Origin of the sequence: Rhizobium sp. 32-5/1 (assembly GCF_029537235.1) — a bacterium.
In the GTDB taxonomy this organism is placed as follows: Bacteria; Pseudomonadota; Alphaproteobacteria; order Rhizobiales; family Rhizobiaceae; genus Pararhizobium.
On record NZ_CP120638.1, the window covers coordinates 458,746 to 572,423 of the forward strand.

Genomic DNA, 113,678 nt, shown 5'->3' on the forward strand with positions numbered 1-113,678 from the left:
AGCGCGATATTCACGCCGGCAGCGATCTTGTTGTGCTGTACCGTTTTTCGAGCCAATTGCTGCCACAATGGCAGGCCATCGACAAAGCGGTCCACGACTTCGTCACCGCCAAGCTCGTCACCGCGCCATAGGCCCTGCGGCGGGCCGGTATGGCGCACGACAAAACGGAACAAGACATTCAAACCGAACCGCAGAATAGTGAAACCAATCATTCATCATAAACCGATTGGTAACGCTATGCCGATAGAGTTTTCAGAACGGACGTTTCTGGAGGCGACGGCCGGACGATTTCAGTGAAAAAGAATGAAGAGTAGTGTAGTGTCCAAATCCCCATCGATCGGTTCCGTTCAACACACCCCTATCCCATTCTTCCGGAAGGCCTGCAGGATTTTGCTGGTGTCTCTGGTTGCATCCCTGAGTATCGCCACCACCGCCTCGGCTGCCAAATATGCCGGCATCGTCGTCGATGCCAAGACCGGCAAGGTGCTCTACAATGCCGATGCGGACAGCCTGCGCTATCCGGCGTCGCTGACCAAGATGATGACCTTGTACCTGACCTTCGAAGCGCTCGAGGCCGGCAAGATCAGCAAGAATACGCCGGTTCCGTTTTCAAAGAATGCAGCAGCCGAACAGCCGTCCAAGCTCGGCGTTCGCGCCGGCAAGGTCATTACCGTGGAGCAGGCCATTCTTGCCCTGGTAACACGATCGGCAAATGATGCTGCGACGGCGCTCGGCGAGATGCTCGGGGGATCGGAAGACCGCTTTGCCCGGATCATGACCAACAAGGCGCGTGCGCTCGGCATGACGCGCACCACCTACAGAAATGCCCATGGCCTGCCGAACAGCGCGCAGGTCACCACGGCGCGCGACCAGGCACGGCTCGGCCTCGCGCTCCGTCAGCATTTTCCGCAATATTACGGCTACTTCTCGACGCGCAGCTTCAAGTTTGGCAAGCAGACCATCGGCAATCACAACCGCCTGCTTGGCAATGTGCGCGGCGTGGACGGCATCAAGACGGGTTTCACCAATGCGTCCGGCTTCAACCTCGTGACGTCGGCACAGGCTGACGGTCGTAGCATTGTCGGCGTTGTGCTCGGCGGCAAGTCCGGTGGCGCAAGAGACGCGCAGATGCGGGCACTCGTCGCCAAGTATATGCCCGTCGCTTCGCGCCGCGGTGGCGGCAATCTCGTGGCGGAAACAGCCGTGTCCCCGACGGTCCAGACTGTCGAAACACCGGCTGCGGAAGAAGTCGCAGTCGTTCGTGGCGGCAGCTTCAACCTCCCGGACAATGGTCCGGTGCCGGGTGTCCGCTACAGCGGCGAAACCACCAAGAGCATCGAAGTGGCCTATGCTTCGGAACAGAAGCCGGCAAGCGACAACCCGGTGCTTGCAGAGGTTGTAGAGCCGAACACGCTTCAGGCGCAGAGCCGTGAAATTGCCCGTGCGGTTCCGGTTCCGGCCGCTGAAATCGATGAGCAGGTCACGCATTCCGTCGACAAGGTCACGACCGCATCGACTCCTGAGACACAGCCGCAGGGCTGGGTGATCCAGATTGGCGCGACGCCGGACAAGGATCAGGCAATGACGCTTCTGGACAACGCGAAGGACAAGGGCGGCAAGGCCCTGCGCGGCGCCCAGCCGTTCACGGTTGCCTTTTCCAACGGCGGCGGCCAACTCTATCGCGCCCGCTTTGCCGGTTTCAGCAACCAGAACAAGGCCTTGTCAGCCTGCAAGGTCCTGAAGGGCAAGGGGTTCGCCTGTTGGGCGAGCCTGCAATAGCAGATTTTTAAAGTTTCGATCGCCGGCGTGTGTTTGCCGGTGATCCTCCTCGGATTTGGTACTGCGTAACGAGGTCAGTTATGGGAATGAATGAAAACGGGCCCGGTAACGCGCCCATGCCGGAACAGAAGCGCAAATCCCCGCGTCTCGGTCTGCACCCGCTGCATGAGGCGGCCATGCGGATCGCGGATATCGGCCTCAATCGTCCGCGGTCGAAGACGAAGGATCTGGTGGCCTTGTTGCTGACCCACGGCGCCCGCGCCTGGCGATCGACACAGCCGGATGCCGATATCCACGTCCATGTGACGTCGCCATCGGGTCGCTATCCGATCCGGATCCGGATTCGCTGAATTCCATTCAAGGCAAACCCAGCCCGGCCCCAGTGTCCGGGCGTTTTCATTCCGGAGTGTTCTATAGAAGCCCAAGCTCCGCCAGTTCGCGGCGCAGTTCCAGCGGCAGTTCCCCGCCCTCGCCCGACAGCGACGACAGATCGCGCGGCGCCTCGCTGGCATGGAGATAGCGCCAACCCTGAAAGGCGCGGCGCGGCTGGTATTCGGTTTCGATGACCTCAGACCCAAGGACGAGATTGCAGCGGCCGATCCCGTCGTCGTCCTTGAAGGTTTCGATATCGAGCAGATTCTGCCGGGCCTGGACCTGGCCCTTGATCACCCAATAGAGCGAACCGCCATCCAGCAGTTCGTCCACGCGCTTCGGCACCATGCGCGTGGTGTGGGTCGAATGCGGATCGAGACCGGCGGCGATTGCCACCAGCGCTCGGCGGGCAACCCAGTCGCGCAGGTCATCGAGGAATCCGCGCCGACGCAGAGCTTGAGCAGATTTAAGGCCATGCCGGCTTTGAACACCCGTTAACCGGTGCGGGTCAAGGCGGATTCCGCGCCGATCCACAATCGCTGTTGCGGGATCAGCACTCCACGACATTGACGGCAAGGCCGCCGGTGGAGGTTTCCTTGTACTTCTCGTTCATGTCCTCGCCGGTCTGGCGCATGGTCTCGATGCAGGCATCCAGCGGAACGAAATGCTGGCCGTCCCCCTTGACCGCCAGCGAAGCCGCCGTGACGGCCTTGACCGCACCCAGCGCATTGCGCTCGATGCAGGGCACCTGCACCAAGCCGGCGACCGGATCGCAGGTCATGCCGAGATGATGCTCCAGCGCGATCTCGGCGGCATTCTCGATCTGCTCCGGCGAACCGCCCATCACGGCCGCAAGACCGGCGGCGGCCATCGCGGCGGCGGAGCCGACCTCGCCCTGACAGCCGACTTCGGCACCGGAGATCGAGGCGTTGAACTTGATGATGCCGCCGATGGCCGCTGCCGTCAGCAGATAGTCGCGGATACCCTGCGCATCGGCGTCCTCGTGGAAATGCAGATAATAGCGGATCGTGGCCGGAACGACGCCGGCGGCGCCATTGGTGGGCGAGGTCACGACACGGCCGCCGGCGGCATTTTCCTCGTTGACTGCCATCGCATAGACGCTCAGCCAGTCGTTGGCGAGCAGAGGATTGATCTTGTTGGACCGCCATTCGTCCTGCAGCTTGTCGTGGATCATGCCGGCGCGGCGGCGAACCTTGAGGCCACCCGGCAGGATGCCCTCCTGGGTCAGGCCGCGATCGATACAGCTCTTCATCGCCGCCCAGATCCGGTCGAGACCGGCGTCCAGCTCTTCCGGAGACATCGAACATTCCTCGTTCGCCCGCTTCATCTGGGCAATCGAAAGACCGGACCGTGCCGCCATTTCAAGCATCTGTTTGGCGGTTCCGAAGGGATAGGGAACCTTGACGCCATCAGTTTTGTTCTTGCTTGCCTTCATGGCCTCCAGTTCAGTGTCGGTCACGACGAAACCGCCGCCGATCGAATAATAGACGCGCTTCAGGAGCAGCCGGCCATCGCGGTCGAAGGCGGAGAAGGACATGCCGTTGGCATGACCGGGCAGCGGTACCTTCTTGTCGAAGACGAGATCGGTCTTCGGCTGGAAATCATAGGCGGGGTGGCCGGGCGGGGTGATCCGGCCGGAACGCTCGACCTTTTCGATGATCGCCTCCATGTGATCGGGATCGACGCGATCCGGGCGCTCGCCCATCAGGCCGAGGACGACGGCGCGGCCCGTGCCATGGCCGATACCGGTGTGCGCCAGCGAACCATGCAGGCTCACCTTGATCGCCGCGACATGGGCATTGGCCGGGCGCGGCCAGTCGCTCGACAGGATGAGATCGAGGAAACGCACGGCGGCCGACATCGGGCCCATGGTGTGCGAACTGGAGGGGCCGATCCCAATCTTGAAGACATCAAAAACCGAAAGAAACATTCGAACTCCGCCCTGGGACTGGATGGCGCCTGCAGCGCACCAAAATCATCTATGAAAAAGCCTAGGCCATCCGACCGACGCCGTCAGGCGACCAACCGACATCAGGTTTTGTGCGTGCGACATGTGCTGCTGCAAAAATGGCGATATGGTCTTCCACCGTCCATGTCGCCCTGATGGGGACCACATTGCAAGAGGAGATGGCAGGAGAGCACGCAAACTTTTGGTCTGTCTTGCATTTTGGCGAATTCCTGCGAAAAACGGGACATGACAATAGCGGACTATACAGCGCTGGCAATCTTCGGGCTCCTATGGGCCGGCTTCAACTGGGCGACCGATGGTCAGAGACTGTTCAAGCGCGTCAGCCTGACCCGGCTGATGAACGAACAGCGCCGCAAGTGGATACGCAATTCGCTCACCCGCGACCTCAAGATGATCGACACGCAGATCATCGCCGGCCTGCAGGCGGGCACGGCCTTTTTCGCCTCGACGACAATCTTCGCGCTTGGTGGCTGCTTTGCCCTGCTTGGCGCGACCGATCAGGTCGAGGCCATCTTCAACGACCTGCCTTTCGTTTTTCATGGCAGCCGCAGCGGCTTCGAGTTGAAGGTCGGCGGCCTGATCTGTCTGTTCGGCTACGCCTTCTTCAAGTTCGGCTGGTCTTACCGCCTGTTCAACTATTGTTCGATCCTGATGGGCGGCATCCCGATGATGGGCGATGCGTCCCGCGATCCGGAAGCAGCCGAGCGCGCCGCCGAGCGCGCCGCGCGGCTGAACATCATGGCGGCCAAGCATTTCAACGCCGGCCTGCGCACTATCTTCCTCTCGATCGGCTATCTCGGCTGGTTCATCAGCCCCTATGTTCTAATCATTCTCACTACCTTCGTGATCTTCGTGCTGCTGCGCCGGCAATTTTTCTCGGAAGCCCGCACCGCCCTTCTTGAAGACACAAATCCCTGAAAAATATCCGGTAACCGTGCGGCAAAGCGGTGCGCCTTGCGCAAATCTCCTGCCGCTGTCTTGCTGAATCGGAAAGTCATCCATGCCGACCAACAACGCCCCCGCAAAGAGCGTCGCGGACCAGATCACGCCCTTGACCAACACTCGGCGCAGCCGCATCACGGCCATAGACAGCTTTCGCGGCATAGCCCTGATCGCCATGGCCAGCTATCACTTCGCCTGGGACCTGGAATTCTTCGGCTACATCGATCCGGGCACGACCGGAGCAGGCCTGTGGAAGCTCTATGCCCGGATGATTGCCAGCAGCTTCCTGTTCCTTGCCGGCTTCAGTCTCGTTCTCGGTCACTATCCGACCTTGCGCGCACGCTCCTTCGCTATCCGGTTCACCAAAATCGCCGGCGCGGCTCTCGTCATCACGACAGCCACCTGGTTTGCCTTTCCGCAAAGCTTCATCTTCTTCGGCATCCTGCACTCCATCGCCGCCGCCAGCCTCGTCGGTCTGCTGTTTCTGCGACTGCCGGTGATCATCACGCTTCTGGCCGCCATAGCCGCCTTCCTGGCGCCGCTATACCTGCGCTCCAGCCTTTTCGACCTGCCGGCGCTCTGGTGGGTCGGATTGTCGGAGACCCTGCCCCGATCCAACGACTATGTGCCGCTGCTGCCATGGCTTGCACCGTTTCTGGCCGGAATTGCTGCGGCTCGCATTGCGCTTTCCCGGCAATGGCTCAACCGCGCCGTGACAGGCGAAGGTCCGCCACCGAAATGGAAGGGCGCCTTGATGACGGCAGGCCGACATAGCCTCGCCGTGTACCTGCTGCACCAGCCGCTCCTGATCGGACTGGTCTATCTTTTCTCGCTTGGATTTCCAGCCGCCAAGCCGGATCCAGTCGCGTTGCGCGGGGCTGAATGTGTCGCGATGTGCAGACAGCAGGATTCAGAGCGCTTCTGTGCGGCATTCTGCGATTGCACCTTGAACAAAATGCTGGAGGAAAAGCTGTTTACGGCCTGGAACGCCGGTGAAATCGACGGCACCAAGGACGACCGGATTGCTCAGAATCGCCGGACAGTGCACAATAGATTCACGCGCAATGGAAGATCCAGGTGCAAAGGACCGGCGATGAACGCCTACCGTGCCAAGCCGCTGAATTTTCCCTGGCCCCCTCTTCTCTATGGAGCGGCCATATTGATAGCGCTTGCCCTTGGACGCCTGCACCCGATCGGCGTTGTCCATAGCAATGGCTGGGCGCCGTGGATTGCAGGATCGAGTTTTATCGTCCTTGCCGTGTCACTCGACCTCTGGGCGGTCAAAACACTGATCGACAGGAAGACCACAGTGCTGCCGCACAGGGGTTCATCACATCTGGTGACCTGCGGACCATTTCGTTTGACGCGCAACCCGATCTATCTCGGCTATACATTCGTGATGGTGGGGCTTGGACTGATCATGCTCAATCCATGGTTCTTCATCATGGCGATTGTCGCCACGACGATCACCACGTCTTTTGCTGTGCGCTATGAAGAACTGCATCTGCATTCGCGTTTCGGCTTTGAATTTGAGCGGTATTGCCGGAAAACCAGCCGATGGCTCTGAAACCGGTCTGATCCGAAGATATCAGGTACTGACACCGATCTCAGCCAACCGTGTTAGGCAGGCTTCCTCGACATTGTTGAGCTCTTCGAGGGTGTCGTCGATATCTTTGCGCTTCTGGCGCAATTCGTCTCGTTTTTCTTCGACGCGCTTCATCAGCAGGCGAAGCTGTCCGGACTCGCCGGGCGGATCCTTGTAGACCTGAATGATTTCGCGGATTTCGGCGATCGTGAAGCCGATCCGGCGCCCCCGCAGGATTTCCATGATCAGGCGGCGATCTGCAGAACGGAACAGGCGGGTGCGGCCGCGGCGTTCCGGATGGATGAGCCCTTCATCCTCGTAGAAACGCAACGTGCGCGTGGAAACACCGAATTCCCGCGTCAATTCTGTGATGCTATAGTACTTGTTCACGCCATCTCTCGTCTGCGTCGACTGAAGGATGACTTTATTGACTTTGACGTAAAAGTCAAACTTTTGCCTGTCTCGCCTGCTCAGCGGATGCCGAACCACCAGGTTGCGAGGCCGAGAAAGGCCATGAAGCCCGTCACATCGGTTACGGTCGTCACGAACACGGCGGAGGATACGGCCGGGTCAGCCCCGTACCGGTCCAGCAACAAGGGAATCATGATCCCGGCCAGAGCCGCAGCGATCATGTTGATCAGCATGGCCGCAGCGATGATGCCGCCGAGGTTAATGTCCTGGAACCAGGCACCGGCGACGATGCCTATCAAGAGCCCGAAAAGCAGCCCGTTCAGCAACCCCACCCCCGCCTCGCGACGAACGATGCGCCAGGCATTGTGGATGTCGAGATCGCGGGTGGCGAGCGCCCGCACTGTCACGGTCATCGTCTGCGAACCGGCATTGCCGCCCATGCCGGCCACAATCGGCATAAGAATGGCCAAGGCCACAATCTGCTGGATCGTCGCCTCGAACAGACCGATCACCGAGGCTGCCAGAAATGCAGTAAGGAGATTGACCGCCAGCCATGGAACGCGCGAGCGCGAGGTGCTGATGACCGAATCGGACAGTTCCTCGTCGCCGACGCCGCCGAGACGCATCAGGTCTTCCTCGGCTTCTTCCTGGATGACGTCGACGACATCATCAATGGTCAGCACGCCGACGAGACGGTTGTTTTCGTCGACCACGGCCGCCGACAACAGGTCGTACTGCTCGAAGAGCTGGGCGGCCTCTTCCTGGTCCATTTCGGCTGGAACCGGATGATTGGTCTCGCGCATGATCGTCTCGATCTTGACGGAGCGCTTGGTGCGCAGCACGCGGTCGAGATCGAGCGCGCCGAGCAGCTTGAAGGTCGGGTCGATGACGAAGATCTGCGTGAAGCTCTCCGGCAGGTCGTCATCCTCGCGCATGTAGTCGATGGTCTGGCCGACGGTCCAGAACGGCGGCACCGCGACGAATTCCGTCTGCATTCGGCGGCCGGCCGTGCTTTCCGGATAATCCAGCGACCGCCGCAGCCGGACCCGTTCTGTGAACGGCAGCTTGGCGAGGATCTCCTCCTGGTCCTCCGCGTCGAGATCCTCGAGAATGTAGACGGCATCGTCGGAATCCATCTCGCCAAGGGCGGCGGCGATGCGGTCGTTGGGCAGGTGCTCGACAATATCGAGGCGGATCGCTTCATCGACTTCCGTCAGCGCCGACAGGTCAAAATCATCGCCGAGAAGCGAGACGAGCATGCGACGCTGCTCCGCCTGGATGGCCTCCAGAAGATCGCCCATTTCGGAGGCGTGAAGGCGCGCGACGTGTTGGCGCAGATAGAGCAGATCGCGATCGGCAATTGCTGCACCGACATGCATGAGATAATCGGATCGCACCGATCCGTCGTCGGAATAGATATCCGCGTCTTCGAGGAACTCTGCCGCGACAGGGGCTTCCTTACGATGGTCTTCGCCGGTATCGCTCATCTGTCGCCCTCAAAACCGTGGCCACATCCCGTGACAGGCAAGCCTGATGGGGACGAAGCGGAAATGCCAAATGCCGGTTGATTGCACGCCTCTAGACGAGACCTGTCCTGTTTTGCTAGCGCAAAGGGCAGCCAAGGTCCACAGCGCAAGTCCGGTACCGGCGGCAAGCTCTGAAATTTTGTCCAAGCTGTTGCAAAATAATATGAAACAAGCTGCAATATGGCGTTCGAGCAGGAGCATCCGCATTGGCGACCAGACCCATTCTTCGCTTTCCGCACCCGCTGCTGCGCACAGCCGCGGCCGCCGTCGATCAATTTGACGATGCGCTTGCGGCGCTGGCGCAGGATCTGCTCGAGACGATGCGGGCTGCGCCCGGCATCGGGATCACCGCTCCGCATATCGGTATTCTGCAACGCCTGATGGTCATCGAGATCGACGCTGCGTCCGGCGTGCGCATCTACGTTAATCCGGAGGTCACCTCCCGTTCGACGGACATCACGCGTCATGTCGAAGGCAGTGTTTCCATGCCGGGCGTGACGGAAGAGGTCGAGAGGCAGAGACACGTCAGCATCCGCTTCCAGACACTGGATGGCGCGGTTCGCGAAGAGGAGGCCGAAGGACTTCTGGCAATCTGCCTGCAACATGAAATCGATCAGCTTGACGGCATTTTCTGGACCCAGCGACTGTCCCGTCTGAAACGCGAGCGCATCACCAGGCGCTTCGAAAAACTGCACACCTGATAGGGCCGGCGGCGGGCTCACCGCTCTATTTTCGTCCCTCCCGACACAATAGCTTTGCAAACATATCATAGTTAATTGCGCCGTCCTGCCGCTTGGCTTAGCCATGGAGACATAAACCAGCGGAAACGCGGAAGGAGCCAGCCATGCACACGGAAAACAGGAAAGTGCTTGCGGATATTTCACCCGAAGAGCTGAGCATGCTGCAGCGGGTTTTCAACGACGTCTGCGGCCGCAAGGGCTGGGCCATCGACAGCCCGGCAGCAACTGAGGATGCCGCGCGGGTCATCCACCTCTTCCAGCACGGGGTCCGTAGCGAGATCAAGCTGACCCGAATGCTGATGAGCGATACGGACGCTATTGCCAGCTAACGCTCCTGCGCCGGCCTTTTTCGCCGGCGCCCCTGCCTGAAGCCAGGAAATCACCCCAAAAATCCGGACATAAAAAAACCCGCCGAAGCGGGTTTAGTTTTTGGTGCGGTCGAGAAGACTCGAACTTCCACGGGTTGCCCCACAGCGACCTCAACGCTGCGCGTCTACCAATTCCGCCACGACCGCATCGTGGTAGCCGCCGGATTGCTCCGGCGGGGCTGCATGTAGCAAAAGCATTTGGGGTGCACAAGGGCACGACAAGAGAAAGTTGACAGGACTGTGAACTATTTCAACAGCCTGTCGGCGGACCGCCCGGAAACGCTGGACTCTTGGCTTTCCAGGTCCCATCTAGTTCCCGATAGCAGGACCAGGGACATAGATGCAGCGCGACGATCTCGACATCACCTTCTTTGCACAGCCCGACTCGCCACCCATCCGCTGGCGGATTGCGGCCGCGCCGGTGCCCTATGAGGAAGCCGTTGCGGTGATGGAACGCGAGGCGGCGGCGATTGCAGCCGGCGAGGCCGACGAACTTGTCTGGCTGGTCGAACACCCGCCGCTCTATACGGCCGGGACCAGCGCCAACAGCGACGATCTGGTGATTCCCGACCGGTTTCCCGTGTTCCAGACGGGGCGCGGCGGCGAATACACCTATCATGGTCCGGGCCAGCGCGTGGCCTATGTCATGCTCGACCTGAAGCGCAGACGACAGGACGTCCGGGCTTTCGTGGCGGCATTGGAAAGTGTTGTGATCACGACGCTTTCCTCGATGAATGTGCGTGGCGAGCGGCGCGAAGATCGCGTCGGCGTCTGGGTGCGGCGGCCGGAAAAACCGCCTCTTGCCGATGGCAGCCCCGCCGAGGACAAGATCGCCGCCATCGGTATCCGGCTGCGGCGCTGGGTTAGCTTTCACGGCCTGTCCCTCAACGTCGATCCTGACCTTGATCACTTCGACGGGATCGTGCCCTGCGGCATTCGCGGTTACGGCGTCACCAGTCTCGTCGATCTCGGCCTTCCGGTGATGATGGCGGATGCGGATATCCGGCTGCGACAGGCGTTCGAGCAGGTCTTCGGCCCGCTCGTCAACGAAACCGCCTGATCAGCCGAACAGCCGGTCGGTCGCATAGATGATCGCATATCCATGCAGGGCCACGGCGGCGTAGAGGCCGAACCCGCTCGCCAGACGCTGCATCGCTGTCATCTCGTCCAGCCGGTGGCGTGGCTTTACGCCACCCCGGATCATCAGGCTGAGAAGCGTGAAGATCGCCAGTCCGGCCAGCAGCGCGGGTGTCGGCAGGCCGATACGCCAGCCAATCGCCAGAATCACCAGTGTGACAAGGAAACTTCCCGCCATCAGGCTGTTTTGTGAGCGGAAGACCTGGCGCAGCACCTGCCCGCCATCGAAGCGGTTCATCGGCAGGAGGTTCAAAAGGTTGAACGCCCCGAGAATCAACAGGAAGACCAGGATCGAGGGCCCTGGCACAAAGCCAAGCATCCCCTCGCCTCCGGCATCATGTAGCGCCACGGCGACCGGCACCAGAAAGGCCGACATTCCAGCTCCCATGAGCGCGCAGGTGGCGACTTCGAAAAGCGAATTGTAGGGCCGCCCGCCAATGGCGATCCCGCCGAGCAGCGGAACGAAGATCATGCGCACCGTCTTGTGGCCGAAGGCGCGGTAGGCCGCCATATGGCCAAACTCGTGCAACACGATCACCAACGTCAGAAGCACGGACATCATCAAGCCATGGGCATTAAGCCCGAAGAAGGGCCAGAGCAAGAGCGTTGAGACGCTCGCAAGCCCCGCCTGAACCAGAGGATGCTCGAAACAGCCCCGGACGGGCAGGCTTTTGCCGGTTTCAAGCCACTGCTCCAGGGCCTTCATTTCGCGGCGCATGGCGAAATATCGGAAAATCAGGAAAGCAAGACCGCGATAGCGATCGGTCTGCTCAAGGGTCAGGACAACACCATCATCCGCTGCGACGAGTTTTCGTCGCTCCCGGAAATCTTTCCAGAAAGCGTCGTCGAGCGCACTGTCTTCCAATACACGAAGCTCGCACTGTCTCGCCGTGGTATTTTCAGTGCCCTGTTCTGTAACGGCAAGCTGGCGGACGATCGGCAGACCGTGCCGGTCGAGATGGGAGAATGTCTGTTCGACCCGCAGCTCGGCACCGGGCAGGATGCGGCTCGAGAGAGTGGTATGGTGCCAGTCCGCCGATGCCCCGGTCGGCGCGACCGCCTGCCATACCGCGCCGATATCGGCACGCAGGGTTCGGCTGAGACGCAGCGTCCGCCTGCCGATCGGAGCGGCCATCAACAACCAGAGCAAGCCCATGTTGATGACCAGCAGAATGATCGACGGAAGATGTGCTGTCATTACCGAGGCTCCGGCTTCCGTAAAATCAAGCCTAGCGGCCACGCGTCAACAAACGGTAGGCGGGAACCATAAACATGCGACCATCTGCGGATGCAGCATGGCCGCATGTCCTGCTCATTGTTACGCGGCGGCAGCGTCACGCAGAACCCCGATAGATTCGAGGATCTCATTTTCACGGTCGGTCGGACTTGCGCCCCGCGACCGCGCAATTGCGCTCATGACCCGGCATGCCATGTGTACGTCGTCGCCATCCAGGACCGGTCGTCGCGAATGGCGCATTGCGGCCCAGGCGCCCTTGTCGTCCCGCATGCCGATTCTGCAGTTGCTGTAGCGCAAAGATCGTCAGGCTGTCGGGAACGAATGGGGATACGTCAATGATGTGGAACAGCAACTCCAATTCGATCGGCGAATTGACCGTCCCGCCCGTCGAAACCATGCCGATCAGCCAGGCTGCATTGCGTTCATCCAGCGATCCCTGCGGGTAGCAATGGTGCAGGATGAAACCGCTGATCGAATCAATGAAATAATGATGCCATTCCGGACATTTTTCAGTGCAGGCGGTATTGATCGCAAAGAGTGTAGCGGCCTCCTGGGAGGATGTTATTCCCTGCGCAAAGACGTGTTCGCGCAGGATATCTATGTCGGTCGATGTCAGGCGTGGTTTCCCGGCGATCCCGCATGCCGGCTGAGAAAGACGAAGTTCACCCATCTTTACCTCCTGTTTCGTCATGAAACTGGTATCTAGGATGAGGCCGCAGCCGTTTCAAATCCGCAAAGATTCTGGCTTAGCAACCACTTGAGAGAATCATTCAATGTTTAACTTTCAGCCGCCCTGCGCTCCCGCCAGATGATGAACAGACCGGAGGCGACGATGATGGTGATACCGAGCCATTTCGAGGGTGTCGGGAAATCGCCGAAGATGACAAATCCCAGCGCGGTCGCCGAGATGATCTCGAAATAGTGAAATGGCGCAAGCAGCGACACGGGTGCCGCCTGGAATGCCTTGACCACCAGCAGATGCCCGTAGCCGGAGATCGTGCCCAGCGCGATGACCAGCAGCCAACCGAGGCCCGTGCCCGGCAGAGATGGCTCGAAATCCGCGACACCCAATCCGTCGCCCAGAAGGATCGCGCCGATCATGAACAGCGAGCCGCCGACACCGGCAATGGTCTGCATGACGAGCGGCGTATCGGAGGTCCCGACCGCGCGGTTCATCAGCAGGTAGCATGCGAAGAAAAACGCGCAGGCGATCGGCATCAGCGATTTCAGCCCGAAGAGTTCGAAGCTCGGCTGGATGACGATCATGGCGCCGCCGAAACCGACGACGATCGCAAGCCAGCGGCGCCAGCCGACCTTTTCACCGAGAATAAGAGCCGAAAGACAGGTGAGGATAAAAGGCTCGACGAAATAGATGGCAAACACGTCGGCCAGCGGCATGTATTTGACCGAGATGAAAAACAGCAAAGCGGCTGCGGCAAGCAGCATGCCGCGCAGCAGATTGACCCATAGACGCTTCGGGCGAAGCGCCCTCAATCCGCCCATCGACAAAAGCAGCGGCAGCGTCGAAACCAGCTGGAAGAAAAAGCGATAGAACGTCACCTGCCCAGGCGACATGCCCTGATAGACCGCCATATATTTGGCGATGGCATCCATGCAGGGCAGGATGATCATGGCAAAAAGCATGATCGCCAGGCCATGCATGACCGTATCGGCGGCTGGCTGCGCGGAGCGCTCGGCATTGGTCAAGGCGATATGTCCTGTGGGAAAAAGCCGGACCTTACCGGCTTCCGCGATGGTTGCAATCGAAACACGAGGCCTGCTGAATTTCGAATATTTCTGATATCTGATGAGCTGTTCACGCGGCGTTTCCTGATGGCTTTTTGACGTACAGGGTGGCCCGCATCGAGTGTCCATTCTATAGACTGCAGTCTTGAGACCATTTTCCGGCACATTTCGGCGTCCTGCCATCCGGCATCAAAGATTACTGCTCGCATGCCAGCCAAAAAGGAGAAAACCATGCGTTTTTCCACCGGAGCCGTCATTTCGAAGCTCCGCCCCAAGACAGACAACGACACGCTGGGCGGTCGCATATGGCGGGCCAGAGACGCCTTGAACCTGTCGGCGAAAGACCTCGCCAACCAGCTCGGCGTTCGCGTCGATACCATCGCGGCCTGGGAGCGCGACCGTTCCGAACCCCGGACCAACCGGCTATTCATGCTGGCCGGCATCCTGGGCGTGACACCTGCCTGGCTGATTGCCGGGATCGGCGATGCGCCGAAGGACGACCTGTCCGAGCCCGTGAGCCTGCGGCTGCGGGACCAATTGGCGGCCATCCGGAAAACGCATGAGGAGAGCGGGAAAGCGATTTTGGCGCTTGAGGTCGAGCTTGCCCGCGTCCTACAGGACATACACTGACAGCACCATTCGATTCTGCCTTGAGCGCCGCCGACGCCTCTGCGATGGTGGCGCCACAATTGATATTTCTGGGAGAAAACACCATGGACGTTCGCGCCGCCGTTGCCACGCAGGCTGGAAAGCCGCTTGAAATCATGACCGTTCAGCTGGACGGCCCGCGGGCGGGCGAAGTGCTGGTCGAGGTCAAGGCGACGGGCATCTGCCACACAGACGAGTTCACGCTCTCGGGCGCCGATCCGGAAGGCCTGTTCCCGGCGATCCTCGGCCATGAAGGTGCTGGCATCGTCGTCGATGTCGGCCCCGGCGTTACCTCGCTGAAAAAGGGCGACCATGTCATTCCGCTTTATACGCCGGAATGCCGGGAGTGTTATTCCTGCCTGTCGCGCAAGACCAACCTGTGCACCTCGATTCTGCGCCACGCAGGGTCAGGGCCTGATGCCGGACGGCACCTCGCGCTTCTCCATCGGCAAGGACAAGATCTTCCATTACATGGGCTGCTCGACCTTCGCCAATTTCACGGTGCTGCCGGAGATCGCACTCGCCAAGGTCAACCCGGACGCCCCCTTTGACAAGATCTGCTACATCGGCTGCGGGGTGACGACCGGCATCGGCGCCGTCATCAACACCGCCAAGGTCGAGGTCGGTTCGACGGCCATCGTCTTCGGTCTCGGCGGTATTGGTTTGAACGTATTGCAGGGCCTGCGCCTTGCCGGCGCCGATATGATCATCGGCGTCGATATCAACAATGACCGCAAGGCTTGGGGCGAAAAATTCGGCATGACGCATTTCGTCAATCCGAAGGAAGTCGGCGACGATATCGTGCCCTATCTCGTCAACCTGACGAAGCGCAACGGCGATACGATCGGCGGTGCGGACTATACGTTCGATTGCACCGGCAACACCAAGGTCATGCGCCAGGCGCTTGAAAGCTCGCATCGCGGCTGGGGCAAGTCGGTCATCATCGGTGTCGCCGGTGCCGGCCAGGAAATCTCGACGCGTCCGTTCCAGCTCGTCACAGGCCGCAACTGGATGGGCACGGCCTTCGGCGGCGCGCGTGGCCGCACCGATGTGCCGAAGATTGTCGAGTGGTACATGGAGGGCAAGATCCAGATCGACCCGATGATCACCCATACGATGCCACTCGAGGACATCAACATGGGCTTCGACCTGATGCATGCCGGCGAAAGCATTCGCAGCGTCGTCATTTATTGAGATTGCCCGCAGACGCGACCGGGCGCGCGATACACAGGACCAGCGTTGCATGAGCGATATCGCACCGTCGGGCGGCACCACCATTTACGTTGATGCCGATGCCTGCCCGGTCAAACCTGAAATTCTCAAGGTTGCGGAGCGCCACGGTTTTCCGGTGACCTTTGTCGCCAATTCCGGCTTGCGCCCGTCACGCGACCCGATGATCACCAACGTGCTCGTTTCGGCCGGCTTTGACGCCGCCGACGACTGGATTGCCGAACGTGCCACGGAAGGCGACATCGTGGTGACGGCCGATGTGCCGCTGGCCGGCCGCTGTGTAGCTGCCGGCGCGCAAGTAACCGGGCCAACCGGCAGGGTCTTCGACAAGACCAATATCGGCATGGCCACCGCAATGCGCGACCTCGGTGCCCATCTGCGTGAAACCGGCGAGAGCAAGGGCTACAACGCCGCCTTCTCGCAACGGGACCGCTCCGCATTCCTCGAAACGCTCGATCGTCTCTGCCGGCGGGCAAAGAATATCACGGCAGCGCGCTAAACAGACTCTTGCCAATCCGAGAATGCTAAGACTTGACCTTGCCGTTGCTCGCATGGCAACTGCTTGCCAATGGCAAGGCGGAACGGATCGAACGTGCACAGACTTTCTGACGATCGGGCAAGCGGTTACACGCAGGACAAATTCCGGCCATGAACGCCCCTCGCCGACGCCACCTGCCTTTCTACTGGGCGCTGCTCTGCGCAGGGCTTGTCTTTCCGGCAGGCCTCCTAATCCGGCCGGCTCTAGCCATAGAAACAACGGCCGTTGTGTTCTTCCTCGTCTACCTGACGCTCATCGCCATCCGCATACCGGTCCTGACGGGTGCCTATCTGAAAAACAAGGCCGCCGAAGACGACGCGCCGGTTGCGATCATTTTTGCCGTCACCTTTGCTGCCGTCCTCATCTCAATCATCTCGCTGTTTTTCGCGCTGAATGGCCGCGAGACAGCCTCCGTCGCGGAGCTCGTGCTCGCCTTCGCCTCCGTTGCCCTCGGCTGGTTCACCATCCACACCATGGCGGCGCTGCACTACGCGCATCTTTACTGGGCCGGCCATCGGCAGGCCGAACCGGACGCGCCGGAGCGTGGAATGGCTTTTCCTGAAACGCGCGAGCCCGGCGCCTTCGATTTCCTCTATTTCGCATTCGTCATTGGCATGACCGCGCAGACATCGGATGTCGCCATCACCACGACCGCCCTGCGCAAGATCAACCTTGTGCATGCCGTCGTCTCGTTTTTCTTCAACACTGTCTTAGTCGCAGCCGCGGTCAACACCGCCGTCTCGCTGGCGCAGTGACCCCAAAAATCGGAAAAGGAATACAGGCATGAAAGTCATTTCCCAGAACACCGCCTTCGGCGGCATGCAGGGTGTCTTTTCCCATGAATCGCAGGCCTGTGGCGTCGAAATGACTTTTGCAGTCTTCGTTCCGCCACAGGCGATCACGCAGCACTGCCCCGTCGTCTGGTATCTCTCCGGCCTGACCTGCACCCATGCCAACGTCATGGACAAGGGCGAGTATCGGCGGATGGCCGCCGAACTCGGCCTGATCATCGTCTGCCCGGACACCAGCCCGCGCGGCGAAAATGTCGCGGACGAACTGACCAACTGGCAGATGGGCAAGGGTGCAGGCTTCTATCTGGACGCAACGCAGGCGCCCTGGGCCGAGCACTACCAGATGTACACCTATGTCGCCGAGGAACTGCCAACCTTCATCAGCCAGCATTTCAAGGTCGACATGAACAGGCAGGGCATTTTCGGTCATTCGATGGGCGGGCACGGCGCGATGACGATCGCGCTCAAAAATCCCGATCGTTTCCGGAGCTGCTCGGCTTTCGCCCCCATCGTCGCGCCGTCGAGCGCCGATTGGTCCGTCGGGGCATTCGAAAAATATCTTGGTGAAGACAAGACCGGCTGGCGCCAGTATGACGCCTGCGCACTCGTTGAAGACGGTGCACGCTTTTCCGAATTCCTGATCGACCAGGGCAAGGCGGACGGTTTTCTCGAAAACGGACTGCGGCCCTGGCTCTTCGAAGATGCCATTCGCGACACAGATATCGGCCTGACGCTGCGCATGCACGAGCGTTATGATCATTCCTACTATTTCATCTCGACCTTCATGGCGGATCACCTGGAATGGCACGCCGAACGATTGGCCTGAATGTTCGAAATCAGACCGTCATGCGGTGATGAGCGTGACGGCTTTCCACCGAAATATGATCATGATGCGGATTGAAACCGCGGCGCACTGACGGCATCGACGATCTTGATGCTGGATTGGGCAAGGCCGTTGTGGCCTTCCATATCGACAATCACGTGCCAGTGGCCATTTTGCGGGATAGACAGGCAGAATCGGCGACTTGCGGGCCACGCCACCGACGAATTGATGTTTCTGGGCCTGTTTGTAGAGCGTGAAATTGCTCTCCGTCATCAGCCGCACATTGGCAACGGCCGACAGGGTGATCTCGATTATCACACCAGCCCGCTGTTGCTTGAGATCGTAATGCGTGAAGTTGACTGTCTGCTTCGCCATGTTTTTTTCCGTGAAAATCGACACCGGGCATAGGGTATTCAACCTAGCGCTAATGCGTTAAAAAAGGGCTTCCGTCCGCCGGCGCAACCGCAATCACACAGGTATCAACAGCGGTTTTTGTTCCGCTGCGAAAGAGGGGATCGCGAAGGGTGCGCCGAATCAAATTGTAACCGATCCGTCTTTTCGACGGGCGCCGTTTCGGCTATTGCGGATGTCATGACCCATGTTCTCCTTGTTGCCGCCGGCGGGGCTCTCGGCTCAGTCCTCCGTTATCTCGTCGGCCTCTGGACACTGCGGACCTTCGGCCCGTCGTTTCCCTGGGGGACACTGACGGTCAATATCACCGGCTCCTTCCTGATCGGCGTGTTCGCTGAACTGATCGCCCGGAAATTCGGGGCATCCGCAGACCTGCGGGTGCTGCTGATCACCGGCGTTCTTGGCGGCTACACGACCTTCTCCGCCTTCTCCCTCGATGCGGTGACGCTGTTCGAGCGCGGCGAACCGGTGACGGCGGCGCTCTATGTGGGCGCGAGCGTAGGTCTTTCCATCTGCGCGGTCTTTGCCGGGCTGGCCCTTATGCGCACAATGGTCTAAAGGGTCCGCTTTAGGTAGATTGGACAGGATCAGATGGCGGGCATCGAACACAAGCAGGTTGAGAGCGACGAGGCGGGCATGCGGCTTGACCGGTGGTTCAAGGTGCATTTTCCAGGCCTTGGCTTCGGCCCCTTGCAGAAACTGCTGCGCTCCGGCCAGATTCGCGTCGATGGCGGGCGCGTCAAGTCTGATGCGCGCGTCCAGCCCGGTCAGATTGTTCGCATCCCGCCGATGGAGGTCGACGCCAAGACCAAGACCGGCCCGATCCCCGGCCATGACCTGCGCCACGCCTCCGACCACGAGCTCCTGTCACGTATGCTGCTGCACGAAGACGCCAAGGTCATCGTGCTTAACAAGCCGCCCGGCATTGCCGTGCAGGGTGGTTCCGGCATCAACCGCCATATCGACCAGATGCTCGAGGCCTGGACCAGCCCGCGCGGCGAAAACCCCGCCTCGTCCATCGCCTCGACCGCGACACCTCCGGCGTCCTGGTCGTCGCCCGCACCCGCGGCGCGGCGCAGAAACTGACGGCAGCCTTTCGCGAGCGCGACACCAAGAAGACCTACTGGGCGCTGGTGAAGGGCGTTCCGCGCAAGAAGGAAGACAAGATCTCGACATGGCTGGTCAAGGAGCAGACCGAAGACGGCGACCGCATGCGCATTGCCCGGCACGGCGATGACGGCGCCGATCACGCCATTTCCTACTACAAGATTCTTGAGACGGCCGGTCCCAACCTCAGCTGGCTGGAGATGGAGCCCTATACCGGCCGCACCCATCAGCTGCGCGTGCATGCCGCCCATATCGGCCATCCGATCATCGGCGACCCCAAGTATTTCGAAGCGGAACACAACTGGGCCTTCCCCGGCGGTGTCCAGAACAAGCTGCACCTCCATGCCCGGCGCATCGACGTGCCGCATCCGGATGGCGGCAGACTGCGGATCACCGCGCCGATGCCAGCGCATATGGTGCAGACCTGGAACCTCATCGGCTTCGACATGGACAATGCGCAGGAAGTCGACGACTGATGAAACTCGTTCTGTTTGATTGCGACGGCACGCTGGTCGATAGCGCGGGGCTGATCCACGAGGTCATGGCACGAACCTTCCTCGCCTTCGGCCTGGAGCGGCCGCCGCTTGCCTCGACCAAAAGCATCATCGGCCTGACGCTCGACATCGCCATTGCCCGCATGCTAGGCCAGCCGCATGTCGATGACCGGGCGCTTGCCATGACGGCGCATTACAAGTCGATCTTTGTTGGTGTGCGCAGCGAAGACGGTTTTCAGGAACCGCTTTTCCCCGGCATCGCGTCCTTGGTCGCGACGCTTGCCGCGCGCGACGATATGGTAATGGGTGCCGTAACGGGAAAGTCGCGCCGCGGGCTTCAGCTGATTTCCGCAACGCATGGTTTCGACACGATATTTTCTGTTTCGCGGACGGCGGATGATTGCCCGTCCAAGCCGCATCCGGCCATGGTGACGGAGTGTTGTTCGGAAGCGGAATCGCGGCGGCCGATACCATCGTCATCGGCGATGCGATCTATGACATGCAGATGGCGAAGAGCGCCGGTGCGGCCGCGATCGGCGTTGCCTGGGGCTATGCGTCCGTACCGGAACTGGTCGATGCCGGTGCCGACCACATCGCCCGCATTCCCGACGACATCGTCGACTGGATGGAGAGATACCATGGCTGACATGCGCGATGACCTCACCCATGCCCTGAGTGACGCGGACCCCGTGCGCCGGGCGCAGATCCAGATGCACAAGCCTCTGCCGAAGCGGTTCTACAAGGATGTCACGGTTGGCACTGCTGATGCCGAGCACTCCGTGCTTCTCGACGGCCGCCCGGTGCGCACGCCGGCCAGAAACACGCTCAGTGTTCCGACGGCTGCGTTGGCCGAGCTGCTGCGTACCGAATGGGCGGCGCAGGTCGATGTCATCGATCCGGCGAAGATGCCTGTCACGCGGCTCGTGAACACCGCCATCGACGGGGTGAAACCCGATATCCGTGCCGTGTTCGACGATATCCTGAATTTCTCGGGCACCGACCTCATCTGCTATCGCGCCGAACAGCCGGAAGGGCTGGTCGAGCGTCAGGCACGTCACTGGGACCCGATCCTTACCTGGGCTGCCGATACGTTCGGAGCGCGTTTCATCCTAGCTGAAGGGATCATGCACCAGACGCAGCCACGCGCCGCGCTGACAGCCTTTGCCGAAGCGCTGCGCCCCTATGCGACGCCCTTCGGCCTTGCCAGCCTGCATACAATCACGACACTGACGGGATCGGCACTGTTGTCGCTGGCCTTTGCCGAAAAACGCCTGAGCGCGCAGGACGTCTGGACGCTCGCCCATCTGGACGAGGACTGGCAGATCGAGCATTGGGGAACGGACGACGAAGCCTTCCAGCGACGCGAACATCGCTGGACGGACATGCAGGCCGCAACCAGCGCCTTCGACGCGCTGCGGCCCTCGTAGCGTTTACGGATTCAGGCCGTGAGCTTCAGTCCGGCGATCCCCGCAATGATCAGCAGGATGCAGCCGATCCGCATTGCGGTCGCCGGCTCAGCAAACAGGATGACACCGAGAATGACGGTGCCGACGGTGCCGATCCCGGTCCAGACGGCATAGGCCGTGCCGAGCGGCAGGGTGCGCACGGCAAGCCCGAGAAGCACGATGCTTGCGACCATGGAGGCTGCAGTCAGCAGCGTCGGCACGAGCTTTGTGAAACCCTCGGTGTATTTCAGGCCGATCGCCCAGCCGATTTCGAGAAGTCCCGCGACGAACAGATATATCCAGGCCATTTTATAACTCCATCAAAAGGAGCGAGGCCGTCCCCGCGGTCGTTCGAGAATGGCAACTTCGCCACCCCGTGCAGCCGTCTGCATATTGCCTCTATGCCATCGCCGACGCCTTCAGGCAAGCACCGCCCGCGCAACACAGTCATGCTACCCAGGAGCAGCTTGCGCATTACCCGCGTTCTTTCCTGAGCTTTGCCCACCAGTCGAGCCGCTTTCGGATGTCGCGCTCGAAACCGCGCTCCGGCGGATCGTAGAAGGTCTTGCGGCCCATTTTTTCCGGGAAATAATCCTGCCCTGAAAAGGCGTCCGGCTCGTCGTGATCGTAGCGATACCCGTCGCCATAGCCCTCGCCCTTCATCAGCTTTGTCGGGGCGTTCAGGATATGCTTGGGCGGCAGCAGCGAGCCGTGTTCCTTGGCGGCGCGGGTGGCAGCCTTGTAGGCGGTATAGACGGCGTTCGACTTCGGCGCGGTGGCGAGATAGACGCAGGCCTGCGCCAGCGCCAGTTCTCCCTCGGGCGAGCCGAGATAATCATAGGCATCCTTGGCGGCGTTGCAGACGACCAGCGCCTGCGGATCGGCAAGGCCGATATCCTCCACCGCCATGCGCACCAGCCGCCGGCCGAGATAAAGCGGGTCCTCGCCCGCATCGAACATCCGGCAGAGATAATAGAGTGCTGCGTCCGGATCCGAACCGCGCACCGATTTGTGCAGTGCCGATATCAGATTGTAATGGCCGTCCTGGCCCTTGTCATAAACCGGTGCACGACGCTGAACGATCTCTTGAACGGCCGCTGCATCGAAAACCTCGCCCTTGCGCGCCGCGCGCCAGACCTCTTCCGCCAGCGTCAGCACTGCCCGTCCGTCGCCATCGGCCATGCGCACGAGGCTGGCGCGGGCGTCTGCATCAAGCGGCAGCGCCCTGCCCTCGGTCTGTTCCGCGCGGACGAGCAGTTCGGCAAGACTTGCCTCGTCATGCGACTTGAACGTCAGCACACGCGCGCGACAAAAGAGCGGCATTCAGTTCGAAGGACGGATTTTCCGTCGTGGCGCCGACGAGAATGACCGTGCCGTCCTCCATCACCGGCAGGAAGCTATCCTGCTGGGCGCGATTGAAGCGATGGATCTCGTCGACGAAGAGAAGCGTCTGGCGGCCGGACATGCGCCGGGCGCGGGCGCCCTCGAAAACGCGTTTGAGGTCGGCGACACCGGAGAAGATCGCCGAAATCTGCTCGAAGGCCAGACCGGCCTCACCGGAAAGCAGCCTCGCCACCGTCGTCTTGCCGGTTCCGGGCGGCCCCCAGAAGATCATCGACCCCAAGGAGCCGGAGGCGATCATGCGGGCCAGCACGCCGTCTTCGCCTGTCAGGTGCATCTGGCCCGTTACCTCAGCCAGCGTCCGCGGCCGCAGGCGGTCGGCCAGCGGGCGTTTTGCGTCCATGCCCGGCGGCTCGCTCGCCGCGAAGAGATCGCTCACCGGAAGAACTGCCGGATGCGCTGGCCGTTGCGCTCGATCTCGACGCGCCAGAGCGAGGATCGGCGCCGACGACCGTTTCCAGCGTCGCCGACGTATCGATCTCCGTGCCATTGACGGCGATGATGACGTCTTTCGGCTCGAAGCCGACGCGGGCGGCCGGCGATCCCCGGGTGATCTGCGTGATCACCACGCCTTGCGCCGATGTGGGCATGCGCAACTCGTCGGCAAGACGCGGCGAAAGATTGGCAACCACAGCCCCGGCGAAGGGATTGCGCCCCTCGATCAACCGGTCGTCGCGCGGTGAGGTTTCCGGCGCGCGCGCCAGCGTCATCGTCAGGTCGCGTTGCTCGCCATTGTCGCTGACGGTCAGATGGGCGTCATGGCCGATGCCGACCGTGGTCAGGCGGTAGCCGAGCGCATCAGGATGCTCAACCGAGATGCCGTTGACGGCTGTGATCACCTGTCCCGGCTTGATGCCTGCCTGGTCGGCCGGGCCGCCTTCGACAACGGCGCTTACCAGGGCGCCGCGGGCGCGGTCGAGCCCCAGCGCTTCGGCAACCTCGGATGTTACCGGCTCGAAGCTCGCACCGATATAGGGCCGGATGAAGCTGCCATTCCCGCCTTCAGCGGACGCGACGAAGACCTTGACCAGATTGGCCGGGATCGCAAAGCCGACGCCGTTTGAGCCGCCGCCACGCGAGAAGATCGCCGTGTTGATGCCGATCAGTTCGCCGTTCATGTTGATCAGCCCGCCGCCGGAATTGCCGGGATTGATCGCCGCATCAGTCTGAATGAAGAAGCCGAAGTCGCCACTGCTGACCTGGTTGCGCGCCAGTGCCGAGACGATACCGCTGGTGACCGTCTGGCCGACCCCGAACGGATTGCCGATGGCCAGCACCAGATCACCGACCTCGACCGCATCCGAATCACCGATCGGGACGATTTCGAACGGGCCCTCGGACTGGATCTTCAGTACGGCGAGGTCGAGGCGTTCGTCCTTCAGGATGATCTTGCTTTCGAACTCGCGGCCGTCAGCCAGCGCCACCTTGATATCATCAGCGCCCTCGATGACGTGGTTGTTGGTGACGACAATGCCGTTCTGGCCGACGATCACGCCGGAGCCAAGCGACGACTGCTTTTCCGACCTGTTCGGCATCCGCTGGCCGAAGAACTGCTGGAAGAAGGGATCATCAGCAAAGGGCGAGCGGCTCTCGACGGTTTTCTCGGCATAGACATTGACCACAGCATTGGCCGTCTGCTTGACGAGCGGTGAGAAGGACAGTTGCATCTCTGTGCGGCTCTGCGGCACGGCCTTCGTTGCAGCAGCCGGCGTCGTCACTGCACCGGTTGTGATCCTTTCAATTCCGTCCTGGGTGCCCTGCCCGGCGAAACCAAAATGGACTGCACCAACCGCCAGCGCCAAAACCGCGATGCCGGAAACAACAAAAAGACGAACCGAGCCGAATATGCGTGTCATGGGGGTCAAAATCCTGCGATGGGACAACACAGATAGGCTGTCAGGCTTAAAAAGCAAAGACGGCGGAAGCGTGAAAAACTCACGCGGGAGAGCTAAACATCCGCATGTTCAATGCGGGGAATAAAGCCGGCCAAAACGCAGAACAGCCGGGCGTTGCGGCCCGGCTGTTCTTAAAATCCGGCGAACCGGAAAGTCTTATGCGGCTTCGGCAGCTTCGGCTTCAGCAGCAACGCGTGCGATGTCCTTGGCGCCCTTGGCCGAGGTGTCGCGATCGACGAATTCAATGACGGCGAGAGCCGCATTGTCGCCGTGCCGGAAGCCGGCCTTCATGATGCGAAGGTAGCCGCCGTTGCGGGTTGCGTAGCGCGTTGCGATGGCATCGAACAGCTTTCCGACGACAGCAACGTCGCGAATCTGCGAGATGGCCTGACGACGGGCATGAAGGTCACCCTTCTTGCCAAGCGTGACGAGTTTTTCGACGATCGGACGGATTTCCTTTGCCTTCGGCAGGGTCGTGACGATCTGCTCATGTTCGATGAGCGAAGCAGCCATGTTGGCAAACATTGCCTTACGGTGGCTGGCGGTCCGGTTCAGCTTGCGGCCGGCTTTCTTGTGGCGCATGGCTATTCTCCTTTAATGCAGGTTCCCTTGTTATCTGGGCCTGCCGTTTCCTGGCACATACAGGCATCCCTCAGAGAGCCTGCTGTTTGACGGGGAAAGGCAGAGGTTTAACCTGCCTTTGCTGTTCTTAATACTGGTCTTCGTAGCGCTTCGCGAGATCTTCGATGTTCTCGGGCGGCCATGCCGGCACTTCCATGCCGAGGTGCAGGCCCATGGAAGCGAGAACTTCCTTGATTTCGTTGAGCGACTTGCGGCCAAAGTTCGGAGTGCGAAGCATTTCCGCTTCGGTCTTCTGAATGAGGTCGCCGATATAGACGATGTTGTCGTTCTTCAGGCAGTTCGCCGAACGGACGGACAGTTCCAGTTCGTCGACCTTCTTGAGAAGGGCCGGGTTGAACGCCAGTTCGGTAACGGCTTCTTCTTCGGCTTCCTTCTGCGGTTCGTCGAAGTTGACGAAAACGCCGAGCTGGTCCTGAAGGATGCGGGCCGCGAACGCGACTGCATCTTCACCGGTGACCGAACCATCGGTCTCGATCTGCATCGACAGCTTGTCGTAGTCGAGAACCTGGCCTTCGCGGGTGTTTTCCACCTTGTAGGACACTTTCTTGACCGGCGAATACAGGCTGTCGACCGGGATGAGGCCGATCGGCGCATCTTCCGAACGATTGCGGTCCGCCGGGACATAGCCCTTGCCGTTGCTGACCGTGAATTCCATGCGGATTTCGGCGCCCTCGTCGAGGGTGCAGATGACATGGTTCGGGTTGAGGATCTCGATATCGCCAACCGTCTGGATGTCACCAGCCGTTACGACGCCCGGACCCTGCTTGCGCACGACCATGCGCTTGGAATCATCGCCGTCCATCTTGATGGCGATTTCCTTGATGTTCAGCACGATATCGGTCACGTCCTCGCGAACGCCCGGGATCGAGGAGAACTCATGCAGAACGCCGTCGATCTGTACCGCTGTCACGGCAGCACCGCGCAGCGACGACAGAAGCACGCGGCGAAGCGCGTTGCCAAGCGTCAGGCCGAAGCCACGCTCCAGCGGCTCAGCAACAAGGCTAACCTTGGTGCGGCCGGAAGAGGTGAACTCAACCTTGTTCGGCTTGATCAGTTCCTGCCAGTTTTTCTGAATCATATGTTTTTGCCTTCCGTTCGTTGCCACCATCCAATCGTGGCAACCGAGCCTTGAAGCGCCGGAGGGACACGTCCCTGCCGGCTTGACGAATAATGCGATTAAACGCGACGCTTCTTGCGCGGGCGGCAACCATTGTGCGGGATCGGCGTGACGTCACGGATCGAGGTGATCATGAAGCCTGCAGCCTGGAGCGCACGCAGGGCCGATTCGCGACCGGAACCCGGGCCGCAGACTTCGACTTCAAGCGTCTTCATGCCATGTTCCTGGGCCTTCTTGGCCGCATCTTCAGCAGCCATCTGGGCTGCGAACGGGGTCGACTTGCGCGACCCCTTGAAGCCCTTCGAACCAGCCGACGACCAGGCAATGGCGTTGCCCTGTGCATCGGTGATGGTGATCATCGTGTTGTTGAACGACGAATTGACGTGGGCAACGCCCGTCGAAATGTTTTTCCGCTCGCGACGGCGAACGCGTGTGGCTTCCTTGGCCATGGTATACCTTTCGTTGATCTCTGCACCGCCGTAGTTCCAGCGGCTCCACCGGGAAAGACAAGCGCCCTTCCCTGAATGTCAAAAATGCGCAGCGGGAGTAAACCCTGTTGCGCGGCGATATCGTCACTGCCGTGATTCCAGCAGCTCCACCGGACGGGCGCTTCTCGCACCTGTCCGAAACTAGAAAAGAGGCCGGCGACGGGCGCCAGCCTCGAGCACTTCCTTTGCAGGAAATTACTTCTTCTTACCGGCGATCGCCTTTGCCGGACCCTTGCGGGTGCGGGCATTGGTGTGCGTACGCTGGCCACGAACCGGAAGCGAACGACGGTGACGCAGGCCACGGTAGCAGCCCAGATCCATCAGACGCTTGATGTTCATCGAGGTTTCGCGGCGAAGATCGCCTTCTACCTGATAATCACGGTCGATTGCCTCGCGGATCTGAAGAACTTCAGCATCCGTCAGTTGGTGCACACGACGTTCAGCCGGGATACCGACCTTCTCGACGATTTCCTGTGCGAATTTCGCTCCGATCCCGTGAATATAGCGAAGCGCAATTACTACGCGCTTGCTTGTCGGGATGTTGACGCCAGCGATACGTGCCACGCGTATTCTCCTTGCTTCCCGTTGCCATCCGGCAAGAGGTTTTTTCGTTTACACCTCCATCAAGGAGGCGACCATTAAAACAATGTTCGGGACACGTCGAAAACGACCGCACCCGGACTTCGTTGCCCGAAATCCGCGCCGATCGCTTGCATGTCGCGAGTTAGCGCGGTCTTTGGAGGATAAGGCCGAGAAAGTCAACTCCCCGGCCCTCCATTTTTAGGCGTCGGCGGAAGCCGAAGCCAATATTCTGTTGATTTCGGCAGTGACCGTTTCCACTGATGCCATACCGTCAACCGTCCGGAGCTGCCCTGTGGAGGCATAGTGATCCGACAGCGGCGCCGTCTTTTCCCGATACTCCACCAAACGCTTCTTGACTGCTTCCGGATTGTCGTCGGAACGGACCTTGCCGCCTGCAGCCAGCGTCTCCGTAACCCGATTCTCTATCCGGCGCACCAGGGCATTTTCATCAACCTTCAACTCGATGACGGCATCGAGATTCAGGCCCTTGGTCTCAAGCATGCTGGCGAGTGCCACAGCCTGGGGAACAGTCCGGGGATAACCGTCGAGAATGAACCCCTTGGCGCATTCCGGCAGAATCGATCTTGTCGGAGACGATCTCGTTGACGATCTCGTCGGAGACAAGCTGGCCGGCATCCATGACAGCCTTTGCCCGCTTGCCGACATCGCTCTGTTCGGCAACAGCTGCACGCAGCATGTCACCCGTGGAGAGCTGAGGAATGTCGTAAGCTTCCGTCAGAAGCTTGGCCTGCGTACCCTTGCCTGCCCCAGGCGGTCCCAAAAATATAAGTCTCATCGTCCCCTCTTCCCTCCACGCAGCTTTGATTTCTTGATCAGCCCCTCATACTGCTGGGCAATCAGGTGACCCTGTATCTGTGCTACAGTATCAAGGGTCACGCTGACAACAATCAAAAGCGACGTACCACCAAGGTAGAACGGCACGCCGGTCTGCGCGATCATCACTTCGGGAAGAATACAGACGAACATCAGGTAAAGCGCGCCGATCACCGTGATGCGGGTGAGGACGTAATCGATGTATTCGGCGGTGCGCTCGCCCGGCCGAATGCCGAGGATGAAGCCGCCGTGCTTCTTCAGATTGTCGGCCGTATCCTTCGGGTTGAAAACGATGGCCGTGTAGAAGAAGGCAAAGAACGCGATCATGCCGCCGTAAAGCACCATGTAAAGCGGCTGGCCGTGGCCAAGGGCAGCAACGATCGTTGTTGCCCAGCCAGGCAGATTCGACGTGTTGGCAAAGCCTGCAATCGTTGCCGGCAGAAGCAGCAGCGACGACGCGAAGATGGCGGGGATGACACCGGCCGTGTTCAGCTTCAGCGGCAGGTGCGAGGTATCGCCCTGAAACATCTTGTTGCCCACCTGGCGCTTCGGATACTGGATCAGAAGCCGGCGCTGGGCGCGCTCGACGAAGACGATCAGCGCGATGACACCAACGACCATCACGATGATCGCGAGAATCAGCGGGGTCGAAAGAGCGCCGGTGCGGCCGAGTTCGAGCGTGCTGGCCATGGCCGTCGGCAGATGCGCGACGATACCCGCGAAGATGATCAGGGAAATACCGTTGCCGATGCCGCGCGAGGTGATCTGCTCGCCGAGCCACATCAGGAACATCGTGCCGCCCAAGAGCGAGATGACCGTGGAAATCTTGAAGAACCAGCCCGGATCGCCCACAAGACCGTTGCCGCTTTCCAGACCAACAGCAATGCCATAGGCCTGCATGGTGCCGAGCAGCACCGTGCCGTAGCGCGTATACTGGTTGATGACCTTGCGGCCCTGCTCGCCTTCCTTCTTCAGCTGTTCCAGCGACGGGACGACTGAGGTCATCAGCTGGACGATGATAGAGGCAGAGATATAGGGCATGATGCCGAGGGCGAAGATTGCCATGCGCTCGACGGCGCCGCCCGAAAACATGTTGAAGAGACCGAGGATGCCGCCGCTCTGGCCCTGGAAGGCCTGCGCAAAGGCTTCCGGATTGAGTCCAGGAAGCGGAATGTAGGTGCCGAGACGATAAACCAGAAGCGCGCCGAGCGTAAACCAGAGGCGTTTTTTCAGATCTTCCGCTTTGGCGAAAGTCGAAAAATTCAGGTTGGAGGCGAGCTGTTCCGCTGCAGAAGCCATGCAATTCTCCGCGTAACCAATGTTGGAACCCGCGGGGTGACCCGGTCAGCTCCGGTAGAGGTTATGTTCTGTGTGTGAAAACCGGCTTGGAAAGACTGCAGCTGCAATCATACGCCTCACCTGGCTCCCGTTAATGTCAGTGCCCGCGTTGAACGGCCACGAATCCGTGAGGCTCTCATATGGGAGCAAAACCGCCCGGTGTGAAGCACTCCGGGCGGTCTATCGGTAAACTATTATTCAGCAGCGCCCGAAAGCAGCTTGATCGAACCGCCAGCCTTTTCGATCTTTTCGATCGCAGGCTTGGAAGCGCCGGCAACTTCGATCGTTACCTTTGCCGTCAGTTCACCATCGGCCAGAACGCGAACGCCGTCCTTAGCACGGCGAATGACGCGGGCTGCCTGGAGCGACGCTGCATCGATCGTCTTGGAAGCATCAAGCTTCTTCGCGTCGATGGCTGTCTGGATGCGGCCGAGCGACACGACAACAAAATCCGAACGGAAGATGTTGTTGAAGCCGCGCTTCGGCAGACGACGGTAGATTGGCATCTGGCCGCCTTCAAAGCCGTTGATGGCAACGCCGGAGCGTGCCTTTTGACCCTTCACACCGCGACCGGCAGTCTTGCCGGAGCCGGAGCCGATACCACGACCGAGACGCTTACGGTTCTTGGTAGAACCTTCATTGTCCTTGATTTCATTCAGTTTCATGACTGTATCCCCCTCACTTCTCGTCGACAACGCGAACGAGGTGCTGGACGGCCCGGATCATGCCACGAACGGAAGGCGTATCTTCCAGCGTGCGAACCCGGTGCATCTTGTTCAGTCCGAGACCGATCAGCGTCTGACGCTGAACGTTCGGACGACGAATGGGGCTACCGATCTGTTCGACGGTAACCGTTGCCTTTTCAGACACTGTGGTTGCTTTCTTGGCCATTGTTCAGGCTCCCTTATTCTTCGGAAGCAACGCCGGCGGACGTGCGACGGGCCTGCAGAGTGGCAAACTTCATGCCGCGCTGTGCCGCGATGTCCTTCGGGTGCATCTGGTTCTTGAGGGCGTCGAACGTGGCGCGAATCATGTTGTACGGGTTGGAAGAACCCGTCGACTTCGCAACAACGTCGTGCATGCCGAGCGTTTCGAAAACGGCGCGCATCGGACCACCGGCGATGATGCCGGTACCTGCCTTGGCGGCACGCAGCAGAACCTTGCCGGCGCCGTGACGGCCGTGGACGTCGTGATGCAGCGTGCGGCCCGAGCGCAGCGGAACGAAGATCAGTTCGCGCTTGGCGGCTTCGGTAGCCTTGCGGATCGCTTCCGGCACTTCACGTGCCTTGCCGTGACCAAAGCCAACGCGGCCCTTCTGGTCGCCGACGACGACGAGAGCAGCAAAGCCGAAACGACGGCCGCCCTTGACGACTTTTGCGACGCGGTTGATTGCGACGAGCTTATCGACGAATTCGCTGTCGCGCTCCTCACGGTTCTGGCGATCGTCGCGAGAACCTCTTTTTCTTGTGCCATTGTCCTTTTCCTTTTTCTTTTCCGGGTGCAATCGGCAGATTGACAAAAAGTCGCCCCGCCCTCTTTTCAGGTGGCGGAAGCGACGCGCTTATAAAAGCGGTTCGATGATCTGTCCAGACAGGTCCGGGCAGATATCATCTTGAAGTCCAAAGCCACCTTCACGCGTTCCTGTGAACGCGCAGGGCTTTAGAAGTTCAGGCCACCCTCGCGAGCTGCCTCGGCGAGCGCCTTGACGCGGCCGTGATAGATGAAGGCGCCGCGATCAAAGACAACGTCCTTGATGCCGGCCTTCGAAGCGCGCTCCGCAAGGAGCTTGCCTACGGCAGCTGCTGCTGCCGTGTCGGCGCCCGTCTTCAAAGACGTGCGCAGACCGGTGTCGAGCGTCGAGGCAGACGCGATGGTCTTGCCTGCAACGTCGTCGATAACCTGTGCGTAGATGTTCTTCGACGAGCGATGAACCGACAGGCGAAGACGGCCATTGGCCACCTTCTTAACTTGGCGGCGCACGCGGCTGGCGCGGCGCACAAGAGTCTCTTTCCTTGTAGCCATTTCGCGTGCTCCTTACTTCTTCTTGCCTTCTTTGCGGACAATCCGCTCGCCGGCATACTTGACGCCCTTGCCCTTGTAGGGCTCGGGGCCACGGTATTCGCGGATTTCCGCGGCGACCTGGCCGACCTGCTGCTTGTTGATGCCGGTGATGACGATTTCCGTCGGCTTCGGCACAGCAATGGAGATGCCTTCCGGCGTCTGGTAGACGACGTCATGGCTGAAGCCGAGAGCCAGCTGCAGGTTCTTGCCCTGCAGCGACGCGCGATAGCCGACGCCGTTGATTTCAAGCTTGCGCTCGAAACCGTCCTTGACGCCCTTGAAGATGTTTTCGATCATCGTGCGGGACATGCCCCACTTCGAACGAGCATTCTTCGACTGGTCAACCGGGGTCACGGAGACCGCGTTGTTATCTTCCAGCTTAACGAGCACTTCGTCGTTTGCGACGAAGAAAAGTTCGCCCTTCGGGCCCTTGGCAATCACTTTTTGGCCATCAATCGTAGCCGTGACACCTGCAGGAACCGGAACGGGTTTCTTACCGATACGAGACATTGTTCAACCTGTCTGTCCGTTATGGAGGTCACTGCACCGTATTAGAATACGGAGCAGAGAACCTCACCGCCAACGTTCTGTTCACGTGCCTGGTGATCGGCCATCACACCCTTCGGAGTCGAAAGGATAGTGATACCGAGACCGTTCGCGACCTGCGGAATGGACTTCACCGAGACATAAACTCGGCGGCCCGGCTTCGATACGCGGCCGATCTCACGGATCACCGACGCACCTTCGTAGTATTTCAGTTCGATGTTGATCTCGGCCTTGCCGTTACCAAATTCGACTTCGGAGTATCCACGGATGTAGCCTTCAGCCTGAAGGACATCCAGAACGCGCGCGCGCAGCTTGGAAGCCGGGGTCGAAACGACCGACTTGCGGCGTGCAGCGCCGTTACGGATACGTGTGAGCATATCGCCCAGCGGATCTGTCATTGCCATGTGCCCGTCTCCTTACCAGCTCGACTTGACAATGCCCGGCACCTTGCCGAAATTGCCCAGTTCGCGAAGCGCAATACGCGACATCTTGAGTTTGCGATAATATGCGCGCGGACGACCGGTGACTTCGCAGCGGTTGCGAACACGGGTCTTCGACCCGTCACGCGGAAGGCTGGCCAGCTTCAGGGTTGCCTTGAACCGCTCTTCGATCGGAAGAGACTGGTTCATGATGGTTGCCTTCAGGGCAGCGCGCTTGGACGCGTCCTGTGCAACCGACTTACGGCGGCGGTTGTTCTTTTCAACTGCGCTCGTTTTCGCCATTAAACTTTATCCTTCTGCTTGTCGTTACGGCTTACTGGCGGAACGGGAAGTTGAACTCTGTCAGCAGAGCGCGAGCTTCGTCGTCGTTGGATGCCGTCGTGCAAACGATGATGTCCATGCCCCACATCTGATCAACCTTGTCGTAGTTGATCTCCGGGAACACAATGTGCTCCTTGATGCCCATGGCGAAGTTGCCACGGCCGTCAAAGCTTTTCGGATTCAGGCCGCGGAAGTCGCGAACGCGCGGAAGCGCGATGTTGATCAGGCGGTCCAGGAATTCATACATACGAGCGCCGCGCAGGGTAACCTTGGCGCCGATTGGCATGTCTTCGCGCAGCTTGAAGCCGGCGATCGAAGTGCGTGCGCGGGTGATGACCGGCTTCTGGCCAGCAATCATCGCGAGGTCGGCAGCTGCGACCGTAGGCTTCTTGGAATCGGCGGTCGATTCGCCAACACCCATGTTGATGACGATCTTGTCGAGGCGCGGGATCTGCATGACGTTGGAATAGGAGAACTTCTCCTGCATCGCCTTCGAGATACGCTCGACATAAGCCGTCTTCAGACGGGGTTCATACTTCTTGGTGTCAGCCATCGATCACTTCTCCCGAACGCTTGGCCACGCGGACCTTCTTGCCGTCCTCAAGAACCTTAAAACCGACGCGGGTCGGCTTACCGTCCTTGTCTGCAACCGCGAGGTTGGACAGGTGAATGGAGGCTTCCTTGTTGATGATGCCGGCTTCCTGTGCCTGGGTCTGGCGCTGGTGACGCTTCACCATGTTTACGCCACGCACAACGGCACGGTCTTCCTTTGGCATCACTTGAATGACTTCACCGGAACGACCCTTGTCCTTGCCGGTAAGTACGACGACCTTGTCGCCCTTGCGAATCTTTTGCATCTCTATAGCTCCTTACAGCACTTCTGGAGCCAGCGAGATGATCTTCATGTGGTTCTTGGCGCGAAGTTCGCGCGGAACCGGTCCGAAGATACGGGTGCCGATCGGCTCTTTCTTGTTGTCGATAAGAACGGCTGCGTTGTTATCGAAACGGATGACGCTGCCGTCCGGACGACGGATGTCTTTTGCGGTGCGCACGACAACCGCCTTCATCACGTCACCCTTCTTGACGCGGCCCCGCGGGATCGCTTCCTTGATCGAAACGACAATAATGTCGCCGACCGAAGCGTACTTGCGCTTGGAGCCGCCCAGCACCTTGATGCACATGACACGACGTGCGCCGGAATTATCCGCCACGTCGAGGTTTGTTTGCATCTGAATCATGTCAGGTCGCCTTCTTGTTGTGACCGGACCGGTTGGGCCCACTCCTTCAGATGGAGGGCCCCTGTTCCAGCTTCTGAAATTTCTGTCTTGGCGCGGGATCGATCGTGCCAGGGTGGTTTCCTGAAAACAGGACCTTCCGTGCGCTAAAGCAAAAGAACGCCCGAAGTGCGAGCGTTCTTGTGCTGCTTCATACAGATTTTCGCGCCTGGCGCAAGGGCCAGACGCGGATCTCCTGTAAAATTAAGCCTGGGCGGAAACGACCGTCCAGGTCTTGTCCTTGGAGATCGGGGCGCATTCCTGAATGGAAACGGCGTCGCCGACCTTGTACTGATTGTTTTCGTCATGCGCCTTGTACTTCTTGGACCGGCGAACGGTCTTCTGGAAGATCGGGTGCGCAAAGCGGCGCTCGACGAGAACCACAACGGTCTTGTCGTTCTTGTCGCTGACGACGGTGCCCTGCAGAATGCGTTTTGGCATATTCTTAGTTCCTTAAGCCTTGGCTTCTGCCGCCTTCTGGCGGGCAATGGTTTTGACGCGCGCAATGTCCTTGCGGACTTCATTGATGCGCGACGACTTTTCGAGCTGACCGGTGGCCTTCTGGAAGCGCAGGTTGAACTGCTCCTTCTTCAGGTTGGCAAGCTGTTCGTTGAGCTGATCGGCGCTAAGCGCGCGAACGTCGGTGGCTTTCATGGGCTTTACTCCTTACTCTGCAATGCGCTGAACGAAGCGCGTCTTGACAGAGAGTTTCGCAGCACCAAGGCGAAGAGCCTCACGGGCGAGTTCTTCGCTGACGCCGTCGATTTCGAACATCATTCGGCCTGGCTTGACCTTGCAAGCCCAATATTCGACCGAACCCTTACCTTTACCCATACGCACTTCGGTCGGCTTAGCCGTGACCGGGACGTCTGGGAATACACGGATCCACACGCGACCTGCACGCTTCATGTGACGCGTGATCGCGCGGCGGGCCGCTTCGATCTCGCGCGCATTGACGCGGTTCGGTTCCTGAGACTTCAGGCCGAACTCGCCGAATGCGAGGTCGGAACCGCCCTTGGCGACGCCCTTGATGCGTCCCTTGAACTGCTTGCGGTATTTAGTACGCTTTGGCTGCAACATTTTTTAATTCTCCGATATCGGCTGCCAGGTGCGCTGTTTAAGCGTTTTCGCGACGGCGGTTGTTGGAAGCAGCACCCTGTGCATCGTTTTCGGATGCGCGGCGCTCGGAGGCCATCGGATCGTGCTCAAGGATTTCGCCCTTGAAGATCCAGACCTTGATACCGCAGATGCCGAAAGCAGTCTTGGCTTCGGCAACACCGTAGTCGATGTCGGCGCGCAACGTATGCAACGGCACGCGACCTTCGCGATACCATTCCGTACGAGCGATTTCAGCGCCGCCGAGACGGCCGCCGCAGGTGATCTTGATGCCTTCTGCGCCCAGACGCATGGCCGACTGAACAGCACGCTTCATCGCACGACGGAAAGCAACGCGGCGTTCGAGCTGCTGGGCAATGCCCTGGGCAACGAGCGTCGAGTCAAGCTCCGGCTTGCGCACTTCAACGATGTTGAGGTGCGTTTCCGACTTCGTCATCTCGGCGATCTTCTTGCGCAGCTTTTCGATGTCTGCGCCCTTCTTGCCGATGATGAGACCCGGGCGAGCCGAGTGGATCGTGACGCGGCACTTCTTGTGCGGACGCTCGATGACCACCTTGGCGATACCCGCCTGCTTCAGCTCTTCCATGATGAAAGCGCGGATCTTCAGGTCTTCGTGAAGCAGCTGACCGTATTCGGCATTGTCCGCGAACCAGCGGCTATCCCAGGTACGGTTGATGCCGAGGCGGAAACCGATTGGATTGATCTTCTGACCCATTATGCGGCCTCCCCTTTGGCTTCGACTTCACGAACAACGATCGTCAAGTGCGAGAACGGCTTTTCGATGCGCGATGCGCGACCGCGGCCACGGGCGTGGAAACGCTTCATGGTGATCGACTTGCCAACATATGCCTCGGCGACGATCAAGCTGTCGACGTCGAGATCGTGGTTGTTCTCGGCGTTTGCAATCGCGGACTGGAGGGTCTTCTTGACCGTGTCCGAGATGCGCTTGCGCGAGAATTCCAGTTCGGCCAGAGCGCGTTCAACCTTCTTGCCGCGGATCATCGCAGCGACCAGGTTGAGCTTCTGGGGGCTGACACGGATCGTGCGCGCGATGGCCTGCGCTTCATTATCCTTCAGCCGGCGTTCGGCTTTTGCCTTGCCCATGATTACTTCCTCTTTGCCTTCTTGTCCGCACCGTGACCGTAGTAGGTCCGGGTCGGCGAGAATTCGCCGAACTTGTGACCAACCATGTCTTCGTTGACGGAGACCGGGATATGCTTGCTGCCGTTGTAGACGCCGAACGTGAGACCGACGAACTGCGGCAGGATGGTGGAGCGACGGCTCCACATCTTGATCACTTCGTTACGACCGCCTTCACGAACCTTCTCAGCCTTCTTGAGAAGATAGCCGTCAACAAACGGACCTTTCCATACTGAACGAGCCATTGGAGACTTCCTCTCTTACTTCTTACGCTGATGACGCGAGCGCATGATGAACTTGTCTGTCGACTTGTTCGAGCGCGTGCGCTTGCCCTTGGTGGGCTTGCCCCAAGGCGATACCGGATGACGGCCACCCGAGGTGCGGCCTTCACCACCGCCGTGCGGATGGTCAACAGGGTTCATGACGACGCCGCGAACGTGAGGCATCTTGCCGCGCCAACGCGAACGACCAGCCTTGCCGTCGTTGATGTTGCCGTGATCGGGGTTCGATACAGCACCGATCGTTGCAAGGCAGGAGCCGTGCACGAGGCGCTGTTCGCCGGAGTTGAGGCGAAGGATTGCCATGCCCTGGTCACGACCGACCAGCTGCACATAGGCGCCTGCCGAACGGGCGATCTGGCCACCCTTGCCCGGCTTCATCTCGACGTTGTGAACGATCGAACCAACCGGCATGTACTGCAGCGGCATGGTGTTGCCCGGCTTGACGTCGACAGCCTTCTCGGAAGCGATGACCTTGTCGCCGGCAGCGAGACGCTGCGGAGCGATGATGTAGGCCTGTTCGCCGTCCGCGTAGGTGATCAGCGCAATGAAGGCTGTACGGTTCGGGTCGTATTCGAGGCGCTGGACGGTGCCTTCAATGTCGAACTTGCGACGCTTGAAGTCGACCAGACGGTAGGTCCGCTTGTGACCGCCACCCTGGAAACGCACCGTGATGCGACCGAGGTTGTTGCGACCACCCTTCGACGAGAGACCTTCCGTCAGCGACTTGACCGGCTTGCCCTTGTGCAGGCCGGACCGGTCGACGATGACCAGCTGACGCTGGCTTGGTGTCGTCGGATTGAAACTTTTCAATGCCATTTTCTTGTTCCCTTTTGGGTCTGTACCCGGGGTTTGTAACCGCGCTGGGTCTAACCTTTAGAGGCCGGTGGAGACGTCGATCGACTGACCGTCAGCAAGTGTGACGACCGCCTTCTTGACATCCTTCTGCTTGCCGACAAAACCGCGGAAGCGCTTGGTCTTGCCCTTGCGAACCAGCGTGTTCACGGCCAAAACCTTGACCCCGAACAGAGCTTCAATGGCAGCCTTGATTTCCGGCTTCGATGCCGTCTTGGCGACGTTGAAGACGATCTGGTTCTGCTCCGAGAGCGCCGTCGACTTTTCGGTGATCGATGGTGATACGATCACATCATAGTGGCGAAGATCCGTCATTTGAACCGCTCCTCGAGGGCTTCAACCGCAGCCTTGGAAAGCACGAGCTTGCCACGACGCAGGATGTCGTAAACATTGATGCCCTGAACCGGAAGAACGTCCACATTCGGAATGTTCTGGGCTGCGAGCTTGAAATTGTTGTCCAGCTCGGCGCCGCCGATGAACAAAGCATTGGTCAGGCCCATCGACGCAAATGCGCCGGTCAGCCCCTTCGTCTTGGCTTCAGTCGCGACCAGATCGTCGATGATGATCAGCTCTTCAGCACGAAGCTTGGCCGACAGCGCATGGCGCAGGCCAAGAGCGCGAACCTTCTTCGGCAGGTCGTGGGCATGGCTGCGAACAACCGGGCCGTGGGCCTTGCCGCCGCCGCGGAACTGCGGAGCGCGAGCCGAATGGTGACGAGCGCGGCCCGTACCCTTCTGCTTGAACATCTTGGCGCCGGTGCGAGCGATTTCCGCACGGGTCTTGGACTTGTGCGTACCCTGCTGCTTCTTGGCGAGCTGCCAGCGAACGACGCGTGCGATGATGTCTGCACGCGGCTCGAGGCCGAAAATTGCGTCAGAAAGGAGACCTTTCCAGCGTCTTTACCCTCAAGGGTGGTGACGGTGAGATCCATTATTCGGCTCCCTCGGTGACTGCAGTGCGGAGTGCTGCGGGGCGCGGTGCGCTTTCCGGAATACCCGACTTGATGGCGTCGCGAACGACAATCCAGGAACCCTTGGAGCCGGGGACGGCGCCCTTGACGAGGATCAGACCGCGATCTTCATCGGTCGATACGACTTCGAGGTTCTGTGTGGTGATGCGGGTCTGGCCCATGTGGCCAGCCATGCGCTTGCCCTTCCAGACACGGCCCGGATCCTGGTTCGAACCGGTCGAACCATGCGAACGGTGCGAAACGGACACGCCGTGCGTTGCACGAAGACCGCCGAAGTTATGGCGCTTCATGGCACCGGCGAAGCCCTTACCAACCGAAGTACCGGTTACGTCGACCAACTGGCCGGCGATGAAGTGGCTTGCGGTGATTTCCGAACCGACGTCGATCAGGTTGTCCGAGGAAACGCGGAATTCAACCAGCTTCGCCTTTGGCTCGACGCTTGCAGCGGCGAAGTGGCCACGCATGGCCTTCGGCGTATTCTTGACCTTGGCCGTACCAGCACCGAGCTGGACGGCCGTGTAGCCATTCTTGTCGTCTGTGCGCTGGGCTACCACCTGGCAGTTTTCCATCCGCAACACTGTTACCGGGATATGCTCCCCGGCGTCGTTATAGACGCGGGTCATACCCACTTTCTGTGCAATCACACCTGAACGCATGGTTCATTCCTCTTGAGAGTTAGCGACGGGGAGAACCCCTCCGCATCTCTGGTTTAAGGTTTCCCTCTCCTCATCCGATCCAGTCTGGATCATCCGATCGAAGGGTCGCCCGTTTTTGGAAGCCGTTGGACCGAGATCCACGTACCTTCCTTGTTTTTAAAGCTTGATTTCCACATCAACGCCGGCAGCAAGATCGAGCTTCATCAGCGCGTCAACGGTCTGCGGTGTCGGGTCCACGATGTCGAGCAGACGCTTGTGCGTACGCATCTCGAACTGCTCGCGGCTCTTCTTGTCTACGTGGGGCGAGCGGTTGACGGTGAACTTTTCAATCCGCGTCGGAAGCGGCACCGGACCACGGACCGAAGCGCCGGTGCGCTTGGCCGTCGAAACGATTTCCCGCGTAGAAGCGTCAAGAATCCGGTGATCAAACGCCTTGAGGCGGATGCGGATATTTTGGCCGTTCATTCGACTTGTCCTTGTTCTCTTTTGGGCGAAGGCCTCAACCGAGGCACTTCGTCATTCGTTTCCGGGTGCTGATGCTTCAAAGAGCACAAAGAGCAAATCGCTCTCTGTCTTAAATCTGCAATTCGACCCGCCACATATACGGAAATAACGTCCGGCACAATGTCCGAACGCCTACGGAAGCGTGTTTTTTCACGCTTCCGCCAATTCGAGAGGCATACGATCAAATCGCATGCTTCGACCAACAAATGATCGAGGAAACGGCGCTTATGGAGCGCCGTTTCCAACCGAGTAAATTACTCGACGATGGAGGCTACGATGCCGGCGCCGACAGTGCGGCCGCCTTCGCGGATCGCGAAGCGCAGCTTTTCTTCCATGGCGATCGGAACGATCAGTTCGACGGCAACCGTGACGTTATCGCCAGGCATGACCATTTCCGTGCCTTCCGGAAGCGATACGATGCCGGTCACGTCGGTGGTGCGGAAGTAGAACTGCGGACGATAGTTGGTGAAGAACGGCGTATGACGACCGCCTTCTTCCTTCGTCAGGATGTAGGCTTCTGCCATGAACTTCTTGTGCGGCTTGACCGAACCCGGCTTGCACAGGATCTGGCCACGCTCGACGCCGTCACGGGTGACGCCGCGGATCAGCGCGCCGATGTTGTCGCCGGCCTGGCCCTGGTCGAGCAGCTTGCGGAACATTTCAACGCCGGTAACCGTCGTCTTCGTGGTGGCGCGGATGCCGACGATCTCGACTTCTTCACCAACCTTGACGATGCCGCGCTCAACGCGACCGGTCACAACCGTACCACGGCCCGAGATCGAGAACACGTCTTCGATCGGCAGCAGGAACGGCAGGTTGATCGGACGCTCAGGCGTCGGGATGTAGGCATCGACAGCGGCCATCAGTTCGCGGATCGCGTCTTCGCCGATCTTCTTGTCCGAATCTTCAAGAGCGGCCAGAGCCGAACCCTTGATGATCGGGATGTCGTCGCCCGGGAAGTCGTACATCGACAGGAGTTCGCGCACTTCCAGCTCGACGAGCTCGAGAAGTTCGGCGTCATCGACCTGGTCGACCTTGTTGAGGAACACGACGATCGCGGGAACGCCAACCTGACGGGCAAGCAGGATGTGCTCGCGGGTCTGCGGCATCGGGCCGTCGGCAGCCGAGCAGACCAGGATCGCGCCGTCCATCTGGGCAGCACCGGTGATCATGTTCTTGACGTAGTCGGCGTGGCCGGGGCAGTCGACGTGGGCATAGTGACGGGCAGCCGTCTCATACTCGACGTGTGCCGTCGAGATGGTGATGCCACGAGCCTTTTCTTCCGGTGCAGCGTCGATCTGGTCATACGCCTTGTATTCGCCGAAATACTTCGTGATCGCTGCCGTCAGCGACGTCTTGCCATGGTCGACGTGGCCAATCGTGCCAATGTTGACGTGCGGCTTATTGCGCTCAAATTTGCTCTTTGCCATTTCCGGCTCTCCGTTTTCTGACCCCGCAAGGGGTAATTCTATGTTTCTGTCAGCTGGCTGAAGGTATTCCGATCACTTCTGACCGGAATACTTTGCCTGGATTTCCTGTGCCACGTTCGAAGGAACCGGCGAGTAGTGATCGAAGGTCATCGTGTACTGTGCACGGCCCTGGCTCATCGAGCGAAGGTTGTCAACGTACTTGAACATGTTGGCGAGCGGAACGTTGGCATTGATGACAACGGCGATACCGCGCGATTCCTGACCCTGGATTTGACCGCGACGCGAGTTCAGATCGCCGATCACGTCACCGACGTAATCTTCCGGCGTCACGACTTCGACCTTCATCATCGGCTCAAGCAGCTGTGCACCAGCCTTCTTGGCTGCTTCACGGAAGCAGGCGCGGGACGCGATTTCGAAGGCGAGAACCGAGGAGTCAACATCATGGTAGGCACCGTCGATGAGAGTCGCCTTGACGCCCAGCATCGGGAAGCCAGCGAGCGGACCCGAAGACAGAACACTTTCGATGCCCTTCTGGACGCCGGGGATGTATTCCTTCGGTACGGAACCGCCAACGATCTTCGACTCGAACTTGAAGTCGTCGCCATCGGGATTCGGTTCGAAGATGATCTTGACGCGCGCGAACTGGCCGGTACCACCGGACTGCTTCTTGTGCGTGTAGTCTTCTTCGTGCTTGCGCGTGATCGATTCACGGTAGGCAACCTGCGGCGCACCGACGGTGGCTTCGACCTTGAACTCGCGACGCATGCGGTCCACGAGAATGTCGAGATGCAGTTCGCCCATGCCGGCAATGATCGTCTGGCCGGATTCTTCGTCCGTCTTGACGCGGAACGACGGATCTTCAGCAGCCAGGCGGTTGAGCGCGAGGCCCATCTTTTCCTGGTCGCCCTTGGTCTTAGGCTCGATGGCGATCTGAATGACCGGCTCAGGGAATTCCATACGCTCGAGGATAACCTGCTTCAGCGGATCGCAGAGCGTGTCGCCTGTGGTGGTTTCCTTGAGGCCTGCGAGCGCAACGATGTCGCCGGCGAAGGCTTCTTCGATGTCTTCACGGGAATTGGAATGCATCTGCAGCATGCGGCCGACGCGCTCGCGCTTTTCCTTGACCGTGTTCATGACCGACGTGCCCTTTTCGAGCTTGCCGGAGTAGATGCGGGCGAAGGTCAGCGAACCGACGAAGGGGTCGTTCATGATCTTGAAGGCGAGCATCGAAAGCGGCTCGTCATCGGACGGATGACGCTCGATTTCGGCTTCGGTCTTGACGTCGATGCCCTTGATCGACGGGATGTCGAGCGGCGACGGCAGGTAATCGCAGACGGCGTCGAGCAGAGGCTGAACGCCCTTGTTCTTGAAGGCCGTACCGCAGAACATCGGGTGGAACTTCACGTCGATGGTGCCGCGGCGAACCAGTGCACGGATCTGATCATTGTCCGGCATGATGCCGTTCAGATAGTTTTCCATGGCTGTTTCGTCGATATCGACAACAGTCTCGATCAGGAGTTCGCGGTATTCCGCGGCCTTTTCCTTCATATCGTCAGGGATTTCGACGACGTCCCACTGGGCGCCGAGCTGTTCGTCGCGCCAGACGAGAGCGTTCATCTCGATCAGATCGATAACGCCCTTGAATTCGGTTTCAGCGCCGATCGGCAGCTGCATGACGACCGGGATCGCACCGAGACGCGACTTGATCATCGACACCGAGCGATAAAAATCAGCGCCGGTCTTGTCCATCTTGTTACAGAAGATCATGCGCGGAACATTATACTTCTCGGCCTGGCGCCAGACGGTTTCCGTCTGCGGCTCAACACCGGCATTGGCGTCGAGCAGAGCGATCGCACCATCGAGAACGCGCAGCGAACGCTCGACTTCAATCGTGAAGTCGACGTGGCCGGGGGTATCGATGATGTTGAAGCGACGCATCTTGCCGTCGCGACCCTTCCAGTAGGTGGTGGTCGCAGCAGACGTGATGGTGATTCCGCGTTCCTGCTCCTGCTCCATCCAGTCCATCGTCGCGGCGCCGTCATGGACTTCGCCGATCTTGTGGGACTTGCCGGTGTAGTAGAGAATCCGCTCTGTGGTCGTGGTCTTGCCGGCGTCGATGTGCGCCATGATACCGAAATTGCGGTAGTCTTCGATTTTGTATTCGCGAGCCATGATGGACTCCTTTCGAGACGTCTAGTTTCGGTTACCAGCGATAGTGCGAGAATGCACGGTTGGCGTCAGCCATCTTGTGCGTGTCTTCGCGCTTCTTCACGGCGCTGCCACGATTGTTCGCAGCATCCATGAGTTCGCCGCAGAGGCGATCGATCATGGTGGTTTCGTTGCGCTTGCGGGCAGCCGTGATCAGCCAGCGGATGGCGAGAGCCTGACGGCGCTCCGGACGAACATCGACTGGAACCTGATAGGTAGCACCACCAACGCGGCGCGAACGCACTTCGACATGCGGCGCGATGTTGTCGAGGGCCGAATGGAACACGGTGACCGGTTCCTGCTTCAGCTTTGCCTGGACCGCATCGAAAGCACCGTAGACGATGTTTTCAGCAACCGACTTCTTTCCATGAAGCATGATGGCATTCATGAACTTGGTGACGACCAGATCGCCGAACTTCGGGTCCGGATTGATCTCGCGCTTTTCTGCACTATGACGACGTGACATACGTTTTGTCTCTCAATTGTTAGTTGGCGCCTTAACACGCGGAGAACCTCGCGCAGCGCCTGATCGGAAAACCGAATTACTTCGGACGCTTCGCACCATACTTGGAGCGGCGCTGCTTGCGGTTCTTGACACCCTGGGTATCGAGAACACCACGAATGATGTGGTATCGAACGCCCGGCAAGTCCTTGACGCGGCCGCCGCGGATCATCACCACGGAGTGTTCCTGAAGGTTGTGGCCTTCACCCGGAATGTAGCCGATGACTTCGAAGCCGTTGGTCAAGCAGATCTTGGCGACCTTACGCAGAGCCGAGTTCGGCTTCTTCGGGGTCGTTGTGTAAACGCGGGTACAAACGCCACGCTTCTGCGGATTTTCCTGCAAAGCAGGAACCTTATTGCGCTTTACCTGTGCCTGACGCGGCTTGCGGATCAGCTGGTTTACGGTAGGCATATAACCATCCCTTACAAATTCTGTCTCATTACCCTTGCGGGCGGATCGGTGCCGTCTCCGGCGATTTCGAACGCTTGATAAATGCGCAAAACGAGGACCGATCCGCCTTTCGGCAGATGGCCCGCAAAAAAGCAGAGGACACTATAAAGCGTCGTGCGTTCAGCATTTTGGTCGTCAGCGTGCGTTTTGGAACCTTGTTTGAGGCGAACTCCAGAACGTGTCGTTCCGAACTACCGGCCTCACATAGGCTCCGATGCGGCGGGGTGTACTGATTTAAGGGAGTGTCGTCAAGGGCGATTCATAAATAATCTTGGCCTGACAGGGCTGACATCCCTGCAAAACAAGGCTTTTGACAGCGTCGCGCGCCAACTAAAACCGCAACTCTGACCGGAATCGGACAGCAGAGCTTTGTCGTTAAAGAATCATAAATCAAATTCGTTTCGATGGCAAAGAGAAGAATCGGGTGCATGTGCAAAACGATTCTGCTGCGGTGCATTTTTCAGGCGATCCGCGGTGGAAATCACTGTAACGTCCGACTGTGAAAATTTCGAAAGAGGATCTCTCCCATGCCTGCCACTCCCGACAACGACAACTCACTTGACGGCCCGATGGTCTTCATCATCATCGGCAAGGCCTATGAGCAGGACGGAGACAAGGAAGGCGTCGACATTCACGTGATGCTGCGCGCGCCAGACGACGATACCGCTGTGCGCGAGGCGCTGAATGCGCTTGCCGAGGAAGGTTTTCTGGAAGCAGACCTCGACCAGATCGGCACGCTCGAAGATGTCCCGGACGAAGAACCCCATGCCTCCGCCTACAAGGGCGCGCTCACCGGCGAAGTCGCGATTATCCGCTTCGGGTGATATCCCGATCAGCCAACAGATTTTCCGCTGAAGACGCAGATAATGAAAAAGCCGCCCGGATCGCTCCGAGCGGCTTTTTCGATTGTAGTTCGGAGGACGGCAGGACCGCCCTCGCCTTTTCAAGCCTTACTCGGCTGCAGCACCTTCGGATGCCATGTCGGTCAGCATCGGTGTTGCAACGTCGGCGCCCGTGCCCTTGCGGCGCTCTTCGAGGATCATCTCGTCGCGCGCCGTCGCGATGCGACGGATCTGGGTCATGGTGCCGCCGGTACCGGCCGGGATGAGACGGCCGACGATGACGTTTTCCTTCAGGCCCTGCAGGCCATCGGTCTTGCCGGCGATTGCAGCTTCCGTGAGAACCTTGGTGGTTTCCTGGAAGGATGCGGCCGAGATGAACGACGGTGTCTGCAGCGATGCCTTGGTGATGCCGAGCAGGACGGGATCGCCGTAAGCCGGCTTCTTGCCCTGTTCGATCAGCTGGTCGTTGACGTCATCGAGTTCGATGCGGTCCACGCTGTCGCCGACGATATAGGTCGAGTCACCGGCGTCGGTGATTTCAACCTTCTGCAGCATCTGGCGAACGATCACCTCGATGTGCTTGTCGTTGATGACAACGCCCTGCAGGCGGTAGACTTCCTGGATCTCGTTCACGAGGTAGGAAGCAAGTGCCTCCACGCCCTTGATCGCCAGGATGTCGTGCGGTGCCGGGTTACCGTCGAGGATGTAGTCACCCTTTTCGATATAGTCGCCATCCTGAAGATGGAAGGGCTTGCCCTTCGGGATCAGGTATTCGACCGGCTCTACACCGTCTTCCGCCGGCTCAATCAGCACGCGACGCTTGTTCTTGTAGTCGCGGCCAAACCGGATCGTACCATCGATTTCGGCGATGATCGCGTGATCCTTCGGACGGCGCGCTTCGAAGAGTTCGGCAACGCGCGGCAGACCGCCGGTGATGTCCTTCGTCTTGGCGCTTTCCAGCGGCGAACGTGCAAGCACGTCACCCTGGGAGACCTTGGTGCCCGGCTCAACCGACAGGATGGCGTCGACCGAGAGCAGGAAGCGGGCATCGCCGCCACGCGACAGCTTGGCAACGGCGCCATTCTTGTCCTTGATGACGATCGCCGGCTTCAGGTCGATACCGCGCGGCGTCGAACGCCAGTCGATGACCTGACGCTTGGTGATGCCGGTTGCTTCGTCGGTCGCTTCCAGAACGGAGATACCATCGACGATATCTTCGAAATGAACGGTACCTTCGACTTCCGTCATCATCGGACGCGTGTAGGGATCCCACTCGGCGAAACGCTGACCGCGGCGAACCTTGTCACCGTCATCGACGAAGATCTTCGAACCATAGGCGACACGCTGCGAGGACCGTTCCACGCCGCGCTCGTCCAGGATCTGGATCGCCATGTTGCGGCCCATGGCAATGAGAATGCCCTCGGAGTTGCGCAGCATGTTGCGGTTCTTGATCTGGATCGTGCCTTCATAGGACGCTTCCAGGAACGACTGGTCGACCACGTTTGCCGTACCACCAAGGTGGAACGTACGCATGGTGAGCTGCGTGCCCGGCTCGCCGATCGACTGCGCAGCGATAACGCCGACAGCCTCACCCATGTTGACGGGTGTTCCGCGTGCAAGGTCGCGTCCATAGCAGACGCCGCAGACGCCGGTCTGGATTTCGCAGGTCAGCGCCGAACGGATCCGGATCGACTGTATGCCGGCCTTCTCGATTTCGACGACATCGGCTTCGAGGATCATGCGGCCCGCGTCAACGATGCGCTCACCCGTGACCGGATGATCGATGTTGTCGAGGGCGGTACGACCCAGAACACGGGCGCCGATAGAGGCAACGACCTGACCGGCATCGACGATGGCAGTCATGGTGAGGCCGGTTTCGGTACCGCAATCGACCGAGTTGACGATGCAATCCTGCGCGACGTCAACGAGACGGCGTGTCAGGTAACCGGAGTTCGCTGTCTTCAAGGCCGTGTCTGCAAGACCCTTACGGGCACCGTGCGTCGAGTTGAAGTACTCGTTAACGGTCAGACCTTCCTTGAAGTTCGAGATGATCGGCGTCTCGATGATTTCACCCGACGGCTTGGCCATCAGGCCGCGCATGCCGCCCAGCTGACGCATCTGGTTCGGAGAACCACGGGCGCCGGAGTGCGACATCATGTAAATGGCGTTCATCGGCTTCTGGCGACCGTTCTCGTCGAACTCGACAGCCTTAATGCGGGCCATCATGTCTTCGGCAACCTTGTCCGTCGCTTTACCCCAGGCGTCGACAACCTTGTTGTACTTTTCGCCCTGGGTGATGAGACCGTCATTGTACTGCTGTTCGTATTCCTTCACCAGGCTTTCGGTGTCACCGACGATCTTGGCCTTGGTTTCCGGAATGACCATGTCGTCCTTACCGAACGAAATGCCCGCGCGGCAGGCATGGGCAAAGCCGAGCTGCATGATGCGGTCGCAGAAAATGACCGTGTCCTTCTGGCCGCAGTGGCGGTAGACCGTGTCGATCATCTTGGAGATGTTCTTCTTGGTCAGTTCCTGGTTGCAGACGTCGAACGGCACATTGACGTTCTTCGGCAGAAGTTCGCCGATAAGCATACGGCCAGGCGTCGTTTCGAAGATCTTCGAAACGGGCTTGCCTTCTTCATCGACAGTCTTAAAGCGGCCACGGATCTTGGCGTGCAGCGTCACGGACTTGGTTTCAAGTGCGTGATGCAGTTCGCCGAGATCGGAGAAGGCCATGCCTTCGCCCGGCTCGTTCTGGTTCATGATCGACAGATAGTAGAGGCCGAGAACCATGTCCTGCGACGGAACGATGATCGGTGCACCGTTGGCCGGATGCAGGATGTTGTTCGTCGACATCATCAGAACGCGGGCTTCAAGCTGGGCTTCGAGCGACAGCGGCACGTGAACGGCCATCTGGTCGCCGTCGAAGTCGGCGTTGAAGGCCGTGCAGACGAGCGGGTGCAGCTGGATCGCCTTGCCTTCGACCAGCGTCGGTTCGAAGGCCTGGATACCCAGGCGGTGAAGCGTCGGCGCGCGGTTCAGAAGCACCGGATGCTCGCGGATGACCTCGTCGAGGATATCCCAGACTTCCGGCTTTTCCTTTTCAACCAGCTTCTTGGCCTGCTTGACGGTCGAGGAATAACCCTTGGCGTCGAGGCGGGCATAGATGAACGGCTTGAACAGTTCGAGCGCCATCTTCTTCGGCAGACCGCACTGGTGAAGCTTCAGTTCCGGACCGGTCACGATGACGGAGCGGCCGGAATAGTCGACGCGCTTGCCGAGAAGGTTCTGACGGAAGCGGCCCTGCTTGCCCTTGAGCATGTCGGACAGCGACTTCAGCGGACGCTTGTTGGCGCCGGTGATGACGCGGCCACGGCGGCCGTTGTCGAACAGCGCGTCCACAGATTCCTGCAGCATGCGCTTTTCGTTGCGGATGATGATGCCGGGCGCACGAAGCTCGATCAGGCGCTTCAGGCGGTTGTTGCGGTTGATGACGCGGCGATAGAGGTCGTTGAGGTCGGACGTCGCGAAACGGCCACCATCCAGCGGAACCAGCGGGCGCAGGTCCGGCGGGATGACTGGAACGACCTTCATGATCATCCATTCCGGGCGGTTGCCGGATTCCATGAAGTTCTCGACGATCTTCAGGCGCTTCATCAGCTTCTTCTGCTTCAGCTCGGACGTGGTGTCAGCCATTTCCGAGCGCAGGTCGCCAGCGATCTTCTCGAGGTTCATCGAGGCGAGCATTTCATAGATCGCTTCAGCACCGATCATCGCGGTGAACTGGTCTTCGCCGAACTCGTCGACGGCGATCATGTACTCTTCTTCCGAGAGCAGCTGATTTTCCTTCAGGGAAGTCAGGCCCGGCTCGGTGACGATGTAGTTTTCGAAGTACAGAACGCGCTCGACATCCTTCAGCGTCATGTCGAGCAGCGTCGAAATGCGCGATGGCAGCGACTTCAGGAACCAGATATGGGCAACGGGAGCTGCGAGCTCGATATGGCCCATGCGCTCACGGCGAACGCGCGACAGCGTTACTTCGACGCCGCACTTTTCGCAGATGATGCCCTTGTACTTCATGCGCTTGTACTTGCCGCACAGGCACTCATAGTCCTTGATCGGGCCAAAGATGCGCGCGCAGAAAAGACCGTCACGCTCCGGCTTGAAGGTGCGGTAGTTGATCGTCTCCGGCTTTTTGATTTCACCGTAAGACCAGGAGAGAATCTTCTCCGGCGAGGCAATCGAAATCCGGATGGAATCGAATGTCTGTGCAGGCACCTGCGGATTGAAAAGATTCATGACCTCTTGGTTCATGCCTGTCTCCTTCGTGGGCGTGTCGCCCTCAGCTTTGGCAGGGAAACCGGCAATCCCGGGCGCCGGCCCCTGCTTGAAACGGATATGACCGCATAAAATGCGGCCGCATTCCCTGCCCTGTTCCCTTTACGCGGAACCGGGTGGAAACGGTGCGTGCCACTTGGGAAAGCGGCACGCACCTTGATGTTTTTACTCGGCCGCGTCCGGCAGTTGCGTTGCGTGCGCATCTTCGAGCTTGGAGTTTTCCAGCTCGACCGACAGACCCAGCGACCGCATTTCCTTGACGAGAACGTTGAAGCTCTCCGGAATACCGGCCTCGAAGGTATCGTCGCCACGGACGATCGCTTCGTAGACCTTGGTACGGCCGGCCACGTCGTCGGATTTCACCGTCAGCATTTCCTGCAGGGTGTAGGCGGCGCCGTAGGCTTCCAGAGCCCAGACTTCCATTTCCCCGAAGCGCTGACCGCCGAACTGCGCCTTACCACCGAGCGGCTGCTGGGTGACGAGCGAGTAAGGACCGATCGAACGGGCGTGGATCTTGTCGTCCACAAGGTGGTTCAGCTTCAGCATGTAGATGTAGCCGACGGTCACCTGACGGTCGAACTGCTCACCGGTACGACCGTCGAACAGGGTCGACTGGCCGGTAACGTTGAGGCCTGCCTGCTCCAGCATGATGTTGACGTCGGCTTCAACAGCACCGTCGAAGACCGGCGTTGCAATCGAAACACCGCGACGGGTCTGCTCGGCCAGACGGACGATGGATTCATCGTCGTAGTCCTTGATCGGCTCGCCCTTCGGACCGGAACCGATGACGCTGTCGATGGTATCGCGCAGCGGCTGAATGTCAGCGCCCGCCTTATAAGCATCAAGCATGGCGCCGATCTTCTTGCCCATACCGGCGCAAGCCCAGCCCAGGTGCGTCTCGAGGATCTGGCCGACGTTCATGCGCGAAGGCACGCCCAGCGGGTTCAGAACCACATCGACATGCGTACCGTCTTCCAGGAACGGCATGTCTTCGATCGGCACGATGCGGGAAACCACACCCTTGTTGCCGTGACGGCCGGCCATCTTGTCGCCTGGCTGGATCTTGCGCTTCACAGCGACAAAGACCTTGACCATCTTCATGACGCCCGGAGGCATTTCGTCGCCGCGCTGGACCTTTTCGACCTTGTCCATGAAGCGATGCTCGAGCAGCGACTTGGATTCGTCGTATTGGCCACGCAGGGCTTCGATTTCGCCCTGAACCTTCTCGTCCTCAGTCGCAAACATCCACCACTGCGAGCGGGGATATTCGGAGATGATGGCGTTCGAAAGCTCGGTGCCCTTCTTGAAGCTCTTCGGGCCGGCAACGGCGACGTGGCCGCGCAGCATGTCGAGCAGTCGCGAATAGACGTTGCGGTCGAGGATCGCCTGTTCGTCGTCGCGGTCCTTTGCGAGACGTTCGATCTCTTCCCGCTCGATCGCCATCGCACGTTCGTCCTTTTCAACGCCGTGGCGATTGAAAACGCGAACTTCGACGATCGTGCCGAAGGTGCCCGGAGGCATGCGCATGGACGTATCGCGGACGTCGGAGGCCTTTTCGCCGAAGATGGCGCGCAGAAGCTTTTCTTCCGGCGTCATCGGGCTTTCGCCCTTCGGCGTGATCTTGCCGACGAGGATATCGCCCGGCTGAACTTCCGCACCGATGTAAACGATACCGGCTTCGTCGAGGTTCTTCAGCGCTTCTTCCGAAACATTCGGAATATCACGCGTGATTTCTTCCGGACCAAGCTTGGTGTCGCGCGCCATCACTTCGAATTCCTCGATGTGGATGGAAGTGAACACGTCGTCGCGCACGATGCGCTCGGAGAGCAGGATCGAGTCTTCGTAGTTGTAGCCGTTCCAAGGCATGAACGCGACGAGCGCGTTGCGGCCGAGAGCCAGATCGCCGAGGTCGGTCGACGGACCGTCCGCGATGATGTCACCCTTGTTCAGGATGTCACCAACGGTAACCAGCGGGCGCTGGTTGACGCAGGTGTTCTGGTTAGAACGCTGGAACTTCTGCAGGCGGTAGATGTCGACGCCGGACTTGCCGGCCTGGAGATCTTCCGTTGCGCGAATAACGATACGGGTCGCATCGACCTGGTCGACCACGCCGCCACGACGGGCAGCAATGGCAGCGCCGGAATCGCGGGCAACGATCGGTTCCATGCCGGTACCGACGAACGGTGCTTCGGCACGCAGCAGAGGCACGGCCTGACGCTGCATGTTCGAGCCCATGAGCGCGCGGTTGGCGTCATCGTTTTCGAGGAACGGGATGAGCGCTGCTGCGACAGACACGAGCTGGCGCGGCGAAACGTCCATCAGGTTCACGACGTCGCGCGGAGCAAGCATAACGTCGCCGGCATGACGGCAAACGACGAACTCTTCCGAGAACGAACCGTTGGCATCGAGCACCGAGTTAGCCTGCGCCACATGGTACTTGGCTTCTTCCATCGCCGACAGATAGACAACGTCGCTGGTGACCTTACCGTCGATGATCTTGCGGTACGGGCTTTCGATGAAGCCGTACTTGTTGACCCGTGCGAAGGTGGCGAGCGAGTTGATCAGACCGATGTTCGGGCCTTCCGGCGTCTCGATCGGGCAAATACGGCCGTAGTGGGTCGGGTGAACGTCGCGGACTTCGAAGCCCGCACGCTCGCGAGTCAGACCACCCGGTCCAAGAGCCGAGAGACGGCGCTTGTGGGTGATTTCCGAAAGCGGGTTCACCTGGTCCATGAACTGCGACAGTTGCGAGGAGCCGAAGAATTCGCGGACGGCAGCGGCCGCCGGCTTGGCGTTGATCAGGTCCTGCGGCATGACGGTGTCGATCTCGATCGACGACATGCGTTCCTTGATCGCACGTTCCATGCGCAGCAAGCCGAGGCGATACTGGTTTTCCATCAGTTCGCCGACGGAGCGAACACGACGGTTGCCGAGGTTGTCGATATCGTCGATCTCGCCCTTGCCGTCGCGCAGTTCAACGAGCATCCGGACTACGGCCAGGATGTCTTCCTTGCGCAGGATACGGACGGTGTCGGCAGCATCGAGGTCGAGGCGCATGTTCATCTTGACGCGGCCGACGGCGGAGAGGTCGTAACGCTCCGAATCGAAGAACAGCGTATTGAACATGGCTTCGGCCGAATCCATGGTCGGCGGCTCACCCGGACGCATGACGCGGTAGATGTCGAACAGCGCGTCCTGGCGGTTTTCGTTCTTGTCCGCAGACAATGTGTTGCGGATATAGGCACCGACATTGATATGGTCGATGTCGAGAACCGGGATTTCTTCGAAGCCAGAGGACATGATGACGCCGAGCGTCTTCTCGTCGATCTCGTCGCCGGCTTCCAGGAAGATTTCACCGGTCTGCACGTTGACCAGATCTTCGGCAAGGTAGTTGCCGTAAAGATCGTCGTCGGTTGCCTTGATCGCCTTCAGGCCCTTTTCCGTCAGCTGCTTGAGCAGGCGCGGCGTCAGCTTCTTGCCGGATTCGACCACGACTTCGCCGGTGTCGGCGTCGATCAGGTCGGTCAGTGCCTTCTGGCCGCGCAGGGCGTCAGGCTGGAACGGAATCCGCCAGCTCTTGCCGTCACGCTGATAGAGTGACTTGGTATAGAAGGTGTCGAGGATTTCCTCGCCGTCCATGCCGAGCGCCATGAGAAGCGACGTTACCGGAATCTTGCGGCGGCGGTCGATGCGGGCGTGCACGATGTCCTTGGCGTCGAATTCGATATCGAGCCAGGAACCGCGATAGGGGATGACGCGGGCAGCAAACAGAAGCTTGCCCGAGGAATGGCTCTTGCCCTTGTCGTGGTCGAAGAACACGCCCGGCGAACGGTGCATCTGGGAAACGATGACGCGCTCGGTGCCGTTGACGATGAACGTACCATTGTTGGTCATGAGCGGCATGTCGCCCATGTAGACGTTCTGTTCCTTGATGTCCTTGATGGACTTCGCGCCCGTATCCTCGTCAATATCGAACACGATGAGGCGCAGCGTCACCTTAAGCGGCGCTGCGTAGGTCAGATCGCGCTGACGGCATTCCTCGACGTCGAATTTCGGCTGTTCGAACTCGTAGGACACGAATTCGAGCATCGAAGCGCCGGAGAAATCCTGAATCGGGAACACTGACTTGAAAACGGACTGAAGTCCCTCGTCCGAACGACCGCCCTGCGGTTCGTCCACCATGAGGAACTGATCGTAGGATGCCTTCTGAACCTCGATGAGGTTCGGCATTTCTGCGACTTCGGGAATTTTACCAAAAACTTTGCGTACGCGCCTACGACCATTGAACGAAAGGGTCTGAGCCATCGTCGCTCCTTCAAATTTTGCATCCGGGCCTGCAACGGACGGGAACCGATGGCCAGTCGATCCCGTCAATCAATGAGTGGTTCAATCTCGTCCAACGTCCAAAAACACACAGCGCGGATTGCTGTCGTCTCCTTGGAACGGGACTATCCTCTTGAAGAACTCATTACCCAAAAGCCGTTTTCACGGGGCTTTTGGGTAATAGGTTCAGAAAGCGGTCAAAGAGAGGCGGCCATTTCAGGCCACCTCCCCTTGTAGAAAGCAAGATTACTTGACGTCAACCTTGGCGCCAGCGTCTTCGAGCTTCTTCTTGAGGTCGGCAGCTTCAGCCTTGGAAACGCCTTCCTTGACAGCCTTCGGAGCCGCTTCAACGAGGTCCTTGGCTTCCTTCAGGCCGAGGCCTGTGATCGCGCGGACTTCCTTGATGACGTTGATCTTGTTAGCGCCGGCTTCTGCCAGGATAACGTCGAACTCGGTCTTTTCTTCTTCAACGACAGCAGCAACGGCAGCGCCGCCAGCAGCAGCAGCCACAGGAGCAGCAGCCGAAACGCCCCACTTTTCTTCGAGAAGCTTCGAAAGCTCAGCAGCTTCCAAAACGGTCAGCGAGGACAGGTCTTCAACGATCTTAGAGAGATCAGCCATGTGATAGTTCCTTTATATTCGGTTCGAACTTGTTTGAAAATTTACAGCGAAAAACCGCCTTATGCGGCTTCTTCGTCCTTCTTGGCGTAGGCTGCGAACACGCGGGCAAGCTGGCTTGCCGGTGCTGCAACAACCGATGCGATGCGCTGTGCCGGGGTCTGAATCATGCCCAGCAGCTTTGCACGCAGCTCGTCCAGCGAAGGCAGGGTCGCAAGCGACTTGACTGCGTCCGCATTGAGCGCGGTTGCTCCCATGGCGCCGCCGAGAATAACGACCTTGTCGTTTGTCTTGGCGAATTCCATGGTAACCTTCGGAGCCGTGATGGGATCATTGCTGTATGCAATCAGCGTCTGTCCCTTGAAGAGATCGACGATCCCTTCCGACTCCGTACCCTGAAGGGCGATCTTGGCCAGACGGTTCTTCGCGACTTTGACGGTGCCGCCAGCAGCGCGCATCTTCGAACGGAAGTCGTTCATCTGTGCGACTGTGACACCGGCATAGTGGGCCACGACAACCGAACCCGAAGCCTTGAAGACCTCGTTCAGTTCCGTGACGAATTCGCGTTTTTCCGCTCTTTCCACTGCCTATCTCCAGTTGACAGGACCGCAAAATCGCGGACCTGTCGGTTTGCCTTTGCCGCTCGAGGACCAAAGAATGATCCGGAGCGACGCTCGAGGATCCTGTCCCCTGCGCAGATCCGTCGACCGGATCAGGCACAAGGCAAGCCGAGGTTCGAACCAAATTTCCACGCCTCAGCGTGTTGGTGAAATCTGGGTCTTACCCATCTCATGCAGGCGAAGTGATTAAGGGAAAACCACCTGCAGTCTCGGACAGGAGTTCCGGGTTTGACACCGGAAATTTCCGGCCCCGAAAGGCCAGAAATCTTGGTCTTGACAAAGCCGCGAGGGACCATGTCCGTTCCCGGGCACAAGGCCCGGAGGATTGATTAGGCTGTCGTGACGCTCGAAGGGTCGATCTTGACGCCCGGACCCATGGTCGAGGAAATCGCCACGCGCTTGACGTAGTTGCCCTTGGCACCAGCCGGCTTTGCCTTGATGACGGCATCAGCGAAAGCACGGATGTTTTCTTCAAGAGCCGTCGCGTCGAACGAGGCCTTGCCGATACCGGCATGGACGATGCCAGCCTTCTCGACGCGGAACTCGACAGCGCCGCCCTTGGATGCCTTGACGGCTCCGGCAACGTCCATGGTAACCGTGCCGACCTTCGGGTTCGGCATCATGCCACGCGGGCCGAGGACCTTACCGAGACGACCGACGAGCGGCATCATGTCCGGGGTTGCGATGCAGCGATCGAAATCGATCTTGCCGCCCTGGACGATGTCGACGAGATCTTCCGCGCCAACGACGTCTGCGCCGGCAGCGCGGGCTTCGTCAGCCTTTGCACCACGTGCGAACACGGCAACACGAACCGTACGGCCCGTGCCGTTCGGCAGGTTGACGACGCCGCGGACCATCTGGTCGGCGTGGCGTGGATCGACGCCGAGGTTCATCGACACTTCGATGGTTTCATCGAACTTGGCAATCGCCCGGTCCTTGACCAGCGAAATCGCTTCCGTCAGGGCAACGAGCTTCGTCGGGTCGATGCCCTCACGGGTCTTCTGTACGCGCTTTGCAATCTTTGCCATGGTCTCAGCCCACCACTTCCAGGCCCATGGAGCGGGCGGAGCCCTCAACCATTGCCATTGCGCCTTCAACGTCAGCGGCGTTGAGGTCCTTCATCTTGGCTTCAGCGATCTTGCGAACCTGCTCCTGGGTCAGCGTGCCGACCTTCGGGCCCTTACCGGGCGTCTTGGAACCGGCCGTCAGCTTCGCTTCCTTCTTCAGGAAGTAGCTGACTGGCGGCTGCTTCATGATGAAGGTGAAGGACTTGTCCTGGTAATAGGTGATGACGACCGGGATCGGCATGCCCTTTTCCATTTCCTGCGTGGCAGCGTTGAACGCCTTGCAGAATTCCATGATATTTACGCCACGCTGACCAAGCGCCGGGCCGATTGGCGGGGACGGGTTTGCCGATCCTGCCTTGACCTGAAGCTTGAGGTGGCCTGCAACTTTCTTAGCCATTTCTCTCTGCCTTTGTCTTCGTTTCAAACGAGCGCCAGAAGCGACCGGTCCGAAACATCAATGACCGGTTTCCCGGCCTTTCATGCCACACCCCGAGAGATGCGGCGGCTGCGGTTGCGTGGTGCGGACCTGCGATCCGGCTAAGATCGCCACCCTCCCACGCGCTTGGCGGATCACTCCGCCTCTTGCCGGTCGTTTAAAACCGACAAATTCTTCAACGACGCCCGAACGGAGAGAACTCCGCCGGTTGCCGCATGATCAGACCTTCTCGACCTGAGCGTATTCGAGTTCGACCGGCGTTGCGCGGCCGAAGATCGAGACCTCGACCTTGAGGCGCGAACGCTCCTCATCGACGTCCTGTACGATGCCGTTGAACGACGCGAACGGACCATCGGAAACACGAACCTGCTCACCAACCTCAAACGAGATCGACGGCTTCGGACGATCGACGCCATCCTGGACCTGACCGAGAATGCGATCGGCCTCAGAATCGGGGATCGGAACCGGCTTGTTGTCGGACCCCAAGAAACCCGTGACCTTCGGGGTATTCTTGATGAGGTGGTAGGCCTCATCCGTCAGGTTTGCCCGCACCATCACATAGCCGGGGAAAAACTTGCGCTCCGCATCGACCTTGCGGCCACGACGGACCTCGACGACCTTTTCAGTCGGAACCAGGATCTGTTCGAAAAGGTGGCTCAGACCCTTCTGCCGTGCCTTTTCCTCGATCGACTCAGCAACCTTCTTCTCGAAATTCGAGTAGGCGTGAACGATGTACCAACGCGCTGCCATATTCATCCCTAACCGTTCAAATGCCGACGTTCAGGACGAGGCCGATCAGCCAGCCCAGAAGTTGGTCCGCAGCAAAAAGAAAACGGCTGCGAAAAAGACCATGACGAATACCATCAGCGTCGAGATCATCGTCTCGCGCCGGGACGGCCAAGTCACTTTCGCCGTTTCAGCCCGCACCTGCTGCAGAAACGTAAATGGATTTGTTTTGGATGCCATTGAATGCCCACGCCATTACGGCCCGTAAAGCTGACGTTTCAGCCCCACGCGCCGCGTGTCTGTTTGAACCCCTACATAACGACCGATTCTCAAAACCACAAGAGGTCATCGGTGGTTTTGCAAAATTACGCGGAAACGCGCATTTGCGTTTCCGATCTTCATTTTCACGCACATGCGGAATTTGCAACTGCGGAAAATGGCAGGGGCAGCCGGGCTCGAACCGACGACCTGCGGTTTTGGAGACCGCCGCTCTACCAACTGAGCTATGCCCCTTCACCGAAACACAAGCCACCGTTTCCAATGGCCGCATCTCAAGTCAGCGGCTTAATAGGCAGTTTGTTTGGCCATGACAAGCACCTTTGACGGAAAAGCGCAATTTCTTGCGCTCTTTTTCCTTGTCGGTTGGGACCCGGTCATTTCCCGACGTATTTGCGCCAGTCATGCTCTTCGCGAAACCCCAAAACTTCGCGAACTTTCCGGTTCGACAACAGGCCTTCGAATTCACCGATCTCCCGCGTGAACGGGACATTGGGGAAATAGCGGGCCGCTAGCTCGCGGGTCGGTGTATCGGCCGAGACGGTATCATTGGCGGCATTGAAGACCTGGTAGCCGAGACCATCCTTTTCGATGCAGAGACCAACGATCTGGCCGAGATCGCGGGCGTCGATATAACTCCAGGCGATACGCTTGCGTATTTCGGGATTGGCGAAATAGCCGGGGAAACGCTCATATTCATGCGGCTCGATGACGTTGCCGATCTCGCAGCGCGTAAACGTCGAAACCGCTCCGCTCGGCAAAGGCGCGCGCGGTCTTCTCGTTCACCACCTTGGACAGGCCATAGCTGTCCATCGGATTGACATCATAGTCCTCATCCAGCGGGAACTGATGAAAATCGCGATGCCCCTCGGCAAAGCAGACGCCGTAGGTGGTCTCGCTGGAAGCGACGATGATCTTGCGGATGCCGAGCTTCACCGCCGCCTCGATGACATTGTAGGTGCCCATCGTGTTGATGCGGAAGGTCTCGTTGTCGGGCTTGATGAGGATGCGCGGAACGGCGGCGAAATGCACCACGGCGTCGAAGGGCTGCGGCCCCTGCCCGTGTTCCAGGTCGGGGAAATCGCGGTGCATCGACAGCGCGTTGAAAACCTGGCCGCTATCGGTGATGTCAGCGATCAGGTTGGTGACGCCGGGGCTGTCCAGCGGCAACAGATCGATGTTGTGGACCTCGTAGCCTGCCTCGATCAAATAGGGCACCGCATGCCGCCCCGCCTTGCCGGAGCCGCCGGTGAACAATATCCGCTTTTTCATGATGATGTCTTCCTCGCCTTGCATGCCAATCTGCATGAGCCGCAATGTAAGTCACGGCGTCAAAAACAAAAGGCCCCGCCGTCGCCGGCAGGACCTTTCATAAATAGTTATCGAGGAAACGGCGCTTATGGAGCGCCGTTTCCAACCGAGTAAATTACTCGACGATGGAGGCTACGATGCCGGCGCCGACGGTGCGGCCGCCTTCGCGGATCGCGAAGCGCAGCTTTTCTTCCATGGCGATCGGAACGATCAGTTCGACGGCAACCGTGACGTTATCGCCAGGCATGACCATTTCCGTGCCTTCCGGAAGCGATACGATGCCGGTCACGTCGGTGGTGCGGAAGTAGAACTGCGGACGATAGTTGGTGAAGAACGGCGTATGACGACCGCCTTCTTCCTTCGTCAGGATGTAGGCTTCTGCCATGAACTTCTTGTGCGGCTTGACCGAACCCGGCTTGCACAGGATCTGGCCACGCTCGACGCCGTCACGGGTGACGCCGCGGATCAGCGCGCCGATGTTGTCGCCGGCCTGGCCCTGGTCGAGCAGCTTGCGGAACATTTCAACGCCGGTAACCGTCGTCTTCGTGGTGGCGCGGATGCCGACGATCTCGACTTCTTCACCAACCTTGACGATGCCGCGCTCAACGCGACCGGTCACAACCGTACCACGGCCCGAGATCGAGAACACGTCTTCGATCGGCAGCAGGAACGGCAGGTTGATCGGACGCTCAGGCGTCGGGATGTAGGCATCGACAGCGGCCATCAGTTCGCGGATCGCGTCTTCGCCGATCTTCTTGTCCGAATCTTCAAGAGCGGCCAGAGCCGAACCCTTGATGATCGGGATGTCGTCGCCCGGGAAGTCGTACATCGACAGGAGTTCGCGCACTTCCAGCTCGACGAGCTCGAGAAGTTCGGCGTCATCGACCTGGTCGACCTTGTTGAGGAACACGACGATCGCGGGAACGCCAACCTGACGGGCAAGCAGGATGTGCTCGCGGGTCTGCGGCATCGGGCCGTCGGCAGCCGAGCAAACCAGGATCGCGCCGTCCATCTGGGCAGCACCGGTGATCATGTTCTTGACGTAGTCGGCGTGGCCGGGGCAGTCGACGTGGGCATAGTGACGGGCAGCCGTCTCATACTCGACGTGTGCCGTCGAGATGGTGATGCCACGAGCCTTTTCTTCCGGTGCAGCGTCGATCTGGTCGTACGCCTTGTATTCGCCGAAATACTTCGTGATCGCTGCCGTCAGCGACGTCTTGCCATGGTCGACGTGGCCAATCGTGCCAATGTTGACGTGCGGCTTATTGCGCTCAAATTTGCTCTTTGCCATGGTGTACGTATCCTGTGATCAATAGATGGGATCATCCGGCGGCGCCGGTTTGGGGAGGCGTTTAAGGGTTTCGGAAGAATTGCGCAAGACATAATTATTTCGTCGTGCGCGCGACGGCTGGCCGTCTCATATTCGCTATATGGTGATTGCCGGCCGCAAATCCAGCCCACTTAGCGCGAAATAGAAAATGCCGCCACATTCAAAAGCTTGAAGGGGTTTTCTGAATCAAAATATGAAAGGGAGCTTCGAAGGCGCTTGGAGCGGGTAGCGGGAATCGAACCCGCGTATTCAGCTTGGAAGGCTGCTGCTCTACCATTGAGCTATACCCGCGGTGTGGTCATCGATCCCATGACAGAATGGTGGAGGGAGTTGGATTTGAACCAACGTAGGCTGAGCCAACGGATTTACAGTCCGTCCCCTTTAACCACTCGGGCATCCCTCCATTATTCCGTCGGGATCAAGCGACCAAGCTTGTCAGATCAAAGCGGTTCCGGCCGGAGCAAGTCGCCCCTTCAATCTGCGCCGGGTATATGACCGTCCCGTTTCATCCTGTCAACACGACCGGTCAGAAAAAGTTGCGAAATCCGCTACAAAGGGGACCGGCTGCGGATTTCTCGAAAAATGGTTCCAAGCCGGCCTCTTCCTCAGTATAAGGCAGCTATGAGCAAAGATAATCCGGGCGACGGACACGCCAAAGACACCCATTATGCCACCCTGCGCCGCGCCCATCGCGATGCGCGCCGCGAACGTGGCGAAATCCCGACACCGGTGCAGGACCGACGCAAGAAGAATGCTGCGGGCGACTGGACAGCGCCGACGCTTATGCCTGACCAGGTCCTGCTTTACGGCATCCACACGGTGCGCGCCGCGCTCGACAACAAGGAACGGCAGATCATCAAGCTGTCGCTGACGCAGAACGCTTTGGTGCGCCTGGAGATCGGCCCTGTCGAGGAACTCGGATTTCCCGTCGAGATCGTCTCACCCCAGGATCTGGACAAGATCCTCGGCCCCGACGCGATCCATCAAGGTGTCATGCTGGAAACGCGTCCCCTGCCCGTCCGCCGCCTGTCGGCGTTGACCGACAGCCCGCTGATCCTCGTTCTCGACCAGATCACCGATCCGCACAATGTCGGCGCGATCATGCGTTCGGCGGTTGCCTTCAATGCCGGCGCCCTGATCACCACCATGCGCCACAGCCCGACGGAATCCGGCGTTCTGGCGAAATCCGCATCCGGTGCGCTGGAAATGATCCCCTATATCCAGATCACCAATCTGGCCGATGCGCTGGACGAGTTGCACAAGCTTGGCTTCACCTCGATCGGGCTTGATTCGGAAGGTCCCGCTCCCTTGGAAACCACGCTTGCCGGGCGCAAGATCGCGCTGGTGCTCGGCGCCGAGGGCAAGGGCCTGCGCCAGAAGACGCGTTCGACGGTGACGGCGCTTGCCCGGCTCGACATGCCCGGCGCCATCAAGTCGCTGAACGTTTCCAATGCGGCAGCGATTGCCATGTACGCCGCGCGGGCGCATCTCGCCAAAGGCTGAAGCGGTCAGTTCTGGAAAGACGTTTGAAAATTGCGCAGCCCGGCCGTCGGACAGCCATCCTGCAGCCGACGCCAGGTCGTGACGTTCAGATCCATCTCGCAGCGCGCGAGGTAAGCCGTATCGCCGGCGCGGATGCAGACCGTCTCGCCGATCTCATGTTTTGAACCGTCGCGATTGCGGCAGGTACAATTGGCATCTGGCGGTGAGGCATGACTATGGGCCGGCATCATGACGGCGCCGGCTGCGAGCAAAGCTGGAAACAGGATTACAGCCGTCGTTTGCATGACCACAGTTTAGCGCAAAATGACGTCTTGTCGATGCCGCAATCCGTTACCGCGACACATGCAAAAACCGGGCAATCAGGCTTTCTTCAGAAACTCCGTGCGCAACACAAGACCCTTGATCTTGGCATGGCGACATTCGACCTCGTCCGGCTCGTCGGTCAGGTGGATGCCCTTGATGACGGTGCCGCGCTTCAAGGTCTCGGACGTTCCCTTGACCTTCAGATCCTTGATCAGCGTGACGTTGTCGCCTTCCTTGAGGATCGTGCCGTTGCTGTCCTTGACGTCCATCTTCACTGTCCCTTGCTGCGCAGGCGTCCCCTGACGGAAAAGCCTGATTCCATGATTGCAGCGCTTTAGCGCCTTCGAGAGGCTTCGTCTAGCATTGGCACGCAAGCTCGAACGCACAGCAAACCGCCGGGCACTGGGGAAAGGCCCGGCGGTCGCGGAGATCAGGAATGAATCAGGCGGCGGTGGCGAACTGACCGTGTTCGGCGATGACCTTTTCAGCGCCTGCAATGGCAGACTGCTTGGCATCGTCGCCCATGGCAAGGCCTTCGGCACGGATAAACTCGACATCGGTGATACCGATAAAGCCCAGGACAGTCGTCAGGTATGCTTCCTGATGATCCATGGCAGCGACCGGCGATGCGCCCGAATAATGGCCGCCGCGCGTGGAGGCGACAATGACCTTCTTGCCTTTGGCGAGGCCTTCGACGCCGGTTTCCGTGTAGCGGAATGTGGTGCCGGCAACCAGAATGCGGTCGATCCATGTCTTCAACTGGGTCGGGACGGCGAAATTGTACATCGGTGCGCCGATCACCACGACATCAGCAGCGAGAAACTCTTCCAGCGCGGTGCGGCCGGCATCAAGTTCCGAGGCCAGCGATGCCTCGATGCCTTCCGGGCCGGCCGAGGCCGCCATCAGGTGTGCCCCACTCAGATGCGCCAGCGGTGCGGCGACGAGATCGCGGTATGTTACGGAGGCGGGTTCCGTTTGCGCCTTCAGGCGCGCAACGATTGATGCCGTCAGCCGGCGGGAAACGGAGTGATCTCCGAGAATTCCGGAGTCGATATGCAGAACGTTCATGGGTGGCACCTTTGCGGGGTTGTTGTATCAATTGCGGTGCACAACATATGTTTCGAAAACAATCAGCCGATAAGCCAGTGCTTTTTCGACACGCCGTTTCCTGCTAGAAACAATCGGATCAACAAAACGATAGCGATGGAGCCCGCCATGCAGGACCTCAACGACCTCGCCCTTTTCGCCGCTGTCGTAAAACACAAGGGCTTTTCAGCCGCGGCCCGCGTGCTCAATATTCCGAAATCCAAGCTCAGCAAACATGTTGCCCGGCTGGAGCAGCAGCTTGACGTTCGGCTGCTCGAGCGCTCAACGCGAAAGCTGCGCGTGACCGACATCGGCCAGGCCTTCTATGAGCGCTGCGAAACGATCCTGGCCGGCGTCGAAGCGGCGGAAGCCGTGGTCGCAGTGGCAAAGAGCGAACCGGCAGGGCTGGTACGCCTTGCCTGCCCGATCGGCTTCTCGCCGATGATCGCCCATATCATCCCGGCCTTTCACCGCCTCTATCCCGGCACCCGCGTGCTGATCACGGCGACAGAATCGCCGCATCGATCTGGTCGAGGAGCGCTTCGACATCGCCCTGCGGGCGCGCGACGAACTGGACACGGACAACCAGCTGATCGTGCGAAAGCTCGGTGCGGCGCGCAGCTATCTCGCAGCGAGCCCGGATCTCCTGTCACGCCTGCCGCCGGTCACGATCGATACGCTCGGCAAGATGCCGACCTTGTCGCTGAACGAACAGCACGCGACAGATACATGGACGCTGTTTCGACCGGACGGAACCAGCCGTGACGTTTCGCATGTACCCATCATCGGCTGCAGCGATTTTGGCATCATCGAGCAGGCGGCGATCGACGGCGTCGGCATTGCGATGCTGCCGCATCACATCGTCGAGCGCGGTTTCCGGACGGGTAGCCTGGTGCCGGTCCTGCCGGAATGGACATCGAAAGAGGTCATCGTGCATCTCGTCTTTACGTCCCGCCACGGCATCCTTCCTGGGGTTCGTGCCCTTATCGATCACTTGGCGGACGCCCTGCCCGGCGCCATGGCCCGCTGCTCGGAGATGGAGCCGCGCGAAGCGACATTGTTGCGCGCTGCCGAATAGGCTGTAAACATCGGGAAGCCTACCCAGGGACATGGCTGCGACATGCAGGAACAGGGCGGCGACGGGGATCGGGGACAACACGGGATGACACGGGAACGGCGGCGGCGAGATCGTCAGGCGGCGCAGGACAGCCATCGGCGCGACCCTGGTGGCGGGTATTGCCTTTCTCGCCGGCATGACCGATGCGATCGGCCTGCTGCACCTGGGCAGTTTCGTCTCTTTTATGAGCGGCAACACGACGCAGGCTGCGGTCGCCATCGCGCGCGGCCAGTCCGATCATGCCTTTCTTCTGCTCGGTGGCCTGATGGTCTTCATCATCGGCAATGCCCTTGGCATCATCATCGCCCATGGCGCGGCGCGGCGAACCTTCCGCGTCCTTGCAACGGTGACGGTCCTACTGGCACTCGCCTCCCTGTTGACGCCTCAAGGTTTGAAGGTCGCGCAATTCTACCTGATCATTCTCGCCATGGGTGTCATCAATACCGCCGTCGAGCATATCGAAGGCCTGCCGATCGGGCTCACCTATGTCACCGGCGGCCTGTCGCGATTCGGTCGCGGACTTGGCCGGATGCTGATCGGCCAAAGCCATCCCGGCTGGCTGATCCAGAGTGTGCCCTGGCTCGGCATGGCCGTCGGCGCTGTCTGCGGCGCGCTCGCCGAAATCCACTTTTCCGGCGCCGCAATCTGGATGACATGCAGCCTCTCGGCAGTGCTTGCCATCGCCAGCTTCTTCATCCCGCCCCGCCTGCAACGGCGGCTCGCACATTATCACGCACCAACGCGCAAGATCCCAAAGCCCAGCGTCTAGACCGCGTTTGCGGCAACCATTGGCCCTGCAGAAACACCTTTGGAACGACCGATCGCATCTCAAAAAAACGGAAAGAGCAGCATTTTCACTTTACACAGCAACAGAATCTGCTAACTCCCTCCCCGTGCTGCCCTTATAGCTCAGTTGGTAGAGCACCTGATTTGTAATCAGGGGGTCCCGGGTTCGAGTCCTGGTGGGGGCACCATTTCTTTCCTTTTCCCTTGTGTTCTTTTGTGCATGATGACGCGGGCATCGTTTGGGCGATGCTGTCGGCTGCCGTCATGTTCTTGGGGCAGATGACTGCTATATTCGCAGGCCCGCCCTAAAGGTACGGTCGCGCAGACAAACAGACAGGCATTTCATGGCTCGCACATTCCAGACCATCGCCTTCGTCGCCTCTCCCGCCGACGAAGCGCAGAAGGCGGCTGAAGAACTGGCGGCGATTTACGGCAACGAGGATCCGGCGACAGCCGATGTCGTCGTGGCGCTTGGCGGCGATGGCTTCATGCTGCAGACGCTGCACAAGACGATGAATTCCGGCAAGCTGGTCTACGGCATGAACCGCGGGTCGATCGGCTTTCTGATGAACCGATACAGCACGGAAAACCTGCGCGAACGCCTGTCGGAGGCCGTCGAGAATGCCTTCCGACCGCTCGAAATGCAGACAGTGGACAGCGACGGCAACCGCTTCAAGGCCCTCGCCATCAACGAGGTCTATCTCTTCCGACAATCCTATCAGGCGGCAAAGCTAAGGGTGGTGGTTGATGGCCGCGTCCGGCTGGAAGAACTGATCTGCGACGGCGTGCTGCTCTCGACGCCGGCGGGCTCCACTGCCTATAATCTCTCAGCGCATGGACCGATCCTGCCGCTGGAGGCGCCGCTTCTGGCTCTGACCCCTGTCAGCCCGTTTCGCCCGAGGCGCTGGCGGGGGCGCTTCTTCCCAACAAGGTGACGGTCGATATCACCATTCTTGAGGCCGAAAAACGGCCGGTCAACGCAGTTGCCGACCATGTCGAAGTCAAGTCTGTCGTCCAGGTTCGCATCGCCGAATCGGAGAACATCACGGCCTGCATTCTTTCAGACCCGGATTATTCATGGTCGGACCGGATTCTTGCCGAGCAGTTTTCGAATTGAGCGTGACGCCGGCGTCGGAACATGGTGATATTGCTGGAGGATCAAACGCAAAGAGCCCTGGAGTTTCCGGAATGTATCGGACTGGCGTTTTCACCCTCTGTGCCATTTTGACATTTCTGGCCACGGCAGCACCGGCGCAGGAGGTCGACATCCTGCCAAGCAACGTGATTTTTGTGACCAGCACCGGATACTGGGAGGAAAGCGGCGACCCGCTTGATGTTCTCGACCCGTTGGCCGCTCCTTCAACCCGGCAGACAGAGCCGGCGACTGAAACGACCGCAAAGTCGGAACCGGTGCAGCGCGGCTACTACAAGCTGATTGCAGTGCGCCAAGTGGATGGCACCGCCCATATCCATCTCCAGCAGATCGCGTCCGGCCCTGAGGGTCCGAAGGTGATTTCATCGGCTGAACTCGAAGAGTTTTCGAACCTGAAGGCCTATATCACCGACATCCGCCCGGAAAGTTCGACCGGCATCGCTCGCCAACCAGGCATGTTTGCCACGGTCTACCTAAAAACTGACCCGCAGGCCCTGGAACCCGACAGCTGGACCGTACTGATCGACGATATCGGCGACATCAAGGTCGAGCGGGCAACGAACTGAAGCAGTCGTTGCATTGAGTGCACTAAAAAACCGGGCGCTTTTCACACCCGGTTTTCGCTTCATCAAGCCTGAATGGCCCTATCAGTTCAGGTCATCGACCACGGCATCTGCGCCGCCATTGACGCGGTGGGCCAGTGCCGCTTCCATGAACTCGTTCAGGTCGCCGTCGAGAACATCGTCCGGTGCCGTGCTGGCAACGCCGGTGCGCAAGTCCTTGACCAGCTGGTAGGGTTGCAGCACGTAGGAGCGGATCTGGTGTCCCCAGCCGATATCGCTCTTCGAGGCGGCTTCGGCGTTGGCCGCTTCTTCGCGTTTCTTCAACTCGGCCTCATAGAGACGGGCGCGCAGCATGTCCCAGGCCTTGGCCTTGTTCTTGTGCTGCGAGCGCTCCTGCTGGCACTGCACGACGATGCCGGACGGCATATGCGTGATGCGCACGGCCGAATCGGTGGTGTTGACGTGCTGGCCACCGGCACCCGACGAGCGGTAGGTGTCGATGCGGCAATCGCTCTCGTTGATGTCAATCTGGATCAGATCGTCGATGACAGGATAGACCCAGATGGACGAAAATGAGGTGTGGCGCCGGGCGTTGCTGTCGAAAGGCGAAATCCGCACGAGGCGGTGCACGCCCGATTCCGTCTTCAGCCAGCCATAGGCATTGTGTCCCTTGACGAGCAAAGTCGCCGACTTGATGCCGGCTTCTTCGCCGTCATGCACTTCCATCAGTTCGACCTTGTAGCCCTGGCGTTCGGCCCAGCGGGTATACATGCGCAAAAGGATGTTCGCCCAGTCCTGGCTCTCCGTGCCGCCGGCGCCGGAATGCACTTCGAGATAGGTGTCGTTGCCATCGGCCTCGCCGGACAGCATCGCCTCGACCTGGCGCCGTGCCGCTTCGGTGCGCAGGACGCGAAGCGCGTCCTCGGCTTCCTTGATGACGTCGGTATCGCCCTCTTCCTCACCGAGTTCGATGAGGTCGATAGCATCCTGCATCTGCTGCTCGAAGGCGCGGACACTGTTGATGCCGTCATCAAGCTGCTGGCGTTCGCGCATCAGCTTTTGCGCTTCCGCGGCATCGTTCCAGAGGTTGGGATCCTCCGACTTGTTGTTCAACCAGTCCAGTCGTCTTACCGCCTGATCCCAGTCAAAGATGCCTCCTCAGCAGGCTTATGGCCTGCTTGATTTCGTCGACGATATTTTCGATTTCGGTCCGCATGGTCCTGCTTCTTGACGCCTGAATTATGGATGTGCCGTGCATAAACACGGCAGCTTGCGATGTAAAGCCGACTCTCGGTTTCTAAAGGCTGGAACCGGCGGACTAGAAAAGCCCGCCCTGGCCGGAGGTTACCGCCTGGTTTGCCTGCGGCGATGCCCGGAGGATTTCTTCCGGCGGAACATATTCTTCCATGCCGCCAATGACCGAGAAGGTATCGGCGGGGCCGGTGCCGGGCTTGAAGGCTTCAATGATCGTATCAGGCTCACCATCGAAAGCCGCCATGCCGGTCTTGCGGTTGACCGGAACGAGGCTCATGCCTTCCGGAACCACGAACTTGCTGGGACGGGTTCCCTTGGTTGCGGCTTGCATGAAATCGTTGAAGATCGGTGCTGCAAGGCCACCACCGGTCGCACCACGCCCGAGCGGGGCAGGATTGTCGAAACCGAGATAGAGGCCGGCAACCATGTCTGGCGTGTAACCGACGAACCAGGCATCCTTCTCGTCATTGGTCGTGCCCGTCTTGCCGGCAACCGGACGATCAAGCTTGATCTTTCCGGCAGCCGTGCCGCGCGTAACGACGCCTTCCATCATCGATGTAATCTGATAGGCCGTCATCGGATCGAGAACCTGCTGGCGATTATCCGTCAGCACCGGCTCTTCCTGGCTTTCCCAGTCGGCGACATTGCAGTTGTCGCAGGTCCGTTCCTCGTGCCGGAAGATCGTCTTGCCATAACGGTCCTGAATGCGGTCGATCATCGAAGGTTTGATCTGCTTGCCGCCATTGGCCAACACGGCATAGGCGGAGACCATGCGCAGCACGGTCGTTTCGCCCGAGCCAAGCGACATGGCGAGCACCGGTAGCATCTTGTCGTAAATGCCGAAGCGTTCGGCATATTCGGCAACGAGATTCATACCCATATCGTTCGCGAGCCGCACCGTCATCAGGTTGCGCGACTTCTCGATGCCGAGACGCAGCGTCGATGGGCCGGCCGAGCCGCCGCCATAGTTTTCCGGGCGCCAGACCTGGCCGCCTGCGACCATCTCGAACGGCGCGTCGAGAATGACGGACGCCGGGGTATAGCCATTGTCGAGCGCAGCGGCATAAACGAACGGCTTGAAGGACGATCCCGGCTGGCGCATGGCCTGCGTCGCACGGTTGAATTCGGACTGGCCGTAGGAGAAGCCGCCGACCATGGCGAGCACGCGGCCGGTCTGTGGGTCCATGGCAACGAGGCCACCCTGAACCTTCGGAGGCTGGCGCAGGCGATACTCGCCCTCTGCTTCCAACGCCTCCACATAGACGACGTCGCCTGGACCCAGAACGCCCTCGGGCGACTTGGCAGATTTACGGTCGCCGGTTGAGGACCGGTAGGCCCATTGCATAGCCTTGGCAGCGATATGGCCGGTGAAGCGGTCTGGACCGATCTTGCCCGACACTTCCTTGGCCGGCTGAATGCCGATCTCGGCACCCTCTTCATTCACAGACAGGACGACAGCAAGTTTCCACTCAGGCACGTCCGAAAGTGATTCAATTTTGCCCAGCGGTTCACCCCAGTCGCCACCGATCTCAATGGTCTTGAGAGCGCCATGGAAGCCCCGGCGCTCGTCGTAGCTGACGAGACCGTTGTGCAGCGCCTTACGGGCCTCGATCTGCAGGTTGGGATCCAGCGATGTGCGGACAGAAAGCCCACCTTCATAGAGCGCGTTGTCGCCGTAGCGCTGGATGATCTGGCGGCGAACCTCTTCGGCGAAATAATCCGAGGCAAACAGATGCGAGCCACCGCGACGCAGCGTCACACCAAGGGGCTGCTTCTTGGCGTCCTCGCCATCGCTATGGGTGACATAGCCATTTTCGACCATGCGATCGACCACCCAGTTGCGGCGCTCGAGCGCTGCTTCCGCCTTGCGGAAGGGATGGTAGTTGGCCGGCCCTTTCGGAAGGGCCGCCAGATAGGCGGTTTCCGCAACAGTCAGTTCGGTGACCGACTTGTCGAAATAGGTCAGTGCCGCACCAGCAATACCGTAGGAGTTCAATCCGAAGAAAATCTCGTTGAGATAAAGCTCGAGGATCTCGATCCTTGCTGTAAGCCTGCTCAATGCGGAAGGAAAGAATGGCTTCCTTGACCTTGCGGTCGATCGTCTGGTCCGCCGTCAGAAGAAAGTTCTTCGCGACCTGCTGGGTGATGGTGGATGCGCCGACCGGGCGACGACCGGATCCGAAGTTCTGCAGGTTGACGAAGATCGCGCGACCAAGGCCGGTAATGTCGACGCCCGGATGCTGGTAGAAATTCTTGTCTTCGGCGGAAATGAAAGCGGCCTTGACGCGATCCGGGATCGCCTGGATCGGCAGGTAGAGCCGCCGTTCACGGGCATACTCCGCCATCAACGCACCATTTCCGGCGTGCACGCGGGTGGTCACCGGCGGCGCATAGCTGTTCAGCACCTCATAATCCGGCAGGTCCTTGGCGACGCTGCCAAGATAGACCGCAACGACGGCCGCCACCCCGAGCACGAGAAAGGCGCCAACGCCGAAGAAATATCCAATCAGTCTGATCATCAGCCAGATACCAGTGCCTTGTTGTCGTTGTCCTAAGGGCCCTTTCAGGCGTCTCAGGGGCCTAACGCCCACCTCTAAAGAATGCAATCACGCCAGAGAAATATATCTATTCTCACGCACTCTGCGAAATCCGGCCGTCAGGATTACCTGCAAATTGTCCGAGCGGCGCGACAGTCGAGATCGAACGGCTTTTGGAGCTTCCCGCAGACAGTTCCTGATTTTACAAATTTCGCCCCCTCGATAACGACCCGATTGTGAGCAAAATAGGGCTCGCCGCGCATTAACCCCGGCATAGGCCTTTGAAAAGCATAACGCTGTTACACCAGGGACACAAATCACAAGCCGCGTTATCGCAGGCGAGATCCGTCTCATCAGCCGCCGTTTGCGACGGTGCCCTGGCGGTAATGGCGAACGGCTTCGACCAGGCGCTCGGAAACCCTGCCGCGCCATGACGGGTCAAGCAGCAGTTTCTCGTCGTCCTTGTTTGACAGGAAGCCAAGCTCGAGCAGGACGGATGGTACGTCGGGCGCCCTCAAGACCTGAAAACCGGCGTAGCGGTGCGGATTGTTGATCAGCTTGATCTGCCCCTCGAAGGAGGACACCACAGACCTCGCCAGATTGACGGAAAAGGCCTGCGTCTCGCGTCGCGTCAGGTCGATGAGGATATCAGCGACTTCGGCCGGCTCCGTTTCAAGTGCCACGCCGGCGATCTCATCCGACAGGTTTTCCCGCTCTGCGAGGTTGGCGGCCAGATGGTCGGACGCCTTGTCGGAAATCGTGTAGACCGTCGCGCCGCGTATATCCTTCTGCTTCAGCGTGTCCGCATGGATCGAAATAAACAGCTTGGCGCCGTTCTGCCGAGCAATCTGTACCCGTTGCGAGAGCGAGAGAAATTCGTCCTTCGACCGCGTCAGGAAGGCCTTGATGCCCGTCTCCTTGTTGAGGGCTTCCACCATTTCTTCGGCGAAGGCTAGCGTGACCTTTTTCTCCTCGGTTTTCGTCACCACGCCGACCGCGCCGGTATCGATGCCGCCATGACCGGCATCGACCGCAATGACGAAGGAACCGTCATCGGCTGCGGGTGCCGCCAGACGGCCGGTTTTTGCAGTGGTCGGCGCTATACTCCACTTTTGCTGTTCGAGAAGTTGCGTAAAACGATCCTGCTTGACGAACTCCGCATCGATCACGAGGCGAAAACCCTTGCCACTCTCATCCGCCTTGACCTCTGCCAGGGCAACGCCGACCGGCTTCTTTGCCGTCAGCACGATACGGGAACTGCCCGCCCCCATGCCCCCGTAGCGGATATCGCTAAAGAGCCCCTCGCCTGAATATCCTCCGGCTTCAGACCGAAGGATGTCTCGGGCAGATCGACGATGATCCGCACAGGGTTGGCGACATAATGAATGGAGAACTCCGGCTTTCTGTCGAAATCAATGACGACGCGCGTGCGCGCGTCGTCGCCGGCAATACGGGCGCCATAGGCGAGAAGTGGCTCGACGTCCTCGGCATTAGCAGGCGGCGCCAAGGACAATGCGGAAAGAGCCAGCAACCCGGCACACAGCCGCGCGACAATGCCAAAACCCTGCATTCCGTCCAAGAATTTGAGAGTGCGAAATCCGGCCCGACCCGTCACATAATGCTCCGCATGTCTTGTTCCTGCCCATCCAGACGAACCCAATGGGCGCAAGGCGCACGATATTGGTGCGTATAGTCAATGACGCTTTATGATTAATCAAACCTTGCGTCAGCAAAAACGGCCGCGGAAAACGACTTAAGCGAGGCCCGGGGCGCAGCACACAGGCGCCAGCGAATCAATCAATATTATGGCGGTTTCGGCTTTTCCCTTGCCATTGTGACATAGAAAACATAAAAGCGTGAATAGGGAGAAAGTGTTGACGGGATAGAATCAACGACCGGCTGCCATAGGGTCAAAAACCCCTGGCGCCAAGCCATGAGCAAACAGGTTCACACCTTTCATATGCTCATGCGTCCGCAAGCAGTCGTCTCTTCATCCGCCGTCGCTGCACTTTTTCTCCGCATACTGGATCGCAAAAATCCGGCGGTGGCCGGGATGTTTATGGTGGCACACACCGCAGCCCGTGATCGGGCACATTCATCGGGTCTTTTTGGCCTAATACATTGGCATTCTTGTTTGGTCATTGATGTTGTCACAGCAGTATCAGCCAGAAATAAACAGGCTCCGGAGCGATATCGTTCCTGGCGCCGTCTGGCCGCTGCCCCATCTCCCAAGCCAAGCGGGAACATTCACATTCGGCGAAGAACGCCAACTGCATGGAAAATCACCTCCGGGTCGCATTTTCCCTGCCGTTTCGCGGTCATGCCGAGGAGCACAGCTTAAATGGCAGAGAAAATGCTTATCGATGCGTCTCACGCTGAAGAGACGCGCGTCGTTGTCGTTCGCGGAAGTCGCATAGAAGAATTCGACTTCGAATCCGAACACAAGAAACAAATTCGCGGAAACATCTATCTCGCGAAAGTCACCCGCGTCGAACCTTCGCTTCAGGCGGCCTTCGTCGATTACGGCGGCAACCGCCACGGCTTCCTGGCCTTTGCGGAAATCCATCCCGACTATTACCAGATTCCGCTTGCCGATCGTCAGGCCCTGCTCCGGCAGGAAGCCGAAGAAGCCCGTCGCGACGACGATATCGAATCGGTCGAAACCGGCACGGATCTCGGCAATGATTCCGACGAGGAAATGGTAGCGACGGCGGAAGAAACCGTCGTTGAAATCATCGAGGCGACCGAAGACCAGGTGGAAACCCTCGCGGAGGAAACACCGAAGAAGGCCAAGCCGAAGCGCCCGCGTCGCAGCAAGAAGGCTGCTGCGGAAGCGGCTGAAGCCACGGACGCCGGCGATGGCGAAGACGGTTCGTCCGGCGGCGAAATGGCTGCCATGGTCGATACCGATTCGATTTCGGAAGACACCCGCGGCGGACGTCGCAACAATGATGACGACGATGACGACGATGGTCATCACGAGGAAAAGGAAATCATTGAATCCGTCGGCGCCGAAGACGCCATGGAGGAAGTGCCGGATCGTCAGGTCAACCGCCGTCCGCGCAAGCAGTACCGTATCCAGGAAGTCATCAAGCGCCGTCAGATCCTGCTTGTGCAGGTGGCCAAGGAAGAACGCGGAAACAAGGGCGCGGCCCTCACAACCTATCTCTCGCTTGCCGGCCGCTATTCGGTTCTGATGCCGAACACGGCACGTGGCGGCGGGATTTCCCGCAAGATCACCAACCTTCCCGACCGCAAGCGTCTGAAGGAAATTGCCCGCGCGCTCGACGTGCCGCAGGGCATGGGCGTCATCCTGCGCACCGCCGGTGCCAACCGCACCAAGGTCGAGGTCAAGCGCGACTTCGAATATCTGATGCGCCTTTGGGAAAACGTCCGCACGCTGACGCTGTCCTCAACGGCCCCTTGCCTCGTCTATGAAGAGGGATCGCTGATCAAGCGCTCGATCCGCGACCTCTACAACAAGGATATCAGCGAAGTCATCGTTGCCGGCGAAGAAGGCTACAAGGAAGCCAAGGCTTTCATGAAGATGCTGATGCCGAGCCACGCCAAGGTGGTTCAGCCATACCGCGACGTGCATCCGATCTTCTCGCGCTCGGGCATCGAAGCCCAGCTCGACCGCATGCTGCAGCCGCAGGTGACGCTGAAGTCCGGCGGTTACATCATCATCAACCAGACCGAAGCGCTTGTCGCAATCGACGTCAACTCGGGCCGTTCGACCCGCGAGCACTCGATCGAGGACACAGCGCTCCAGACGAACCTGGAAGCGGCCGAAGAAGTCGCTCGCCAGCTGCGTCTGCGCGACCTTGCCGGTCTCGTGGTCGTCGACTTCATCGACATGGAAGAGAAGCGCAACAATCGCTCCGTCGAAAAGCGCCTCAAGGACCATCTGAAGAACGACCGCGCCCGTATCCAGGTCGGACGCATCTCGCATTTCGGCCTGCTCGAAATGTCGCGCCAGCGCATCCGCGCCTCGGTTCTCGAATCGACCATGCAGGTCTGCTCGCATTGCAACGGCACGGGCCATGTCCGCTCGCAGTCGTCGGTGGCGCTGCATGTGTTGCGCGGCGTCGAGGAATATCTGCTGAAGAACACGACGCACAATATTACGGTACGCACCACGCCGGATATTGCGCTCTACCTCCTCAACTACAAGCGCGGCACGATCATCGACTATGAAGAACGTTTCGGCGTTCAGATCATCATTGAAGCGGATGCCCATGTCGGTGCCCAGCATTTTGCCATCGACCGCGGCGAAGCCGTCGAGCACCCGGTCCAGATTGACCAGATTATCCAGTTCGAGCCAGAGCCCGAAGAAGACGACGATATCGTCATCGAGGAGGAGATCGAGGATGATGAGGAGCTAATCGCGGAAGCCAAGCCGGAACGCGTCGAGCGGACCGAGCGCAGCGAACGTGCACCGGCTGAGCAGAGTGACGACCAGGGCAACCGCAAGCGCAAGCGTCGTCGGCGGCGTCGTGGTGGCCGCGGGACTGGCCCGAACGGCGAACCGCTTGGCAATGCCGATGCACAGTCAACGGACCAAAGCGTCGATGACGAAGGCGATGAAGCCGACGACGAAGTCACGTCGAACGGTGAAGTCGATGGCGTCGATGCGGCGCTCAGCGATGAAGAACAGCAGAAGCGCAAGCGTCGCCGTCGTGGCAAGCGTGGTGGCCGCCGCAATCGTCCGGAAGATGCAGAAGGTGAAAACCTTGCTGCAGGCGAAGGCTCCGATGAAGCAGAGGCAGATGAAGAGCTGTTGGCAGCGACCGCAACGGTTGTCACCGACGAGGCTCCTGTCGCTGTAGCGTCCGAGGAACCGGTTTCGGTCGCTGAAGAGCCTGTGGAAGCCGTTGTCGAGGCAAAGCCGGCCAAACCAAAGCGCAGCCGCAAGAAGGCTGTCGTTGCGGAAGCTGCTGTCGTTGAAGAAACGCCCGTCGAAACCGCCGACACGGATGCCCAAGCTGCTATCGAAGCGACACCGGCAAAGGCCAAATCGGAAGCCGTTGTAGAGCCCGTCGTTGAGGAAGCTGCAGCAGCGCTCGACGAGGCGAAACCTGCGCGCGCCAACCGCGACATCGACACCATTGCCAGCCAACCGGTGATCAAGTCTTCGACTGTCGAAAAGCAGGATGACAGCGAACCGCCGAAGCCCAAGAAGGGTGGCTGGTGGCAGAAGCGCGGCTTCTTCTGATAGCCGACTGCCTATTCGTATGGTGAATGATAAGACCGGCCAAATTCGTTTGGCCGGTCTTTTTTGTCAAAAACCGAGAGTTCTCAAGGTCAGTTCCATCCGGAACAGAAGCATGCAGCGGAGGCTGGCAAGGTGTGATCTTCAAACGGCCGTGAGCCGTCCCGTTCATCAGAAGAGATCACGATGTCTACCATTTTCACCGCTGCCGGGCTTGGGGCGCTCGTCGCCATCGCCGTCGTCAGCATGCTTGACGCACCCCTGCAGGCAGCCTCCCTCGGCAGCCAGCGCCACAACAACTATTACTACAAAAGCTACGACACCGCATTTCGCCCGGCTTGCGTCCTGCGCGATGTGCGCAGCTACGACACGTGGGGTAAGTCTTCCGTCCGGAAGGTCCGGGTCTGCCAGTGATGCCGCTTCACACTCTGATTCAACCGTATCCGAGATTGAATCAGTAAAGCGGGACAAGCATCTGATATGATTTGACTATCAGGACAACCACCGGGCAATGCGGTCCATCGCGTCAGCCATATCTTCCCTTGCGCCGGCATAGGAAAACCGCATGGTGCGGTGGCCCTCGATCGGGTCGAAGTCGAGGCCCGGCGTGGCGGCAACGCTGATTTCGGCCAGCATGCGGCGTGCAAAGTCCATGCTGTCATTGGTGAACCGGCTGACATCCGCATAGGCATAGAAGGCTCCGTCCATCGGCGAAGCGATGGTGAAACCTATCTCCGGCAGACGTTTCAGCAGAAGGTCGCGGTTGGCGCCATAGGACGCCTTGTAGACGTCAAGTTCGGCGGTCGAATTCAGGGCTGCCTCGGCGGCAATCTGCGAGAGTTCCGGCGGCGAGATGTAGAGGCTCTGGGCGATGCGCTCGAAACCGCGGACCTGTTTTTCCGGCAGCACCATCCAGCCGATCCGCCATCCGGTCATGCAGTAGTATTTCGAAAACGAATTGATGATGACGGCCTCGTCGGTCACGGCAAGAGCGGTCGTCTCCTCGCCGGAAAATGTCAGGCCGTGATAGATTTCATCAGAGATGAACGCGATGTTTCTTTCGTGGCAATAATCGGCAAGTGCCTTGAGCCCAGCTCGTCCGGTCACGGTTCCCGTCGGATTGGCCGGACTTGCGAGGAGCACGCCACGGAGCGCCTGCCCTGCCCTTGCCGCTGCCACTTCCAGGCTCTCCGGCGTCAGCGTGAAGCCGGTATCAGCATTCGCCTCGACTTCGATTACGGTCAGACCGAGGGCTGCGAGAATGTTGCGGTAGGCGGGGTAACCCGGCCGGGCGATGGCGACGCAATCGCCGGGATCAAACAGGGCAAGGAAAGCCAGATTGAAGCCTGCCGAGGATCCTGTCGTCACCGCGACACGTTGCGGATCGATGTCGATGCCGTAGCGGGTACGGTAGTGTCGGGCGATCGCCGTGCGCAGCGACAATGTGCCGAGTGCATCGGTATAACCCAGCCGTCCATGGCCAAGCGCCTTGCGCGCCGCCTCAAGGGCTGCCATGGGCGCCGGATGGGATGGCTGACCGACCGCCATTGAAATCACGGGATAACCGGCCTCCCGCCGCTTCGTGGCTTCTGCCAGCACATCCATGGCATGAAAGGGCTCGACGGCGGCGCTGCGGGCGGAAAGCAATTTCAACGGTAAATCCTCAATTTATGTAACAGCGCGCGGTTTGCCTCATCGACAACGCCTTCACAAGTGCGAGAGCGCCGTACTAACGCCGATTTTACCGTTTCGTTTGGAACCGGGCGCACCTATGCTTCCAGCCAAGCTGTGATCGCGCGCGGACTATTTTTGTGTCTTTCAAACAAGCGTGTTGACCGAACCGTCAGAATTGAACGACAGACTAAGCTTAAAAGGACAACGAGGAAAACATGGCATTCAATATTCGCAAGATCATCGCCGGATCACTGGTTCTGTTGACCGCAGCAACGGCGATCCCCTCGCTTGCCAGCGCGCTTGACGACAAGCAGAAGCAGGAGATCGGCGCCTTCATCAAGGAATATCTGGTCGCCAATCCAGAGATCCTTCTGGAGGCTCAGAAAGCGCTCAAGGCAAAGCAGGAACAGGCACAGCTCGAACAGGCGAAAGCCGCGATCACCGACAACAAGGACGCGATCTTCCAGTCGGTGCATGACGTGACGCTGGGAAACCCGAAGGGCGACGTTACGATCGTCGAGTTCTACGACTACAATTGCGGTTATTGCAAACGCGCGCTCACCGACATGGACGCACTGCTTGAGAAGGACAAGAACGTCCGTTTCGTCTTGAAGGAACTGCCGATTCTCGGGCCGGATTCGCTCGCCGCCCACAAGGTCAGCGCCGCCTTCAGGTTGGTCGCGCCGGAAAAATACGGCGAGTTCCACCGCGCCCTGCTGGGCAACGAGGACCGTGCCACCGAAGAATCAGCCATCGCGGTGGCCGAAGAACTTGGGGTCAAGGAAGCGGACCTGCGCGCCAAGATGGTCGATGCCAGCAATGACGAGGGTGTCAAGGAAGCCTATACGCTGGCCAACACGCTGGGCATTACCGGCACGCCATCCTACGTGATCGGCAATGAAGCCGTTTTCGGCGCGGTCGGCGTGGAAGATCTCGAGGCCAAGGTCAACAATATGCGTAGCTGCGGCAGCACGATCTGCTGAATACCAGCCAACACCGGCCAATAGGCGCGATCGCTTGTGGACAAAGCCCTTGGCCAGCCAAAGGGCTTTTCCTTGCCTGTCCATCAGTCTATAGGTAACCCCCGACAATCGCACGGACTTGCCTATGCCATCGACGATCTATGTGCTGAACGGCCCCAATCTCAATGCGCTGGGCAAGCGCGAACCGGGAATTTATGGCTCCCTGACGCTGGCCGATATTGAAGCCCTGTGCATTGCCGAAGGTGAGAAGCTCGGGCTTGAAATCGTCTTCCGCCAGAGTAACCACGAAGGTGACCTGGTGGACTGGTTCCACGAGGCTGGCGAGAAGGCGGCGGGCATTGCCGTCAATGCCGGTGCCTACACACACACCTCCATCGCCCTTCATGATGCGGCCAAGGCTATCGGCATTCCGGTTGTCGAACTGCATCTTTCCAATGTCCATGCACGCGAGAAATTCCGCCACACCTCCCTGCTCGCCCCGGCGGCCAAAGGGGTGATTTGCGGCTTCGGCGCAGACAGTTACATTCTCGCGCTCAATGCGCTAAAGACACTCACGCATCAAACGCGATAAGAAGAACAAGAGGCTCACATCCATGGCTGACAAGAAACCCGGTATCGACCAGACGCTGATCCGCGATCTCGCCAACATCCTCAATGAAACTGACCTGACCGAAATCGAAGTTGAGCAGAACGACATGCGGATCCGCGTCTCGCGCGCTGGAACGCCGCAATACGTCTCCGCTCCGGTTCCGGCTGCAGCTCCGGTGCAGTTTGCCACTGCCACAAGTTCGGCCGCCGCCGTGGCCGATTCGGGCAAGGCCTCCAAGAATGCAGTTACCTCCCCGATGGTCGGCACCCTCTATCTTTCGCCGGCTCCCGGCTCCCGGCCCTTCGTCGAAGTCGGCGCCATGGTGAAGGAAGGCCAGACCATCCTCATCATCGAAGCCATGAAGACGATGAACCAAATCCCTGCGCCCCGCGCCGGCAAGGTCACCGAAATCCTCGTTGAAGACGGGGCTCCGGTTGAATATGGCGAAGCCCTGATCGTCATTGAATAAGGCGACAGACCCATGATCTCGAAAATCCTCATTGCCAATCGCGGCGAAATCGCCCTTCGGGTCCTGCGCGCCTGCAAGGAACTCGGCATCGCCACGGTGGCTGTCCATTCCACGGCCGACGCCGATGCGATGCACGTGCGCCTTGCCGACGAGAGCGTGTGCATCGGCCCGCCGCCTTCGCGCGACAGCTATCTGAACATCCACCAGATCGTTGCGGCCTGCGAAATCACCGGCGCCGACGCCGTGCATCCCGGCTACGGCTTCCTTTCGGAAAATGCCAAGTTCGCCGATATTCTCGACGCCCACGGCATTACCTTCATCGGTCCGACCGCCGATCACATCCGCATCATGGGTGACAAGATCACCGCTAAGGAAACGGCGAAATCGCTCGGCATTCCGGTCGTCCCGGGGTCCGCCGGCGAGGTCAAGCCAGAGAACGCGCTGGAGATCGCCCGTGAAATCGGGTTCCCCGTGCTCATCAAGGCGACAGCCGGCGGTGGCGGTCGCGGCATGAAGGTGGCCAAGAACGAGGAGGAGCTTTCGGAAGCTGTTTCAACGGCGCGCTCCGAGGCCTTGGCTGCTTTCGGCAATGATGCCGTCTACATGGAAAAATACCTCGGCAAGCCGCGCCACATCGAAATCCAGGTCGTCGGCGACGGTGAAGGCAACGCCATCCATCTCGGTGAACGTGACTGCTCCTTGCAGCGCCGCCACCAGAAGGTCTGGGAAGAAGCCAATTCCCCGGCGTTGAACGTCGAGCAGCGCATGAAAATCGGCGAGATCTGCGCCGATGCCATGCGCAAGCTGAAATATCGCGGCGCTGGCACGATCGAGTTTCTCTATGAAAATGGCGAGTTCTTCTTCATCGAGATGAACACCCGCCTGCAGGTCGAGCACCCGATCACCGAAGCCATCACCGGCATCGACCTCGTGCACGAGCAGATCCGCGTCGCCTCCGGCGCCGGGCTTTCGGTTACACAGGACGAGATCGTTTTTTCCGGCCATGCCATCGAGTGCCGTATCAATGCCGAGGATCCGCGCACCTTCGTGCCCTCCCCGGCACGATCACGCATTTCCATGCGCCTGGTGGTCTCGGCGTGCGCGTCGATTCGGGCGCCTATCAGGGCTATCGTATTCCGCCGTATTACGACAGCCTGATCGGCAAGCTGATCGTGCACGGGCGCACGCGCGTTGAGTGCATGATGCGCCTGCGCCGCGTACTCGACGAGTTCGTCATCGACGGCATCAAGACAACGCTGCCGCTATTCCAGGACCTGATCAACAATCAGGATATCGCCAACGGCGACTACGACATCCATTGGCTGGAAAACTATCTCGCCCAGCCCGCCGCTGATCCAGCGGAATGAGGCGACGCCAGTGAAGGGATCGCGCAGCAGGCAGCCGGAAATCACCCCGGAACTCCTGTTGCGCGCCTATTCCATCGGGCTTTTTCCGATGGCGGACAGCGCCGATGATCCGGAACTTTTCTGGGTCGAACCGGACCTGCGGGGCATTATCCCGCTCGATGATTTCCATGTTTCCAAAAGCCTCGCAAAAACCGTTCGCCGCGCGCCTTTCGATATCTGTTTCGATACAGCTTTCGAGGGTGTCATGGACGGCTGCGCGGCCCCGGGCCCGGATCGCCCCACGACATGGATCAATGGCAAGATTCTGCTCGCTTTACGCGACCCTGCACAGAATGGGCCATGCCCATTCTGTCGAGGCTTTCGACGGCGACGAACTGGTTGGCGGTCTTTATGGCGTCTCTCTCGGCGCTGCTTTTTCGGAGAGAGCATGTTTTCGAGGCGGACCGATGCGTCGAAGGTCTGCCTCGTGCATCTGGTCGAACGCCTGCGCCAGAATGGTTTCCGCTTGCTCGACACGCAGTTTACGACGGAGCATTTGAAGACGTTCGGCGCGATTGACGTGCCGAAGGCCAAATACGAGGCGATGCTCGCCAAGGCGATTGCTTCACCGCATCTCAAATTCTAACGAAATCGGCATTATTGGGTTGCCGCATCGTCCGGCGCCGGCAGGTCGGACTTGGCCTTGCAGGATTGCAGCCAGACGTCATAGACGGGGTGCTCGACGGCGTTGAGACCGGGGCTGTCGGCAAACATCCAGCCCGTGAAGATGCGCCTGATCTTGCGGTCGAGCGTGATCTCGTCGACTTCGACAAAGGTCGTTGTCTTCTGAGCTTCCGTGTCGTCGCGATTGTAGCAGACGCGCGGGGTGACCTGCAGCGCGCCGAACTGCACGGTTTCGCCGATGTACACGTCGAAGGTGGTGATGCGACCGGTGATCTTGTCGATACCGGAAAAGACGGCGACGGCATTGGAAATGCGCTCGGCCTTTGCCACGGGAGCAAAGGAGAACACCACTGCGCCCGCGAGCAGACAAAGAGCGGAGATGGGCAGGAACTGCCGCATCCCAATCCGCTGACTTGAAAATACCATTACCGCTCGTCTCCCGCGCAATCTCCGGCCACCATGTCGGACATCAGGCGCTAAACATGAAATGTGGCCGAGGCATGATGCGCGCATGCGCAATCAACAGGCAGGAAATCTTGGCTCGTCCGTTGCCACTCAGGAACGAGGCGTCCAAGCGTCGTAGTCGCCGGTTACACGCGGGCGTTCACCAGCGCTGTTGAGCGAACCCGGCGGGCGATAGGCGTTGATCGAGCCGGTGCCGTTCGGCTTGTGGGCCTTCTGCCATTCGCGCGGCGTATAAGTCTCGTCTGCCGGCGATACGTCGGTGCGGTGGTGCATCCAGCCGTGCCAGCCCGGTGGGATGGCGGAGGCATCAGCATAGCCGTTGTAGATTACCCAGCGGCGCGTGCGCCCCTCGGAATCCTTGCCGCCCTGATAATAGACATTGCCGGCTTCGTCCTGGCCGACACGGGTGCCGAAGCGCCAGGTGTGAAGCCGGGTGCCGAGCGTCTGTCCATTCCACCAGGTGAAAATCTGCAGCAGAAATTTCATGAGCACCGTCCTTGAACCGCACCACGTCAACTACGCGGCGGGATGCACAATATACCTGTCCCGCTTATGCCGCGCAGCCACCGGATTGTCCAGTGATTCCCGAGGAATCCCCCGTGGGAATCAGGGTCGCAGCGAAACGCCGCAGCTTTCCCTGCCTTCAATTTTCAGGTTGTCGCCCATGGCGAGAAAGGCAAAGACAACCCAGTTGGATGATCAGCCGAGCGGCTTTTCCATGAGGATCGCCGGAATTCCGGACTGGCCGCCGCCACAATTCGCGACGTCGCCGATCTTCACGAAACCATGGGCCTCGTAGAACGCGAGAGCGGCCGCATTTTGCGGCTCGACCTCGAGCTGCATGAACTCCGCATCCGGAAAGCAGGTTTCAAGCTCAGCAAACATATCGCGGCCGATGCCCTGTTTCTGGAACTTCGGCAGGACGTAGAGCTGGTGCAGCACGGCACCCTTCTTGTGGGTCTCGGACATGGCGGCATAACCCATGCCGGCGATTTCCCGGCCATTGTCGGCGACCACGAATTCCGCGTCCTTGCGCGCAAGCCTTGCCTTCAGCGCAGGTACGGAATGCCAGCTCGCCGTCAGTTCTGCGACTTTCTCCACACCATAGATGCCGTCATAGGTCGCATGCCAGGTTTCGGCGAGAAGCGCACTGACCTTCGCCAAATCACGCTCCGATGCCGTGCGGACGAAGAACATTATTCTTCGATCCCGAGCTTGGCCTTGACCAGCGCCTGAACCGCCTGCGGATTGGCCTTGCCGCCGGTCGACTTCATCACCTGGCCGACGAACCAGCCGGCCAGCGAGGGCTTGGCCTGAACCTTGGCGACCTGATCCGGATTGGCGGCGATGATCTCATCGACGGCCTTTTCAATGGCGCCGGTGTCGGTGACCTGCTTCATGCCGCGCGCTTCGACCAGCTCCGCCGGGTCGCCGCCTTCGGTCCAGACGATCTCGAACAGGTCCTTGGCGATCTTGCCGGAGATGACTTCGGACTTGATGAGATCGAGAATACCACCAAGCTGGGCGGGGAAACCGGAGTCTCTTCAATGCCTTTGCCGGCTTTATTCAACGCGCCCAGCAAGTCGTTGATCACCCAGTTCGCCGCGATCTTGCCGTCGCGGCCGGCAGCGACCGCCTCGAAATAATCGGCAATCGCCTTTTCCGAAACGAGCACCGAGGCGTCATAGATCGACAGGCCGAGATCGGCGACGAAGCGCTCTTTCTTGTCGTCAGGCAGTTCCGGCAGGTGGGCTTTGAGTTCGGCGACAAAGGCGTCGTCGAATTCGAGCGGCAGCAGGTCCGGATCGGGGAAATAACGATAGTCGTGCGCGTCTTCCTTGGAGCGCATCGAGCGGGTCTCGCCCTTGTTCGGATCGAACAGGCGGGTTTCCTGGTCGATCGAGCCGCCATCCTCCAAAATGGCGATCTGGCGGCGGGCCTCATATTCGATCGCCTGGCCGATGAAGCGGATCGAGTTGACGTTCTTGATCTCGCAGCGCGTGCCGAAATCTTCGCCCGGACGGCGCACGGAGACGTTGACGTCGGCGCGCATCGAGCCTTCGTCCATGTTGCCGTCGCAGGTGCCGAGATAGCGCACGATCGACCGCAGCTTGGTCATATAGGCCTTGGCCTCGTCGGACGAGCGCATGTCGGGCTTGGAGACGATCTCCATCAGGGCAACGCCCGAACGGTTCAGATCCACATAGGACATGGTCGGGTGCTGGTCGTGCATCGACTTCCCCGCGTCCTGCTCCAAATGCAGGCGCTCGATACCGATCTCGACATCCTCGAACTGGCCCTGGCGGTCCGGGCCGACGGAAATGATAATCTTGCCCTCGCCGACGATCGGATCCTTGAACTGCGAAATCTGGTAGCCCTGCGGCAGATCAGGATAGAAATAGTTCTTGCGGTCGAAGATCGAGCGGTTGTTGATCTGGGCCTTGAGGCCAAGGCCGGTGCGCACAGCCTGCTTGACGCATTCCTCGTTGATGACAGGCAGCATGCCCGGCATGGCGGCATCGACGAGCGAGACATTGGAGTTCGGCGCATTGCCGAAGGTCGTCGATGCTCCCGAAAACAGCTTGGACTGGCTTGTCACCTGGGCATGGACTTCCATGCCGATAATGACTTCCCAGTCGCCGGTGGCGCCGGGGATATAGCGTTTCGGTTCGGAGATGCGGACGTCGACGAGTGTCATGGAATGCTCTTCTGTAAGCTTAAATTCGTGTGTCTCTGGGTAGAACAATTGGCTATGGCGTGCAAGGCTTGTCACATGGGAAGCCTACGCAAACCCGCCGCAGGCCGTGTGTTTGCAGTCCGTTCAGACCCGCGTGCCAAGATCGGGACATGACAACGAACCAGACCATCGTCCTGATCATCCTGCTAATCAATATCGTTACCCTCTGCGCCTTCTGGTGGGATAAGCACGCAGCCCGCGAAGGGCATCGGCGCGTGCCGGAAAACCGGTTGCTCGGCCTTGCGCTGCTCGGGGGCATCCTTGGTGCCGTCGCAGGACAGCAACTGCTTCGGCACAAAACCCGCAAAGAACCGTTCCGCACCAGACTTATGCTGATCCTTGCCTTTCATCTCTCGGTACTTGTCGCCTGGCTTTCGGCACCTTTCTGGTTTGCGTCGACCCTTGCCCTTATCCGGCAAATGTCATGATCCGCTTTCCTCTCGCGATTGTCCGTCTTGACAGGCACATCGATTCGTAACTATTATTATTACATGAAAAGAAACAGTCGCCTTTCCGCGGTGCTGCATGCGCTGCTCCACATGGCAGAACGGGGCGCGCCGATGACCTCTGACGAGCTGGCCGCCTGCCTCCACACCAATCCCGTCGTCGTGCGCCGGACAATGGCTGGACTGCGCGAAGCAGGATTTGTCATTTCAGGACGCGGCCATGGTGGCGGATGGACACTTGGCCGCCCGCTGGAAGACATTACCATGCGCGACATCTACGCAGCACTTGGAGAGCCGATGCTGTTCCAGATGGGCAATGTCAACGAAAGTCCGGGCTGTCTTGTCGAACAAGCGGTCAATCATGCTCTGGACGATGCCTTCCGCGATGCGGAAGCGATGTTGATCGCCCGTCTCGGCGAAGTCACGCTCGCAACCCTTGCCGACGATTTCAAACGACGCTTTGCCGAACACCGAGCCGCACTGAAACCCCACGGCTGATAGCCGGAAACCACCTCTGAACTTCGCTACCCGGCTTCTCTTGCGTCGCCTCCGGTCGGCGAAGCCATGAAAGGAAAAGACCATGCAACAGGACGCAATCATCATCGGCGGCGGTTTTTCCGGACTGTCGGCCGCCTATATCCTAGCCCGCGCACGCCGCCATGTGACGATCGTCGATAGTGGTACGCCGCGCAATCGATTTGCCGCCCATTCGCATGGCGTGCTCGGCCATGACGGCAAATCGGGCAGCGAAATCCTGGCCGAGGCCCGCGCGCAACTGCTCGCCTACCCGACCGTCACCTTCATCGAAGGCGAAGTGGACTCTGCGTCAGGCGCAATCAACGACTTCCATGTCAGCATCACTGGAGGCGGTAGGATTGCCGCCCGGCGGCTACTTCTGGCGAGCGGCATCGAAGACCGGCTGCCTGATATTCCGGGTCTCAAGGAGCGCTGGGGCAAGACGGTTCTGCATTGCCCCTATTGCCACGGCTACGAGATCGGCGGCGGCCCGATCGGCGTTCTGGCAATGCACCCGATGTCGGCGCATCAAGCGGCAGTCGTTGCCGACTGGGGCGATGTCACCCTCTTCACCAACGGCATGCCGGAGCCGGACGAGGCAACGCTTGCCCTTCTCGAACAGCGCGGCGTCAGCCTTCAGCCAGGCACAGTCAGCGTCATCGAAACCGGCGCCTGCGACATGCAGCGGGTGCGGCTGGAAAACGGCCGAACCTTCGACGTCAAGGCACTGTTCGTCGCCGCAGACCTTTATATTCGCGGCACGATCGCAGAAAAACTCGGCTGCGCGATGGAGGATTCACCCGCTGGCAAAATCCTCACCACGGATACCGTCAAGGCGACCAGCGTTCCCGGGGTCTATGCCGCTGGCGACATCGCCCGCGCCTTCGGCAACATCACCCTTGTGTCCGCCGACGGCGTCATTGCAGGGCTTGGAACGCATCAGTCGCTGATGTTTGACACCGCGCATTCTTGACGAAGCAGCGGCGTCTGCCCTAAAAAGCAGATGTTCGATGGAGTTTTGATGTCCAACTTGTCCGAGATTGCCTGAACGGCCTGTGCCTGCAAATCCTTTGCGCGCACGGGCCGGAAAACGAAACCCTGACGTTCGACAGAACGCCAGACCCGTTTTCATGCGTTCCTTTGAACGCTTTTCGGATCTCAACATCAAATGGACATCTCACGCGAAGAGCAGCGTATCCTGCATCTCATGGCCCAGGGCGGCCGCATCGAAATCACCAGAAGCATCGGCAAGGCGATCAGCGAAGCACGTTGCCTCACCCGAGACGGCTGGGTTTCGCCGGGCTTCGATCTCGACCTGTTTCGAAAATTGAAGCGCAAGAAGGCCATCGCTTCATCGGGAGGCAAACCTTACCGCATCACACAACGGGGGCTGGTTCTCGTGCGCTCCGACCCAAACAACCGCTAATCGCGGAAAAATATGGCCCCGACATCACAACAGCACACCGGGGCCGTATCCGAGCGGCTCGTCCGCCACCAGCCGCTTGGTCAGGCCGACTGACTCGACGTCGCGGTCGAGTTTTGCTGAATAGGCCGTCGACAGCCAGTTGACGGAATAGCCGTGTTTCCTGAAGAAGCCGATCGCCCGGGCATTCTGGGCGTGGGTTTTTGTCGTGGCATCGTCAAAGCCCGCCCTCACAATGTCTGCCTCGATAGTCAGTAGCAGGCGGGAACCGATGCCCGTGCCCTGAACCTCCGGATCAATCCAGAGATCGGAGATGGCGCCGTCCTGATCTTCGCGCGCGGCCCAGCCGACAGGCGTGCCGGAACTTTCGATCACGCTGGTGATCGACCAGTGGCTTCGCAAAAAGGAAAGAAAGGCCAGTTCGGCAACGCGGCGCATGCGCTCGACATCGACTAATCCCACGACGGCCTGCTCCCACGCACGCAAGCCGACAGCGCTCAACTGAGGCACCTCGGCTTCACGGGCAGTGCGGACAAATATCATGCAGCGGACCCTTTCCGCTGCAGTTAAACACCAGAATCACCGCTTGACCAGCGGTAGCGGACTTACCACCACTTGGCGGGCGTAAAGCGGCCTGCCGCCTGCTCGATGACATGCGCCGTCTTGAACAGCGTTTCTTCTTCAAACGGCTTGCCGATCAGTTGCAGGCCGAGCGGCAGGCCCTTGTGGTCGAGGCCCGCGGGAACCGACAGGCCCGGCAGTCCGGCCATGTTGACCGTCACGGTGAAGATGTCATTAAGGTACATCTTGACCGGATCGGCTGCCAGATCCTCGTCGGCAATGCCGAAGGCCGAGGACGGAGTGGCCGGTGTCAGGATGGCATCGACGCCGGCATGGAAGGCCAGTTCGAAGTCGCGCTTGATCAGGGTGCGGACCTTCTGGGCCTGCAGGTAATAGGCGTCGTAATAGCCGGCCGACAGCACATAGGTGCCGATCATGATGCGGCGCTTGACCTCGGTGCCGAAGCCGGCGGCACGGGTCTTCTCATACATGTCGGCAATGTCCTTGCCATCGACGCGAAGGCCATAGCGGACACCGTCGTAGCGGGCAAGATTGGACGAGGCTTCGGCCGGTGCCACGATGTAGTAGGCAGGAAGCGCATATTTCGTGTGCGGCAGGCTAATATCGACGATTTCGGCACCGGCATCCTTCAGCCAGGCAATGCCCTGTTGCCACAGGGTTTCGATCTCTTCCGGCATGCCCTCGACGCGGTATTCCTTCGGAATGCCGATCTTCATGCCCTTCAGCGACTGGCCGAGCGACTTTTCATAATCGGGCACCGGCAGATCGACGGATGTCGTATCCTTGGCGTCGACCGATGCCATCGACTTCAGCATGATTGCGGCATCGCGCACGTCACGGGCGATCGGGCCGGCCTGATCGAGCGAGGACGCGAAGGCGACGATGCCGAAGCGTGAGCAGCGGCCATAGGTCGGCTTGATGCCGACCGTTCCGGTGAAGGCGGCCGGCTGGCGGATAGAGCCGCCGGTATCGGTTGCCGTGGCACCGGCACAGAGGAATGCCGCAACGGCGGCGGCAGACCCGCCGGATGAACCGCCTGGCACCAAATCGAGATTCGATCCCTTGGCTTTCCACGGGTTCTTGACCGGTCCGTAATAGGAGCTTTCGTTCGATGAACCCATGGCGAACTCGTCCATGTTGAGCTTGCCGAGCATGACGGCGCCATCGTTCCACAGGTTTTGGGTGACAGTCGATTCATACCGCGGCTGGAAGCCATCGAGAACATGGCTGCAGGCCTGGGTGTGTACGCCTTCGGTACCGAACAGATCCTTGATGCCGAGCGGAATGCCTTCGAGTTCACCACCCTTACCCGCCGCGATGCGCACGTCGGATGCCTTGGCCATCGACAAAGCCTTGTCCGGCGCTACCGTGACATAGGCGTTCAAGACACCATTGGCTGCATCGATCGCGCCGAGATAGGCCTGTGTCAGTTCAACGGCAGTGATTTCCTTGGCGGCAAGCTTGGTGCGGGCCTCGGCAATGGTCAGGCGTGTCAGATCAGTCATGACGGGAAACGGCTTTCAAAATTTGGTGTATGGGCGCGGCAGATGTTCGGCGGTCCACTATTCGACGACCTTCGGGACCAGGAAAAATTCCGGTCCGCATTCGGCGCGTTGGCAACGATATCGTCGGCCTTGTTACCATCGGTGACCGCATCCACCCGCTTCTTCATGGCCATTGGCATCACCGAGGTCATCGGCTCGACGCCGGTCACATCGACCTCGGACAATTGTTCGACAAAGCCGAGAATGCCGTTGAGTTCACCGGTCATCCGCTGCGCTTCCTCTTCGGTCACGGCAATGCGGGCAAGGCGCGCGACGCGCTTCACGGTGGCGAGGTCTACGGACATGATCTTCTCCCGTCATAAAACTTTCCCCCGCTATAATGGCCGGAACGCGGCCACGCAACGGGGAATGTCGTTTGCAGGCCTCAGAGCGTCAGCAACTCTGCGACGTCAGGCGTTTCCGCCTTCATCTTTGCGCCATCCATGCCGGCGACGAATAGGTCCGGAGTCTGGTCGATGATGCCGAACGAGCCATAGTGGCAGGGAAGGACCGTGCCGAACTTGAAATAACGCTGGCAGGCCAGCGCCGCCACGGCACCGCCCATGGTGAAACGATCGCCAATCGGCACGAGGCCGATTTCCGGTTGATGAAGTTCGTGGATCAGCGCCATGTCGGAGAAGATGTCGGTGTCGCCCATGTGGTACAAGGTCGGCTCGTCTTCGAAGTGCAGAACGAGACCATTGGCGCTGCCGAGCGAATGCGACACGCCGTCTTCGCTGATCTGCGCGGAAGAATGCAGTGCGTTGACGAAGGTCGTGGAAAAGCCGCTGAGGTGGATCGTGCCGCCGGTATTGCCCATTTCAAGCGCGCTCACGCCCTTTGACCCGAGCCAAGCCGCAAGGTCGGCATTGGCGACAACGGTGGCGCCGGTTTCCTTGGCAAGCGCGATCGTGTCGCCGACATGGTCACCATGGCCGTGGGTCAGCAGAATGTGGGTCAGGCCGGCTGCCGCATCCTTGCGGGTTTCCTCGCGGAAGGATGGGTTACCTGTGAAGAACGGATCGATCAGGATTTTCGCCTTGGCCGTCTCGATGTGAAAGGCGGAATGGCCGAGCCATTTGATTTTCATGGAATTGCTCCTGAAGTTGCTGCGCGCGGGGTGATTTCTGGGCGCGGGAAGAATATGGAATTGCGTCTAAGCAAGAAAAGATCGAATCGGCAAATCACATGGCTGTTGTTACCATCGAAGAACTCGCCGCAAAGCTGACGCGCGGGCAGGCGATTGCCGGGCTCGACCTCGGCACCAAGACGATTGGCATTTCGGTATCGGATCTCGGCCGCCGGTTTGCGACCCCGCGCGAGGTGATCCGGCGTGTGAAATTCGGACTGGATGCGCAAGCGCTCGTAGCCATGGCGGAGAAGGAAAGGGTGGCCGCCTTCATCATCGGCCTGCCGATCAACATGGATGGCTCCGAAGGCCCCCGTGCGCAGGCGACACGCGCTTTCGTGCGCAACATGGAACAAAAGACGGAATTGCCGTTCGTCTTTTGGGACGAGCGGCTATCGACGGTCGCGGCGGAACGTGTGCTGATTGAAATGGATGTGTCGCGCAAGAAGCGAGCGGACCGGATCGATTCGGCCGCCGCTTCCTTCATCCTTCAGGGCGCGCTGGACAGGCTTGCATCCCTCGAGAAGGCAGCGTCCGATGATACCGACGCCTGAGCGGGCGGAAAGCGCAGGCGATACCAGGCCGCAATGGCCTTGCGTTTACGATAGGCGATGATGGCAAAGACGACGAGGCTGTCGAAAGCGATGGCGCGTGCGACCAGCGGCGGGATCGTTTCGGGCGGAATGCCAAGGATATTGCCATAGACGGCAAACACCAGATCATGCGCCTGCCGCGTCAGCATGAAGATGCCGAAACTCATGTCGTAGTAGGAAAGCCCATACCAGCCGGTCAAAAGGATCACCGGGCAGGCCCATAGAATCAGAAACCACTTCATGCGGCTCTCCCCTCTTGCGACAGTCGGCCGATCAGATGAAACGCCGTCCAGTCGAGCGCCATGGCCGCAACCAGCACAACGGCCGGCATGGCAATGTCGAGCGGCAGCCCGGCAAAAAACATCATCATAATCATCATCAAGCCAGTTCTCACCGAACCGCTCCATTCCGCACGCCGTTAAAACAATCTTTACCATCCCATCTTGCGCGTTAACCCTCAGCGCGCAACGTAAACCATTTGTTAAGGTTAATTTTCACAGGGCCAGCGAGGGTTGCCGCGGACGGTATCAGGGGTTAACGGTTGAACCCCGCCTCCCTGAGTGCCTGCATGACCATCATCTTCGAAAGCATCCTGCCGATCTTCCTGCTGGTCCTTTTGGGCGTCTGGCTGAAGCGCTCGCCGCTGATCGACCTGACGCTCTGGGAAGGACTGGAGCAACTCGGCTATTTCATCCTGTTTCCCGCCCTGCTCTTCTCGACGCTGGCGACGGCGGATTTTGCCGGCATGAAGGCTGATGCGACGGCGGTCGCGACGATCGGCAGCATTACCCTGATGTCGGCCTGCCTTCTGGCGCTATGGCCGGAGCTGCGAAGGCGCAACGTGTCGCCACCCGCCTTCACGTCAGTGTTCCAGACGGCCACGCGCTGGAACGGCTTCATGGCGCTGGCCATTGCCCAGAAGCTCTATGGCCCGATCGGTCTCAGCCTGACCGCCCTGGTGATGACGCTCATCATCATCCCGATCAATTTCTACAATGTCGGCGTGCTGGTCTGGTTCGGCGGCGGTTCGAGGGGCTTGAAGTTCTTCGCCGTCAAGATCGCGACCAATCCGCTGATCGTCTCGTCGGTTCTCGGCATTCTGCTCAACGTCTTCGCCATTCCGGTCTATGGCCCGGTGCTCAGCGCCGTCGAGATGCTGGGCAACGCTTCGCTCAGCCTTGGCCTCGTGATGGTCGGTGCCGGCTTGAAGGTTGCGGATGCGCTGAGGCCGAGCCTGCTTGCAATCTTCGCTGTCTTCCTGAAACTCGTCATGATGCCGGTCTTCATGGTCGGAGCCAGCTATCTGCTGGGCATACGCGGCGACGCGCTGATGGTCATCGCGCTCGGCGCCAGCGTGCCGACCGCGATGAACGGCTATCTTCTCGCCAAGCAGATGGGCGGTGATGCGCCGCTTTACGCAGCCGTCGCGACCGTGCAGACGCTGGTCTCGTTTTTTACGATCCCGCTGGTCCTGACCGTCACCGGTTATATCGCCGCCGGATAGAGCAGATCGACGATATAGGCGGAATCGAAACGCGAATCGAGCATGCCATAGGTCGAGCGCCAGCCGCCGGCTAGGCGCGATTCGAGAAAGGCATCGGCGATACGTCCGGCACCCAGCCGATAGAGTTCCGCCGCAGCAGCCGCCAGCGCCAGTTGTTCGATCAGCATGCGCGCAGCCCCTCGTCGCGTTCGCAAAGCGACATGGCGGCGCGCAGCACATCGACCGTTTTCTTGGCCGCCGGCCCAAGATCGCGGCTGATCACCTGGAACAGGAGTTCGAACAGGTCCTTGCCGCGATGAAGCACGCGCAGGACATCGAGCGCCATGACATTGCCGGATCCTTCCCAGATGGCATTGACCGGGGCCTCGCGATAGTGCCGTGCGATCGGCCTCTCTTCGACATAACCATTACCACCCAGGCACTCCATCGCCTCGTAGATCAGGCCGGGCGCGATCTTGCAGGTCCAGTATTTCGCGACCGGCGTCATGATCCGCGCGTAAGCTGCATCCTCGGCGCTATCACGCGCCTTGTCGAAGGCTTCCGCCAGGCGGAACGACAGCGCGCTTGCGGCCGCGACATCGAGCGCCATGTCGGCCAGCACCCGCGTCATCATCGGCTGGGCGACGAGCGGCTTGCCCGAGACCTTGCGGCCGCGCGTATGGTGCACAGCCTCAGCGAGCGACGCGCGCATCATGCCGGACGATGCCAGCGCGCAATCGAGACGGGTCAGCGTGACCATATCGAGGATCGTGCGCAGCCCACCATCCGGCGACCCGAGCAGGAAACCGAATGTGTCGGCAAATTCGACCTCGGCCGATGCATTCGAGCGATTGCCGAGCTTGTCCTTCAGCCGCTGGAATTTCAAACCATTTGCGGCACCGTCCTCGAGCAGGCGCGGCACGAGGAAACATCCAAGCCCGTCTCGGGTCTGCGCCAGCATGACGAAGGCGTCGCTCATCGGCGCCGACATGAACCACTTGTGGCCGTTGAGACGGTAGATCCCCTCGCCCACCCGATCGGCTGTCGAGGTGTTGGCGCGCACGTCGGTGCCGCCCTGCTTTTCCGTCATGCCCATGCCGATGGTCACGGCCGACTTCTGCATCCACGGCTTGTTTGCCGAATCATACTTTCGCGACAGGATTTTCGGCGCCCACTCCTTCTGGACGACGGGCGAGGCCGTGATTGCCGCGACCGAGGCACTGGTCATCGTCAGCGGGCAGAGGTGGCCGCATTCGAGCTGCGCGGTCAGAAAGAAGCGCACGGCGCGCGCCTTGTGCGACCGGCCCTGCTCGTCCTTGATGTTTTCCCAGGCAGACGCATGAAGACCCGATGTCATCGAGCGGCGCATCAGCGCATGCCAGGCCGGGTGGAAATCGACCACGTCGAGCCGTTCGCCACGGGGACCATGGGTGCGCAATTGCGGCGTACCCTGGTTTGCCATGCGCGCAAGATCCTGCGCTTCGGGTGACGTCACATAGCGGCCGAGGATCTCGAACTCGTCGCGCAGGGAGCGCGGCATCGAGGAGGTCACATCGACCACCAGCGGATCGGAGCGATAGGCATTGATACCGGACCAGGGTTTGGGCTGGTTCAGTTCGCCAAGTTTTTGTTCAGTCCGGGTCAATTGAGTCATGCGGCGTTTCTAGCGCATGTTCCGAAGGGGCGAAACTGCCCCCGATTGCGATATCGAAGGCTTGCCGCAACTATTTGCCAGGCGCTGCAAAACCGGCACAAAAACGTGGGTATGGAGATGATTGCCGCGCTGCCGCCTTGCCCGCCGGGAATGCACGGATTATAGACCAGCCAAATTCCAAACAGAGGCGGGTCTTTCATGGATTTCTTTCCGCATCGTCACCTGCTGGGCATCAAAGGCCTGACGGAACAGAACATCACCCTCCTGCTCGATCGGGCCGATGAAGCCGTCAAGATTTCCCGCCAGCGCGAGAAGAAGACATCGACGCTTCGGGGCCTGACGCAGATCAACCTGTTCTTCGAAGCCTCTACCCGCACGCAAGCCTCCTTCGAACTGGCCGGCAAGCGGCTCGGCGCCGATGTGATGAACATGTCGGTCAGCAACTCCTCGGTGAAGAAGGGCGAAACGCTGATCGATACCGCGATGACGCTGAATGCCATGCACCCGGACGTGCTTGTCGTTCGCCATTCCTCCGCCGGTGCGGCCGCCCTTCTGGCACAAAAAGTCTCCTGCTCGGTCGTCAATGCCGGCGACGGGCAGCACGAGCATCCGACGCAGGCGCTGCTCGATGCGCTGACGATCCGCCGCGCCAAGGGCAAGCTGTCGCGCATCATCGTCGCCATCTGCGGCGACGTGCTGCACTCGCGTGTCGCCCGCTCCAATATCCTTTTGCTCAACCAGATGGGCGCCCGCGTCCGCGTCGTAGCACCCGCAACACTGCTGCCCTCGGGCATCGCCGAGATGGGGGCCGAGGTCTACCATTCAATGGAAGAAGGCCTGAAGGACGCGGACGTCGTGATGATGCTGCGGCTTCAACGCGAGCGCATGGCCGGCTCCTTCGTTCCCTCGGTGCGCGAATATTTCCGCTATTTCGGCCTTGATGCCGAAAAGCTGAAGGCGGCCAAGGAAGACGCGCTCGTCATGCACCCGGGGCCGATGAACCGAGGCGTCGAGATCGCCTCGGAAATCGCCGACGGCCCGCAGAGCGTCATCGAGCAACAGGTGGAAATGGGGGTCGCCGTACGCATGGCGGTCATGGAAACGCTTCTTCTCTCGCAGAACCAGGGACCCCGCGCATGACCAACTCCCTCGTCCTGAAAAACCTTCGCATCATCGATCCCTCGCGCAATCTTGACGAGATCGGCATGATCATCGTCGAAAACGGCCTGATCGTCGCGGCCGGCAACGCAGCACAGAACCAGGGCGCGCCGGAAGGTGCCACGGTGAAGGATTGCAGCGGCCTTGTCGCCGTTCCGGGCCTTGTCGATGCCCGCGTCTTCGTCGGCGAACCCGGCGGTGAATACCGTGAGACAATCGAATCGGCTTCGCGCGCGGCCGCGGCGGGCGGCGTCACCTCGATCATCACCATGCCGGATACCGACCCCGTCATCGACGATATCGCGCTTGTCCAGTTCGTCCAGAAGACGGCGCGCGACAGAGCGTTGGTCAATGTCTATCCGGCAGCCGCTCTCACCAAGCATCTCGATGGCGAGGAAATGACCGAGTTTGGGCTTCTGCGCGATGCCGGTGCCGTCTGCTTCACCAATGGCCGCCGTCCGCTGCACGATACACTCGTGCTGCGCCGCGCCATGACCTATGCCCGCGAATTCGGCGCCGTTATATCGCTTGAGACCCGCGATAAATATCTCGGCGCCGACGGCGTCATGAATGAGGGCTTCTGGCAAGCTGGCTTGGTCTGCCGGGTGTGCCGCGCGAGGCCGAAATCATTCCGCTGGAGCGTGACCTGCGGATCGCGGCTCTCACACGCGGCGCCTACCATGCCGCCAAGATCTCGCTTCCCGAATCGGTGGAAGCGATCACCACTGCCCGCAAGCGCGGCGCCAACGTCACCTGCGGCATCTCGATCAACCACCTGACGCTGAACGAGAACGACATCGGCGAATACCGGACCTTCTTCAAGCTTTCGCCGCCTCTGCGCGGCGAGGATGACCGGATGGCGATGGTCCAGGCACTCGCGGACGGCTTGATCGACATCATCGTTTCATCCCATGATCCACAGGACGTCGATACCAAGCGCCTGCCCTTTGCCGACGCCGCCGATGGCGCGATCGGGCTTGAAACCATGCTCGCGGCAGCCCTGCGCCTCTACCACAGCGACCAGGTTTCGCTGATGCGGCTTATCGATGCCATGTCCACCCGCCCGGCCAAGATTTTCGGCCTTGATGCAGGAACGCTGAAGCCCGGTGCCAAGGCGGACATCACAGTGATCGATCTCGACGAGCCGTGGATCGTCTCCAAGGAGGCCATCGTCTCCCGCTCGAAAAACACACCGTTCGAAAATGCCCGCTTTACCGGCCGGGCGGTTCAAACCTATGTTGCGGGAAAACTGGTCCATTCGCTCTAGGCGGATGGCGTGACGGAGGGGAACCCGTGGAACTTTTCAACTGGCAGCTCGCACTGCCGCTCACGCTTGGCTGCCTGGCGTTCGGCTATCTGCTCGGCTCGATCCCCTTCGGCCTGATCCTCACCCGCATGGCCGGGCTCGGCGATGTGCGCAAGATCGGCTCCGGCAATATCGGCGCGACCAACGTTCTGCGCACCGGCAACAAGAAGCTTGCTGCCGCCACCTTGCTGCTCGATGCCCTGAAAGGCACGGCGGCTGCGGCCATCGCCATGTATGCCTTCGGCGTGGAAGCGGGGATCGCTGCCGGCTTTGCCGCTTTCCTCGGCCATCTCTATCCCGTCTGGCTCGGTTTCAAGGGCGGCAAGGGCATTGCAACCTATATCGGCGTGCTCCTGGGCCTCGCACCGCTGATCGTGCTGGTCTTTGCCGCCGTCTGGCTCGCTCTTGCCAAGCTGACGCGGTATTCATCCCTTTCGGCACTGGTTGCAACGCTTGTCGTTCCGGTTGTATTGTTGGTTTCGGGCTATGGAAAAATCGGGTTGCTGTTCGTGGTGATGAGCTTCATCACCTGGATCAAGCACCGGGCAAACATTCAGCGGCTGCTTGCCGGCACCGAAAGCCGGATCGGCGAAAAAGGATAGGACAGGATGCCGGACGCCAGCGCAGGACGAAAAGGAATTGCGCTGACGGAACGACAGAGGATTGCCTGGCTGCGGCTGATCCGTAGCGACAATGTCGGACCTGCGACCTTCCGCGATCTCATCAATCATTTCGGCTCGGCCGAAACCGCGCTGGAAATGCTGCCGGAACTGTCGCGGCGCGGCGGCTCCACCCGCGCAATCCGTGTCGCTTCGCTTGCGGAAGCCGAAAAGGAATTGACCTTCGCGCACCGTTTTGGCGCCCGCTTCGTCGGCATTGGCGAGCCGGACTATCCACCCGCCCTGCGGCAGATCGATGCCGCGCCCCGCTTCTTGCGGTGAAAGGCAATCTGGCGGTCGCGACCGTGCCCTCGCTCGGCATTGTCGGCTCGCGCAACGCCTCTATCAGCGGCGCGAAATTTGCCGCAATGATTGCCCGCGATGTGGGGCGCGCCGGCTACTCGGTCATTTCTGGCCTTGCCCGCGGGATCGATACGGCCGCCCATCGGGCAAGCCTCGATACCGGGACGATTGCCGCGCTTGCTGGGGGCCTCGACCAGCCCTATCCGCCGGAAAATGTCGGCCTTCTGGACGAGATCACCGGTGGCAATGGCCTTGCGATCAGCGAGATGCCCTTCGGCTGGGAACCTCGCGCCCGGGATTTCCCGCGCCGCAACCGATTGATCGCCGGTGTCAGTCTGGGTCTGGCCGTGGTCGAAGCGGCGGCACGCTCAGGCTCCCTGATCACCGCGCGCTATGCTGCCGATTTCGGGCGGCTGGTCTTTGCTGTGCCGGGGTCGCCGCTCGATCCGCGCTGCCACGGCACCAACGGTCTGCTGAAGGACGGGGCGACGATTACCACCAGTCCACAGGACATTCTGGAAGCTCTGGCGCCGGCGAGCCGGATAGATCTGTTTTCGCAACCGCAGGCCGAGGAGCCGGATGGCGAAGGAATCATGGCGCCGCCGCCGAACGATGACGAGCGCGCACGGATCACTGACGCGCTTGGTCCGACGCCCGTCGAGATCGACGACATCATCCGCCACACCGGTCTCTCGCCTTCGGCGATCTATCTCGTGCTGCTAGAACTGGACCTCGCCGGGCGGCTTCACCGGCACGCCGGCGGGCTTGTGTCGTTGAGCCTGCTGGATTGACAGCTAGCGTTTTCCGGCCTGTATGTCGCCCGCTTCCACGAAGGCCATCTCGATCAGGTAACACAGCATGTCGGCGCCCTCATTGCTGGCGACGCCCCGCAGTTCGCCGAGCATCTGGCGGATATAGGCGATGTTTTCATGCGTCTGCCTGCTCTTGGCGGCGCCGTTCGTGGTCGGAATCATCTGCTCTTCCTGTCGCGTGCCTTCCTTTCGTGCCTGCTGAGCGATGCCGGTGGAATTTAGGGCCGAGGATGGTTTTCAACAGCCAATATTTTCCACTGGCCGCAGTCGCCAATGACTGCGGCGCGCATCAATCCGTCGGGCACGATTTTACACTTACGCGACGATAACGCATTTATCTTTAATTGCAATACTCACGTAATCTCTTATAGGTTGCATCGCGTTGTGCATGGCTAATTTGAACTTGGGCACTTGACCACGGACGAGATCCCTGTCCATGTCGGGGCATCGATATTTCCGGGCGTGCCATCGTTTTGCCGGTGGGGCACGCATTTGAACGGTTGCTTTGAAGTATGACCATGAATGTAGTCGTCGTGGAATCGCCTGCTAAGGCCAAGACCATCAACAAGTATCTCGGCCCCGGCTACAAGGTTCTGGCCTCCTTCGGCCATGTCCGCGATCTTCCGGCCAAGGACGGCTCGGTGCTGCCCGATGAAGACTTCGCCATGCTCTGGGAGGTCGATAGCCAGTCGGCCAAGCGCATGAAGGATATCGGCGACGCGCTGAAAACCTCCGACGGCCTGATCCTTGCGACCGACCCGGATCGCGAGGGCGAGGCGATTTCCTGGCATGTGCTCGATCTGCTGCGCAAGAAGAAGCTGATCGGCGACAAGCCGGTGAGCCGCGTCGTGTTCAACGCCATCACCAAGAAGGCCGTGCTCGATGCCATGGCCAATCCACGCGACATCGATATCCCGCTGGTGGATGCCTATCTCGCCCGCCGCGCGCTGGATTATCTCGTCGGCTTCAACCTGTCGCCGGTGCTCTGGCGCAAGCTGCCCGGCGCCCGCTCCGCTGGCCGCGTTCAGTCGGTGGCGCTGCGCCTCGTATGCGACCGCGAATCCGAAATCGAACGCTTCATCTCGGAAGAATACTGGAACATCTCGGCACTCTTGAAGACGCCACGCGGCGACGAGTTCGAGGCCCGGCTGGTGTCGACCGAAGGCAAGCGCCTGCAGGCCCGGGGCGTCACCAATGGCGAAGACGCCGGCAAGCTTAAGGCTCTGCTGGATGGCGCTGCCTATACGGTCGAAAGCATCGAAGCCAAGCCGGTCAAGCGGAACCCGTCGCCCCCTTCACCACTTCGACGCTACAGCAGGCCGCATCCTCCAAGCTCGGGTTTTCCGCCTCCCGCACCATGCAGGTTGCCCAGAAACTCTATGAAGGCGTGGATCTCGGCGGCGAAACCGTCGGTCTCATAACCTATATGCGTACCGACGGCGTGCAGATGGCAGCGGAAGCAATCGACGCCGCGCGTAGCGCCATCGGCGACCAGTTCGGCAGCCGCTACGTGCCCGACAAGGCGCGCCTATACTCGACCAAGGCCAAGAATGCCCAGGAAGCCCACGAAGCCGTACGGCCGACCGATTTCACGCGCACGCCCGATCAGGTGAAGCGTTTCCTCGACGCCGACCAGTTGCGTCTCTACGACCTGATCTGGAAGCGCGGCATCGCCAGCCAGATGGCATCGGCCGAAATCGAACGCACGACAGCCGAAATCACCGCGGACAATGGTGGCCAAAAGGCCGGCCTGCGCGCGGTCGGCTCCGTCATCCGCTTCGACGGCTTCATTGCCGCCTATACCGACCAGAAGGAAGATGGCGAACAGAGCGACGATGGCGACGAGGATGGCCGCCTGCCGGAGATCAATGCGCGCGAAAACCTCGCAAAACAGAAGATAAACTCGACCCAGCACTTTACCGAACCGCCACCGCGCTATTCGGAAGCGACGCTGATCAAGAAGATGGAAGAGCTCGGCATCGGCCGGCCGTCCACCTATGCGGCCACGCTGAAGACGCTCAGCGACCGGGAATACGTCGTCATCGACAAGCGCAAGCTGATCCCGGAAGCCAAGGGCCGCCTGGTCACAGCCTTTCTTGAAAGCTTCTTCACGCGCTATGTGGAATATGATTTCACGGCGTCTCTTGAAGAGAAACTCGACCAGATCTCCGCCGGCGAGTTGAACTGGAAGGACGTGCTCCGCGACTTCTGGAAGGATTTCTTCGCCCAGATCGAAGACACCAAGGAACTGCGCGTCACCAATGTTCTGGATGCACTGAACGAAGAACTGGCGCCGCTGGTCTTCCCGAAACGCGAGGACGGCAGCGATCCGCGCATCTGCCAGGTCTGCGGCACCGGCAAGCTGTCGCTGAAGCTCGGCAAGTATGGCGCCTTCGTCGGCTGCTCCAACTATCCGGAATGCAATTTCACCCGTCAGCTTTCCTCCGACAGCAATGGCGGCGCCGAGGCGTCCGCCTCCAACGAGCCGCAGGCGCTCGGCAAGGATCCACATACCGGCGAGGAAATCACCCTGCGCACCGGCCGTTTCGGCCCCTATGTGCAGCGCGGCGACGGCAAGGAAGCCAAGCGTTCGAGCCTGCCAAAGGGCTGGACGCCGGCCTCGATCGACCATGAAAAGGCGCTTGCCCTGCTGTCCCTGCCGCGCGATATCGGTGCGCATCCGGAAAGCGGGAAAATGATCTCGTCGGGTCTGGGCCGCTACGGACCCTTCATCCTGCATGAAGGCAAATATGCCAATGTCGAAACCATCGAGGACGTGTTCTCGATCGGCCTCAACCGGGCGGTTTCCGTGCTCGCCGACAAGGCCTCGAAAGGCCCCGGCGGACGCGGTGCGGCTGCGGCTCCGCTGAAAGAGATCGGCGACCACCCCGATGGCGGCGCGATTACCGTTAAGGACGGCAAGTATGGCCCCTATGTGAACTGGGGCAAGGTCAACGCCACGTTGACCAAGGGCAAGGATCCGCAGTCGGTAACGATCGAGGATGCTTTGCTTCTGATTGCCGAACGCATTGCGAAGGATGGCGGAAAGCCCGCCAAGGCAAAGGCGACGAAGACTGCGAAGCCAAAGGCCACCAAGGCGGCAAAGGCTGACGGCGCTGAAGCCACGACCGCCAAGCCGAAGGCGGCACCAAAGAAAAAGGCTGCGGCCAAGCCGAAGGCTCCAGCGAAACCAAAGACGGCCGCAAAGGCCAAGAAGGACTGACCGTGACCAGAACCCCGCGCGACCGCCAAGACCGGCCCGGTAAACCCGCAGCCCGCTTGGGCCGCGCGGGCAAATCCGCTCCCGCCTCAGACGAGAAGACCGTGATCATCCACGGTGCCGTGCCGCCGCGCGATATCCTGATGCGTTTTCTGGCCGAAAATCCCGACAAGGCATCCAAGCGTGACATCGCCAAGGCCTTTGGTCTGAAGACAGAGGCACGCGTCGAACTCAAGGCTCTACTGCGCGAACTCGAGGCTGATGGTCTTCTGGAAAAGAAGCGCAATGCGCTGGTGCGTCCGGGCGCCCTGCCGCCGGTCACCGTTCTCGATATCACCACCCGCGACAAGGACGGCGAACTGATCGGCCGGCCGGCGGAATGGCCGGAAGATGCCGGCGTGGCACCGGCCGTCGCCATCCGCCAATCGACCGTCGGCAAATCCAAGGGCAAGACGCCCGTCGGTGGGCTGGGCGACCGGGTGCTCGCCAAGATCTTCCCGGCCAAGGATCGCGCCGGACCTGCCTATACCGCCCGCATCATCAAGGTTCTCGACCGGCGCGTGAACAACAATGCAGCACTTGGCGTCTTCCGCGCCACGCCCGGCGGTGGCGGCCGGATCATGCCGATTGACAAGCGCGGCGAGGAACTGCTGGTTGAATCAGGTGGAACCATCGAGGCGCAGGACGGCGATCTGGTCGAGGTGGAAATCTCGCGCCTTGGCCGTTTCGGCCTGCCGCGCGCACAGGTCAAGGCGATCATCGGCTCGGTGGCGACCGAAAAGGCGATCTCGATGATCGCCATCCACGCCCATGGCATTCCCTATATCTTTCCCGATGCCGTCATCAAGGAAGCGGACGCCGCAGGCGCAGCCAGCATGTCGCATCGCGAGGACTGGCGCTCGCTACCGCTCATTACCATCGACCCGGCAGACGCCAAGGACCATGATGATGCGGTGCATGCAGAGCCCGACCCGTCGCCGGATAATCCCGGCGGTGTGATCGTCACCGTCGCCATTGCCGACGTCTCCTATTACGTACGGCCGAAATCGGCACTCGATCGCGAGGCCCTGAAGCGCGGCAATTCGGTCTATTTCCCGGACCGCGTCGTTCCCATGCTGCCAGAGCGTATTTCCAACGAGCTTTGCTCGCTGAAACAAGGTGTGGATCGGCCGGCGCTCGCCGTGCGCATGCGCTTTTCCAAGGAAGGCCGCAAGGCCAGCCACACCTTCCACCGGATCATGATGAAGAGTGCTGCAAAGCTCTCCTATCAGCAGGCGCAAGCCGCGATCGACGGCAATCCGGATGACCAGACCGGGCCGTTGCTGGAGCCGATCCTGAAGCCGCTCTGGGCGGCTTACGCAACGCTCACCGTCGGTCGCAACCGGCGCCAGCCGCTCGAACTGAACATGCCGGAGCGGAAGATCATTCTTAAAGGCGACGGCACCGTTGATCGGGTGTTCGTGCCGGATCGGCTCGATGCTCACAAGCTGATCGAAGAAATGATGATCCAGGCCAATGTCGCGGCTGCCGAGACACTCGAGGTCAAGCGTCAGCGGCTGATCTACCGCATCCACGACGCGCCATCGCTTGCCAAGCAGGAATCGCTGCGGGAATTCCTCGCCACGCTCGATATTTCGTTGATGAAGGGCGGCAACCTGCGCTCCAACCATTTCAATGGCATTCTGTCGACGGCCGTGGACAAGCCTTATGAGACGATGGTCAACGAGATGGTGCTGCGCTCGCAGAGCCAGGCTGTGTACAGTCCGGAAAACATCGGCCATTTTGGCCTCAACCTAATGAAATACGCGCATTTCACCTCACCGATCCGGCGTTACGCCGATCTCATCGTGCACCGGGCGCTCGTCGGCGTGCTCGGGCTTGGCGAAGGCGGGATCACGCCGGCGGAAGAAGCCGAGCTTGACGATATCGCTGCGGAAATCTCGACCTTCGAGCGACGTGCCATGGCCGCAGAACGCGACACGGTGGATCGGCTCATCGCCCACCATCTGTCCGGTCGGGTCGGCGAGGAATTTACCGGCCGGGTCTCGGGTGTCACCAAGGCAGGACTATTTGTCACCCTTCCGGACTATGGTGCCAACGGCTTCGTACCTATATCTACACTGGGACGGGACTATTTCGTCTACGACGAAGCCCATCAATCGCTGGCGGGTGAAAAAACCGGTCTCGGCTACCGTCTCGGCGACGAGACGACGGTCAAACTCGTTGAAGCCGTGCCGCTGGCAGGTGCCTTGCGGTTCGAGATGATCAGCGAGGGGCGCAAGATGCCGACGGCGACCCGCTCTTTCCACAAGGCGGGACGACGGGGCAGCGGCGCCCACAAACAGCCTGGGACGCGCCCACCGCGCGGACGGCGCTAGTCGGACGGCAGCAGATCGCCCGACATCCAGAACAAGGATAGGGATATGCAGGGACAACAGAGCACGCCGGAAACCACAAGGTTTCAACAGACCGACCAGTCGGAACGGCCTGTCGGACGTTCGATCAAGCGCGGGATGCTCAATCGCTGCCCGGCCTGCGGTCAGGGCAAGCTGTTTCGCGCCTTCCTGAAATCCGTCGATGAGTGCTCCGCCTGCGGCGAGCGGATGGACCACCAGCGCGCCGACGACTTTCCGCCCTATATCGTCGTGACGATCATGGGGCATCTGGTGCTCGGCGGTTTCATGATGACGGAGATGCTGCTCACGCTTTCAAACTGGGGGCATCTGGCAATCTGGGTACCGATCACCATTATCGGCTCGCTGGCGCTGATGCAGCCCGTCAAGGGCGGCGTCATCGGACTGCAATGGGCGCTGCGCATGCACGGCTTCGGCGGCCATGAGGATGCGCCGGAGGACAAATTGCCGGCAACGGGCCCATCGGCTTGACGCAAAAGCCGAAAACGCAACCTCAAAGCGCAACATCGAGCGTTTCTACCCCTGCCGGGCGACCATTGCGGCCGCGCGATGCCGCCTCGATCATGCTCCTCGACCGGTCGGGTGGTGATGTCCGCGTTCTCGTTGGAAAGCGACACCGCGCCCATGTGTTCATGCCGGACCTGCATGTCTTCCCCGGCGGAAGGCGCGATTCCGGCGACCGGCTGATCCCGTGGAACAGCGACGTCCACCCCGCCGTCCTGGAGCGATTGAAAGCCGGTTATCGTCAGCGCGCCACCGAATCGCGCCTGCGTGCCATCGCCCTTGCCGCACTTCGGGAACTGCACGAGGAAGCGAGCATCGCCATTGGCAGCGCCTATGCCGGAAACACTGCGTTACCATTCCTTCCCGATCTCGCAAACTTGCGCTATATCGCTCGGGCCATCACACCGCCGGGGCATCCGCGTCGGTTCGACACCCACTTTTTCGCCGTGTTTGCGGATGAGGCGGGCATCGATCCGATGGACAGCCGGGAGAGCCGGGAGCTTGAGGACTTGCGCTGGATTGACGTGAACGATGCCTCGTCCGTGACGATGCCGGATATCACCGAAATAATTCTCGGTGAACTGCGCGAAAACCTTGCCCGTGACCCGTCGCTCCCATTCGGGCGGCCGGTGCCATTTTTCTACACCCGTCGCGGACGCTTCATCCGGGATGTCTTTTAAGGAATTCGATTGCATGGCACAGCCGCCGTCCGGCACATCAGCGCCGGTTGAGGATATTCACTGGCCATCGCTCATCGCAGCGGTGGCAGCCATTTCAGCCGTCGGAATTGCCATTGGCCTTGGCCTGCCGCTGCTCAGCATCATCATGGAAAAGCGCGGCATTTCCTCGACGATGATCGGGCTGAATTCCGCTATGGCAGGACTTGCTTCCATGGCGGTCGCCCCCTTCACAACCAAGATCGCCCATCGCTGCGGTGTCGCCAACACGATGCTCTGGGCGGTGTTTTTTGCCGCCGTGAGTGCGCTCGGCTTCTACTACATCGAAAATTTCCTGATGTGGTTTCCGCTGCGTGTCGTGTTTCATGGCGCCATCACCGTGCTCTTCGTGCTGTCCGAGTTCTGGATCAATGCCACGGCCCCTCCACGCCGCCGTGGCCTCGTTCTCGGCATCTACGGGACGGTTCTGTCGCTCGGCTTTGCAACGGGCCCCCTGCTCTTCTCCATCCTCGGCAGCGACGGCATCCTGCCCTTCGCCGTCGGCGCCGGCGTCATTCTTCTGGCCGCGATCCCGATCTTCCTTGCCCGTAACGAAAGTCCGGATCTCGACGAAAAGCCCGAACTGCATTTCATGCGCTACGTCTTCCTGGTGCCAACGGCGACTGCAGCGGTCTTCATCTTCGGCGCCGTCGAATCGGGCGGCCTGTCTCTGTTCCCGATCTTCGGCACCCGTGCGGGCTTCACCGAATCGCAGGCAGCGCTTCTGCTCACGGTCATGGGCATCGGCAATGTCATCTTCCAGATCCCGCTCGGCATGCTGTCTGATCGCATGCGGGATCGGCGCAATCTCCTGGCTTTGATGACGGTCATTGGCCTCATCGGTGCTCTATGCCTCCCGTTGCTGCAGGGCAACTGGTGGCTGATGGCCGTCGTGCTGCTGTTCTGGGGCGGCTGCGTGTCCGGACTATATACGGTGGGTCTTAGCCATCTGGGATCACGCCTGACCGGCGCAGATTTGGCCGCCGCCAATGCGGCCTTCATTTTCTCCTACGCCGTCGGCACAGTTGCCGGTCCGCAAGCCATCGGTGCGGCCATGGATGTGATGGGCAATGATGGTTTTGCGTGGTCGATTGCCGGCTTCTTCGGGCTTTATGTGGTTCTTTCCGTGGTCAGACTGGTTTTCAATCCAAAACGGACTTGACTTTTCGGGCGCGATTTGTAGTTTCGCGCCAAGTTTGCCGGGACCCTTAGCGGGCGTCCGCGGCATTGTTCTTTAATAAAGGCAGGACGACCATGGCGAAAGCTGCAAAAATCAAGATCAAGCTGCTGTCGACGGCCGACACAGGTACCTTCTACGTAACCACCAAGAACAGCCGCACCAAGACCGACAAGATGTCGTTCACGAAGTACGACCCGGTCGTGCGCAAGCATGTCGAGTTCAAGGAAACCAAGATCAAGTAATTTGATCTTCGGCAGAGTTTTCAAAAGGCGCCGGCTGAAAAGCCAGGCGCCTTTTTCGTTGCGGCCATTGCGACGATCCTATGCCGCTGGAATCAAAAACGCCGCCCCTTTTACGAGGCGGCGTCTGAATGGGTGTCGACTGGTCGGCAACGGCGGCACGAGGAACCGCAAGTGTTACAAACCAGTCGACAAACCCCACGACCCAGGAGATGCGGCGGACCTGAGCATCATGGGGTAACTGAAGACTCGGGGAGTTTCTTCTCCCCTGTGAGTAAGAATTGCCTGAAATGAAAAAAGAATCAATGAATTCTTAACCAAAATGCCGCTTTCGATGGCAATATGGTTAAATTCGATCATTAATTCCTAAAAAAATACAACGACAAAAAGCGCACCCATAGAGCAACATTTTACGGGCAAGAACTTGTGGCGGAGTGAAGCGCTTTGGCCGAACGCTTCAAACTGTTCGCAACCCTGAGTAAGCAATTCGTGTAAGAATTTGAATACACAAAGAAATACGAAATTTATAATATTCCCAGCAAAATGCGCATAGCCGCTTTAAGCCCAGACGCGGCCACCTCACCGCAGTTCGGCATCAAATGATGCGGAGCCTGTTTATCGAACGCGAGGAATTCTGTGGAAAACGCTGGATGATGCCCAGCCGATTCGGTTCTGGAGCTTCATTCGCTTGATACGGCTCTCAATTCACGCTGCCGCGGCGACAACCCTGTTGCGCCCGTTGTTTTTCGCCTGGTAGAGGGCGGTGTCGGCACGCTTCAACAAAGCCTCCGGGGTATCACCTCCGGGGTTCAGAGTTGAAATTCCGAGGGAGGCCGTAATGGACAGCGTCTTGTCCGAGTTGGGCAGGCGGAATGGCTGCCCCTCGACGATGCTGCGCAGGCGCTCGGCAATAGCGGCAGCAACCTCCGGCGGCGTATCCGGCATTACCACCACGAATTCCTCGCCGCCATAGCGGCAGGCGAGATCGGCACCGCGAACGGTCGAGCGGATGCGATGGGCAAACTCGCGCAACACCTCGTCGCCGGCATCATGGCCGTACTGGTCGTTGACGCTCTTGAACCGGTCAATATCGGTAATACAGACGGACAGGGAGCGTCCACGCGCGGTCGCGCGGTCGATCAACAGCTTCATGTGGTTATCGAGGTAACGACGATTGTGGAGCCCCGTCAGCCCGTCCGTGACGGCCATCTCGATGGTCTGCTTGACGCTCATGCGCAGACGGTCGTTGCAATGCTTGCGGCGAACCTGCGTCAGGCTGCGTGCAACAAGCTCATTCGGATCGACCGGCCGCATGATATAATCCGTCACGCCCAGATCGAGCGCCCGCACCACCATCTCGTCCTGCCCCTGCTCGGTGATCAGGAGAATCGGAATGTAACGGGTTCGCTCCAGCGAGCGCAGTTGCGAACAAAGCCGCAAGGGATCGTAATCCTCGAAATTCGCATTGACGATGACGAGATCGAAATTGTTTTCAGCTGCTTCGAAAAGCGCCGCCTGCGGATCGGGCATGGAGGTGATCTCGGCGATTGGCTTCAAGGCGCGCGACAAACGCTCCTGCGAACTGCCGCGCGCATCGACGAGCAAGATGTTGCCCGGCTCGTCCGGCCGATCGGCACGGTTCAGGTCCTGCAATCCGACGGTATGGGCCGTTTCCGCACGCAGGCGCAGTTCGTCGCTGACGTTCTTCAGCCGCACGAGACTCTTGACCCGCGACATCAGTTGCAGGTCGTTGACCGGCTTGGTGAGGAAATCGTCGGCACCGGCCTTCAACCCGCGAACGCGATCGGACGGCTGGTCGAGCGCCGTCACCATGACCACGGGGATATGCGCAGTCTTTGGGTTTGCCTTCAGCCGCTCGCAGACCTGAAAGCCGTCGATGCCGGGCATCATGATGTCGAGAAGGATGAGATCGACGGATGTTTTGTCGCAGATGGCCAGGGCTGCATAGCCGTCTTCGGCAGTGAGCACGTCGTAATACTCGGCAACCAGCCGGGCTTCGAGCAGCTTCACATTCGCCGGAATATCATCAACAACAAGAATACGCGCGGTCATACAGATCTTCCCGGCAATCAGGCGTCGCCCAGATAGGTTTTGATCGTCTCGATAAATTTAGGCACGGAAATCGGCTTGGAAACGTAGGCTTCGCAACCGCCCTGGCGGATTCGCTCCTCGTCGCCCTTCATGGCAAAGGCCGTGACGGCGATAACAGGGATCACGTGGAGTTCGTCGTCTTCCTTCAGCCACTTGGTCACTTCCAGCCCGGAAACCTCCGGCAGCTGGATGTCCATGAGGATCAGGTCCGGACGGTGTTTGCGCGCAAGATCAAGGGCTTCCATGCCGTTGCGGGTCTGGATCGTCGTATATCCCGACGCCTCGATCAGATCCCGGAAGAGCTTCATGTTGAGCTCGTTGTCCTCGACAATCATCACCTGCTTGGGCATTTTGCTACCTTGTTTCGCGGTTCCGGCTTGCAACCACATTGCATGTCTATAAGTTGCGCCACGGACGGGCGCACCTCTTCCCGGAAACCAGACGTTAGAGTTATTTGGTTGAAAAATAGGTAATATTCCGCGGAAAATTCATGGGCGGAACAAGAAGGATAAGGGTTCTTGAAATCGGCTGACGAAACCGCGATCTCCATTTTGGGCTGGCTTGCCAACGAACCAGACCTGCTGTCCCGGTTTCTGGCGCTGACCGGCACCGATCTCTCTTCGCTGCGCAGTACCGCACGCGATCCCGGGTTTCTTGCCGGCGTCGTCGATTTCCTGATGGGCCACGAGCCGACCTTGCTTGCCTTCTGCGAGGCGACGGGCACGCCGCCGGAAGATGTCGTGTATGCCCATGCCGTTTTGTCCGGCCCAGACAATCCGGGCGATTTCTGACGATGAGGGAAATCCTGTCCCTTGAGCACGTACAGCTGACGGACCGGCCGCTGATCGTCTGTGATATCGACGAGGTCGTGCTGGAGTTCCTGACACCGTTTCGCAACTTTCTGCGGTCTTCCGGCCATGATCTGCTGGCGCGATCGTTTCGCCTGCACGGCAACATCGTGCTGAGCGCCGACGGTTTGCCGGTGGCAGAAAGTCTGGTCGATGACCTTCTCGAAGAGTTTTTCACGCTGCAGGACCAGTGGCAGACTCCGGCCACGCTCGCGGTCGAGACGCTGGAAAGCCTTGCCGTGGAGGCCGATCTGGTTTTCCTGACCGCAATGCCGCCGCGCCACGCCGTCGTGCGCCGCAGCCTGCTCGATCATCATCGCCTGCATTATCCGCTGCTGGCGACGGAGGAGCCGAAGGGACCTGTGGTCAAGCAGCTGCATGATGCCCGCGACGTTCCCGTCGTCTTCATCGACGACATCCTGCGCAACCTTCACTCCGTGCGCAGCCATGAGCCGGATTGCTTGCTGGTCAACATCATGGCCAATGCCGAGTTCCGGGCGTTCGCGCCGGAGCCGGGCGAAGGTATCGCCAAGGCCGAAAACTGGCCCGATGCTGCGCGCATCATCCGGCAGCATTTTGCGCGCTGAAGCATCAGCAACCGACGGCCGGCATAGCGAAGAAAACATGATCGTCGCCCTCCCGTTGCGGCGCTTCCTGTCTTGAGACTCGTCAGCTTACGGGCTAACGTGCAGATGTTCAACTTTTGTTCCGAGCGATGTCAAACGATCCCGTCGAGCATCCTGGGTTTTGCCGTGATTGCCTGACCGCTCAGCGGGCCGGCTTGCGTCGCTGCACGGCCTGCGGCAGCCCGCGGCTCGTCTATCATCCGGAACTCTACCAGCTGACGCTCGCCCATATCGACTGCGATGCCTTCTATGCCTCGGTGGAGAAACGCGACAATCCGGAGCTTGCCGACAAGCCTGTCATCATCGGTGGTGGCAAGCGCGGGGTCGTCTCCACGGCCTGCTACATCGCCCGCATTCACGGCGCTCGCTCTGCAATGCCGATGTTCAAGGCGCTGGAGGCCTGTCCCCAGGCAATCGTCATCAAACCGAACATGGAAAAATACGTGCGCGTGGGACGCGAAGTCCGCGCATTGATGCAGGAACTGACGCCGCTGGTTCAACCCCTTTCGATCGACGAGGCCTTTCTCGAACTGAAGGGAACCGAGCGCCTGCACCACGACCCGCCGGCCCGAACACTGGCGAAATTCGCGCGCCGCGTGGAGCAGGAAATCGGCATCACCGTCTCCGTCGGGCTTTCCTATTGCAAGTTTCTGGCGAAAATCGCCTCCGACCTGCAAAAGCCCCGCGGCTTCTCGGTGATCGGTGCCGAGGAGGCAACGCGTTTTCTCAAGGATCGCCCTGTGACGATGATCTGGGGTGTCGGCAAGGCCTTTGCAGCGACCCTGGAGCGCGACGGCATCCGCAGCATTGGCCAGTTGCAGACCATGGAGGAAACCGACCTGATGCGGCGCTATGGCACCATGGGCCAGCGTTTGTTTCGCCTTTCCCGAGGCATGGACGATCGCGAGGTGGAAATCGGCGGTGAAGCCAAGAGCGTTTCGTCCGAAACCACGTTCAACGACGATCTGTGTGACTATGAGGACCTCGTTACGCATCTGCGGCGCCTCAGCGAACAGGTGGCGCTGCGGCTGCGCAAGGCCGATATCGCCGGTCACACCGTCGTCCTGAAGCTAAAGACGGCGGACTTCAAGAGCCGAACCCGGAACCGGCGGCTGGAAAGCCCGACGCGCCTCGCTGACCGGATTTTCCGCACCGGCATGCAGCTTCTGGAGAAGGAAACGGACGGGACACGCTTCCGGCTGATCGGCATTGGGGTCAGCGATCTGACGCCGCCCGACCTCGCCGACCCGCCGGATCTTGTCGATGCGCAGGCCGGGCGTCGCGCGGCCGCGGAGGCTGCCATCAACATGCTGCGCGACAAGTTCGGCAAGACAAGCGTCGAGACGGGTTATACGTTCGGCAAAGACCGTCGCGGCAAATAGGAAACCGGTCGAATAAACACTTGCGAAACCACGTCCCTGAGAAGGAGCACCGGTCGCGTGTTCCACCGGGAACAGTCAAAGGTTCCTTAAATCTATCAGGATAGGCTTGTCTTCAATTTCTTAGCGTCCGGATGTTGCCCATGTTTTCGCGTATCGCATTTGGAATAAGCCTTTGCACCCTCGCCCTCGCGTCCAGCACGGCACTGGCGGCTAAGCCACAGGTGCCGTTGCAGGTGATCGTGTCGAAGGATCAGCAGTCGCTTGTCGTCTATGACGGCGATACGGTGATCGCCACATCGAACGTATCGACGGGCAAGGCCGGCCACTCGACGCCAACAGGCATATTCTCGATTCTCGAAAAGCGCCGCCATCACAAGTCGAATATCTATTCCAACGCGCCGATGCCCTACATGCAGCGGCTGACATGGTCCGGCATCGCGCTGCATTCCGCAAAACATGTGCCGGATTATCCTGCCTCGCACGGCTGCGTGCGCCTGCCCAATGATTTTGCGGCCGAACTCTTCAAGATGACGGCGCGCGGCCTGCACGTGCTGATCTCGGACAAACAAGTCAGCCCGGTCAAGATCGGCAATCCGAAGCTGTTCCAGCCCGTCAGCGACGCTGCCGATCCGCTGCTCCTGTCCGATGCGCAACTGCGTCCGTCCATGGCGCAGCCGGGCGTCGGCACGGGTTCGGTCGAGGTCGCAATGAGTGATCCGGCGCCTGTCGCCGCGACAGAGGCTGAGCCCAAACCACCGATCCGCATTCTCATCACCCGCCGCGGCGAGCGTGAAACCTTGCTCGATATCCAGACGCTGCTCAACCAGCTCGGTCATGATGCCGGCATGCCGGACGGATATGCCGGACGCCAGACCTCTGATGCAATCAAGTCGTTCCAGACATCCGAAGGCCTGACGGCGGACGGCATCGTCACACCCGCGCTGGTCGAAGCACTCTATCGCAAGGCCGGAAAAGGCACCCCGCCCAATGGTCAGCTGATGGTACGCCAATCGTTCAAGCCGCTTTTTGAAGCCCCGGTGGTCATCGCCAAGCCGGAGATAGCGCTCGGAACGCATTTCCTGCAGTTCCAGGATATCGATGCCAATACCAACAAGGGTGATTGGTTCGGCGTCACGCTCGAAAACACGCTGTCCAACGTTACGAAGAAGCGCCTCGGCATCACTGCGGAGCAAGATGCGCTTGCCTTCAACGCCCTGCAGCGAACACTGGATCGCATCACGGTGCCGCTGGAGGTGCGCGAGCGGATCGGCACGCTTCTGGCCGAAGGCTCGTCCCTGACGATTTCCGACACCGGCTTTGGCCAGGAAACCGGCCAGGGCACGGACTTCATCACGGTCACCCACGCACCGAAATCCTGACGGGACCTCGGTGCCTCGGTAATTTTAGCGCTCAAACGACCCGCGGACGGAACTGCCGCCGAAGACGACGTGTTTGCGCATAGGCGGGGTCAGAAGGTTGTAGATCAGCCGCAGCTCCAAAGCGCTGACGGCATCGAGCGCCGCACGGTGCTCCCCGGATAAAACGACACCGAGAGCCGCTGCATTGTCGGTGACCTGCTCAGGCCGGCTGACGCCCATCAGCGTTGCGGTGACGCCGGGACGGCCCGTAACCCATGACAAAGCAACCCGGGCCGGCGTTTCATCCATTTCGGCTGACACCCGGCGCACCTCATCAACAATGGCCCAGTTGCGCTCGGTGAAAAGGCTGTCGCCAAACGGATTGGCGCCGTCGAGACGTTTGTCGTCCTCCGGCCGGACCTCTTGTGTCCCCGCTGCATCGCTCGGCAAGCCACCTGCCCTCGGCGCACCGGCCTCGATCGTTGCGCGATCATACTTGCCTGTCAGAAGACCATAGGCAAGCGGGCTCCATGGCACGATGCCCATGCCAAATTCGGCGGCCAGCGGCACATGCTCGTCTTCGATGTCGCGATTGACCAGCGAATAGAAATATTGAAGTGCGATCGGGCCTGGCAGACCGCGGGTCGAGGCAAGCGTTGCCAGCTTGGCCACATACCAGGCGGGCGCATTGGACATGCCCCAATAGCGAATCTTTCCCGTCCGGACGAAGGTAGCCATCGTTTCGAGAAGTTCT

Annotated in this window: 103 protein-coding genes, 5 tRNA genes and 24 pseudogenes (2 of these 132 only partly in view); 53 read left to right on the forward strand and 79 right to left on the reverse strand. The window is 59.9% G+C overall.

Annotated features, from left to right (window positions below):
* The 3 genes from P6U16_RS02335 to P6U16_RS02345 form a co-directional block, all read left to right on the forward strand.
* Positions 1-131, forward strand: partial view of a hypothetical protein gene (locus P6U16_RS02335; RefSeq protein WP_277702477.1) — the 3' portion only. It extends 604 nt beyond the left edge of the window; 131 of the gene's 735 nt are visible here — the last part of the coding sequence; its start codon lies off the left edge, out of view; its stop codon occupies positions 129-131.
* Positions 132-318: 187 nt separating this feature from the next.
* Positions 319-1,779, forward strand: coding sequence for a D-alanyl-D-alanine carboxypeptidase (locus tag P6U16_RS02340; protein ID WP_277702478.1), 1,461 nt, complete (start codon positions 319-321; stop codon positions 1,777-1,779).
* An 80-nt stretch (positions 1,780-1,859) separates the two neighbouring features.
* Positions 1,860-2,129 carry a hypothetical protein gene (locus tag P6U16_RS02345; RefSeq protein WP_277702479.1) on the forward strand — a complete coding sequence of 90 codons (270 nt, stop codon included), beginning with the start codon at positions 1,860-1,862 and terminating at the stop codon, positions 2,127-2,129.
* A gap of 61 nt (positions 2,130-2,190) precedes the next feature.
* Here the strand turns inward: P6U16_RS02345 and P6U16_RS02350 are convergent.
* Both P6U16_RS02350 and P6U16_RS02355 read right to left on the reverse strand, forming a co-directional pair.
* Positions 2,191-2,627: pseudogene (locus P6U16_RS02350) on the reverse strand (DUF1489 family protein).
* 74 nt (positions 2,628-2,701) lie between these two features.
* Complete coding sequence (locus P6U16_RS02355) at positions 2,702-4,102, reverse strand: L-serine ammonia-lyase (RefSeq protein ID WP_277702480.1); 1,401 nt, start codon at positions 4,100-4,102, stop codon at positions 2,702-2,704.
* 264 nt (positions 4,103-4,366) lie between these two features.
* On the opposite strand from P6U16_RS02355, the gene P6U16_RS02360 reads away from it, so the two are divergent.
* The 3 genes and pseudogenes from P6U16_RS02360 (at position 4,367) to P6U16_RS02370 (ending at position 6,650) form a co-directional block, all read left to right on the forward strand.
* Positions 4,367-5,059, forward strand: a complete 693-nt coding sequence (locus tag P6U16_RS02360; RefSeq protein WP_277702481.1) for a DUF599 family protein — start codon at positions 4,367-4,369, stop codon at positions 5,057-5,059.
* An 82-nt stretch (positions 5,060-5,141) separates the two neighbouring features.
* Positions 5,142-6,180: pseudogene (locus tag P6U16_RS02365) on the forward strand (DUF1624 domain-containing protein).
* Positions 6,177-6,650, forward strand: a complete 474-nt coding sequence (locus P6U16_RS02370) for an isoprenylcysteine carboxylmethyltransferase family protein (protein WP_277702482.1) — start codon at positions 6,177-6,179, stop codon at positions 6,648-6,650. Before P6U16_RS02365 ends, P6U16_RS02370 begins: the two are co-directional and overlap by 4 nt.
* A 21-nt stretch (positions 6,651-6,671) precedes the next feature.
* On the opposite strand, the gene P6U16_RS02375 is transcribed toward P6U16_RS02370, so the two are convergent.
* Both P6U16_RS02375 and mgtE read right to left on the reverse strand, forming a co-directional pair.
* The gene (locus P6U16_RS02375; RefSeq protein WP_277702483.1) at positions 6,672-7,058 is read right to left on the reverse strand and encodes a MerR family DNA-binding transcriptional regulator; all 387 of its coding nucleotides are present in this window, start codon (positions 7,056-7,058) and stop codon (positions 6,672-6,674) included.
* 80 nt (positions 7,059-7,138) lie between these two features.
* Positions 7,139-8,566: a magnesium transporter gene (mgtE, locus tag P6U16_RS02380; RefSeq protein ID WP_277702484.1), complete on the reverse strand. Its 1,428-nt coding sequence runs from the start codon at positions 8,564-8,566 to the stop codon at positions 7,139-7,141.
* Between the two features lie 245 nt (positions 8,567-8,811).
* Between mgtE and P6U16_RS02385 the strand changes: the two genes are divergently transcribed.
* Together P6U16_RS02385 and P6U16_RS02390 are read left to right on the forward strand one after the other, a co-directional pair.
* Positions 8,812-9,306 carry a peptide deformylase gene (locus P6U16_RS02385; protein WP_277702485.1) on the forward strand — a complete coding sequence of 165 codons (495 nt, stop codon included), beginning with the start codon at positions 8,812-8,814 and terminating at the stop codon, positions 9,304-9,306.
* A gap of 143 nt (positions 9,307-9,449) precedes the next feature.
* Positions 9,450-9,674, forward strand: coding sequence for a hypothetical protein (locus P6U16_RS02390; RefSeq protein ID WP_277702486.1), 225 nt, complete (start codon positions 9,450-9,452; stop codon positions 9,672-9,674).
* A 101-nt stretch (positions 9,675-9,775) separates the two neighbouring features.
* Here the strand turns inward: P6U16_RS02390 and P6U16_RS02395 are convergent.
* A tRNA-Leu gene (locus P6U16_RS02395) sits at positions 9,776-9,860 on the reverse strand.
* 193 nt (positions 9,861-10,053) lie between these two features.
* Here P6U16_RS02395 and lipB point away from each other — a divergent pair.
* Complete coding sequence (gene lipB / locus P6U16_RS02400) at positions 10,054-10,773, forward strand: lipoyl(octanoyl) transferase LipB (RefSeq protein ID WP_277702487.1); 720 nt, start codon at positions 10,054-10,056, stop codon at positions 10,771-10,773.
* On the opposite strand, the gene P6U16_RS02405 is transcribed toward lipB, so the two are convergent.
* The 3 genes from P6U16_RS02405 to P6U16_RS02415 form a co-directional block, all read right to left on the reverse strand.
* Positions 10,774-12,048 (reverse strand): hypothetical protein, encoded by a 1,275-nt coding sequence (locus tag P6U16_RS02405; RefSeq protein WP_277702488.1) that lies wholly within the window; start codon positions 12,046-12,048, stop codon positions 10,774-10,776.
* A 172-nt stretch (positions 12,049-12,220) separates the two neighbouring features.
* Positions 12,221-12,757, reverse strand: coding sequence for a hypothetical protein (locus P6U16_RS02410; RefSeq protein ID WP_277702489.1), 537 nt, complete (start codon positions 12,755-12,757; stop codon positions 12,221-12,223).
* A gap of 107 nt (positions 12,758-12,864) precedes the next feature.
* Complete coding sequence (locus P6U16_RS02415) at positions 12,865-13,749, reverse strand: DMT family transporter (protein ID WP_277703981.1); 885 nt, start codon at positions 13,747-13,749, stop codon at positions 12,865-12,867.
* 315 nt (positions 13,750-14,064) lie between these two features.
* Here P6U16_RS02415 and P6U16_RS02420 point away from each other — a divergent pair, with 315 nt between their 5' ends.
* The 5 genes and pseudogenes from P6U16_RS02420 (at position 14,065) to fghA (ending at position 17,866) form a co-directional block, all read left to right on the forward strand.
* Complete coding sequence (locus P6U16_RS02420; protein ID WP_277702490.1) at positions 14,065-14,463, forward strand: helix-turn-helix domain-containing protein; 399 nt, start codon at positions 14,065-14,067, stop codon at positions 14,461-14,463.
* 83 nt (positions 14,464-14,546) lie between these two features.
* Positions 14,547-15,675, forward strand: a pseudogene (locus P6U16_RS02425) (S-(hydroxymethyl)glutathione dehydrogenase/class III alcohol dehydrogenase).
* A 49-nt stretch (positions 15,676-15,724) separates the two neighbouring features.
* Positions 15,725-16,210: a YaiI/YqxD family protein gene (locus tag P6U16_RS02430; RefSeq protein WP_277702491.1), complete on the forward strand. Its 486-nt coding sequence runs from the start codon at positions 15,725-15,727 to the stop codon at positions 16,208-16,210.
* A gap of 149 nt (positions 16,211-16,359) precedes the next feature.
* Entirely contained in the window at positions 16,360-17,004 is a 645-nt protein-coding gene (locus P6U16_RS02435) for a DUF1345 domain-containing protein (protein ID WP_277702492.1), read from the forward strand.
* Between the two features lie 28 nt (positions 17,005-17,032).
* The gene (gene fghA, locus P6U16_RS02440; protein ID WP_277702493.1) at positions 17,033-17,866 is read left to right on the forward strand and encodes an S-formylglutathione hydrolase; all 834 of its coding nucleotides are present in this window, start codon (positions 17,033-17,035) and stop codon (positions 17,864-17,866) included.
* A gap of 59 nt (positions 17,867-17,925) precedes the next feature.
* On the opposite strand, the pseudogene P6U16_RS02445 reads toward fghA, so the two are convergent.
* Positions 17,926-18,238: pseudogene (locus P6U16_RS02445) on the reverse strand (DUF1883 domain-containing protein).
* A 216-nt stretch (positions 18,239-18,454) separates the two neighbouring features.
* Between P6U16_RS02445 and crcB the strand changes: the two are divergent.
* The 4 genes and pseudogenes from crcB to P6U16_RS02465 all read left to right on the forward strand — a co-directional run bounded on the left by crcB (position 18,455) and on the right by P6U16_RS02465 (position 21,302).
* A complete protein-coding gene (crcB, locus tag P6U16_RS02450) occupies positions 18,455-18,832 on the forward strand; it encodes a fluoride efflux transporter CrcB (protein ID WP_277702494.1) in 378 nt (125 codons plus the stop codon).
* Positions 18,833-18,865: 33 nt separating this feature from the next.
* Positions 18,866-19,857 (forward strand): annotated as a pseudogene (locus P6U16_RS02455) (RluA family pseudouridine synthase).
* Positions 19,857-20,521 (forward strand): annotated as a pseudogene (locus tag P6U16_RS02460) (HAD-IA family hydrolase). Before P6U16_RS02455 ends, P6U16_RS02460 begins: the two co-directional pseudogenes overlap by 1 nt.
* The gene (locus tag P6U16_RS02465; RefSeq protein ID WP_277702495.1) at positions 20,514-21,302 is read left to right on the forward strand and encodes an ATP12 family chaperone protein; all 789 of its coding nucleotides are present in this window, start codon (positions 20,514-20,516) and stop codon (positions 21,300-21,302) included. The pseudogene P6U16_RS02460 and the gene P6U16_RS02465 overlap by 8 nt, the downstream one beginning before the upstream one ends.
* 11 nt (positions 21,303-21,313) lie before the next feature.
* On the opposite strand, the gene sugE is transcribed toward P6U16_RS02465, so the two are convergent.
* The 34 genes and pseudogenes from sugE to rpsL all read right to left on the reverse strand — a co-directional run bounded on the left by sugE (position 21,314) and on the right by rpsL (position 44,330).
* Positions 21,314-21,628 (reverse strand): quaternary ammonium compound efflux SMR transporter SugE, encoded by a 315-nt coding sequence (gene sugE, locus P6U16_RS02470; protein ID WP_277702496.1) that lies wholly within the window; start codon positions 21,626-21,628, stop codon positions 21,314-21,316.
* Between the two features lie 166 nt (positions 21,629-21,794).
* Positions 21,795-23,100 (reverse strand): annotated as a pseudogene (locus tag P6U16_RS02475) (replication-associated recombination protein A).
* Positions 23,097-24,388: pseudogene (locus P6U16_RS02480) on the reverse strand (DegQ family serine endoprotease). Before P6U16_RS02480 ends, P6U16_RS02475 begins: the two co-directional pseudogenes overlap by 4 nt.
* A 384-nt stretch (positions 24,389-24,772) precedes the next feature.
* On the reverse strand, positions 24,773-25,198 hold the full coding sequence (gene rplQ / locus P6U16_RS02485) for a 50S ribosomal protein L17 (protein WP_277702497.1): 426 nt from the start codon (positions 25,196-25,198) through the stop codon (positions 24,773-24,775).
* Between the two features lie 127 nt (positions 25,199-25,325).
* Complete coding sequence (locus P6U16_RS02490; protein WP_158475795.1) at positions 25,326-26,336, reverse strand: DNA-directed RNA polymerase subunit alpha; 1,011 nt, start codon at positions 26,334-26,336, stop codon at positions 25,326-25,328.
* 98 nt (positions 26,337-26,434) lie between these two features.
* Positions 26,435-26,824: a 30S ribosomal protein S11 gene (gene rpsK, locus P6U16_RS02495; RefSeq protein WP_018328263.1), complete on the reverse strand. Its 390-nt coding sequence runs from the start codon at positions 26,822-26,824 to the stop codon at positions 26,435-26,437.
* A 234-nt stretch (positions 26,825-27,058) separates the two neighbouring features.
* A complete protein-coding gene (gene rpsM / locus P6U16_RS02500) occupies positions 27,059-27,427 on the reverse strand; it encodes a 30S ribosomal protein S13 (RefSeq protein ID WP_071832785.1) in 369 nt (122 codons plus the stop codon).
* 216 nt (positions 27,428-27,643) lie between these two features.
* A pseudogene (locus P6U16_RS02505) lies at positions 27,644-28,241 on the reverse strand (adenylate kinase).
* Entirely contained in the window at positions 28,238-29,578 is a 1,341-nt protein-coding gene (secY, locus tag P6U16_RS02510; protein WP_277702498.1) for a preprotein translocase subunit SecY, read from the reverse strand. The pseudogene P6U16_RS02505 and the gene secY overlap by 4 nt, the downstream one beginning before the upstream one ends.
* Positions 29,579-29,811: 233 nt before the next feature.
* Positions 29,812-30,282, reverse strand: coding sequence for a 50S ribosomal protein L15 (gene rplO / locus P6U16_RS02515; RefSeq protein ID WP_277702499.1), 471 nt, complete (start codon positions 30,280-30,282; stop codon positions 29,812-29,814).
* Positions 30,283-30,295: 13 nt separating this feature from the next.
* The gene (gene rpmD, locus P6U16_RS02520; protein WP_158475802.1) at positions 30,296-30,508 is read right to left on the reverse strand and encodes a 50S ribosomal protein L30; all 213 of its coding nucleotides are present in this window, start codon (positions 30,506-30,508) and stop codon (positions 30,296-30,298) included.
* A gap of 13 nt (positions 30,509-30,521) precedes the next feature.
* The gene (gene rpsE, locus P6U16_RS02525; protein WP_277703982.1) at positions 30,522-31,121 is read right to left on the reverse strand and encodes a 30S ribosomal protein S5; all 600 of its coding nucleotides are present in this window, start codon (positions 31,119-31,121) and stop codon (positions 30,522-30,524) included.
* 155 nt (positions 31,122-31,276) lie between these two features.
* Positions 31,277-31,639: a 50S ribosomal protein L18 gene (rplR, locus tag P6U16_RS02530; protein ID WP_277702500.1), complete on the reverse strand. Its 363-nt coding sequence runs from the start codon at positions 31,637-31,639 to the stop codon at positions 31,277-31,279.
* Between the two features lie 12 nt (positions 31,640-31,651).
* Positions 31,652-32,188, reverse strand: coding sequence for a 50S ribosomal protein L6 (gene rplF, locus P6U16_RS02535; protein WP_277702501.1), 537 nt, complete (start codon positions 32,186-32,188; stop codon positions 31,652-31,654).
* Positions 32,189-32,229: 41 nt separating this feature from the next.
* Positions 32,230-32,628, reverse strand: a complete 399-nt coding sequence (rpsH, locus tag P6U16_RS02540; RefSeq protein ID WP_071832777.1) for a 30S ribosomal protein S8 — start codon at positions 32,626-32,628, stop codon at positions 32,230-32,232.
* 12 nt (positions 32,629-32,640) lie between these two features.
* Positions 32,641-32,946, reverse strand: a complete 306-nt coding sequence (gene rpsN / locus P6U16_RS02545) for a 30S ribosomal protein S14 (RefSeq protein ID WP_277702502.1) — start codon at positions 32,944-32,946, stop codon at positions 32,641-32,643.
* Between the two features lie 31 nt (positions 32,947-32,977).
* Positions 32,978-33,538, reverse strand: coding sequence for a 50S ribosomal protein L5 (gene rplE / locus P6U16_RS02550; protein WP_277702503.1), 561 nt, complete (start codon positions 33,536-33,538; stop codon positions 32,978-32,980).
* Positions 33,531-33,842 (reverse strand): 50S ribosomal protein L24, encoded by a 312-nt coding sequence (rplX, locus tag P6U16_RS02555; protein ID WP_277702504.1) that lies wholly within the window; start codon positions 33,840-33,842, stop codon positions 33,531-33,533. The genes rplE and rplX overlap by 8 nt, the downstream gene beginning before the upstream one ends.
* 12 nt (positions 33,843-33,854) lie before the next feature.
* Entirely contained in the window at positions 33,855-34,223 is a 369-nt protein-coding gene (gene rplN / locus P6U16_RS02560; protein WP_018328276.1) for a 50S ribosomal protein L14, read from the reverse strand.
* A 240-nt stretch (positions 34,224-34,463) separates the two neighbouring features.
* A complete protein-coding gene (gene rpsQ / locus P6U16_RS02565) occupies positions 34,464-34,700 on the reverse strand; it encodes a 30S ribosomal protein S17 (protein ID WP_158476865.1) in 237 nt (78 codons plus the stop codon).
* Between the two features lie 12 nt (positions 34,701-34,712).
* Positions 34,713-34,913 carry a 50S ribosomal protein L29 gene (gene rpmC, locus P6U16_RS02570; RefSeq protein WP_158476866.1) on the reverse strand — a complete coding sequence of 67 codons (201 nt, stop codon included), beginning with the start codon at positions 34,911-34,913 and terminating at the stop codon, positions 34,713-34,715.
* A gap of 12 nt (positions 34,914-34,925) precedes the next feature.
* Complete coding sequence (gene rplP, locus P6U16_RS02575; RefSeq protein WP_018239489.1) at positions 34,926-35,339, reverse strand: 50S ribosomal protein L16; 414 nt, start codon at positions 35,337-35,339, stop codon at positions 34,926-34,928.
* A gap of 37 nt (positions 35,340-35,376) precedes the next feature.
* A complete protein-coding gene (gene rpsC / locus P6U16_RS02580; protein ID WP_071832771.1) occupies positions 35,377-36,090 on the reverse strand; it encodes a 30S ribosomal protein S3 in 714 nt (237 codons plus the stop codon).
* The gene (gene rplV / locus P6U16_RS02585; protein WP_071832770.1) at positions 36,090-36,479 is read right to left on the reverse strand and encodes a 50S ribosomal protein L22; all 390 of its coding nucleotides are present in this window, start codon (positions 36,477-36,479) and stop codon (positions 36,090-36,092) included. The genes rpsC and rplV overlap by 1 nt, the downstream gene beginning before the upstream one ends.
* Positions 36,480-36,481: 2 nt before the next feature.
* Complete coding sequence (gene rpsS, locus P6U16_RS02590; protein ID WP_071832769.1) at positions 36,482-36,760, reverse strand: 30S ribosomal protein S19; 279 nt, start codon at positions 36,758-36,760, stop codon at positions 36,482-36,484.
* Between the two features lie 15 nt (positions 36,761-36,775).
* Positions 36,776-37,612 carry a 50S ribosomal protein L2 gene (gene rplB, locus P6U16_RS02595; protein WP_277702505.1) on the reverse strand — a complete coding sequence of 279 codons (837 nt, stop codon included), beginning with the start codon at positions 37,610-37,612 and terminating at the stop codon, positions 36,776-36,778.
* A 57-nt stretch (positions 37,613-37,669) separates the two neighbouring features.
* Positions 37,670-37,963, reverse strand: coding sequence for a 50S ribosomal protein L23 (locus P6U16_RS02600; protein WP_277702506.1), 294 nt, complete (start codon positions 37,961-37,963; stop codon positions 37,670-37,672).
* A pseudogene (gene rplD, locus P6U16_RS02605) lies at positions 37,960-38,579 on the reverse strand (50S ribosomal protein L4). Before rplD ends, P6U16_RS02600 begins: the two are co-directional and overlap by 4 nt.
* Complete coding sequence (gene rplC, locus P6U16_RS02610) at positions 38,579-39,274, reverse strand: 50S ribosomal protein L3 (protein WP_277702507.1); 696 nt, start codon at positions 39,272-39,274, stop codon at positions 38,579-38,581. Before rplC ends, rplD begins: the two are co-directional and overlap by 1 nt.
* A gap of 156 nt (positions 39,275-39,430) precedes the next feature.
* On the reverse strand, positions 39,431-39,739 hold the full coding sequence (gene rpsJ, locus P6U16_RS02615) for a 30S ribosomal protein S10 (RefSeq protein WP_003507767.1): 309 nt from the start codon (positions 39,737-39,739) through the stop codon (positions 39,431-39,433).
* A 293-nt stretch (positions 39,740-40,032) separates the two neighbouring features.
* Positions 40,033-41,208: an elongation factor Tu gene (gene tuf, locus P6U16_RS02620; RefSeq protein WP_277702508.1), complete on the reverse strand. Its 1,176-nt coding sequence runs from the start codon at positions 41,206-41,208 to the stop codon at positions 40,033-40,035.
* Positions 41,209-41,280: 72 nt separating this feature from the next.
* A complete protein-coding gene (gene fusA, locus P6U16_RS02625; RefSeq protein ID WP_277702509.1) occupies positions 41,281-43,380 on the reverse strand; it encodes an elongation factor G in 2,100 nt (699 codons plus the stop codon).
* A gap of 31 nt (positions 43,381-43,411) precedes the next feature.
* A complete protein-coding gene (gene rpsG / locus P6U16_RS02630; RefSeq protein WP_158476803.1) occupies positions 43,412-43,882 on the reverse strand; it encodes a 30S ribosomal protein S7 in 471 nt (156 codons plus the stop codon).
* 76 nt (positions 43,883-43,958) lie between these two features.
* Positions 43,959-44,330: a 30S ribosomal protein S12 gene (rpsL, locus tag P6U16_RS02635; RefSeq protein ID WP_277702510.1), complete on the reverse strand. Its 372-nt coding sequence runs from the start codon at positions 44,328-44,330 to the stop codon at positions 43,959-43,961.
* 566 nt (positions 44,331-44,896) lie between these two features.
* Between rpsL and P6U16_RS02640 the strand changes: the two genes are divergently transcribed.
* Positions 44,897-45,193 carry a transcriptional regulator gene (locus P6U16_RS02640; protein ID WP_277702511.1) on the forward strand — a complete coding sequence of 99 codons (297 nt, stop codon included), beginning with the start codon at positions 44,897-44,899 and terminating at the stop codon, positions 45,191-45,193.
* 126 nt (positions 45,194-45,319) lie between these two features.
* On the opposite strand, the gene rpoC is transcribed toward P6U16_RS02640, so the two are convergent.
* The 13 genes and pseudogenes from rpoC to P6U16_RS02705 form a co-directional block, all read right to left on the reverse strand.
* Positions 45,320-49,525 carry a DNA-directed RNA polymerase subunit beta' gene (gene rpoC / locus P6U16_RS02645; RefSeq protein ID WP_277702512.1) on the reverse strand — a complete coding sequence of 1,402 codons (4,206 nt, stop codon included), beginning with the start codon at positions 49,523-49,525 and terminating at the stop codon, positions 45,320-45,322.
* Between the two features lie 189 nt (positions 49,526-49,714).
* Positions 49,715-53,854 (reverse strand): DNA-directed RNA polymerase subunit beta, encoded by a 4,140-nt coding sequence (rpoB, locus tag P6U16_RS02650; RefSeq protein ID WP_277702513.1) that lies wholly within the window; start codon positions 53,852-53,854, stop codon positions 49,715-49,717.
* Between the two features lie 264 nt (positions 53,855-54,118).
* Positions 54,119-54,493: a 50S ribosomal protein L7/L12 gene (gene rplL / locus P6U16_RS02655; RefSeq protein ID WP_209857402.1), complete on the reverse strand. Its 375-nt coding sequence runs from the start codon at positions 54,491-54,493 to the stop codon at positions 54,119-54,121.
* A 59-nt stretch (positions 54,494-54,552) separates the two neighbouring features.
* Positions 54,553-55,074, reverse strand: a complete 522-nt coding sequence (gene rplJ, locus P6U16_RS02660) for a 50S ribosomal protein L10 (RefSeq protein ID WP_158476809.1) — start codon at positions 55,072-55,074, stop codon at positions 54,553-54,555.
* 365 nt (positions 55,075-55,439) lie between these two features.
* Positions 55,440-56,138 (reverse strand): 50S ribosomal protein L1, encoded by a 699-nt coding sequence (rplA, locus tag P6U16_RS02665; protein WP_277702514.1) that lies wholly within the window; start codon positions 56,136-56,138, stop codon positions 55,440-55,442.
* Positions 56,139-56,142: 4 nt separating this feature from the next.
* The gene (gene rplK, locus P6U16_RS02670) at positions 56,143-56,574 is read right to left on the reverse strand and encodes a 50S ribosomal protein L11 (RefSeq protein ID WP_277702515.1); all 432 of its coding nucleotides are present in this window, start codon (positions 56,572-56,574) and stop codon (positions 56,143-56,145) included.
* 258 nt (positions 56,575-56,832) lie between these two features.
* A complete protein-coding gene (gene nusG / locus P6U16_RS02675) occupies positions 56,833-57,363 on the reverse strand; it encodes a transcription termination/antitermination protein NusG (RefSeq protein WP_277702516.1) in 531 nt (176 codons plus the stop codon).
* Positions 57,364-57,379: 16 nt separating this feature from the next.
* Positions 57,380-57,579, reverse strand: a pseudogene (secE, locus tag P6U16_RS02680) (preprotein translocase subunit SecE).
* Between the two features lie 197 nt (positions 57,580-57,776).
* A tRNA-Trp gene (locus tag P6U16_RS02685) sits at positions 57,777-57,852 on the reverse strand.
* A 140-nt stretch (positions 57,853-57,992) separates the two neighbouring features.
* Positions 57,993-58,887 (reverse strand): annotated as a pseudogene (locus tag P6U16_RS02690) (NAD(P)-dependent oxidoreductase).
* Positions 58,888-59,041: 154 nt separating this feature from the next.
* Complete coding sequence (gene tuf, locus P6U16_RS02695) at positions 59,042-60,217, reverse strand: elongation factor Tu (RefSeq protein ID WP_277702508.1); 1,176 nt, start codon at positions 60,215-60,217, stop codon at positions 59,042-59,044.
* A 256-nt stretch (positions 60,218-60,473) separates the two neighbouring features.
* Positions 60,474-60,547, reverse strand: a tRNA-Gly gene (locus P6U16_RS02700).
* A 27-nt stretch (positions 60,548-60,574) separates the two neighbouring features.
* Positions 60,575-60,659, reverse strand: a tRNA-Tyr gene (locus tag P6U16_RS02705).
* Between the two features lie 218 nt (positions 60,660-60,877).
* Here P6U16_RS02705 and rlmB point away from each other — a divergent pair.
* Entirely contained in the window at positions 60,878-61,759 is an 882-nt protein-coding gene (rlmB, locus tag P6U16_RS02710; protein ID WP_277702517.1) for a 23S rRNA (guanosine(2251)-2'-O)-methyltransferase RlmB, read from the forward strand.
* A 5-nt stretch (positions 61,760-61,764) separates the two neighbouring features.
* Here rlmB and P6U16_RS02715 read toward each other — a convergent pair whose 3' ends face one another.
* The 4 genes from P6U16_RS02715 to P6U16_RS02730 all read right to left on the reverse strand — a co-directional run bounded on the left by P6U16_RS02715 (position 61,765) and on the right by P6U16_RS02730 (position 63,325).
* The gene (locus P6U16_RS02715) at positions 61,765-62,043 is read right to left on the reverse strand and encodes a hypothetical protein (RefSeq protein WP_277702518.1); all 279 of its coding nucleotides are present in this window, start codon (positions 62,041-62,043) and stop codon (positions 61,765-61,767) included.
* 75 nt (positions 62,044-62,118) lie between these two features.
* A complete protein-coding gene (locus P6U16_RS02720) occupies positions 62,119-62,331 on the reverse strand; it encodes an alkylphosphonate utilization protein (RefSeq protein ID WP_071832750.1) in 213 nt (70 codons plus the stop codon).
* A 172-nt stretch (positions 62,332-62,503) separates the two neighbouring features.
* Positions 62,504-63,130: an FMN-dependent NADH-azoreductase gene (locus P6U16_RS02725; RefSeq protein ID WP_277702519.1), complete on the reverse strand. Its 627-nt coding sequence runs from the start codon at positions 63,128-63,130 to the stop codon at positions 62,504-62,506.
* 27 nt (positions 63,131-63,157) lie between these two features.
* Complete coding sequence (locus P6U16_RS02730; RefSeq protein WP_277704030.1) at positions 63,158-63,325, reverse strand: hypothetical protein; 168 nt, start codon at positions 63,323-63,325, stop codon at positions 63,158-63,160.
* Here P6U16_RS02730 and P6U16_RS28270 point away from each other — a divergent pair.
* From P6U16_RS28270 to P6U16_RS02765, 5 genes and pseudogenes are all read left to right on the forward strand, one after another.
* Positions 63,278-64,226: pseudogene (locus tag P6U16_RS28270) on the forward strand (LysR family transcriptional regulator). The gene P6U16_RS02730 and the pseudogene P6U16_RS28270 overlap by 48 nt on opposite strands.
* A gap of 84 nt (positions 64,227-64,310) precedes the next feature.
* A pseudogene (locus tag P6U16_RS02750) lies at positions 64,311-65,034 on the forward strand (YoaK family protein).
* Between the two features lie 129 nt (positions 65,035-65,163).
* Positions 65,164-65,239: transfer RNA gene (locus P6U16_RS02755), tRNA-Thr, on the forward strand.
* 156 nt (positions 65,240-65,395) lie between these two features.
* A pseudogene (locus P6U16_RS02760) lies at positions 65,396-66,168 on the forward strand (NAD kinase).
* A 71-nt stretch (positions 66,169-66,239) separates the two neighbouring features.
* Positions 66,240-66,770, forward strand: coding sequence for a hypothetical protein (locus P6U16_RS02765; RefSeq protein WP_277702520.1), 531 nt, complete (start codon positions 66,240-66,242; stop codon positions 66,768-66,770).
* Between the two features lie 81 nt (positions 66,771-66,851).
* Here the strand turns inward: P6U16_RS02765 and prfB are convergent.
* The 3 genes and pseudogenes from prfB to P6U16_RS02780 all read right to left on the reverse strand — a co-directional run bounded on the left by prfB (position 66,852) and on the right by P6U16_RS02780 (position 72,128).
* Positions 66,852-67,983 (reverse strand): peptide chain release factor 2 gene (gene prfB / locus P6U16_RS02770; RefSeq protein ID WP_277702521.1). Its coding sequence is split into 2 segments (ribosomal slippage): positions 66,852-67,913 and positions 67,915-67,983, totalling 1,131 coding nucleotides; the frame shifts between segments, so codons are not numbered across the junction.
* Between the two features lie 102 nt (positions 67,984-68,085).
* Positions 68,086-70,540: pseudogene (locus tag P6U16_RS02775) on the reverse strand (penicillin-binding protein 1A).
* A gap of 371 nt (positions 70,541-70,911) precedes the next feature.
* Positions 70,912-72,128, reverse strand: a pseudogene (locus tag P6U16_RS02780) (N-acetylmuramoyl-L-alanine amidase).
* A 771-nt stretch (positions 72,129-72,899) separates the two neighbouring features.
* On the opposite strand from P6U16_RS02780, the gene P6U16_RS02785 reads away from it, so the two are divergent.
* Together P6U16_RS02785 and P6U16_RS02790 are read left to right on the forward strand one after the other, a co-directional pair.
* A complete protein-coding gene (locus tag P6U16_RS02785) occupies positions 72,900-75,773 on the forward strand; it encodes a ribonuclease E/G (protein ID WP_277702522.1) in 2,874 nt (957 codons plus the stop codon).
* A 183-nt stretch (positions 75,774-75,956) separates the two neighbouring features.
* Positions 75,957-76,184, forward strand: a complete 228-nt coding sequence (locus P6U16_RS02790) for a hypothetical protein (protein WP_277702523.1) — start codon at positions 75,957-75,959, stop codon at positions 76,182-76,184.
* A 78-nt stretch (positions 76,185-76,262) separates the two neighbouring features.
* On the opposite strand, the gene P6U16_RS02795 is transcribed toward P6U16_RS02790, so the two are convergent.
* The gene (locus tag P6U16_RS02795; protein ID WP_277702524.1) at positions 76,263-77,423 is read right to left on the reverse strand and encodes an aminotransferase class I/II-fold pyridoxal phosphate-dependent enzyme; all 1,161 of its coding nucleotides are present in this window, start codon (positions 77,421-77,423) and stop codon (positions 76,263-76,265) included.
* 236 nt (positions 77,424-77,659) lie between these two features.
* On the opposite strand from P6U16_RS02795, the gene P6U16_RS02800 reads away from it, so the two are divergent.
* The 5 genes and pseudogenes from P6U16_RS02800 to P6U16_RS02820 all read left to right on the forward strand — a co-directional run bounded on the left by P6U16_RS02800 (position 77,660) and on the right by P6U16_RS02820 (position 81,477).
* Positions 77,660-78,427, forward strand: coding sequence for a DsbA family protein (locus P6U16_RS02800; RefSeq protein ID WP_277702525.1), 768 nt, complete (start codon positions 77,660-77,662; stop codon positions 78,425-78,427).
* Between the two features lie 124 nt (positions 78,428-78,551).
* The gene (gene aroQ, locus P6U16_RS02805; protein WP_277702526.1) at positions 78,552-78,998 is read left to right on the forward strand and encodes a type II 3-dehydroquinate dehydratase; all 447 of its coding nucleotides are present in this window, start codon (positions 78,552-78,554) and stop codon (positions 78,996-78,998) included.
* 22 nt (positions 78,999-79,020) lie between these two features.
* Positions 79,021-79,485, forward strand: a complete 465-nt coding sequence (accB, locus tag P6U16_RS02810) for an acetyl-CoA carboxylase biotin carboxyl carrier protein (RefSeq protein WP_277702527.1) — start codon at positions 79,021-79,023, stop codon at positions 79,483-79,485.
* A gap of 12 nt (positions 79,486-79,497) precedes the next feature.
* Positions 79,498-80,852, forward strand: a pseudogene (gene accC / locus P6U16_RS02815) (acetyl-CoA carboxylase biotin carboxylase subunit).
* 10 nt (positions 80,853-80,862) lie between these two features.
* Positions 80,863-81,477, forward strand: coding sequence for a leucyl/phenylalanyl-tRNA--protein transferase (locus P6U16_RS02820; RefSeq protein ID WP_277702528.1), 615 nt, complete (start codon positions 80,863-80,865; stop codon positions 81,475-81,477).
* Positions 81,478-81,488: 11 nt separating this feature from the next.
* Here P6U16_RS02820 and P6U16_RS02825 read toward each other — a convergent pair whose 3' ends face one another.
* From P6U16_RS02825 to gatB, 4 genes and pseudogenes are all read right to left on the reverse strand, one after another.
* Positions 81,489-81,941, reverse strand: coding sequence for a DUF2155 domain-containing protein (locus P6U16_RS02825; RefSeq protein ID WP_277702529.1), 453 nt, complete (start codon positions 81,939-81,941; stop codon positions 81,489-81,491).
* 129 nt (positions 81,942-82,070) lie between these two features.
* Complete coding sequence (locus P6U16_RS02830) at positions 82,071-82,466, reverse strand: NADH:ubiquinone oxidoreductase subunit NDUFA12 (protein WP_277702530.1); 396 nt, start codon at positions 82,464-82,466, stop codon at positions 82,071-82,073.
* 213 nt (positions 82,467-82,679) lie between these two features.
* Positions 82,680-83,177 carry a GNAT family N-acetyltransferase gene (locus tag P6U16_RS02835; protein ID WP_277702531.1) on the reverse strand — a complete coding sequence of 166 codons (498 nt, stop codon included), beginning with the start codon at positions 83,175-83,177 and terminating at the stop codon, positions 82,680-82,682.
* Positions 83,177-84,678: pseudogene (gatB, locus tag P6U16_RS02840) on the reverse strand (Asp-tRNA(Asn)/Glu-tRNA(Gln) amidotransferase subunit GatB). Before gatB ends, P6U16_RS02835 begins: the two are co-directional and overlap by 1 nt.
* A 149-nt stretch (positions 84,679-84,827) precedes the next feature.
* Here gatB and P6U16_RS02845 point away from each other — a divergent pair.
* The 4 genes from P6U16_RS02845 (at position 84,828) to P6U16_RS02860 (ending at position 87,105) form a co-directional block, all read left to right on the forward strand.
* On the forward strand, positions 84,828-85,145 hold the full coding sequence (locus tag P6U16_RS02845; RefSeq protein ID WP_277702532.1) for a DUF1294 domain-containing protein: 318 nt from the start codon (positions 84,828-84,830) through the stop codon (positions 85,143-85,145).
* A 63-nt stretch (positions 85,146-85,208) separates the two neighbouring features.
* Complete coding sequence (locus P6U16_RS02850; RefSeq protein ID WP_277703984.1) at positions 85,209-85,661, forward strand: Rrf2 family transcriptional regulator; 453 nt, start codon at positions 85,209-85,211, stop codon at positions 85,659-85,661.
* 82 nt (positions 85,662-85,743) lie between these two features.
* Positions 85,744-86,652 carry an NAD(P)/FAD-dependent oxidoreductase gene (locus P6U16_RS02855; RefSeq protein ID WP_277702533.1) on the forward strand — a complete coding sequence of 303 codons (909 nt, stop codon included), beginning with the start codon at positions 85,744-85,746 and terminating at the stop codon, positions 86,650-86,652.
* Between the two features lie 195 nt (positions 86,653-86,847).
* Entirely contained in the window at positions 86,848-87,105 is a 258-nt protein-coding gene (locus tag P6U16_RS02860) for a YjhX family toxin (protein ID WP_277702534.1), read from the forward strand.
* Between the two features lie 24 nt (positions 87,106-87,129).
* Here the strand turns inward: P6U16_RS02860 and P6U16_RS02865 are convergent, their stop codons facing one another.
* The 4 genes and pseudogenes from P6U16_RS02865 to P6U16_RS02880 form a co-directional block, all read right to left on the reverse strand.
* On the reverse strand, positions 87,130-87,645 hold the full coding sequence (locus P6U16_RS02865) for a GNAT family N-acetyltransferase (protein ID WP_277702535.1): 516 nt from the start codon (positions 87,643-87,645) through the stop codon (positions 87,130-87,132).
* Positions 87,646-87,707: 62 nt separating this feature from the next.
* A complete protein-coding gene (gatA, locus tag P6U16_RS02870; RefSeq protein WP_277702536.1) occupies positions 87,708-89,189 on the reverse strand; it encodes an Asp-tRNA(Asn)/Glu-tRNA(Gln) amidotransferase subunit GatA in 1,482 nt (493 codons plus the stop codon).
* A 57-nt stretch (positions 89,190-89,246) separates the two neighbouring features.
* Positions 89,247-89,533, reverse strand: a pseudogene (gene gatC, locus P6U16_RS02875) (Asp-tRNA(Asn)/Glu-tRNA(Gln) amidotransferase subunit GatC).
* A gap of 80 nt (positions 89,534-89,613) precedes the next feature.
* The gene (locus P6U16_RS02880; protein ID WP_277702537.1) at positions 89,614-90,318 is read right to left on the reverse strand and encodes a metal-dependent hydrolase; all 705 of its coding nucleotides are present in this window, start codon (positions 90,316-90,318) and stop codon (positions 89,614-89,616) included.
* 98 nt (positions 90,319-90,416) lie between these two features.
* On the opposite strand from P6U16_RS02880, the gene ruvX reads away from it, so the two are divergent.
* Positions 90,417-90,911 (forward strand): Holliday junction resolvase RuvX, encoded by a 495-nt coding sequence (gene ruvX / locus P6U16_RS02885; RefSeq protein ID WP_277702538.1) that lies wholly within the window; start codon positions 90,417-90,419, stop codon positions 90,909-90,911.
* Here the strand turns inward: ruvX and P6U16_RS02890 are convergent.
* The gene (locus tag P6U16_RS02890) at positions 90,848-91,192 is read right to left on the reverse strand and encodes a DUF6105 family protein (protein WP_277702539.1); all 345 of its coding nucleotides are present in this window, start codon (positions 91,190-91,192) and stop codon (positions 90,848-90,850) included. The two genes, ruvX and P6U16_RS02890, sit on opposite strands and share 64 nt — an antisense overlap.
* On the reverse strand, positions 91,189-91,332 hold the full coding sequence (locus P6U16_RS02895) for a hypothetical protein (protein ID WP_277704032.1): 144 nt from the start codon (positions 91,330-91,332) through the stop codon (positions 91,189-91,191). Before P6U16_RS02895 ends, P6U16_RS02890 begins: the two co-directional genes overlap by 4 nt.
* 186 nt (positions 91,333-91,518) lie before the next feature.
* On the opposite strand from P6U16_RS02895, the gene P6U16_RS02900 reads away from it, so the two are divergent.
* The gene (locus tag P6U16_RS02900) at positions 91,519-92,454 is read left to right on the forward strand and encodes an AEC family transporter (RefSeq protein WP_277702540.1); all 936 of its coding nucleotides are present in this window, start codon (positions 91,519-91,521) and stop codon (positions 92,452-92,454) included.
* Here P6U16_RS02900 and P6U16_RS02905 read toward each other — a convergent pair.
* Positions 92,436-94,087: pseudogene (locus P6U16_RS02905) on the reverse strand (acyl-CoA dehydrogenase family protein). The gene P6U16_RS02900 and the pseudogene P6U16_RS02905 overlap by 19 nt on opposite strands.
* Before the next feature lie 198 nt (positions 94,088-94,285).
* Here P6U16_RS02905 and P6U16_RS02910 point away from each other — a divergent pair.
* The 4 genes and pseudogenes from P6U16_RS02910 to dprA all read left to right on the forward strand — a co-directional run bounded on the left by P6U16_RS02910 (position 94,286) and on the right by dprA (position 98,304).
* Positions 94,286-95,227: an aspartate carbamoyltransferase catalytic subunit gene (locus P6U16_RS02910; protein WP_277702541.1), complete on the forward strand. Its 942-nt coding sequence runs from the start codon at positions 94,286-94,288 to the stop codon at positions 95,225-95,227.
* Positions 95,224-96,512, forward strand: a pseudogene (locus tag P6U16_RS02915) (dihydroorotase). Before P6U16_RS02910 ends, P6U16_RS02915 begins: the two are co-directional and overlap by 4 nt.
* A 26-nt stretch (positions 96,513-96,538) precedes the next feature.
* Entirely contained in the window at positions 96,539-97,153 is a 615-nt protein-coding gene (gene plsY / locus P6U16_RS02920; protein ID WP_277702542.1) for a glycerol-3-phosphate 1-O-acyltransferase PlsY, read from the forward strand.
* Positions 97,154-97,159: 6 nt separating this feature from the next.
* A pseudogene (gene dprA, locus P6U16_RS02925) lies at positions 97,160-98,304 on the forward strand (DNA-processing protein DprA).
* 3 nt (positions 98,305-98,307) lie between these two features.
* Here dprA and P6U16_RS02930 read toward each other — a convergent pair.
* Positions 98,308-98,487, reverse strand: a complete 180-nt coding sequence (locus P6U16_RS02930; protein WP_277702543.1) for a hypothetical protein — start codon at positions 98,485-98,487, stop codon at positions 98,308-98,310.
* Positions 98,488-98,843: 356 nt separating this feature from the next.
* Between P6U16_RS02930 and topA the strand changes: the two are divergent.
* The 7 genes and pseudogenes from topA to rpmG form a co-directional block, all read left to right on the forward strand.
* Positions 98,844-100,465, forward strand: a pseudogene (topA, locus tag P6U16_RS02935) (type I DNA topoisomerase); the annotation flags it as partial.
* Between the two features lie 54 nt (positions 100,466-100,519).
* Positions 100,520-101,548: a topoisomerase C-terminal repeat-containing protein gene (locus P6U16_RS28275; RefSeq protein ID WP_349017702.1), complete on the forward strand. Its 1,029-nt coding sequence runs from the start codon at positions 100,520-100,522 to the stop codon at positions 101,546-101,548.
* Positions 101,549-101,550: 2 nt separating this feature from the next.
* Positions 101,551-103,923: a ribonuclease R gene (gene rnr, locus P6U16_RS02945; RefSeq protein ID WP_277702544.1), complete on the forward strand. Its 2,373-nt coding sequence runs from the start codon at positions 101,551-101,553 to the stop codon at positions 103,921-103,923.
* Positions 103,924-103,968: 45 nt separating this feature from the next.
* The gene (locus tag P6U16_RS02950) at positions 103,969-104,430 is read left to right on the forward strand and encodes a DUF983 domain-containing protein (RefSeq protein ID WP_277702545.1); all 462 of its coding nucleotides are present in this window, start codon (positions 103,969-103,971) and stop codon (positions 104,428-104,430) included.
* Between the two features lie 92 nt (positions 104,431-104,522).
* Complete coding sequence (locus P6U16_RS02955; protein ID WP_277703986.1) at positions 104,523-105,143, forward strand: NUDIX domain-containing protein; 621 nt, start codon at positions 104,523-104,525, stop codon at positions 105,141-105,143.
* A 13-nt stretch (positions 105,144-105,156) separates the two neighbouring features.
* Positions 105,157-106,341, forward strand: coding sequence for an MFS transporter (locus P6U16_RS02960; RefSeq protein ID WP_277702546.1), 1,185 nt, complete (start codon positions 105,157-105,159; stop codon positions 106,339-106,341).
* Between the two features lie 92 nt (positions 106,342-106,433).
* The gene (gene rpmG / locus P6U16_RS02965; protein ID WP_060502112.1) at positions 106,434-106,601 is read left to right on the forward strand and encodes a 50S ribosomal protein L33; all 168 of its coding nucleotides are present in this window, start codon (positions 106,434-106,436) and stop codon (positions 106,599-106,601) included.
* A gap of 702 nt (positions 106,602-107,303) precedes the next feature.
* Here the strand turns inward: rpmG and P6U16_RS02970 are convergent.
* Positions 107,304-108,671 (reverse strand): PleD family two-component system response regulator, encoded by a 1,368-nt coding sequence (locus P6U16_RS02970; protein WP_277702547.1) that lies wholly within the window; start codon positions 108,669-108,671, stop codon positions 107,304-107,306.
* A 17-nt stretch (positions 108,672-108,688) separates the two neighbouring features.
* Entirely contained in the window at positions 108,689-109,060 is a 372-nt protein-coding gene (locus tag P6U16_RS02975; RefSeq protein WP_003547430.1) for a response regulator, read from the reverse strand.
* A gap of 168 nt (positions 109,061-109,228) precedes the next feature.
* Between P6U16_RS02975 and P6U16_RS02980 the strand changes: the two genes are divergently transcribed.
* From P6U16_RS02980 to P6U16_RS02995, 4 genes are all read left to right on the forward strand, one after another.
* Positions 109,229-109,501, forward strand: coding sequence for a DUF3572 domain-containing protein (locus P6U16_RS02980; protein WP_277702548.1), 273 nt, complete (start codon positions 109,229-109,231; stop codon positions 109,499-109,501).
* Between the two features lie 2 nt (positions 109,502-109,503).
* On the forward strand, positions 109,504-110,145 hold the full coding sequence (locus P6U16_RS02985) for a hypothetical protein (RefSeq protein ID WP_277702549.1): 642 nt from the start codon (positions 109,504-109,506) through the stop codon (positions 110,143-110,145).
* A gap of 128 nt (positions 110,146-110,273) precedes the next feature.
* Positions 110,274-111,566 (forward strand): DNA polymerase IV, encoded by a 1,293-nt coding sequence (locus tag P6U16_RS02990; protein WP_277702550.1) that lies wholly within the window; start codon positions 110,274-110,276, stop codon positions 111,564-111,566.
* Between the two features lie 140 nt (positions 111,567-111,706).
* Positions 111,707-112,945: a L,D-transpeptidase family protein gene (locus tag P6U16_RS02995; RefSeq protein ID WP_277702551.1), complete on the forward strand. Its 1,239-nt coding sequence runs from the start codon at positions 111,707-111,709 to the stop codon at positions 112,943-112,945.
* Between the two features lie 24 nt (positions 112,946-112,969).
* Here P6U16_RS02995 and P6U16_RS03000 read toward each other — a convergent pair whose 3' ends face one another.
* Positions 112,970-113,678 carry the 3' portion of an aldo/keto reductase gene (locus tag P6U16_RS03000; protein WP_277702552.1) on the reverse strand. Its footprint extends 407 nt past the window's final position, so 709 of the gene's 1,116 nt are visible here — the last part of the coding sequence; the start codon falls outside the window, past its right edge; it ends in the stop codon at positions 112,970-112,972.

Bases quoted from the DNA above. Each gene is read 5' to 3' on its own strand.
- P6U16_RS02345 (WP_277702479.1), top strand. From the start codon at position 1,860: ATGGGAATGAATGAAAACGGGCCCGGTAACGCGCCCATGCCGGAACAG.
- P6U16_RS02355 (WP_277702480.1), bottom strand. From the start codon at position 4,102: ATGTTTCTTTCGGTTTTTGATGTCTTCAAGATTGGGATCGGCCCCTCC.
- P6U16_RS02360 (WP_277702481.1), top strand. From the start codon at position 4,367: ATGACAATAGCGGACTATACAGCGCTGGCAATCTTCGGGCTCCTATGG.
- P6U16_RS02370 (WP_277702482.1), top strand. From the start codon at position 6,177: ATGAACGCCTACCGTGCCAAGCCGCTGAATTTTCCCTGGCCCCCTCTT.
- mgtE (WP_277702484.1), bottom strand. From the start codon at position 8,566: ATGAGCGATACCGGCGAAGACCATCGTAAGGAAGCCCCTGTCGCGGCA.
- P6U16_RS02390 (WP_277702486.1), top strand. From the start codon at position 9,450: ATGCACACGGAAAACAGGAAAGTGCTTGCGGATATTTCACCCGAAGAG.
- lipB (WP_277702487.1), top strand. From the start codon at position 10,054: ATGCAGCGCGACGATCTCGACATCACCTTCTTTGCACAGCCCGACTCG.
- P6U16_RS02405 (WP_277702488.1), bottom strand. From the start codon at position 12,048: ATGACAGCACATCTTCCGTCGATCATTCTGCTGGTCATCAACATGGGC.
- P6U16_RS02410 (WP_277702489.1), bottom strand. From the start codon at position 12,757: ATGGGTGAACTTCGTCTTTCTCAGCCGGCATGCGGGATCGCCGGGAAA.
- P6U16_RS02415 (WP_277703981.1), bottom strand. From the start codon at position 13,749: ATGCATGGCCTGGCGATCATGCTTTTTGCCATGATCATCCTGCCCTGC.
- P6U16_RS02420 (WP_277702490.1), top strand. From the start codon at position 14,065: ATGCGTTTTTCCACCGGAGCCGTCATTTCGAAGCTCCGCCCCAAGACA.
- P6U16_RS02430 (WP_277702491.1), top strand. From the start codon at position 15,725: ATGAGCGATATCGCACCGTCGGGCGGCACCACCATTTACGTTGATGCC.
- P6U16_RS02435 (WP_277702492.1), top strand. From the start codon at position 16,360: ATGAACGCCCCTCGCCGACGCCACCTGCCTTTCTACTGGGCGCTGCTC.
- fghA (WP_277702493.1), top strand. From the start codon at position 17,033: ATGAAAGTCATTTCCCAGAACACCGCCTTCGGCGGCATGCAGGGTGTC.
- crcB (WP_277702494.1), top strand. From the start codon at position 18,455: ATGACCCATGTTCTCCTTGTTGCCGCCGGCGGGGCTCTCGGCTCAGTC.
- P6U16_RS02465 (WP_277702495.1), top strand. From the start codon at position 20,514: ATGGCTGACATGCGCGATGACCTCACCCATGCCCTGAGTGACGCGGAC.
- sugE (WP_277702496.1), bottom strand. From the start codon at position 21,628: ATGGCCTGGATATATCTGTTCGTCGCGGGACTTCTCGAAATCGGCTGG.
- rplQ (WP_277702497.1), bottom strand. From the start codon at position 25,198: ATGCGCCACAAGAAAGCCGGCCGCAAGCTGAACCGGACCGCCAGCCAC.
- P6U16_RS02490 (WP_158475795.1), bottom strand. From the start codon at position 26,336: ATGATTCAGAAAAACTGGCAGGAACTGATCAAGCCGAACAAGGTTGAG.
- rpsK (WP_018328263.1), bottom strand. From the start codon at position 26,824: ATGGCCAAGGAAGCCACACGCGTTCGCCGTCGCGAGCGGAAAAACATT.
- secY (WP_277702498.1), bottom strand. From the start codon at position 29,578: ATGGCTTCTGCAGCGGAACAGCTCGCCTCCAACCTGAATTTTTCGACT.
- rplO (WP_277702499.1), bottom strand. From the start codon at position 30,282: ATGAAACTGAATGAAATCAAGGACAATGAAGGTTCTACCAAGAACCGT.
- rpmD (WP_158475802.1), bottom strand. From the start codon at position 30,508: ATGGCCAAGAAAGCAACCACAGTGTCTGAAAAGGCAACGGTTACCGTC.
- rplR (WP_277702500.1), bottom strand. From the start codon at position 31,639: ATGGCTACAAGGAAAGAGACTCTTGTGCGCCGCGCCAGCCGCGTGCGC.
- rplF (WP_277702501.1), bottom strand. From the start codon at position 32,188: ATGTCTCGTATCGGTAAGAAACCCGTTCCGGTTCCTGCAGGTGTCACG.
- rpsH (WP_071832777.1), bottom strand. From the start codon at position 32,628: ATGGCAATGACAGATCCGCTGGGCGATATGCTCACACGTATCCGTAAC.
- rpsN (WP_277702502.1), bottom strand. From the start codon at position 32,946: ATGGCGAAAACGAGCGCAGTTGAAAAGAACAACCGCCGCCGTAAGTCG.
- rplE (WP_277702503.1), bottom strand. From the start codon at position 33,538: ATGGCTGACACCAAGAAGTATGAACCCCGTCTGAAGACGGCTTATGTC.
- rplX (WP_277702504.1), bottom strand. From the start codon at position 33,842: ATGCAAAAGATTCGCAAGGGCGACAAGGTCGTCGTACTTACCGGCAAG.
- rplN (WP_018328276.1), bottom strand. From the start codon at position 34,223: ATGATTCAGATGCAAACAAACCTCGACGTGGCGGATAATTCCGGCGCA.
- rpsQ (WP_158476865.1), bottom strand. From the start codon at position 34,700: ATGCCAAAACGCATTCTGCAGGGCACCGTCGTCAGCGACAAGAACGAC.
- rpmC (WP_158476866.1), bottom strand. From the start codon at position 34,913: ATGAAAGCCACCGACGTTCGCGCGCTTAGCGCCGATCAGCTCAACGAA.
- rplP (WP_018239489.1), bottom strand. From the start codon at position 35,339: ATGTTGCAGCCAAAGCGTACTAAATACCGCAAGCAGTTCAAGGGACGC.
- rpsC (WP_071832771.1), bottom strand. From the start codon at position 36,090: ATGGGTCAGAAGATCAATCCAATCGGTTTCCGCCTCGGCATCAACCGT.
- rplV (WP_071832770.1), bottom strand. From the start codon at position 36,479: ATGGGCAAGGCAAAAGCCGAACGCCGGCTGAAGGATAATGAAGCGCAG.
- rpsS (WP_071832769.1), bottom strand. From the start codon at position 36,760: ATGGCTCGTTCAGTATGGAAAGGTCCGTTTGTTGACGGCTATCTTCTC.
- rplB (WP_277702505.1), bottom strand. From the start codon at position 37,612: ATGGCATTGAAAAGTTTCAATCCGACGACACCAAGCCAGCGTCAGCTG.
- P6U16_RS02600 (WP_277702506.1), bottom strand. From the start codon at position 37,963: ATGACGGATCTTCGCCACTATGATGTGATCGTATCACCATCGATCACC.
- rplC (WP_277702507.1), bottom strand. From the start codon at position 39,274: ATGCGTTCAGGTGTGATTGCACAGAAAGTGGGTATGACCCGCGTCTAT.
- rpsJ (WP_003507767.1), bottom strand. From the start codon at position 39,739: ATGAACGGCCAAAATATCCGCATCCGCCTCAAGGCGTTTGATCACCGG.
- tuf (WP_277702508.1), bottom strand. From the start codon at position 41,208: ATGGCAAAGAGCAAATTTGAGCGCAATAAGCCGCACGTCAACATTGGC.
- fusA (WP_277702509.1), bottom strand. From the start codon at position 43,380: ATGGCTCGCGAATACAAAATCGAAGACTACCGCAATTTCGGTATCATG.
- rpsG (WP_158476803.1), bottom strand. From the start codon at position 43,882: ATGTCACGTCGTCATAGTGCAGAAAAGCGCGAGATCAATCCGGACCCG.
- rpsL (WP_277702510.1), bottom strand. From the start codon at position 44,330: ATGCCTACCGTAAACCAGCTGATCCGCAAGCCGCGTCAGGCACAGGTA.
- P6U16_RS02640 (WP_277702511.1), top strand. From the start codon at position 44,897: ATGCCTGCCACTCCCGACAACGACAACTCACTTGACGGCCCGATGGTC.
- rpoC (WP_277702512.1), bottom strand. From the start codon at position 49,525: ATGAACCAAGAGGTCATGAATCTTTTCAATCCGCAGGTGCCTGCACAG.
- rpoB (WP_277702513.1), bottom strand. From the start codon at position 53,854: ATGGCTCAGACCCTTTCGTTCAATGGTCGTAGGCGCGTACGCAAAGTT.
- rplL (WP_209857402.1), bottom strand. From the start codon at position 54,493: ATGGCTGATCTCTCTAAGATCGTTGAAGACCTGTCCTCGCTGACCGTT.
- rplA (WP_277702514.1), bottom strand. From the start codon at position 56,138: ATGGCAAAGATTGCAAAGCGCGTACAGAAGACCCGTGAGGGCATCGAC.
- rplK (WP_277702515.1), bottom strand. From the start codon at position 56,574: ATGGCTAAGAAAGTTGCAGGCCACCTCAAGCTTCAGGTCAAGGCAGGA.
- nusG (WP_277702516.1), bottom strand. From the start codon at position 57,363: ATGGCAGCGCGTTGGTACATCGTTCACGCCTACTCGAATTTCGAGAAG.
- tuf (WP_277702508.1), bottom strand. From the start codon at position 60,217: ATGGCAAAGAGCAAATTTGAGCGCAATAAGCCGCACGTCAACATTGGC.
- rlmB (WP_277702517.1), top strand. From the start codon at position 60,878: ATGAGCAAAGATAATCCGGGCGACGGACACGCCAAAGACACCCATTAT.
- P6U16_RS02715 (WP_277702518.1), bottom strand. From the start codon at position 62,043: ATGCAAACGACGGCTGTAATCCTGTTTCCAGCTTTGCTCGCAGCCGGC.
- P6U16_RS02720 (WP_071832750.1), bottom strand. From the start codon at position 62,331: ATGGACGTCAAGGACAGCAACGGCACGATCCTCAAGGAAGGCGACAAC.
- P6U16_RS02725 (WP_277702519.1), bottom strand. From the start codon at position 63,130: ATGAACGTTCTGCATATCGACTCCGGAATTCTCGGAGATCACTCCGTT.
- P6U16_RS02765 (WP_277702520.1), top strand. From the start codon at position 66,240: ATGTATCGGACTGGCGTTTTCACCCTCTGTGCCATTTTGACATTTCTG.
- P6U16_RS02785 (WP_277702522.1), top strand. From the start codon at position 72,900: ATGGCAGAGAAAATGCTTATCGATGCGTCTCACGCTGAAGAGACGCGC.
- P6U16_RS02790 (WP_277702523.1), top strand. From the start codon at position 75,957: ATGTCTACCATTTTCACCGCTGCCGGGCTTGGGGCGCTCGTCGCCATC.
- P6U16_RS02800 (WP_277702525.1), top strand. From the start codon at position 77,660: ATGGCATTCAATATTCGCAAGATCATCGCCGGATCACTGGTTCTGTTG.
- aroQ (WP_277702526.1), top strand. From the start codon at position 78,552: ATGCCATCGACGATCTATGTGCTGAACGGCCCCAATCTCAATGCGCTG.
- accB (WP_277702527.1), top strand. From the start codon at position 79,021: ATGGCTGACAAGAAACCCGGTATCGACCAGACGCTGATCCGCGATCTC.
- P6U16_RS02825 (WP_277702529.1), bottom strand. From the start codon at position 81,941: ATGGTATTTTCAAGTCAGCGGATTGGGATGCGGCAGTTCCTGCCCATC.
- P6U16_RS02830 (WP_277702530.1), bottom strand. From the start codon at position 82,466: ATGAAATTTCTGCTGCAGATTTTCACCTGGTGGAATGGACAGACGCTC.
- P6U16_RS02835 (WP_277702531.1), bottom strand. From the start codon at position 83,177: ATGTTCTTCGTCCGCACGGCATCGGAGCGTGATTTGGCGAAGGTCAGT.
- P6U16_RS02845 (WP_277702532.1), top strand. From the start codon at position 84,828: ATGACAACGAACCAGACCATCGTCCTGATCATCCTGCTAATCAATATC.
- P6U16_RS02850 (WP_277703984.1), top strand. From the start codon at position 85,209: ATGAAAAGAAACAGTCGCCTTTCCGCGGTGCTGCATGCGCTGCTCCAC.
- P6U16_RS02855 (WP_277702533.1), top strand. From the start codon at position 85,744: ATGCAACAGGACGCAATCATCATCGGCGGCGGTTTTTCCGGACTGTCG.
- P6U16_RS02860 (WP_277702534.1), top strand. From the start codon at position 86,848: ATGGACATCTCACGCGAAGAGCAGCGTATCCTGCATCTCATGGCCCAG.
- P6U16_RS02865 (WP_277702535.1), bottom strand. From the start codon at position 87,645: ATGATATTTGTCCGCACTGCCCGTGAAGCCGAGGTGCCTCAGTTGAGC.
- gatA (WP_277702536.1), bottom strand. From the start codon at position 89,189: ATGACTGATCTGACACGCCTGACCATTGCCGAGGCCCGCACCAAGCTT.
- P6U16_RS02880 (WP_277702537.1), bottom strand. From the start codon at position 90,318: ATGAAAATCAAATGGCTCGGCCATTCCGCCTTTCACATCGAGACGGCC.
- ruvX (WP_277702538.1), top strand. From the start codon at position 90,417: ATGGCTGTTGTTACCATCGAAGAACTCGCCGCAAAGCTGACGCGCGGG.
- P6U16_RS02890 (WP_277702539.1), bottom strand. From the start codon at position 91,192: ATGAAGTGGTTTCTGATTCTATGGGCCTGCCCGGTGATCCTTTTGACC.
- P6U16_RS02900 (WP_277702540.1), top strand. From the start codon at position 91,519: ATGACCATCATCTTCGAAAGCATCCTGCCGATCTTCCTGCTGGTCCTT.
- P6U16_RS02910 (WP_277702541.1), top strand. From the start codon at position 94,286: ATGGATTTCTTTCCGCATCGTCACCTGCTGGGCATCAAAGGCCTGACG.
- P6U16_RS02930 (WP_277702543.1), bottom strand. From the start codon at position 98,487: ATGATTCCGACCACGAACGGCGCCGCCAAGAGCAGGCAGACGCATGAA.
- P6U16_RS02950 (WP_277702545.1), top strand. From the start codon at position 103,969: ATGCAGGGACAACAGAGCACGCCGGAAACCACAAGGTTTCAACAGACC.
- P6U16_RS02955 (WP_277703986.1), top strand. From the start codon at position 104,523: ATGCTCCTCGACCGGTCGGGTGGTGATGTCCGCGTTCTCGTTGGAAAG.
- P6U16_RS02960 (WP_277702546.1), top strand. From the start codon at position 105,157: ATGGCACAGCCGCCGTCCGGCACATCAGCGCCGGTTGAGGATATTCAC.
- rpmG (WP_060502112.1), top strand. From the start codon at position 106,434: ATGGCGAAAGCTGCAAAAATCAAGATCAAGCTGCTGTCGACGGCCGAC.
- P6U16_RS02970 (WP_277702547.1), bottom strand. From the start codon at position 108,671: ATGACCGCGCGTATTCTTGTTGTTGATGATATTCCGGCGAATGTGAAG.
- P6U16_RS02975 (WP_003547430.1), bottom strand. From the start codon at position 109,060: ATGCCCAAGCAGGTGATGATTGTCGAGGACAACGAGCTCAACATGAAG.
- P6U16_RS02985 (WP_277702549.1), top strand. From the start codon at position 109,504: ATGAGGGAAATCCTGTCCCTTGAGCACGTACAGCTGACGGACCGGCCG.
- P6U16_RS02990 (WP_277702550.1), top strand. From the start codon at position 110,274: ATGTCAAACGATCCCGTCGAGCATCCTGGGTTTTGCCGTGATTGCCTG.
- P6U16_RS02995 (WP_277702551.1), top strand. From the start codon at position 111,707: ATGTTTTCGCGTATCGCATTTGGAATAAGCCTTTGCACCCTCGCCCTC.